General features: G+C 73.3%; 108 protein-coding genes and 2 pseudogenes (1 of these 110 running past the window's edge). 24 read left to right on the forward strand and 86 right to left on the reverse strand.

Annotated elements, in window-relative coordinates:
* The 3 genes from LQ327_RS03530 to LQ327_RS03540 form a co-directional block, all read left to right on the forward strand.
* Positions 1–639 carry the 3' portion of an esterase/lipase family protein gene (locus tag LQ327_RS03530; RefSeq protein ID WP_230730143.1) on the forward strand. 336 nt of this gene lie to the left of the window's left edge, so 639 of the gene's 975 nt are visible here — the last part of the coding sequence; its start codon lies beyond the left edge, outside the window; it ends in the stop codon at positions 637–639.
* Between the two features lie 382 nt (positions 640–1021).
* A complete protein-coding gene (locus LQ327_RS03535) occupies positions 1022–2017 on the forward strand; it encodes a peptidoglycan DD-metalloendopeptidase family protein (protein ID WP_308286240.1) in 996 nt (331 codons plus the stop codon).
* Positions 2018–2069: 52 nt separating this feature from the next.
* Positions 2070–3044 carry an aldo/keto reductase gene (locus LQ327_RS03540; protein ID WP_230730145.1) on the forward strand — a complete coding sequence of 325 codons (975 nt, stop codon included), beginning with the start codon at positions 2070–2072 and terminating at the stop codon, positions 3042–3044.
* A 97-nt stretch (positions 3045–3141) separates the two neighbouring features.
* On the opposite strand, the gene pcrA is transcribed toward LQ327_RS03540, so the two are convergent.
* Positions 3142–5667 carry a DNA helicase PcrA gene (pcrA, locus tag LQ327_RS03545; RefSeq protein ID WP_372460595.1) on the reverse strand — a complete coding sequence of 842 codons (2526 nt, stop codon included), beginning with the start codon at positions 5665–5667 and terminating at the stop codon, positions 3142–3144.
* A gap of 275 nt (positions 5668–5942) precedes the next feature.
* Between pcrA and LQ327_RS03550 the strand changes: the two genes are divergently transcribed.
* The 4 genes from LQ327_RS03550 to LQ327_RS03565 all read left to right on the forward strand — a co-directional run bounded on the left by LQ327_RS03550 (position 5943) and on the right by LQ327_RS03565 (position 10512).
* A complete protein-coding gene (locus LQ327_RS03550) occupies positions 5943–6290 on the forward strand; it encodes a chorismate mutase (protein ID WP_308286241.1) in 348 nt (115 codons plus the stop codon).
* A 57-nt stretch (positions 6291–6347) separates the two neighbouring features.
* Complete coding sequence (locus tag LQ327_RS03555) at positions 6348–6671, forward strand: hypothetical protein (RefSeq protein ID WP_230730147.1); 324 nt, start codon at positions 6348–6350, stop codon at positions 6669–6671.
* 326 nt (positions 6672–6997) lie between these two features.
* Positions 6998–8806 (forward strand): hypothetical protein, encoded by a 1809-nt coding sequence (locus tag LQ327_RS03560; protein ID WP_230730149.1) that lies wholly within the window; start codon positions 6998–7000, stop codon positions 8804–8806.
* A 122-nt stretch (positions 8807–8928) separates the two neighbouring features.
* Positions 8929–10512 carry a serine/threonine-protein kinase gene (locus tag LQ327_RS03565; protein ID WP_230730157.1) on the forward strand — a complete coding sequence of 528 codons (1584 nt, stop codon included), beginning with the start codon at positions 8929–8931 and terminating at the stop codon, positions 10510–10512.
* A gap of 70 nt (positions 10513–10582) precedes the next feature.
* On the opposite strand, the gene LQ327_RS03570 is transcribed toward LQ327_RS03565, so the two are convergent.
* Positions 10583–11257: a response regulator gene (locus LQ327_RS03570; RefSeq protein WP_230730158.1), complete on the reverse strand. Its 675-nt coding sequence runs from the start codon at positions 11255–11257 to the stop codon at positions 10583–10585.
* Positions 11254–12597: an ATP-binding protein gene (locus tag LQ327_RS03575; protein ID WP_230730159.1), complete on the reverse strand. Its 1344-nt coding sequence runs from the start codon at positions 12595–12597 to the stop codon at positions 11254–11256. Before LQ327_RS03575 ends, LQ327_RS03570 begins: the two co-directional genes overlap by 4 nt.
* A gap of 219 nt (positions 12598–12816) precedes the next feature.
* Here LQ327_RS03575 and LQ327_RS03580 point away from each other — a divergent pair, with 219 nt between their 5' ends.
* The 3 genes from LQ327_RS03580 (at position 12817) to LQ327_RS03590 (ending at position 16226) form a co-directional block, all read left to right on the forward strand.
* Positions 12817–14127, forward strand: coding sequence for a PspC domain-containing protein (locus LQ327_RS03580; RefSeq protein ID WP_230730160.1), 1311 nt, complete (start codon positions 12817–12819; stop codon positions 14125–14127).
* Complete coding sequence (locus tag LQ327_RS03585; protein WP_230730161.1) at positions 14120–14404, forward strand: hypothetical protein; 285 nt, start codon at positions 14120–14122, stop codon at positions 14402–14404. Before LQ327_RS03580 ends, LQ327_RS03585 begins: the two co-directional genes overlap by 8 nt.
* Before the next feature lie 178 nt (positions 14405–14582).
* Entirely contained in the window at positions 14583–16226 is a 1644-nt protein-coding gene (locus LQ327_RS03590; protein ID WP_230730170.1) for an amidohydrolase, read from the forward strand.
* Between the two features lie 52 nt (positions 16227–16278).
* Here the strand turns inward: LQ327_RS03590 and LQ327_RS03595 are convergent, their stop codons facing one another.
* The 8 genes from LQ327_RS03595 to guaA form a co-directional block, all read right to left on the reverse strand.
* Positions 16279–17502: an FAD-dependent monooxygenase gene (locus LQ327_RS03595; protein WP_230730171.1), complete on the reverse strand. Its 1224-nt coding sequence runs from the start codon at positions 17500–17502 to the stop codon at positions 16279–16281.
* A 26-nt stretch (positions 17503–17528) separates the two neighbouring features.
* Positions 17529–18506 carry a hypothetical protein gene (locus LQ327_RS03600; RefSeq protein ID WP_230730172.1) on the reverse strand — a complete coding sequence of 326 codons (978 nt, stop codon included), beginning with the start codon at positions 18504–18506 and terminating at the stop codon, positions 17529–17531.
* A 94-nt stretch (positions 18507–18600) separates the two neighbouring features.
* Positions 18601–19722, reverse strand: coding sequence for an aminotransferase class I/II-fold pyridoxal phosphate-dependent enzyme (locus tag LQ327_RS03605; RefSeq protein ID WP_230730173.1), 1122 nt, complete (start codon positions 19720–19722; stop codon positions 18601–18603).
* Positions 19723–19778: 56 nt separating this feature from the next.
* Positions 19779–23075 carry a bifunctional cytochrome P450/NADPH--P450 reductase gene (locus LQ327_RS03610; protein WP_230730175.1) on the reverse strand — a complete coding sequence of 1099 codons (3297 nt, stop codon included), beginning with the start codon at positions 23073–23075 and terminating at the stop codon, positions 19779–19781.
* Positions 23072–23770, reverse strand: coding sequence for a hypothetical protein (locus tag LQ327_RS03615; protein ID WP_230730177.1), 699 nt, complete (start codon positions 23768–23770; stop codon positions 23072–23074). Before LQ327_RS03615 ends, LQ327_RS03610 begins: the two co-directional genes overlap by 4 nt.
* Positions 23767–23940 (reverse strand): hypothetical protein, encoded by a 174-nt coding sequence (locus LQ327_RS03620; RefSeq protein WP_230730178.1) that lies wholly within the window; start codon positions 23938–23940, stop codon positions 23767–23769. Before LQ327_RS03620 ends, LQ327_RS03615 begins: the two co-directional genes overlap by 4 nt.
* Positions 23941–24200: 260 nt before the next feature.
* On the reverse strand, positions 24201–26981 hold the full coding sequence (locus LQ327_RS03625; RefSeq protein WP_230730179.1) for an ATP-binding protein: 2781 nt from the start codon (positions 26979–26981) through the stop codon (positions 24201–24203).
* Between the two features lie 100 nt (positions 26982–27081).
* Entirely contained in the window at positions 27082–28650 is a 1569-nt protein-coding gene (guaA, locus tag LQ327_RS03630) for a glutamine-hydrolyzing GMP synthase (protein ID WP_230730183.1), read from the reverse strand.
* Positions 28651–28757: 107 nt separating this feature from the next.
* Between guaA and LQ327_RS03635 the strand changes: the two genes are divergently transcribed.
* Complete coding sequence (locus LQ327_RS03635; RefSeq protein ID WP_269069128.1) at positions 28758–29405, forward strand: maleylpyruvate isomerase family mycothiol-dependent enzyme; 648 nt, start codon at positions 28758–28760, stop codon at positions 29403–29405.
* On the opposite strand, the gene LQ327_RS03640 is transcribed toward LQ327_RS03635, so the two are convergent.
* Positions 29394–31112: a putative PEP-binding protein gene (locus LQ327_RS03640; protein WP_230730185.1), complete on the reverse strand. Its 1719-nt coding sequence runs from the start codon at positions 31110–31112 to the stop codon at positions 29394–29396. The two genes, LQ327_RS03635 and LQ327_RS03640, sit on opposite strands and share 12 nt — an antisense overlap.
* Positions 31113–31241: 129 nt before the next feature.
* Between LQ327_RS03640 and LQ327_RS03645 the strand changes: the two genes are divergently transcribed.
* From LQ327_RS03645 to LQ327_RS03665, 5 genes are read left to right on the forward strand one after another with little or no spacing between them, the layout of a single operon-like run.
* The gene (locus LQ327_RS03645) at positions 31242–32012 is read left to right on the forward strand and encodes a DeoR/GlpR family DNA-binding transcription regulator (protein WP_230730186.1); all 771 of its coding nucleotides are present in this window, start codon (positions 31242–31244) and stop codon (positions 32010–32012) included.
* A gap of 8 nt (positions 32013–32020) precedes the next feature.
* Positions 32021–32977, forward strand: a complete 957-nt coding sequence (locus LQ327_RS03650; protein ID WP_372460640.1) for a 1-phosphofructokinase family hexose kinase — start codon at positions 32021–32023, stop codon at positions 32975–32977.
* Positions 32974–33426 (forward strand): PTS sugar transporter subunit IIA, encoded by a 453-nt coding sequence (locus LQ327_RS03655; RefSeq protein WP_230730188.1) that lies wholly within the window; start codon positions 32974–32976, stop codon positions 33424–33426. Before LQ327_RS03650 ends, LQ327_RS03655 begins: the two co-directional genes overlap by 4 nt.
* Complete coding sequence (locus tag LQ327_RS03660) at positions 33423–34931, forward strand: PTS fructose transporter subunit IIC (RefSeq protein ID WP_230730189.1); 1509 nt, start codon at positions 33423–33425, stop codon at positions 34929–34931. The genes LQ327_RS03655 and LQ327_RS03660 overlap by 4 nt, the downstream gene beginning before the upstream one ends.
* 29 nt (positions 34932–34960) lie before the next feature.
* Entirely contained in the window at positions 34961–35233 is a 273-nt protein-coding gene (locus tag LQ327_RS03665) for an HPr family phosphocarrier protein (protein WP_230732964.1), read from the forward strand.
* A gap of 192 nt (positions 35234–35425) precedes the next feature.
* Here the strand turns inward: LQ327_RS03665 and LQ327_RS03670 are convergent, their stop codons facing one another.
* Both LQ327_RS03670 and guaB read right to left on the reverse strand, forming a co-directional pair.
* Entirely contained in the window at positions 35426–36556 is a 1131-nt protein-coding gene (locus tag LQ327_RS03670) for a GuaB3 family IMP dehydrogenase-related protein (protein WP_230730190.1), read from the reverse strand.
* Positions 36557–36576: 20 nt separating this feature from the next.
* Positions 36577–38082 carry an IMP dehydrogenase gene (gene guaB / locus LQ327_RS03675; protein ID WP_230730194.1) on the reverse strand — a complete coding sequence of 502 codons (1506 nt, stop codon included), beginning with the start codon at positions 38080–38082 and terminating at the stop codon, positions 36577–36579.
* Between the two features lie 126 nt (positions 38083–38208).
* Here guaB and LQ327_RS03680 point away from each other — a divergent pair, with 126 nt between their 5' ends.
* Positions 38209–38595 carry a DUF5319 domain-containing protein gene (locus LQ327_RS03680; RefSeq protein WP_230730195.1) on the forward strand — a complete coding sequence of 129 codons (387 nt, stop codon included), beginning with the start codon at positions 38209–38211 and terminating at the stop codon, positions 38593–38595.
* Between the two features lie 78 nt (positions 38596–38673).
* Here LQ327_RS03680 and LQ327_RS03685 read toward each other — a convergent pair whose 3' ends face one another.
* The 3 genes from LQ327_RS03685 to LQ327_RS03695 all read right to left on the reverse strand — a co-directional run bounded on the left by LQ327_RS03685 (position 38674) and on the right by LQ327_RS03695 (position 41099).
* Positions 38674–39576, reverse strand: coding sequence for an anti-sigma-D factor RsdA (locus LQ327_RS03685; RefSeq protein ID WP_230730196.1), 903 nt, complete (start codon positions 39574–39576; stop codon positions 38674–38676).
* Positions 39577–40155, reverse strand: a complete 579-nt coding sequence (locus LQ327_RS03690) for a sigma-70 family RNA polymerase sigma factor (protein ID WP_230732966.1) — start codon at positions 40153–40155, stop codon at positions 39577–39579. It lies immediately after the preceding gene.
* 347 nt (positions 40156–40502) lie between these two features.
* A complete protein-coding gene (locus LQ327_RS03695; RefSeq protein ID WP_169186839.1) occupies positions 40503–41099 on the reverse strand; it encodes a response regulator transcription factor in 597 nt (198 codons plus the stop codon).
* 614 nt (positions 41100–41713) lie between these two features.
* On the opposite strand from LQ327_RS03695, the gene LQ327_RS03700 reads away from it, so the two are divergent.
* The gene (locus LQ327_RS03700; protein ID WP_269069421.1) at positions 41714–42007 is read left to right on the forward strand and encodes a WhiB family transcriptional regulator; all 294 of its coding nucleotides are present in this window, start codon (positions 41714–41716) and stop codon (positions 42005–42007) included.
* Between the two features lie 71 nt (positions 42008–42078).
* On the opposite strand, the gene groL is transcribed toward LQ327_RS03700, so the two are convergent.
* The 7 genes from groL to glmS form a co-directional block, all read right to left on the reverse strand.
* Positions 42079–43710: a chaperonin GroEL gene (gene groL, locus LQ327_RS03705; RefSeq protein WP_230730197.1), complete on the reverse strand. Its 1632-nt coding sequence runs from the start codon at positions 43708–43710 to the stop codon at positions 42079–42081.
* Positions 43711–43812: 102 nt separating this feature from the next.
* The gene (groES, locus tag LQ327_RS03710; protein ID WP_230730198.1) at positions 43813–44109 is read right to left on the reverse strand and encodes a co-chaperone GroES; all 297 of its coding nucleotides are present in this window, start codon (positions 44107–44109) and stop codon (positions 43813–43815) included.
* Between the two features lie 135 nt (positions 44110–44244).
* A complete protein-coding gene (gene rimI, locus LQ327_RS03715; RefSeq protein ID WP_372460596.1) occupies positions 44245–44745 on the reverse strand; it encodes a ribosomal protein S18-alanine N-acetyltransferase in 501 nt (166 codons plus the stop codon).
* A 7-nt stretch (positions 44746–44752) separates the two neighbouring features.
* Positions 44753–45934: an alpha/beta fold hydrolase gene (locus LQ327_RS03720; protein WP_230730199.1), complete on the reverse strand. Its 1182-nt coding sequence runs from the start codon at positions 45932–45934 to the stop codon at positions 44753–44755.
* Positions 45935–46017: 83 nt separating this feature from the next.
* Positions 46018–47214, reverse strand: a complete 1197-nt coding sequence (gene alr / locus LQ327_RS03725) for an alanine racemase (RefSeq protein WP_230730200.1) — start codon at positions 47212–47214, stop codon at positions 46018–46020.
* Positions 47211–48734 carry an NAD(P)H-hydrate dehydratase gene (locus LQ327_RS03730; RefSeq protein ID WP_230730201.1) on the reverse strand — a complete coding sequence of 508 codons (1524 nt, stop codon included), beginning with the start codon at positions 48732–48734 and terminating at the stop codon, positions 47211–47213. The genes alr and LQ327_RS03730 overlap by 4 nt, the downstream gene beginning before the upstream one ends.
* Positions 48735–48742: 8 nt before the next feature.
* Positions 48743–50623 (reverse strand): glutamine--fructose-6-phosphate transaminase (isomerizing), encoded by a 1881-nt coding sequence (gene glmS / locus LQ327_RS03735; protein WP_230730202.1) that lies wholly within the window; start codon positions 50621–50623, stop codon positions 48743–48745.
* A gap of 116 nt (positions 50624–50739) precedes the next feature.
* Here glmS and LQ327_RS03740 point away from each other — a divergent pair, with 116 nt between their 5' ends.
* Positions 50740–51615 carry a dienelactone hydrolase family protein gene (locus tag LQ327_RS03740; RefSeq protein ID WP_230730203.1) on the forward strand — a complete coding sequence of 292 codons (876 nt, stop codon included), beginning with the start codon at positions 50740–50742 and terminating at the stop codon, positions 51613–51615.
* Here LQ327_RS03740 and LQ327_RS03745 read toward each other — a convergent pair.
* From LQ327_RS03745 to eccCa, 8 genes are all read right to left on the reverse strand, one after another.
* The gene (locus LQ327_RS03745) at positions 51591–52484 is read right to left on the reverse strand and encodes a WXG100 family type VII secretion target (RefSeq protein WP_230730204.1); all 894 of its coding nucleotides are present in this window, start codon (positions 52482–52484) and stop codon (positions 51591–51593) included. The two genes, LQ327_RS03740 and LQ327_RS03745, sit on opposite strands and share 25 nt — an antisense overlap.
* Positions 52485–52548: 64 nt before the next feature.
* Complete coding sequence (gene glmM, locus LQ327_RS03750) at positions 52549–53901, reverse strand: phosphoglucosamine mutase (RefSeq protein WP_230730205.1); 1353 nt, start codon at positions 53899–53901, stop codon at positions 52549–52551.
* Positions 53901–54482, reverse strand: a complete 582-nt coding sequence (rpsI, locus tag LQ327_RS03755) for a 30S ribosomal protein S9 (RefSeq protein WP_230730206.1) — start codon at positions 54480–54482, stop codon at positions 53901–53903. The genes glmM and rpsI overlap by 1 nt, the downstream gene beginning before the upstream one ends.
* On the reverse strand, positions 54479–54922 hold the full coding sequence (gene rplM / locus LQ327_RS03760; RefSeq protein WP_230730207.1) for a 50S ribosomal protein L13: 444 nt from the start codon (positions 54920–54922) through the stop codon (positions 54479–54481). The genes rpsI and rplM overlap by 4 nt, the downstream gene beginning before the upstream one ends.
* 180 nt (positions 54923–55102) lie before the next feature.
* Positions 55103–55390, reverse strand: coding sequence for a WXG100 family type VII secretion target (locus LQ327_RS03765; protein ID WP_230730208.1), 288 nt, complete (start codon positions 55388–55390; stop codon positions 55103–55105).
* Positions 55391–55430: 40 nt separating this feature from the next.
* Complete coding sequence (locus tag LQ327_RS03770; RefSeq protein WP_230730209.1) at positions 55431–55742, reverse strand: WXG100 family type VII secretion target; 312 nt, start codon at positions 55740–55742, stop codon at positions 55431–55433.
* A 406-nt stretch (positions 55743–56148) separates the two neighbouring features.
* On the reverse strand, positions 56149–58305 hold the full coding sequence (locus tag LQ327_RS33630) for a type VII secretion-associated protein (RefSeq protein WP_308286242.1): 2157 nt from the start codon (positions 58303–58305) through the stop codon (positions 56149–56151).
* Positions 58302–62309, reverse strand: a complete 4008-nt coding sequence (eccCa, locus tag LQ327_RS03790) for a type VII secretion protein EccCa (protein WP_372460597.1) — start codon at positions 62307–62309, stop codon at positions 58302–58304. Before eccCa ends, LQ327_RS33630 begins: the two co-directional genes overlap by 4 nt.
* Positions 62310–62514: 205 nt before the next feature.
* Between eccCa and eccD the strand changes: the two genes are divergently transcribed.
* The 5 genes from eccD (at position 62515) to LQ327_RS03815 (ending at position 67960) form a co-directional block, all read left to right on the forward strand.
* The gene (gene eccD, locus LQ327_RS03795) at positions 62515–64128 is read left to right on the forward strand and encodes a type VII secretion integral membrane protein EccD (RefSeq protein ID WP_230730210.1); all 1614 of its coding nucleotides are present in this window, start codon (positions 62515–62517) and stop codon (positions 64126–64128) included.
* The gene (locus LQ327_RS03800; RefSeq protein WP_230730211.1) at positions 64125–65414 is read left to right on the forward strand and encodes a S8 family serine peptidase; all 1290 of its coding nucleotides are present in this window, start codon (positions 64125–64127) and stop codon (positions 65412–65414) included. Before eccD ends, LQ327_RS03800 begins: the two co-directional genes overlap by 4 nt.
* On the forward strand, positions 65411–66625 hold the full coding sequence (gene eccE / locus LQ327_RS03805) for a type VII secretion protein EccE (protein WP_230730212.1): 1215 nt from the start codon (positions 65411–65413) through the stop codon (positions 66623–66625). The genes LQ327_RS03800 and eccE overlap by 4 nt, the downstream gene beginning before the upstream one ends.
* 31 nt (positions 66626–66656) lie before the next feature.
* Positions 66657–67400 carry a hypothetical protein gene (locus LQ327_RS03810; RefSeq protein WP_230730213.1) on the forward strand — a complete coding sequence of 248 codons (744 nt, stop codon included), beginning with the start codon at positions 66657–66659 and terminating at the stop codon, positions 67398–67400.
* Positions 67401–67498: 98 nt separating this feature from the next.
* Positions 67499–67960 (forward strand): DUF4188 domain-containing protein, encoded by a 462-nt coding sequence (locus LQ327_RS03815; RefSeq protein ID WP_230730214.1) that lies wholly within the window; start codon positions 67499–67501, stop codon positions 67958–67960.
* A gap of 7 nt (positions 67961–67967) precedes the next feature.
* On the opposite strand, the gene truA is transcribed toward LQ327_RS03815, so the two are convergent.
* The 54 genes and pseudogenes from truA to rplA form a co-directional block, all read right to left on the reverse strand.
* The gene (gene truA, locus LQ327_RS03820) at positions 67968–68789 is read right to left on the reverse strand and encodes a tRNA pseudouridine(38-40) synthase TruA (protein ID WP_230732992.1); all 822 of its coding nucleotides are present in this window, start codon (positions 68787–68789) and stop codon (positions 67968–67970) included.
* 134 nt (positions 68790–68923) lie between these two features.
* Positions 68924–69607, reverse strand: coding sequence for a 50S ribosomal protein L17 (rplQ, locus tag LQ327_RS03825; protein WP_230730215.1), 684 nt, complete (start codon positions 69605–69607; stop codon positions 68924–68926).
* Between the two features lie 84 nt (positions 69608–69691).
* Positions 69692–70756: a DNA-directed RNA polymerase subunit alpha gene (locus LQ327_RS03830; RefSeq protein WP_230730216.1), complete on the reverse strand. Its 1065-nt coding sequence runs from the start codon at positions 70754–70756 to the stop codon at positions 69692–69694.
* A 91-nt stretch (positions 70757–70847) separates the two neighbouring features.
* Positions 70848–71453: a 30S ribosomal protein S4 gene (rpsD, locus tag LQ327_RS03835; RefSeq protein WP_230730217.1), complete on the reverse strand. Its 606-nt coding sequence runs from the start codon at positions 71451–71453 to the stop codon at positions 70848–70850.
* Positions 71454–71473: 20 nt separating this feature from the next.
* Complete coding sequence (rpsK, locus tag LQ327_RS03840) at positions 71474–71884, reverse strand: 30S ribosomal protein S11 (RefSeq protein ID WP_230730218.1); 411 nt, start codon at positions 71882–71884, stop codon at positions 71474–71476.
* 32 nt (positions 71885–71916) lie between these two features.
* Positions 71917–72297 (reverse strand): 30S ribosomal protein S13, encoded by a 381-nt coding sequence (gene rpsM, locus LQ327_RS03845; RefSeq protein WP_230730219.1) that lies wholly within the window; start codon positions 72295–72297, stop codon positions 71917–71919.
* Between the two features lie 185 nt (positions 72298–72482).
* Positions 72483–72596 (reverse strand): 50S ribosomal protein L36, encoded by a 114-nt coding sequence (gene rpmJ, locus LQ327_RS03850; RefSeq protein WP_018330934.1) that lies wholly within the window; start codon positions 72594–72596, stop codon positions 72483–72485.
* Positions 72597–72627: 31 nt separating this feature from the next.
* On the reverse strand, positions 72628–72849 hold the full coding sequence (infA, locus tag LQ327_RS03855) for a translation initiation factor IF-1 (RefSeq protein ID WP_030532868.1): 222 nt from the start codon (positions 72847–72849) through the stop codon (positions 72628–72630).
* Positions 72850–73095: 246 nt separating this feature from the next.
* Positions 73096–73569 carry a DUF1707 SHOCT-like domain-containing protein gene (locus LQ327_RS03860; RefSeq protein WP_230730220.1) on the reverse strand — a complete coding sequence of 158 codons (474 nt, stop codon included), beginning with the start codon at positions 73567–73569 and terminating at the stop codon, positions 73096–73098.
* A gap of 53 nt (positions 73570–73622) precedes the next feature.
* The gene (map, locus tag LQ327_RS03865; protein WP_269069442.1) at positions 73623–74432 is read right to left on the reverse strand and encodes a type I methionyl aminopeptidase; all 810 of its coding nucleotides are present in this window, start codon (positions 74430–74432) and stop codon (positions 73623–73625) included.
* Positions 74433–74531: 99 nt separating this feature from the next.
* Complete coding sequence (locus tag LQ327_RS03870; protein WP_230730221.1) at positions 74532–75089, reverse strand: adenylate kinase; 558 nt, start codon at positions 75087–75089, stop codon at positions 74532–74534.
* Positions 75090–75189: 100 nt separating this feature from the next.
* A complete protein-coding gene (gene secY, locus LQ327_RS03875) occupies positions 75190–76521 on the reverse strand; it encodes a preprotein translocase subunit SecY (protein WP_230730222.1) in 1332 nt (443 codons plus the stop codon).
* 248 nt (positions 76522–76769) lie between these two features.
* Positions 76770–77231, reverse strand: coding sequence for a 50S ribosomal protein L15 (gene rplO, locus LQ327_RS03880; protein ID WP_230730223.1), 462 nt, complete (start codon positions 77229–77231; stop codon positions 76770–76772).
* A 3-nt stretch (positions 77232–77234) separates the two neighbouring features.
* Positions 77235–77414 carry a 50S ribosomal protein L30 gene (gene rpmD / locus LQ327_RS03885; RefSeq protein WP_230730224.1) on the reverse strand — a complete coding sequence of 60 codons (180 nt, stop codon included), beginning with the start codon at positions 77412–77414 and terminating at the stop codon, positions 77235–77237.
* Between the two features lie 3 nt (positions 77415–77417).
* Positions 77418–78020, reverse strand: coding sequence for a 30S ribosomal protein S5 (gene rpsE, locus LQ327_RS03890; RefSeq protein WP_230730225.1), 603 nt, complete (start codon positions 78018–78020; stop codon positions 77418–77420).
* A gap of 40 nt (positions 78021–78060) precedes the next feature.
* Complete coding sequence (gene rplR / locus LQ327_RS03895; RefSeq protein ID WP_230730226.1) at positions 78061–78462, reverse strand: 50S ribosomal protein L18; 402 nt, start codon at positions 78460–78462, stop codon at positions 78061–78063.
* Positions 78462–78998, reverse strand: coding sequence for a 50S ribosomal protein L6 (rplF, locus tag LQ327_RS03900; RefSeq protein WP_230730227.1), 537 nt, complete (start codon positions 78996–78998; stop codon positions 78462–78464). Before rplF ends, rplR begins: the two co-directional genes overlap by 1 nt.
* An 18-nt stretch (positions 78999–79016) precedes the next feature.
* Positions 79017–79415 (reverse strand): 30S ribosomal protein S8, encoded by a 399-nt coding sequence (rpsH, locus tag LQ327_RS03905; protein WP_230730228.1) that lies wholly within the window; start codon positions 79413–79415, stop codon positions 79017–79019.
* A complete protein-coding gene (locus LQ327_RS03910) occupies positions 79412–79651 on the reverse strand; it encodes a hypothetical protein (RefSeq protein WP_230730229.1) in 240 nt (79 codons plus the stop codon). The genes rpsH and LQ327_RS03910 overlap by 4 nt, the downstream gene beginning before the upstream one ends.
* A gap of 5 nt (positions 79652–79656) precedes the next feature.
* Positions 79657–79842, reverse strand: coding sequence for a type Z 30S ribosomal protein S14 (locus tag LQ327_RS03915; RefSeq protein WP_018330919.1), 186 nt, complete (start codon positions 79840–79842; stop codon positions 79657–79659).
* 2 nt (positions 79843–79844) lie between these two features.
* Positions 79845–80405 carry a 50S ribosomal protein L5 gene (gene rplE, locus LQ327_RS03920; RefSeq protein WP_230730230.1) on the reverse strand — a complete coding sequence of 187 codons (561 nt, stop codon included), beginning with the start codon at positions 80403–80405 and terminating at the stop codon, positions 79845–79847.
* A complete protein-coding gene (gene rplX, locus LQ327_RS03925) occupies positions 80405–80725 on the reverse strand; it encodes a 50S ribosomal protein L24 (protein ID WP_230730231.1) in 321 nt (106 codons plus the stop codon). The genes rplE and rplX overlap by 1 nt, the downstream gene beginning before the upstream one ends.
* Before the next feature lie 4 nt (positions 80726–80729).
* A complete protein-coding gene (gene rplN / locus LQ327_RS03930; protein ID WP_230730232.1) occupies positions 80730–81098 on the reverse strand; it encodes a 50S ribosomal protein L14 in 369 nt (122 codons plus the stop codon).
* A gap of 58 nt (positions 81099–81156) precedes the next feature.
* Entirely contained in the window at positions 81157–81495 is a 339-nt protein-coding gene (gene rpsQ, locus LQ327_RS03935) for a 30S ribosomal protein S17 (RefSeq protein ID WP_269069129.1), read from the reverse strand.
* The gene (gene rpmC / locus LQ327_RS03940; protein ID WP_269069130.1) at positions 81492–81728 is read right to left on the reverse strand and encodes a 50S ribosomal protein L29; all 237 of its coding nucleotides are present in this window, start codon (positions 81726–81728) and stop codon (positions 81492–81494) included. Before rpmC ends, rpsQ begins: the two co-directional genes overlap by 4 nt.
* Complete coding sequence (gene rplP / locus LQ327_RS03945; RefSeq protein WP_230730233.1) at positions 81728–82144, reverse strand: 50S ribosomal protein L16; 417 nt, start codon at positions 82142–82144, stop codon at positions 81728–81730. Before rplP ends, rpmC begins: the two co-directional genes overlap by 1 nt.
* Positions 82145–82147: 3 nt before the next feature.
* Entirely contained in the window at positions 82148–82978 is an 831-nt protein-coding gene (gene rpsC / locus LQ327_RS03950; RefSeq protein WP_230730234.1) for a 30S ribosomal protein S3, read from the reverse strand.
* On the reverse strand, positions 82978–83388 hold the full coding sequence (gene rplV / locus LQ327_RS03955; RefSeq protein WP_230730235.1) for a 50S ribosomal protein L22: 411 nt from the start codon (positions 83386–83388) through the stop codon (positions 82978–82980). The genes rpsC and rplV overlap by 1 nt, the downstream gene beginning before the upstream one ends.
* A gap of 49 nt (positions 83389–83437) precedes the next feature.
* A complete protein-coding gene (rpsS, locus tag LQ327_RS03960) occupies positions 83438–83719 on the reverse strand; it encodes a 30S ribosomal protein S19 (protein WP_230730236.1) in 282 nt (93 codons plus the stop codon).
* Between the two features lie 19 nt (positions 83720–83738).
* Positions 83739–84578, reverse strand: coding sequence for a 50S ribosomal protein L2 (rplB, locus tag LQ327_RS03965; RefSeq protein WP_230730237.1), 840 nt, complete (start codon positions 84576–84578; stop codon positions 83739–83741).
* Between the two features lie 18 nt (positions 84579–84596).
* Positions 84597–84896 (reverse strand): 50S ribosomal protein L23, encoded by a 300-nt coding sequence (gene rplW, locus LQ327_RS03970; protein WP_230730238.1) that lies wholly within the window; start codon positions 84894–84896, stop codon positions 84597–84599.
* Positions 84893–85540, reverse strand: a complete 648-nt coding sequence (gene rplD, locus LQ327_RS03975; protein WP_230733004.1) for a 50S ribosomal protein L4 — start codon at positions 85538–85540, stop codon at positions 84893–84895. Before rplD ends, rplW begins: the two co-directional genes overlap by 4 nt.
* Before the next feature lie 143 nt (positions 85541–85683).
* Positions 85684–86361 carry a 50S ribosomal protein L3 gene (rplC, locus tag LQ327_RS03980; protein ID WP_230730239.1) on the reverse strand — a complete coding sequence of 226 codons (678 nt, stop codon included), beginning with the start codon at positions 86359–86361 and terminating at the stop codon, positions 85684–85686.
* 8 nt (positions 86362–86369) lie between these two features.
* Positions 86370–86675: a 30S ribosomal protein S10 gene (gene rpsJ / locus LQ327_RS03985; RefSeq protein ID WP_018177839.1), complete on the reverse strand. Its 306-nt coding sequence runs from the start codon at positions 86673–86675 to the stop codon at positions 86370–86372.
* 481 nt (positions 86676–87156) lie between these two features.
* Positions 87157–88350 (reverse strand): elongation factor Tu, encoded by a 1194-nt coding sequence (tuf, locus tag LQ327_RS03990; protein WP_230730240.1) that lies wholly within the window; start codon positions 88348–88350, stop codon positions 87157–87159.
* Between the two features lie 190 nt (positions 88351–88540).
* The gene (gene fusA / locus LQ327_RS03995) at positions 88541–90643 is read right to left on the reverse strand and encodes an elongation factor G (protein ID WP_230730241.1); all 2103 of its coding nucleotides are present in this window, start codon (positions 90641–90643) and stop codon (positions 88541–88543) included.
* A 112-nt stretch (positions 90644–90755) separates the two neighbouring features.
* The gene (rpsG, locus tag LQ327_RS04000; protein ID WP_230730242.1) at positions 90756–91226 is read right to left on the reverse strand and encodes a 30S ribosomal protein S7; all 471 of its coding nucleotides are present in this window, start codon (positions 91224–91226) and stop codon (positions 90756–90758) included.
* A gap of 1 nt (position 91227) precedes the next feature.
* Positions 91228–91602, reverse strand: coding sequence for a 30S ribosomal protein S12 (rpsL, locus tag LQ327_RS04005; protein WP_230730243.1), 375 nt, complete (start codon positions 91600–91602; stop codon positions 91228–91230).
* Positions 91603–92339: 737 nt separating this feature from the next.
* A complete protein-coding gene (locus LQ327_RS04010) occupies positions 92340–96251 on the reverse strand; it encodes a DNA-directed RNA polymerase subunit beta' (protein WP_230730244.1) in 3912 nt (1303 codons plus the stop codon).
* A gap of 87 nt (positions 96252–96338) precedes the next feature.
* Entirely contained in the window at positions 96339–99824 is a 3486-nt protein-coding gene (gene rpoB, locus LQ327_RS04015) for a DNA-directed RNA polymerase subunit beta (RefSeq protein WP_230730245.1), read from the reverse strand.
* Between the two features lie 451 nt (positions 99825–100275).
* Positions 100276–101304 (reverse strand): hypothetical protein, encoded by a 1029-nt coding sequence (locus tag LQ327_RS04020; RefSeq protein ID WP_230730246.1) that lies wholly within the window; start codon positions 101302–101304, stop codon positions 100276–100278.
* 15 nt (positions 101305–101319) lie between these two features.
* Positions 101320–101898 carry a hypothetical protein gene (locus LQ327_RS04025; protein WP_230730247.1) on the reverse strand — a complete coding sequence of 193 codons (579 nt, stop codon included), beginning with the start codon at positions 101896–101898 and terminating at the stop codon, positions 101320–101322.
* Positions 101899–101927: 29 nt separating this feature from the next.
* Entirely contained in the window at positions 101928–103310 is a 1383-nt protein-coding gene (locus LQ327_RS04030; RefSeq protein WP_230730248.1) for an MCE family protein, read from the reverse strand.
* Position 103311: 1 nt separating this feature from the next.
* Entirely contained in the window at positions 103312–104511 is a 1200-nt protein-coding gene (locus LQ327_RS04035) for an MCE family protein (protein WP_230730249.1), read from the reverse strand.
* 8 nt (positions 104512–104519) lie between these two features.
* On the reverse strand, positions 104520–105848 hold the full coding sequence (locus LQ327_RS04040) for an MCE family protein (RefSeq protein ID WP_230730250.1): 1329 nt from the start codon (positions 105846–105848) through the stop codon (positions 104520–104522).
* 261 nt (positions 105849–106109) lie between these two features.
* Positions 106110–107057: pseudogene (locus tag LQ327_RS04045) on the reverse strand (MCE family protein); the annotation flags it as partial.
* Positions 107054–108103, reverse strand: a complete 1050-nt coding sequence (locus tag LQ327_RS04050; RefSeq protein WP_230730251.1) for an MCE family protein — start codon at positions 108101–108103, stop codon at positions 107054–107056. The pseudogene LQ327_RS04045 and the gene LQ327_RS04050, both read right to left, overlap by 4 nt.
* On the reverse strand, positions 108100–109575 hold the full coding sequence (locus tag LQ327_RS04055; RefSeq protein WP_230730252.1) for an MCE family protein: 1476 nt from the start codon (positions 109573–109575) through the stop codon (positions 108100–108102). Before LQ327_RS04055 ends, LQ327_RS04050 begins: the two co-directional genes overlap by 4 nt.
* Positions 109572–110411 carry an MlaE family ABC transporter permease gene (locus tag LQ327_RS04060; protein ID WP_230730253.1) on the reverse strand — a complete coding sequence of 280 codons (840 nt, stop codon included), beginning with the start codon at positions 110409–110411 and terminating at the stop codon, positions 109572–109574. The genes LQ327_RS04055 and LQ327_RS04060 overlap by 4 nt, the downstream gene beginning before the upstream one ends.
* Positions 110412–110482: 71 nt before the next feature.
* The gene (locus LQ327_RS04065; protein ID WP_230730254.1) at positions 110483–111277 is read right to left on the reverse strand and encodes an MlaE family ABC transporter permease; all 795 of its coding nucleotides are present in this window, start codon (positions 111275–111277) and stop codon (positions 110483–110485) included.
* 446 nt (positions 111278–111723) lie between these two features.
* Positions 111724–112779: pseudogene (locus tag LQ327_RS04070) on the reverse strand (ABC transporter ATP-binding protein); the annotation flags it as partial.
* 346 nt (positions 112780–113125) lie between these two features.
* Positions 113126–113515 carry a 50S ribosomal protein L7/L12 gene (gene rplL / locus LQ327_RS04075; RefSeq protein WP_230730255.1) on the reverse strand — a complete coding sequence of 130 codons (390 nt, stop codon included), beginning with the start codon at positions 113513–113515 and terminating at the stop codon, positions 113126–113128.
* A gap of 85 nt (positions 113516–113600) precedes the next feature.
* On the reverse strand, positions 113601–114230 hold the full coding sequence (gene rplJ / locus LQ327_RS04080) for a 50S ribosomal protein L10 (RefSeq protein WP_230730256.1): 630 nt from the start codon (positions 114228–114230) through the stop codon (positions 113601–113603).
* A 358-nt stretch (positions 114231–114588) separates the two neighbouring features.
* Positions 114589–115302: a 50S ribosomal protein L1 gene (gene rplA / locus LQ327_RS04085; protein ID WP_230730257.1), complete on the reverse strand. Its 714-nt coding sequence runs from the start codon at positions 115300–115302 to the stop codon at positions 114589–114591.
* Positions 115303–115343 lie beyond the last annotated feature (41 nt).

Here is a 115343-nt window from a genome sequence, read left to right on the forward strand (position 1 = left end):
GTGCACGGCATCGTCGACAACCGTTCGATCTTCGTGCACCTCGCCCGCGTGCTGCGCCGGCGCGGCCACGGCACCGTCCAGGGCGTCAACTACAGCCCGATGACGGCGTTCACCGGGGACATCCGCGCCGCGGCACGGGACCTCGGCGAGCACGTCGAGCGGATGTGCGCCGTCGCCGGGGTGGACCGGGTGCACGTCATCGGCCACTCGCTCGGCGGGCTCATCGCCCGGTACTACGTGCAGCGCCTCGGCGGGGACGAGCGCGTCGACACGCTGGTCACGCTCGGCACCCCGCACCAGGGCTCGTACATCGCGCACCTGCTGCCGCCGACCGTCGTGCCCCGTCAGCTCCAGCCCGGCTCGGACCTGCTGACCGAGCTCACCGAGCCGGCGCCCGGGTGCCGGACGCGGTTCCTCGCGGTCTGGAGCCGCATGGACCAGCTGATCATCCCGCAGCGCAACGCCCGCCTCGAGCACCCCGACCTGCAGGTCACGAACGTCCGCCTGGGCCACGTCGGGCACATGGCGATGACGATCGACCCCGAGGTCGTGCACCTGGTGACGTGCGCGCTCAGCGGGACCCGGCCGACCCGCGAGCGCGCCGCCGAGCGGGCCGGGGACGCGGCCGCCGCCGGCTGATCCCGGGCTCGCCCGCGCGGGACGTCCCGCTCGTCGCGCGGTTCCCTCCGTCACCCGCGGCGACGAATACCGCTCGGCGCGTAGGGAGGTGCGCACGGCGTGTGACCCGGTGAAGTCGTGGTCCGGAGTTTGCCGGAACTTGGGATTCCGTGACACGGTCCGGTGGTCCAGCATCACGGTGCGGTCACGAACGGCTCACGGATCGACCCCGACGATCCTTCCCCGGCGCCCCCACGCCACGCCGTCCGCGCCCGGCCCCGACCCTCGCGGAAGGATGGTCTTGGCGCGTCACAGCTCCCCCCGCCAGACTCCGTTCGCTCCCCCGAGTGCTCCCCGCGGATTCGGCGCCCTCGCCGGGTTCGGCACTCCCGCCCTCGCCGGCGTGCCCGGCGCCGGCCCCGGCACGTTCGGCGCCAGGCCGCGGTTCCCCGACGGACCGCGGGTCCCCGACGGACCCCGACGGCCCGTCGCGAACCCCGACGCCGGCCGGACGGCGCACCCCACCGGGGACACCGCGCACTTCGTCGGCGGCTCCGGGCGGGCACCTTCCCTGCCGCCCCGCTCCCCGGCCGACCTGCGACCCGGGGCGCCGACCGCCGGCCCGGCCCGCGACGACGACCCTCGGGGGACCCGCCGCCAGGGCCCCCTGACCGGCCGGCTCGCGGTCGCCGCCGTGGCCGCCGGGGCGCTGGCGACGGCGGGTCACAGCCTCGCCACCGGCCTCGACGCGCCGACCGGCGAGACGCGCGCCGACCTCGCCCTGTCCGCGGCGAACGCTGCCGCCGGCCCGAGCAACCCGACGAGCCCGCAGGGCGCCACCCCCGCCGCCGGAACCGATGCGCTCGACGCCGCCACGACCGGCGTCATGGCCGTGGCGCCCGCCGCCGACCAGGCATCCGCCCCGCACGCCGCGTCCCTCGCCAAGGCCCACAAGATCGCCGACGACGCCGCCGCGCGTGAGGCCGCCGCTCGGGCCCCGAAGTTCGTCAAGCCCGCGGAGGGCCGCTTCACCTCGGGCTTCGGCGCCCGCTGGGGCACCTCGCACAAGGGCGTCGACATCGCGAACGCGATCGGCACCCCGATCGTGGCCGCCGCGGGCGGCACCGTCGTCGACTCCGGCCCGGCCAGCGGGTTCGGGATGTGGGTCCGGGTGCAGCTCGACGACGGCACGATCAACGTCTACGGCCACGTGAACCGGTCCTACGTGAAGAAGGGCCAGACGGTGAAGGCGGGCCAGGAGATCGCCGAGATCGGCAACCGCGGCCAGTCCACCGGCCCCCACCTGCACTTCGAGGTGTGGACCCCGAGCGGCACCAAGATCAACCCGCTGCCGTGGCTGGCGGAGCGGGGCATCTCGCTGGGCGCCGCGCAGGACTGAGACCGACGCGCGTCACGGTTACGCGGGCCGTGGAGGCGGGCACGCTGGACCTATGAAGTACACGCGATTGGGCCGCACCGAGCTCGAGGTCTCCCGGATCGCGTTCGGGACCTGGCAGGTCTCGGGCGAGTGGGGCTCCTACGACGTCGACGCCGCGCAGGGCGCGATCCGCCACGCCCGCGAGCTCGGCGTCAACTTCTTCGACACCGCCCAGGCCTACGGCTTCGGCGAGTCCGAGGAGGTCCTCGCGAACGCCCTGCGCCACGAGCTCGACCACGACCGCGACTCCGTGGTGATCGCCACGAAGGGCGGCATCAACCCGGGCACCGACCGGCCCCGTGACTCGAGCCGCGAGTACCTGCGCTCCGGGGTCGAGGCGAGCCTGCGGGCGATGAAGATCGACCACATCGACCTGTACCAGGTCCACTGGCCGGACGAGCAGACCCCGTTCGCCGACACCGCCGGCTACCTGCAGGAGCTCGTCGACGAGGGCAAGATCCGCCACGTCGGCGTCTCCAACTTCGACGAGAAGCAGATGGCCGCGTTCGACCTGCGCCGTCCCGTCGAGACCCTCCAGCCCCCGTACCACCTGTTCCGCCGGGGTATCGAGTCCGACGTGCTGCCCTACGTGCGCGAGAACGACATCGGCACGCTGGTCTACAGCCCGCTCGGCTCCGGGCTGCTGACCGGGACGATGGACGAGAGCACGACGTTCGAGGACTCCGACTGGCGCGCCCAGGCCACCGCCTTCCGCGGTGAGACGTTCCGGACGAACCTCGCCGTCGTCGAGCGCCTGCGCTCGTTCGCCGCGGACAAGGGCATCGAGGTCTCGCAGCTCGCGATCGCCTGGGTGCTCGCCCAGGACGGCATCGACACCGCGATCGTCGGCGCCCGCTCGCAGCGCAACATCGAGCGCTCGCTCGCCGCGGTCGACGTCGAGCTCGGCCGTGACGACCTCGCCGAGATCGAGAAGATCACCGCCGACGGGGTCGAGGTCAGCGGGGCCGCCCCCGAGGGCGTCAGCTGACTCGAGGCCCCCGCCGTCGGGGACGAACGACTCGTTCGTGGCGTCTACGTGCACGAACGGGTCGTTCGTCCCACAGGGGGCCGGGCGGCCGCAGGCCCTACAGCTTCTGCATCGGCACGCCGCCGATGAGCATCAGACGCACCGTCCCGGCCGACCCGAAGTCGATGGTCGCCGTCGCCTTCGACCCGACGCCGTCGACGACCGTCACCAGGCCGAGCCCGTACTTGTCGTGACTGACGCGGTCCCCTACCTCGAGGTGCAGGGTCGGCGCGTTCGAGCCCGACGAGCGCATCGGCGACGGCCGGGACGCGGCGCCCGTGAGGTCGCGGCCCCAGCTACGGCCCGAGCCGAAGCTGGTCCGCGCGCTGGGGGCCGAGCGCTCGGGACCGCTGCGCCGCCAGTCGACGACGTCGTCGGGCAGCTCGTCGAGGAACCGTGACGGCGGGTTGGCCTGCGGTTGGCCGAACGCCGAGCGCATCAGCGCCCGGGACACGTAGAGCCGCTGCTGCGCGCGGGTGATCCCGACGTAGGCGAGCCGGCGCTCCTCGGAGAGCTCCGTGGGGTCGGCCAGCGCCCGCTGGTGCGGGAACACGCCGTCCTCCCAGCCGGTGAGGAACACGACCGGGAACTCGAGGCCCTTCGCGGTGTGCAGCGTCATGAGCGTGACGACGCCGTCGCCGCCGTCGGGGATCGAGTCGGCGTCGGCCACCAGCGACACCCGCTCCAGGAACGCCTCGAGCGAGCCCGGCTCGGGCAGCCCGTCGACGGCCGGCACCACGCCGGCGGGCACCTCGGCCGCGCCGTCGGCCTGGGCCTCCTCCGCGACCGCCGCGGCGGCCCGGGCGTCCCCGACGAACTCCCGCGCGACGCTCACCAACTCGGTCAGGTTCTCCAGGCGCGACTGCTCCTGCGGGTCCTCGGAGTTCTCGAGCTCGGCGCGGTAGCCGGTCTTGTCGAGCACCGCGTCGAGGGTGTCGGCGACCTCCTCGCCGCTCGCGACCCCCTCGGCCAGCGCGTCGAGCATCTCCACGAACTCGGCGATGCTGCGCTGCGAGCGGGTGGCCAGGCCGTGCACCTCGCCCGCGGCGGCCCGGCGCAGGGCGGCCGCGAAGGTGACGTGCTCGCGCTCCGCGTGGTCGGCCACCACCGACTCCGCGCGGTCCCCGATGCCGCGCTTGGGCACGTTGAGGATGCGCCGCAGTGAGACGGTGTCCTCGGGGTTGGACAGCACCTTGAGGTAGGCCATCGCGTCGCGGACCTCGCGGCGCTCGTAGAACCGGACCCCGCCGACGATCTTGTACGGCATCCCGAGGCGGACGAACACGTCCTCGAAGACCCGGGACTGGGCGTTGGTCCGGTAGAAGACGGCCACCTCGCCGAAGCGGACCTCGCCGCCGTCGACGAGCCGGTCGATCTCCGCGGCGACGAAGGCGGCCTCGTCGTGCTCGTTGTCGGCGACGTAGCCGACGACCTTCTCGCCGTCGCCGGAGTCGGTCCACAGGCGCTTGTCGCGGCGGTCGGAGTTGCGGGCGATCACCCCGTTCGCGGCGGTGAGGATCCGCTGGCTGGAGCGGTAGTTCTGCTCCAGCAGGATGGTGCGGGCCTCGGGGTAGTCCCGCTCGAACTCGACGATGTTGCGGATCGTGGCGCCGCGGAACGCGTAGATCGACTGGTCGGCGTCGCCGACCACGCACAGCTCGGCCGGCGGGGTCGACCCGTCGTCGGAACCCGACGACAGCGCCCGCACCAGCATGTACTGGGCGTGGTTGGTGTCCTGGTACTCGTCGACGAGCACGTGCCGGAAGCGGCGCCGGTAGTGCTCGGCGACGTCGGGGAACCGGGTCAGCAGGTCGACCGTGCGGGAGATGAGGTCGTCGAAGTCCAGCGAGTTCGAGGACTGCAGCCGCTGCTGGTAGGCCGCGTACACCTCGGCGCAGCGGCGCTCGTAGTCGGTCCCCGCCGCCTCGGCCGCCGTGATCGGGTCGGTCAGCTCGTTCTTCCACGACGAGATCTGGCCGAGCAGGCCGCGGGGCGGGTAGCGCTTCGGGTCGAGGTCGAGCTGCTTGGTGATCGTGGCGACGAGCCGCCGGGAGTCGTCCGCGTCGTAGATCGAGAAGGTGCTCGACAGGTCCAGGTGCTTGTACTCGCGGCGCAGGATCCGCACGCACATGGAATGGAAGGTCGACACCCACATCGCGTTCGCCCGGCGCCCGACGAGCGCCGCTACCCGCTCCCGCATCTCGGCGGCGGCCTTGTTGGTGAACGTGATGGCCAGGATCTGCCCGGGGTGCGCGCCGTGGGCGAGCTGCCAGGCGATGCGGTGGGTGAGCACCCGGGTCTTGCCCGACCCGGCGCCCGCGACGATGAGCAGCGGCGACCCGGAGTGCACGACGGCCTCGCGCTGCTGGGGGTTCATCCCCTCGAGCAGCGACTCCGCCTGCTGCTCGCGGCGGCGATCCGGCCGCGGGCGGGCCTCGTCCTCCCGCGACGCCCCCGCGGGGGCCTCCTCGGCACCGGTGCGGCGCAGCGCGGTGGTTCCCGCGGCGCCCGCGAGCCGTGCCGCCAGCCCGGCCGCCGCGCTGGGCCGGGACGCCCGGGCCGACCCGGTGTCAGTGCTACTCATCGCCTGGTCACGCTACCCGCCACCCCCGACGCTCCGGGGCCTGTCCGGACCACGTGGTCCGGGAACGCTCCGTCGGGTCGTGGCGTGGGGAGCCGTGCCGGACTACGCTGCCGTCCGTGCACGCGCCGCGGCGATTTTTCTACGGGTACCGGATCCCGGTGCCCGTGGTCCGCCGCGACTGAGTCGCTGCCCACCACCCGCCCCGGAGTCCGAGGACCCCGGGGCGTTCTCGTGCCGGGGTCCGGACGGCTCCGACCCCTCGGAGGACCACCGCCGTGACCGACAGCCCGACCTCGACCGACACGACGACCGACCCCGCCGCCCCGGAGAGCGCCCCCGGGCCCGGCGGCGCCCCGGCCGACCTCACTCCCGCCACCGCGGACGAGATCCCGAATCTGCGGGTCGAGATCGACGCCATCGACGCCGAGATCCTGCGCCTCGTCAAGCGGCGCACCGAGATCTCCCAGCGCGTCGGCCTCGCCCGGATGAACGCCGGCGGACCGCGGATCGTCTACAACCGCGAGATGCAGGTCCTCGCCCGGTTCCGGGACCTCGGTGCCGAGGGTCGCGAGCTCGCGATGCTCCTGCTGCGCCTCGGCCGGGGGAAGCTCGGCAGTCGCTGACGGCGGTCGGCCCGGAACAGACGCCCACCACGCGCCAGAGCTGGCATTCTGGACGTCATGGGAACGGTCATCGACCTCATCGCGACCATCGTCGCGATCCTCGGCCTGCTCGGCGCGGTCGGTTACGGCGGCTACCTGCTGATGCTGCAGTCGGTCGCGAACAAGCGCCCCGGCGCGTCACATCTCGTCGCTGACGCGCGCAAGCGCCTGCCGGCGGCGGGTGGGCTCACGCTCGGCGCCCTCGTCGCGCTGCTGCTGACGAGCGGCGGCATCGCGCCCGACATTATCGGTCTCCTCCTGGGTGGCGGTATCGGACTGGTCTCCGTCAACCAGTTGCAGGCCGCTCGGCGCCGCCTCTCGAACCCCGGGTCGTCGGTCTGAGCGGTCCGGACTCGCCCGTCCGGTCGAACTTGCGCCGGACGAGTGGCGGATTCTGCGACAGGTCGTGACGACGCACGGTCATCGTCCTACTCCGGTGCGTCGCCGAACGGTCGGTGACATGCGGTGAACGACCGTCACTCATCCGTGCCCGACTCGTTGAGACCCACGCCACTCGTCCGTGTCGACGCCTGTCCGTACGGCGACGGAAAGCGGTCGATCACCCCATGCGGCCACTCGGCGGCTGGGCCGGCCGTGCGCTCCCACGTAGACAGTCCCTTCACGAAGCGAGTCGTTCGGCGGGGGCTGACATTTCGGGAGTGGCGACGGTGAGCATCTCCGCGTCGATGCACGGCCACGGCGAACGTCGTGGCCGGGGCATGAGCGGGTGGGCCGGCCTGACCGGCACCGCGGGGTCCGACGATCCCGTCCTCCCCCCGCTGCCCGATGCCCCGCACCAGCGCGGCAGGACCGGTCGGCACGTCACCGGGATCGCCGTGTCCGAGCTGGTCCTCCGTGACGACACCGGGTCCTTCTCCGCCCCCGGCGCCGTGGTCACCTCCGGCGGCCGCATCCGCCGGCACGCCGCCCCGCTGGCCCTGCGCCGGGGCGCCGCCGCGACCCGCGTGACGACGGCGGCCGTGCTGGTCGGCGGGACCGCGCTCGGTGTGGTGGGCGCCGTCGTCGGACCGTCCAACCCCCCCGTCGACGACTCCCCGGGCATCGGACCGGACGGGACGCCGATCAGCGTCGTCCCGGTGCCGGGCGTCCCCGGCGTGCCCGGCGCCGCGGTGATCGCGAACCCCCTCGTCGTGGCCTTCAGCACGTCGGCGACCAGCCTCGGCCTGCCCTCCGGCGGGCCGCTCGGCGGACTGCTCGCCGGCACCACGCCCCGTGCGGGCATCACGTCGCTCCCCGGCACCCCCGCCGCCACCGCGCCCGTCCCCGGTCCCGGGGTCGGTGCGGGAGGCGCCACGACGACGCCCGGCGCGGGCGCCGGCGGCGGCACGCCCGTGTCGACGCCCGTGCAGCCCGTCACGGGCGGGGCCGGTGGCGGCGGGACGGGGACCGGTGGCGGCAGCACGGGCAGCGGTTCGCCCCTGGTGCCGCTCGTCCCGGTCGTCGGCGGCCTCGTCACCGACACCGGGGACACGCTCGGCTCGGCCCTGCCCGGCCCGGTGGGTGGGCTCGTCACCGGCACGACCGGAACCGTCGGCAGCGTCGTCTCCGGGGTGCAGACGGGGGTCGTCGCCCCGGTGGGCGCCTCGCTCGGCGGGACGGTGGACGGCCTCGGCACCGTGACCGGCGGGCTCCCGCTGGTCGGCGGCACCACCAAGGACCTCACGAACACACTCTCGGACGCCGTCACGATCGTCACCGGCGGCGGGGCAGCACCGTCCGGCCCCGGCGTGGTGGGCACGACCGGGACGCTGCTGAACGACACCGGCTCCACCGTCGGCGCGCTGGCGCCGCCGGTCGCGAAGCCGGTCCAGACCGTCACCAGCACCGCCGCGGAGTTCCTCGCCCGCACCTCGCAGTCCGTCACCACGCCCGTCACCGGGGTGGTGACCGACCTCGGGAAGGCGACCGCCGGCGTCCCCGCCGTCGGCCCGACGCTCGAGAAGACGACCGGGACCGTCAGCGGCCTCGTCGGCACCGTCGTCGACGGTGCGGAGTCGGCGGGCACCGGCTCGACGGGGTCCGGTTCGACGGGCTCGGGGTCGGGTTCGAGATCGGCGAAGGCCGCCACGAAGTCCACGTCCTCGAAGGCGTCGACGGGGAGCACGGTCGACTCGACCGTGACGAAGACGGCCGGGACCGTCAGCGGCCTCGTGGACACCGTCGTGAAGGGCACCGGCGCGAGCAGCTCCTCCTCGAAGTCGTCGGGGTCCTCGGACTCCTCCGGTTCCTCGGCCAGCACGCCGAACGACTCCGGCTCGCAGAAGTCCTCCTCCGACGCCTCCGGGTCGTCGAAGGACTCGTCCTCCTCGTCGGACTCCTCGAAGAGCTCCTCGGACGGCGACTCGAGCGGCTCCGGCTCCTCGAGCGGTTCCGACTCGGGCTCGTCGAAGGGCTCCGGTGACCTCGTGGGCGCCGTGTCCAGCACGGCCTCCGGCCTGCTCGGTGGCGGGAACTGAGACCCGCCGCCGCCCCCGCCGGGACACAGTTCACCCGACCGTGGGATCCCGCCCGTCGTGACCTCTACCCTGATGCCTCGACGGGGCCCGCAGGGGCCGGGGGCTCGGGCGGAGGGAGGGCGGTGACACCTCGTCGCGTCGTCGCCGGGCGGTATCGCCTCGAGGAGCGGATCGGCTCGGGCGCGATGGGGGTGGTCTGGCGCGGGACCGACGAGCGGCTCGGCCGCGTGGTCGCCGTCAAGCAGGTCTTCCTGAACCAGGGCCTCGACCAGAGCGAGGCCGACGAGGTCCGCCAGCGCACCCTGCGCGAGGGCCGGATCGCGGCCCGGCTGCAGCACCCCCACGCCATCTCCGTGTTCGACGCCTCCATCGAGGGCGACGAGCCGTGGCTCGTCATGGAGTACCTCCCCTCGCGGAGCCTGGCGGCGATGCTCGGCGAGCAGGGCCCGCTCGACCCGCGGCTGGTCGCCCGGATAGGACGCCAGGTCGCCGACGCCCTCGACGCCGCCCACCAGGCCGGCATCGTGCACCGCGACGTGAAGCCCGGGAACGTCCTCATCGGGGCCGACGGCACCGTCAAGATCACCGACTTCGGGATCTCGCGGGCCACCGGGGACCTCACGCTGACCCGCACCGGCATGCTCGCCGGAACGCCCGCCTACCTCGCCCCGGAGGTCGCACGCGGCGACGACTCGACGTTCGCCTCCGACGTGTTCTCGCTGGGCGCGACGCTGTACGCGGCCGTCGAGGGCGTCCCGCCCTTCGGCTCGGACGACAACGCGCTGGCCCTGCTCCACAACGTGGCCGCCGGAGCGGTGAACCCGCCGGTGCAGGCCGGGCCGCTGACGGCGCTGCTCATGCGGCTGCTGCGCGCCGATCCGGGCGAGCGCCCGACCCCGGCCGAGGCCCGCCGCGAGCTGGGCCGCATCGCGCACTCGGCCGGCACCGCGTCGACCGCCGGGTGGGCCCGGGCGGACCTCGACGAGGCCGACGCGCGCATCCCCGACTCCCGGCGCTCCGCCGAGTCGGACTCCGTCGTCCCGGGCGGCCGGGGGCGCTCCTCCGGCCCGCCGCCCGCCACGTGGCGTGGCAGCCCCTTCGACGTCGAGCCCGCCCCCGCCGACGCGCCCGGCCCGGGCACCCCGCCGCGGACGCCGCCGCCGCAGGCCAACGGCTCGTCGGGCCCCCGCCCGGTGCGCGCCGAGCCCCCGGTCGCCGCCCCGAGGGCCGGCCGGCGACGCCCGACCACCATCGTCGTCGTGGCCGTCCTCGCCCTGGCGCTGCTGGCCGGCATCCTCGCTGCCGTCCTGTTCGCCTCGCCGTCGAGCACGCAGGACTCGTCCTCGTCCGGCGCCACCGTCGGCTCCGCGCCGACGACCACGCAGGCCGCGGATCCGAAGGCGGCCATGGTGGCCGCGGTGCGCGACTACTACGGGATCGTCGCCGGCAACCCCGCCGCCGGCTGGGCCCGGCTCGGACCGGACCAGCAGGTCTCGTCGGGCGGGTACGCGGCCTACTCCGGGTTCTGGACGACGATCGACTCGGTGCAGGTCGCGCAGGCCACCGCGGTCGACGAGTCGACGGTCCGGGCGACGCTGGTGTTCAACCCGCACGGCCGCGCCGCGGTCCGCGAGACCCACCAGCTCGGGATGACGCAGGGCAGCAACGGGGCGTGGCTCATCGACTCCGACAAGCCGGTCTCGTAGGTGCGCTCCGCGCTCGTGAGCACAAATTGATGCCAGAGCGTCAATTTGTGCTCACAGGCGCGGAGCGCACCTACACCAGTCGGCGGTCGGTGGCCCACCGCGAGAGCTCGTGCCGGTTCGAGGACTGCGTCTTGCGCAGCACGCTCGACACGTGCGTCTCGACCGTCTTGATCGAGATCACCAGCTCGGCGGCGATCTCCTTGTACGCGTAGCCGCGGGCGAGCAGCCGCAGGACGTCGCGCTCGCGCCGGGTCAGCTGGTCGACCTCGGGGTCCACCGGCGGCGCGGCCCCGGGCCGGTCGGCGAACGCGTCCAGGACGAAGCCCGCGAGCCGGGGGCTGAACACCGGGTCGCCGGCCCGGACCCGACGGACCGCGTCGGCGAGATCACGCCCGGAGATGGTCTTGGTGACGTAGCCGCGGGCGCCGGCGCGGATGACCGAGATGACGTCCTCGGCGGCGTCGGACACCGACAGCGCGAGGAACACGACGTCGGGGTGGTCGACCCGGGTCCGGGCCAGGACCGCCGCGCCGCCGCCCTCGGGCATGTGGACGTCGAGCAGCACGACGTCCGGGCGGTAGTGGCCGATCCCCGCGACCGCCTCGCCCACCGACCCGGCCTCGCCGACCACGGTGACCCCGGACGCGGCCGGGCCCTCGAGTTCGGCCCGCACCCCGCGGCGGAACAGCGCGTGGTCGTCGACGATGAAGACGCGGGCGGGCTCGTCGTCGGTCGGCGTGCTCATGCCACCTCACTCGTCGTCGTGCGGTCGGTGTTCTCGGGCGCGGGGGCGGCGCGGGGCAGGGTGAGCGCGACCTCGGTGCCGTCCCCGGGAGCAGTGCGCAGCCGCACGGTGCCGCCGTGGCGCTCGACGCGGGCGCGGATGGAGTCGGCGAGGCCGTGCCGGTCGGCGGGGACGTCCTCGGGGTCGAAGCCGCAGCCCCGGTCGCGGACGAAGACCGCGAGCGCGTCGCTGTCCTCCACCTCGGCGTACACGCTGATCTCGTCCACCCCGGCGTGCTTGGCGGCGTTGACCATCGCCTCGCGGGCGGCGGCGACGAGGGCCGCGGTCCGCGCGTCGTGCGCGGCGTCCCCGACGACGACGGGTGCCACCGTCACCGCGAACGCGTCCTCCACCTCGCCGGCCGCGGCGCGCAGGGCAGCGCCGAAGCAGCTGGTCTCGGGGGCGCCTTCGCCGGCGTCCTCCGGCCCCGCCGGGCGCTCGCGCTCGCCGTAGAGCCACTCCCGCAGCTCGCGCTCCTGCCGGCGGGCGAGGCGACGCACCTCGCGCACGGCCGGCGCGTCGTCGTCGCCGGTCTCGGTGTGGCGCTGGATGAGGGCGAGGGTCTGCAGGACCGAGTCGTGCAGGTGGGCGGCGATCTCGGCGCGCTCCTCGGAGCGGATGCGCTCGCGGCGCTCGGCGGTCAGCTCGCGGGCCAGCCGCATCCACCACGGGACGGTGAGCACGACGACCCCGACGAGCGTCGCCGTCGCCGCGAGCAGCCCGAACTGCACCGCGCCGACGTTCAGCCGCCCCACCAGGAACACCGTGATCCCGCCGGCGACGAGCACCGCCCCGAGGACCGCCCGCAGCACCCCGCCGCGCCCCGCGACGATCCGGGGCCGCCCGCGCCGCCCGGAGCGGCCGGCCGCCGCCGCGTCGCCGTCGGCCTCCCGCCACACCACCGCCGCCCCGACCAGCGCGATCCCGAGCGGGCCGAGGACCCACCCGGACACCTGGTCACCGACCGCCGAGAGCACCAGCGCGAGCGCCAGGCCGAGGGCGACGAGCCCGTAGCCGCGGATGCGGTCGCGGTCGTCGACCTCGCGCTCGGTGCCGGCCGGCTCCATCGCGCAGCACACCCAGAGCCCGCCGTAGGCGAGGACCCCGGCGCCGCCGAGGGCGCAGAGCAGCGTGAACACCACGCGCACGCGCAGCACCGGCACCCCGAGGTGGTCGGCCACCCCGCCCGCCACCCCCGCAACGACGGCGCCGCGCCGGTGGCGCAGCACGCGGTGCGCCGGCTCCGGTGCCACCTCGGTGGCGGTGGAGCCCGCCTCGCGCGGCGACTCGGGCGTGGTCACGGAGCCATCGTCACACGAAGACACCCCGCGGGACCTCGGGATCAGGGCGGACACCGACCCCGGGAAAACCCGGGGTCCCCCGAGCCGAAGACCGGGGAGCACCCGGACGACCCGGGGGCCGCGGTGCACGACGCTCGGTGGCCGAGGGCGTCGTGCGGCGCCGGGGACGGACGGCGTCGTGGCAGACACGGACGCCGGTCGACGGAGAGGATGGCACCCATGAGCGGGCCGGCCGGGACACAGCGCGGGGACCGCGCCAGGGCGGGGACCGACGTCGCGGGAGTCGCGCGCTCGGCGTGGGACACCCGGCCGGCGCGCCGCGCGGAGGACACGAAGATCGCCGGGGTCGCGGGGGCGATCGCCCGGCGCTACGACCTGGACCCGACGCTCGTGCGCGTCGCGTTCGTGGTCTGGGCGATCGTGGGCGGCGGGCTGCTGCTCTACCTGCTCGGCTGGCTGGTGCTCCCGGCGGACCCGGCCGACCCGCCCCGGCGCGATCGGGTGGCCGGCGGGCGGGGCCCGCGCCGCGACCACCACGACGGCCGCCGTCCCTCCGGGCCGCCCGTGCTCGTGGTGCTCCTGACGGTGATCGTCGCGGCGGGGACGCTGGCCCCCGCGTTCTCGGGGAGGGTCGTCACGCTCGTGGCCCTCGGCCTCGCGGGCCTCGCGCTCTACCTCGTGCACACCGCGCGGGCCGATCTCGGCGTCCCCGGCATCCCGGGCACGGCGGGTCCGGGCGCGACGCCGTGGTCGGCCCCCGAGGCCGAGCCCTGGGCCGCCCACGACGACGCGTCACTCGCGTGGGACCCGCTCGGCGCCGCCCCGCGCGGCTGGAGCCTGCCGGCCGAGCCGCCGGTCCACACCCCCGCCGGTGACCCGGTCCGCCGCCCCCGCTCGGTCCTCACACCCGTCACTCTCGCGCTCGCCCTGGTCGCGGCCGGGCTGGCCGGGGCGGCCCTGCTCACCGGGCTGCCCGGGGTGACGCCGGTGTGGATCCCGGCGGCCGCGCTCGCCGTCGTCGGGCTGGGGCTGGTCGGCGGGTCGATCGCGGCGCGGCGGCCGCGGCGCGGGCTGGTGATCGCGGCGGTCCCGCTGATCCTCGCGACCGTGTTCGGGTCGATCGCGGCCACCCAGCCGGCCTGGCAGGGACCGTGGAACGGCCCGGACGGGTCGGTGACCCGCGGGGCCGGCGACGTCTCCGAGGCCCCGACCTCGGCCGCCATGGTCTCGCCGGACTACCGGACCGGGCTCGGCGACGTCGACCTCGACCTCACCCGGCTCGCCGTCGCACCCGGCGGGGCCCCGATCCGCACGACGGTGGAGAGCGGCGCCGGGGACGTGACGGTGCGGGTGCCGGCGAACGCCGACGTCACCGTGACCTGCCAGCACGGCGTCGGGGACATGAACTGCCTCGGCTCGACGTCCGACGTGACGAACCGTGTCGACCTCGGCTCCGACGGCCCGGGCGGCCCCGTCATCGACCTGACCGCCCGCAGCGGCGCCGGCGACCTGGCGGTGACCCGTGGCTGAGCCGACCGACCGGACCGGTCCCACCTCCTGGCACACCCCGGACTCGCCCTACACGGTGCACGCGGACGCCGCGCTGGCCACCACGGCGCCCCCGCCCGTCCGCCGGCGGTTCGACCCGCTCGCGCTGCTCGTCGGCCTGGTCTCGCTCACGGTGGCGATGCTCGCCGTCGTCGCCCCGGCCGTCCTGACCTCGGTGGACCCGCGGTGGGTGCTGGCGGGGGCGGCGGTCGTCATCGGGGGCGGGGTGCTCCTGGCGACGGTGCGGCGGCGCCGCTGACCCGCTCCCGTTCTGAGCGAAGGGCCCCTTCGGTCGACTAGATCGATCGAAGGGGCCCTTCGCTCATTCCGGGCTCGATCGCGCCGATTCCGGCCAAGGGTTCCCCCGCCCTTCTTGCCGACCGAGGGGGCCCTTCGCTCGAATCGGGGGAGACGTCCCGCGACGAGAGGCCGCCGCCGTGCAGATCGATCTCCACGTCCACGACGCGGACGTGCTCACCCTGGACGGTCCGGGCACCGGCTCCCGTGCCCGCGGCCTGGCGATCCACGACGGCCGGGTGCTCGCGCTGCTCGACGACGGGTCGCTGCCCGCCGGGGTGACCGCGCGGCGCGCCGTCGGCTGCGGGGGCGCGGTCGTCGTGCCGGGCTTCGGCGACGCCCACAACCACATGGCCTGGTTCGGACAGACGCTCGCCGAGATCGACCTCTCCGATGCCCGGACCCTCGACGAGGTCTACGACGCGGTGGCGGCGCGGGCGGGCACGCTCCCGGAAGGTGCCTTCGTCGTCGGCGCCGGGTACGACGACGTCCGGCTCGGCGGCTCCCCGCACCACGCCGCGCTGGATCGCGCCGCGGGCGGGCGACCGGTCCGACTGCAGCACCGCTCGGGGCACGTCTGCGCCGGATCGACGGAGGCGCTGCGCCGGGCCGGGATCCTCGACGCGTCCGGCCGGCGGGGGCCGGTGGCCGTCCCGGAGGGCGGGAAGGTGGTGCTCGACGACGAGGGCGTCCCGACCGGCGTCGTCGAGGAGGCCGCGCAGCCGCTGCTGGCGGACCTGCTGCGCCCGTTCGCGGTGGACGACGTGGCGGACGCCTTGGCCCGCGCCTCGGCCGTGTACGCGGCCCAGGGGCTCACGCACGTCACCGAGTGCGGCATCGCCGGCGGGTTCATCGGGCGCACGCCGCGCGAGCTGGCCGCGTACCAGGCGGCTCTCGAGCACGGCCGGTTGCTGCAGCGGGTCGTCGTCATGCCGGTGGATTCCGCGCTCCATGAGGTCCCCGGCGGCGACGGCGTGGGCCTCGACCTCGGGGTGCGCACCGGCTTCGGCGACGACGACCTCCGGCTGGGGCCCATGAAGATCTTCTTCGACGGGGCGCTGAGCTCCCGGACCGCGGCGATGACGGCGCCGTTCGTCGACCGCGACCACGCCGGCTACTTCCAGGACGACCCCGGGCACATGCACCGGATGGTCGTCGGGGCCCATCTCGCGGGCTGGACCGTCGCCGCGCACGCGATCGGCGACCGTGCGGTGGCCGCGGCCCTGGACGCGTTCGCCGACGCCCAGGCGCAGCTCCCCCGCCCGGAGGTCCGGCACCGGATCGAGCACGCCGCGGTGGTCTCCGACGCCGAGGTGCGGCGGTTCGCCGCGCTCGGGGTCACGCCCGTTCCGCAGGCCCGGTTCCTGCAGGAGATCGGCGAGTCGATGATCGCCGCGGTCGGGGACGGCCGTGCGGACCTGCTCTACCGGCACGCGTCGTTCGTGGCCGCCGGGCTGCGGGTGCCCGCGTCCACCGACCGGCCGTGCGTCGCCGACGGGCACCCGCTGCGCACGATGCAGGCGATGGTGCAGCGGCGGACGGCGTCGGGTCGGGTGCTCGGCCCCGAGGAGCGGGTGGACGCCGTGACCGCGCTGCGCGCGCTGACCGTCGACACCGCGTGGATCGCCGGCGACGAGGACCGCCGGGGCGCCCTGGCACCGGGGATGCTGGCCGACCTCGTGGTGCTCGGCGACGACGTGACCCGGGTCGATCAGGACCGGATCGGCGACACCGAGGTGGTGGCGACGATGCGCGGCGGGGTGTGGACGCACGGGTTCGGCTGACGCCTCGTGCGTGTGTTTCCGTGCCCAGACACGGAAACGCACGCACGTGGCGTCAGCCGACCGCGATCACCGGCACCGGAGCGGGCACCGTCACCCCCGAGCGCCGCGCCGCGAGCCGCGAGAACCCCGGGATCGCCGTGAGCACCCGCAGCACCGTCGGCGGCCCGACCACCCCGGCGGCGTTGCGCTGCGCGGCCGCCTGCTCCGTCCGCACCTGGCGCCGCTGCTCGGCCTCCACCCCCGGCCGACGGACGCTCTCCAGCCGGCCCGCCGCCTCGTCCACCGCAGCAGCCGAGGACCCCGCCCGCAACGGCCCCACCAGCTGGTTCGCCAGCTCCGCCGCATCGGCGAGCGCCAGGTTGATCCCGTTGCCCCCGACCGGCGAGACCACGTGCGCCGCATCCCCGATCAGCACCAGCCCGGGACGCGTCCAGGAGTCCACCGTCATGATCCGCACCGGCAGCAGCGTCAGGTCGGTCACCGCCGACAGCGCCGCCCGCAGCCGCGGCGCCAGCCACGGCAGCACTGCCGCCACGGCGTCGACGAGCGGCCCGACCCCGGCCTCGCGCACCGACGCGTACGACCCCGCTGGGATCGACCACCCCACCTGCCACTCACCCGCGCCCTGGTCGAGCAGCGCGATCGTCCCGCCCGGGCGCGCGAAGAGGTCGAGCCCGGAGTACGCCGGGTCGTCGTCGTGCCGCTCCACCGCGAACCACAGCAGGTCCAGGCTCGCCCCGAGCTCGGTCGCCTCGATCCCGGCCGCCGCCCGGACCTTCGAGGACCGCCCGTCGGCCCCGACGACGAGGGCCGCGTCGAGCCGGTGCGTGGTCGCCTCGACGGTGTACTCGACACCGGTCACACGCCCGTCCGCGGCCGACAGGAACGACGAGAACCGCGCCCCCAGCCGCACCTGCGCCCCGTACGCCTCGGCCCGCGCCGCCAGCCACGGCAGGAACCGGGCCTGCGGGATGAGCGCGTAGAAGGGGAACCGCCTGCTCGCGCCGCGGTAGTCGACGAGCTCGTAGGTCTTCTCCGGGGTGTGCCAGCGGAACATGTCAGAACGCCGGTGCGGCACCTCGGCCAGCAGATCCCCGGCCAGCCCGAGGTCGTCGAGGTACTCGAGCACCCCGGGCGCGAGCGTGTCACCGCGGAAACGCCGGGCGAAGTCGTGCCGCGCCTCGAGCAGGGTCACCGCCACGCCGCCCCGCGCCAGCAGGTAGGTCAGCAGCACCCCGCCGGGTCCGCCACCGACCACGACCACACGCCCGTCCACCCGGGCACGCTAACCCCGCGGAGCGTTCAGGACCGGGCCGCGTGCCGTCCTCGGACGTGGGTCGGGAGCGTGACCTCGGGCAGCCCGCGGGGGACGGGCAGGGCCTCCGGGTCCGCGGTGACCGCCCCGTCCTCGTCGTCGGGCCGCCCGCTGCGGTGGTCGCGCGGCACGAAGGTGATCAGCTCACGGCACCCGACGTCGAGCAGCTCCTCGACGAGCGCCTCGGTGCGGTCGCGCCCGACGAGCACGCGCACCGTGCTCCACCCGGGGGAGAGCGCACTGATCTCGGCCGAGCGGGTGGCCCCGACCAGCTCGGTGGTGTGCTCGACGAGCGGGGTCGGGCAGTCGTACTGCAGCAGCTCCGTCCCGCCCGCCGTGCCCGCGGCCCGCAACCGCGCGAGGAGCTGCTGCTTGACCCGCAGCGTCGGCTGGTCGTCGGGGGAGTTCCCCTCGACGACGACGAGGTGCCCGCTCCGGATCCCCGCGAGGCGGCGCATGGCGGGCAGCAGCGGGGTCATCTCGCCCCGGGGGTCGGTGACGGCGGCGACGGCGTCGGCGATGCCGAGGGCGACCGCGTGCTCCGCCGGATCGAGGGGGATGACCCGCTGGGCGGCGATCGCGGAGGTCGCGAGGTGGCGGCGGACGAGGTTGGGCAGCGGGGTCGCGACCCGGGCGCCGTTGAGGTCCCCCTCGGTGGCGAACCGGGCGTCGGAGGTGAACAGCGCCAGCTCGTGGCGTCCGACGTCGAGGTGGAGCGCCACCGGGACGGCCATCGACGCCTCGTCCACGGTGAGCGACCCGACCAGGGCGAGGTGCAGCTCGCCCTCGGCGGCGTAGATCGGGATGTCGCGTTCGGGCAGCGCGAAGACCTTCACGGGGGGAGCGACCAGGCCCGGCGCGGCGAGCTCGCCCGCGGGCGAGGTGCCGTAGCCGGTGGTGTCCAGCAATGTCCGGGCCGCGGCCGCGACCACTCCGCGTTCGGGAACAGCGATCCGCAGCGTCACGGGCCACCTTCGGGGGTCAGCAGCATAGAAGCCGAGTTCGAAAGAGTATCCCCTCGTCCCCCGATCGGGCACCCGGGGTGGCGACGCTGCCCCCCTACAGTTTGCGCAACCGCAGCAGCGCGTCCGCGAGCACCTCGTCCCGCTTGCAGCAGGCGAACCGGACCTGGGTCTCGACACCCGTCGCGGACGCGTGGAAGACCTGGTTCGGCACCGCGGCGACGCCGACCCGGGCCGGCAGCGCGCGGCAGAACGCCAGCGAGTCGGTCTCCCCGAGCGGCGCGATGTCGGCGGTGACGAAGTACGTCGCCTTCGAGTGGTAGACCTCCATGCCCAGCTCGCGCAGGCCGTCGGTGAGCAGGTCCCGCTTGACCTGCAGCTCCCGGCCCAGCGCCGCGAACCGCTCGTCGGGGAGCTCCAGGCCGACCGCCACCGCGTGCTGCAGCGGGGTGCCGGACGCGAACGAGAACCACTGCTTGACGCCGAGCACTCGCTCGATCAGGTCGGCGGGCCCCGTCGCCCATCCGATCTTCCAGCCCGTGACCGAGAACGTCTTGCCCCCTGACGACACCGTGACCGTCCGCTCGGCCATCCCCGGCAGCGTCGCGATCGGGATGTGGCGCTCGTCGTCGAACAGCAGGTGCTCGTAGACCTCGTCGGTGATCACCTGCAGGTCGTGCTCGCGGGCGACCTCGGCCACGGCCTCCAGCTCGGCCCGGGAGAGCACCGCCCCGGTCGGGTTGTGCGGCGAGTTCAGCAGGATGACCTTCGTCCGGTCGGTGACCGCCGCGCGGAGCAGGTCGGGGTCGACCCGGTAGTCCGGCGCCGAGATGCGCACCGGCACGAGGGAGGCCCCGACCAGCGAGCAGGTCGCCGCGTAGAGGTCGTAGAACGGCTCGAGCGCGATCACCTCGTCGCCCGCCCCGACGAGCGCCATCAGCGCCGACGAGAGCGCCTCCGACGCGCCCGCGCACACCACCACCTGCGACGCCGGGTCCAGCTCGATCCCGTAGAAGCGCCGCTGGTGATCGCAGATCGCCTCGCGCAGCGCGGGCACGCCGACGGCCGGCGGGTACTGGTTGAGCCCGCGGTGCATCGCGGCGACGGCGGCGTCGACGACCTCCCGCGGCCCGGGGGTGTCCGGGAAGCCCTGACCGAGGTTGATCGCGTCGTACTCGACCGCCAGGGCGGACATCTCGCTGAAGATCGTCGTCGCCATGGTGGTCCATCCTCGCCGGTGCGCCGACCGACCACCACCGCGACCTCCCGCTCGGTTCAGACGACAGCGGTCTCCCCCCAGATGTCCTCGAGGTAGCGCCCGCCCGACCGCAGACCCGCGAACCACGCCTCGGCATCGGCCTCGCTCGCGAGCGTCCGGGCCCGGAACACCGAGGCCAGCGCGGCGCGGACCCCGGGCGCCATGGTGGCGGCGTTCCCGCAGACGTAGACGACGGCGTCGTGCTGCAGCAGCTCCCAGACGGCGTCGGCCTCGGCCTCCAGCACGTGCTGCACGTAGCGGTTCGGGTAGCCCGGCACCCGCGAGCACGCGGTGAGCAGCCGGGCGACCCCCTCCTTCTCGTAGCCGGCGAGCTCGTCGGCGTAGAGCAGGTCGTCCTCCGGGTCCCGGCACCCGAGCACCAGCAGCGACTCCGCGATCGGCACCCCGCGCGCGACCAGCGCCTCGCGCTCCTGGCAGAACCCCCGGAACGGCGCCATCCCGGTGCCCGCCCCCACCATGATCATGGGCCGGTGGGGGTTCTCCGGGGGCCGGAACGCGATCGTGGGCTCGCGGACCAGCGCGAACACCGTCCCGCCCTCGGGCACCGCGGCCAGGTGGGTCGAGCAGGTGCCGTGGTAGCGGCCCTCGCCGCGGCGGGCGGGCTCGTCGAGCACCCCGACGGTCAGCGACGCGTCGGCCGACGCCGAGGGCGCCGACGAGATCGAGTAGTACCGCGGGCGCAGCGCGGGCAGCAGGTCGAGGAACTCGGCGAAGTCCAGCGTGGCGTCGGGATGGGCCTCGCAGAGCTCCAGGAACGTGCGCCGCGGCACGGCGATCCGCTCCCGGTAGCGGGCGCGGGCGTCGTCGTCGGTGCCCGCCAGCGCGGCCAGCTCGTCGCGGGCGGCACCGGCCGGCATCGACGCGGCGAGCGCGGTCAGCTGCGGGCGGGTCGCCACGTCCTGCAGCTCCACGCAGCCGCCCAGGATCGCGAGCAGCGGGTAGGGCTCGCCGGTGGGCAGGTGCGTGGGGGCGCCGCCGGTCGCACGGAGCGTCACGTACTGGCCCGCGTCGAGCCGGAAGCGCGCGATGACCCGGTTCAGCAGGGACACGTCGTTGCGCGGCAGCACGCCCAGGTGGTCGCCGGTCTGGTAGGTCGTCCCCGCGGGGAGCGCGATCTCCAGGTGGCGCACCGAACGTCCGCCCGGGGTCCCCGCCTTCGCGGTGAGCTCCCGGTTCGCGACGACGGTCGCGGGCACTGCCCGGAACGACCGCACGACGGGGCTGGCGGTGCGCATGTTCTGGACGGCCTCGATCGTGAGCCGGGGTCCGCCCGCACCGGCCGCGGCGTCCGCGGCGGACACCCCGCAGGCGGTACCCAGGTCGTCCCAGAGCCCGTCGTACCAGGACTGGAACTGGGCGTCGAAGTCGCCGCGGGCGTCGCCCTCACCCCGCGGGTGCACGCGCGTGGCCCCCGCTTCCTCGAGCCGGGCGTCGAGCATCGTCGGGATCGCCTGGTAGGTCGACGCCCAGTCCCGGTTGCCGCATCCGAACACCGTGTAGCGGACCCCGGACGCGTCCGCCTTCGGCCCCCGGATCCAGTCGCAGAACGCCACCGCGTTGTCGGTCGGCATGCCGTTGTAGGAGGCGGACACGACGACGACGGCGCCCTCGGTGGGCAGGTCCGCGCGGGACGGGGACGCCTCGCCCATCCGCACCGACCCGACGCGGTCGTCGAGCGCGGCGACCGTCGTCGCCCAGCCGCGGTCGGTCCCGTCGCGCGCGATCCGGGTGGCGATGTCCTCGGCGGACCCGAGGTTCGACCCGAACAGCACGAGCAGCGGCGTCCCGTGCCGGTTCCCGACGACGGGGGTCGGTTCCGGTTGTGAGGAAGGGTTCATCCTGACGTCCTGTGTCAGCGACGGACCATCGCTGACGGCGGGCGAGGCGCTCCTCGTCCGCCCGGCCCGCTCCTTCACCTGGATCGTCAGGCCGTCCGGCTTGAGGGTCAGGCTCTCCTTGATCTTCAGCTGGTAGTTGGCGTGGTCGATCAGCTCGAAACGCTGCAGCACCATCGCCAGCACCAGGATCGCCTCCTGCAGCGCGAACTGGCGCCCGATGCAGGCCCGGACCCCGGAACCGAAGGGCTTGTAGGCGTTGGCGGGTCGCCCCTCGCGGGCCTCGACCGCGAAGTGGTCGGGGTTGAACTCCCAGGCGTCGGCACCCCAGACGTCGGTGTTGCGGTGCAGCACGATCGAGGCCGCGACGATCGGGGTCCCGGCGCGGAACTCGTAGCCGCCGACCGTGGTGTCCTCGAGCGGCTGGCGGCTGAACGCCGGCGCGGTCGGCCACAGCCGCAGCGTCTCCTCGAGGATCTGCGTGGTGTAGGTCGGCTTCCCGATCTGCGCCGCCGTCGGCGCCACCCCCAGGTCGGTGCCCAGGACCTCGTCCACCTCGGCCTGCGCCCGCGCCACGACCTCGGGTGCCTTGAGCAGGTAGGAGATCGCGAACGAGAGCAGCCCGCTCGTCGTCTCGTGTCCGGCGACGAGGAAGGTGATGCACTGCGAGACGATGTTCTCGTCGGGCAGGACCTTCCCGTCCTTGTCCTTCCCGACGAGCATGTGGCCCAGCAGGTCCTCGCCGGGATCCCCCGAGGCGCGGCGCTCGTCCAGGATCATCTGGACGGTGTCCTGCATGTAGCGCATGTCCGCCTCGAGCTTGCGCTGCGCGCGCCGACGGATCTTCACGACGGCGGGTGGGATGCGCTGTCGCGCCTGGCTCTCGCTCAGCCCGCCCATCATCGCGGCGACGAAGGGGTGCTGGGTGTCCCGGTAGAACGAGTTGAAGCGGTACCCGAACCCGCAGAGCGCGATCGTGTCGAGGGTCAGCCGGGTCATGTCGCCGGTGACGTCGACCGCCTCGCCCGGGTTCAGCCGCTCCCACTTGAGCAGCAGCTGGTCGGCGATGTCGACCATCAACGGCACGTAGGCGCGGATCGACCGCTGCGAGAACGCGGGCAGCAGGATGTCGTGGGCGCTCTTCCACAGCGGGTCGTCGGAGTCGGCGGTGAACAGTCCCGCCGACGCCTGGGTCTTGCGCAGCTCGCGCTGCCCCGCCCCGACGTACTTGACGAACCGGGTGTCGTCGCAGAGGTCGTCGATCATGTCGAGACCGAAGGCGATGTAGCGGGGCCCGTCGGCGGCGTGCAGCACGAACATCGGGCCGTACTGCTTCGACAGCTCGAGCAGCCGCTGCATCATCCGGCCCGACGGCATGTCGAGCAGGTTCCCGATGACGGGGTACGGCTTGGGCCCGGGGATCGGACGAGCGCCCTCGGGACGGTCGGGGACGGTCACGACGGCTCCTTGGAGTGCTCGACGGCGGGAGTGGGGACCGGGCTCGCGGGCTCCGGGTCGGGGGTGTGGCGGAGCAGCAGGGCGACGCCGACGAGCAACACCCAGAGGGGCAGCACGAGCAGGGCGGCGGGGTTGTTGGTCACGCTGATCAGCAGGAACGCCCCGAGCAGCCACCCGACGACGGCCTCGGGCAGGCTCAGGACGCGGCCGTTGCGCAGCAGCGTCGTCGTCGTGAGGACGAACATCCCGGCGCCGCGGACGGCGAAGACGAACACCAGGCCGTAGCCCACGGCCGTCAGCGCGCGGGCGGTGTCCGGGTCGATGGATCCGGGGCCGCCCCGGGCGACCGAGAACGCCACCGCGCCGATGGCGGCCGTCCCGGCGAACAGCATCGTCACGAAGACCGTGCCGGCCAGCAGGTTCAGCCCGTGGGCCATGCCCGACGGCCGCGGCGTGAGCGTGTCGAGCATCGAACGGAGAGCGACCATGTGCCAGAGGAACGCGATCCCGGCGAGCGGCACGAGGTAGAGCCCGATCGCGGTGAGCAGCGTGTCGCCGCCGTGGGCGTAGAAGGCGGTGAAGGTGCCGTCCGGGTCGTCGAGGTGCGGGGACCGGCGCAGCATCACCAGCGCGGCGACGAAGAGGGCGACGAAGACGAACCCGGAGTACGCGGCGATCCGCGCCGGCCCCTTCACCGCGGGCTCCCGGGGAGGTCCTGCCGGACCTGCGGCGAGGGCTGGAGGTCCTCGAGGACCCGCAGCAGTTCGAGCGTCCCGGAGAACGGATGCTCGCGCCCGGCCTCCGTGGCGGCCGTGCCCTCGAGGCGACCGTCCCGGGACCGGACCAGATCGAGCATGACCCGCATGGCCGAGCCCACCTCTCCGCACCGTCACTCCTGTGACGTCGAGCGTGGGTGCGGGCCGGGTACCGCGTCCCCGGTCGGCCCTTCCAGTCGGGCTTCCAGTCGACCGGCGGTGACCGGCGTGCTGCGCAGCGTCGGGGGCTCGGCGCTCGCGTCCCCCCTGCCCCTTTCCGTTGATCAACAGCACACCAGGCAGCCGCGAGCGCTCCAGAACCTGCGCCCAGTGCCCCTCGTCGTCGGGACCGGCCGGGCCGCACCGGACGTCAGCGCGCGGGGACCGCCATCCGATCCCGCAGCTGCGCCCGGGAGGTGACGCCGAGCTTCGCGTAGACGTTCGACAGGTGGTACGCGACGGTGCGCGGCGACACGAAGAGCTCCCGCGCGACCTCCCGGTTCGTCAGCCCCCGCACGACGAGCGCGACCACCGCATCCTCGTGCGGGGTCAGGCCGAGGGCGTCCTCCTCCGGCGACGGCGTGAGCCCCGCGGCGTGCAGCAGCTCCTCGCACGGCGCCAGGAACGGGATCGCGCCGAGCGCGGCCAGCCGGTCGCGGGCCGAGCGCAGCAGGTCGACCCCGGTGCGCCGCTCGCCCGCGGTCACGAGGTGGCGGCCGAGCTCGGTCTCGAGCCGCGCGAGTGCCAGCGGCGCGGCCACGGCCACCCGCCCGGCCTCGAAGGCCGCCCGCGCCCCGGCCGCGTCCCCCGCGGCCTCGGCGAGCAGCCCGCGCAGGCGGGCGGCGTCGATCGAGGCGTGGCCCGGCGGCCGGTCGGCGAGCCGCACGTCCAGCGCGCCGAGCGACTCGGAGGCCGCCGCGAACCGCGCCAGCCGCAGCAGCGCCTCGACGTGCAGCACCCGCGGGGCGAGGGCGCCGACCGCGTCGGCGATGGCGAGCACGTCGGGGTGCAGCACCGGCGCGAGCGCGCGCAGCATGCCCGCCGCGTCGTCGTCCACCAGCGCCGTCAGCGCACCGGCCGCCGCCGTCACGATCGTCGAGCCCCACCAGGCGGAGTCGGCGTCCGCGATGACGGTGAGGTGCGCGCGGGCCCGGTCCTGATGGCCGCGCAGCGCGTGCATCTGGGCGGCGTACCCGCGCACCATCAGCTCCGCGAACCCCCGGCCGGCGTCCCGCGCGGAGGCGACGGCGAGCTCGACCGCCTCGAGCCCGTCCACCTCACCCGTCCGGTCCCGGACCATCGCGAGGTAGCCGGCGGCGACCGTCGCGGTCCGCACGGGCTGCCCGGCCCGCGCCAGCCGCAGCGCCTCGCCGAGGCACCGGGCCGCCTCGCCGTCGTCGTCGGCCGCGGCGGCGAGCACCCCGCGCACGACGAGGGTGTCGGCGTGCAGCGGGGTACGTGCCTCCGGTGGCCCGCCGGCGAGCTCGAGCACGGCGCGGGCGTCGTCGCCGCGACCCAGCGCGACGAGCCCGAGGATCAGGGCGAAGCCCGCGGGCTGGCGCACCAGCGGTCCGTTGTCCGGGTCGGCGAAACAGGCGCCCGCGAGCTCGACCGCCTGCGCGGGCCGGCCGTCGAGCACCGCGAGCAGGGCGAGGTCGGCGGTGGCGATCGCGCGGGGTCCCGGGTCGTTGCCCTGCGCGGCGGCGTCGAGCAGCGGTCGGGCGAGGGCCGGGCGGCCACGCAGCAGGGCGAGCCGGCCGAGGAGACCGTCGCGGACCGGCCCGGGCCGCGCGGCCGTGAGCTCGTCCTCCAGCGCCCCGGCGCGACCCGTCTCCCCCGCGGCGAGCAGCACCTCGGCGGCCCGGAACACCAGGCGGTCGTGGTCGTCGAGATCGACCGCGACGCCGGCGGCGGCGCGCAGCAGGTCGGCGACGTCGAGGGCCGTGGCGCCGGCCGGGACGTCGACGGCGAGGCGTTCCAGGTCCCCGGCCAGCTCGGCGTCGGGTCCCACGGCCGCGGCGATCCGGTGGGTGAGGGCCGCCCGGCCGGTCGCCAGCGAGGCGGCTGCCCGGTGCAGCGCGCGGCGCCGCGCCGGCGACTGGTCCCCGTAGACGGCCGCGCGCAGCAGCGGGTGGACGAACCCGATGGCCCCGACCGGCCGGTTCCCCCGCTCGGCGAGCAGGCCGACCCGGACGCCCTCGTCGAGCGCCGCCACCGGGTCGTCCACCGGGTCCGCCCCGGCCGTCCCCGCGACGGCGGCCGCGTCGGCGAGCGAGCACGCCTCGCCGAGCACCGAGGCCGCCACGACGAGGGCCTGACCCGCGGCGCTCGCGCGGGAGAGCCGGACGAGCACGACGGCGGCGAGGGAGCGGGGCGCGGGCAGCACGTCGGTGGTCGTCGCCGCGAGCGCCTCGGGATCGAGCTCCTCCAGCAGCGTCCGGGCGTGCAGCGGATGGCCGTGGGTGCGGGCCCAGAGCCGACCGGCCGCGCCGGTCGAGCCCAGGGGACGCCCGAGCGCGGCGGCCAGTTCGGAGAGCTCGGCCGGGGCGAGACCCGTCAGCGGTAGCCGGCGCGCCCCGGGCGTCGCGTCGAGCAGGCGCACCCAGCGGGGGTCGACGGCGGGCTCGCCGTCGAGCAGTCCGGGGTCGGGGGTCCGGGCCCCGAGCAGCACGACGACGTGGTCGTGGCGCAGCCGCCGCAGGACGAAGACCAGGGTGCGCACGGACAGGTCGTCGGCCCACTGGACGTCGTCGACGACGACCAGCAGCGGCTCGTCCCCGCCCACCGCGCCCAGGGCGGCGAGCAGCTCCGCGCCCACCACCATCGGGTCCGCGCCCGGCGCCCGGTCGGGTCCGGCGAGCGGGTGCTCCGCCAGCAGGTCGGCGGGCAGCGCGGCCGCGAGCTGGTCGACGATCCCGTAGGGCAGCGCCGCCTCGGCCTCGTCGCCGGTGGCGTTGATCAGGGTGGTGCCGTCCGCTCGCCCGATCGCGCTCGCGAGCAGCGCCGACTTGCCCATCCCCGCGGCACCGGCGATCCACACGATGCCCGGCTCACCCCGACGGGCGGCGGCGACGGCCTCGTCGACGGCCTCCAGCTCGGCGCGCCGGCCGACGAACGGTCGCCGCGGTGGCGCTCCCTCGTGTCCGTCCACCCCGAAAGCGGACAACGTGCCCCGGGGGCGTGTCCAGCACCACCCCGATCGGTACCCGGTCGGTCACCCGCAGGTCAGAACGGATGCCCGCAACCGGACATCACTCCCACTCGATGGTGCCCGGCGGCTTGCTGGTCACGTCGAGCACGACGCGGTTGATCTCGGCGCACTCGTTGGTGATCCGGGTGGAGATGCGCTCGAGGGTCTCGTACGGGACGCGGGTCCAGTCGGCGGTCATGGCGTCCTCGCTCGACACCGGCCGCAGCACCACCGGGTGGCCGTACGTGCGCCCGTCGCCCTGCACGCCGACCGAGCGCACGTCGGCGAGCAGCACCACCGGGCACTGCCAGATGGTGCGGTCCAGCCCGGCGGCCGAGAGCTCCTCGCGGGCGATGGCGTCGGCGCGACGCAGGGTCGCGAGCCGGTCCGCGTCGACCGCGCCGATGATGCGGATCGCGAGCCCCGGGCCCGGGAAGGGCTGCCGCGCGACGATCGTCTCGGGCAGGCCGAGCTCGGTCCCGACGGCGCGGACCTCGTCCTTGAACAGCGAGCGCAGCGGCTCGACCAGGGCGAACTGGAGGTCGTCGGGCAGCCCGCCGACGTTGTGGTGGGACTTGATGTTCGCCGCGCCGGAGCCGCCGCCGGACTCCACGACGTCGGGATAGAGCGTCCCCTGCACCAGGAAGTCGACCCCGGCGCCCTCGGCCAGATCGCGCGCCGCGCCCTCGAACGAGCGGATGAACTCCCGCCCGATGATCTTGCGCTTCTCCTCCGGGTCCACGACATCGGCCAGCTCGCGCAGGAAGACCTCCGCGGCGTCGACCGTCACGAGGTCGACCCCGGTGGCCGCGACGAAGTCCCGCTCCACCTGGCCGCGCTCCCCCTCGCGCAGCAGCCCGTGGTCGACGAACACACAGGTCAGCCGGTCCCCGATCGCCTGCTGGACGAGTGCCGCGGCGACGGCCGAGTCGACCCCGCCGGACAGCCCGCAGATCGCGCGGCCGGTGGGCCCGATCTGCGCGCGGATCGCGTCGACGGTCTCGGCGACGATGTTCGCGGGCGTCCAGTCGGCGGTGATGCCCGCGACGTCGCGCAGGAACCGCTCGAGCACCAGCTGGCCGTGCGGCGAGTGCCCGACCTCCGGGTGGTACTGCACCCCGGCCAGCCGCCGCTCGACGCACTCGAACGCGGCGACGGGGGCCCCGGGCGACGAGGCCGTCGTCGTGAACCCCTCCGGCGCGACCGTGACGCCGTCGCCGTGGCTCATCCACACCGGGTGTTCACCGGGCAGGTCGCCGTGCAGCCGGCCGGGGTCGGTGACGTGCAGGTCGGTGCGGCCGTACTCGCGGTCGCCGGTGTGCGCGACGGTGCCGCCGAGCGCCGAGGCCATGAGCTGGAACCCGTAGCAGATGCCGAACACCGGGACGCCGGCCTCGAACAGCGCGGGATCGATGCTCGGGGCGCCCTCGGCGTAGACGGACGCGGGGCCGCCGGAGAGCACGATCGCGGCCGGGTCGCGTCCGAGCATGTCGTCCACCGACATCGTGTGCGGCACGACCTCGGAGTACACGGCCGCCTCGCGGACCCGACGGGCGATGAGCTGGGCGTACTGGGCGCCGTAGTCGACGACGAGGACGGGGTGCTCGCCACTGCTGGTCACGGTCCCCATTTTGCGCTACGCGCACGTGCGTGTGTTTCCGTGCCCCAACACGGAAACACACGCACATGCGCGGAGCGCGAACGATGAGTTCCGTACGCGGCGCGGGTCCCATGACCATGAGCACCGTGACCACCGGCATCTGGCCCGCGATCCGCGTCGAGCGCGCCTCCCTCGTCGCCGACCTGTCCGATCTGACTCCCGAGCAGTGGGCGACGCACTCGCTGTGCACCGACTGGACGATCGAGGAGACGGTCGCGCACCTGTCCGCCGCCGCGAGCGTCGGACGCCTGCGCTGGTTCCGCTCGGCGATCGGGGCGCGGTTCGACTTCGCCCTGCACAACCGCCGCCGGCTCGACGAGCAGCTCGGGGCGACGCCGGCGGAGACCCTGGCGATCCTGCGTTCGAAGATCGACTCGACGGTGCGGCCGATGGGGGACGAACGCGCGTGGCTCGGCGAGGTCGTCGTGCACGGCGCGGACATCCGCCGCCCGCTGGGCCTTCCCCCGACGACGCCGCTGTCCGCCTCGACCGCCGTCGCCGAGTTCTACGCCTCCCGTGACTTCGCGGTGCCGAGCCGCACGACGGCGGCCGGGCTGCGGCTGGTCGCCGACGACGGGCCCTTCACGGCGGGTTCCGACGACGACCCGCTCGTCACCGGCCCGACCCTCGCGCTGGTCCTGGCGATGGCCGGCCGGGCGGCGTTCTGCGACGAGCTCTCCGGGCCGGGAGTGGCGACGCTGCGGGACCGGTGCTCAGCCCAGTAGGTCCCGCACCGCGGCCCGTGCCGACGCGACATCCCGCGACGACACCGCCGCCCGGGCCGCCCGCTGTGCCGTCGCCACATCCACCGACGCCACCCGCGCCGCCACCGCGGGCAGCGCCGAGGCGGCCGCCGACAACGACGTCACCCCGAGCCCGACGAGCACCACCGCCAGCGCCGGGTCCGCGGCCGCCTCGCCGCACACCCCGACCGGGGTCCCGGTGATCGCAGCCGCCCGGCACAGCTGGTCGAGCAGGCGGAGCACGGCGGGCTGCCACGGGTCGTTGAACCCCGCGAGCGGCCCGGACTGGCGGTCGGCGGCGAAGACGTACTGCGTGAGGTCGTTGGTGCCCACCGAGACGAAGTCGACCTCGGCCAGCAGCTCCGGGGCGTTCAGCACCGCCGCGGGCACCTCGATCATGACCCCCACCTGCTCCGCGCCGGCCGCCCGCGCCCGGGCCACGAAGCGCGCGGCCTCGTCGGCCGTCGAGATCATCGGGGCCATCACCTTGAGCTCGACGCCCGCGTCCGCGGCGCCCCCGACGACGGCGGCGAGCTGCCGGTCGAGCACCCCGGCCCGGTCGGCGGACCCGATGGTCGAGCTCCGCTCCGCCGCGTCTCCGGCGGCCTCGTCGAACAGCCGCTGCCCGCGCACCCCGAGCGCGGGGTTCACCTCGGGCGCGACGGCGAGGAACGGCACCGGCTTGTCGGCCCCGGCGTCGAGCGTCCGCACCGTGACCGGCGTCCCGCGCAGCGGCGCCATCGTGGCGGCGTAGCCGGCGCGCTGGTCGGCCTCGGTGGGCTCGGTCGCCGCGGACAGGAAGGTCAGCTCGGTCCGCAGCAGGCCGACGCCCTCGGCGCCCACCTCGGCGGCACGCCGGGCGTCCTTCGCGTCCGCGATGTTGGCGACGATCGCGATGCGGCGCCCGTCGCGCGTCGTCACCGGGCCCTCGACGACGGACGGCCCGGCCGCCGCCGTGTCCGCGCCGACCGCGGTCCCGGCCGGCACCTCGACGACCTCGCCCGCGACCCCGTCGACCCGCACCAGGACCCCCTCGGCGAGGGTCTCGGCGCCGGGACACCCGACGACGGCGGGGACTCCCAGCGAGCGGGCGAGGATCGCGGTGTGGCTGGTCGGGCCGCCCTCGACGGTGACCAGCGCGAGGGCCTTCGTCGGGTCGAGCGTGGCGGTGTCGGCCGGGGCGAGATCACGGGCGACGAGGACCGACGGCCGGTCCAGCGCCGGGACGCCCGGAGCGGGCACGCCGAGCAGCTCGGCGACGATCCGGTCGCGGATGTCGGCGACATCGCCCGCGCGCTCGGCCAGGTAGCCCCCGGCCGCCTGCAGCGCGGCGACGAACCGAGCCGCCGACTCGTGCACCGCGCGCGGGGCGGGGGTGCCGTGGTCCCGCACGAGCTCCGCGGCGGACTCCAGCAGCGCCGGGTCCTCGGCCATCATCGCGGTCGCGTAGAGGACGTCGGAGACCTCCTTGGCCAGGCCCGGGGTGCCCGCGGTGTCCATCATCCGGGTCGACACGGCGGCGCCCGCCGGGGCGATGCGCGCCGCCTCGGTCTCCCGACGGTCCTCGGGGACCGACGGGCCCGCGGGCGGCTCTCCCAACGGCTCGGGCACCCGCACGACCGGCCCCACGGCCGCGCCGGCGCTCGCCGGGGTACCGGGCAGCACGACCCGCGTCTCGGTGCTCGTCATGGAACCGCTCCCGTCCTCCGGTGTCAGCGAGGAGAACGTACGACGGCAACCCGTTGACAGTCCACAGGTAATCCCACAAACTTCCAACCAGAACAACACAGGTCGAGCGCAGAACGGAGGTGATCGGGCATGTACGCCGCAGAGCGCCACCAGGTCCTGGTCCGCCGGGCGCGGGAGCTCGGACGCCTGGAGGTCACGCAGGTCGCCGCCGAGCTCGGCGTCACCACCGAGACCATCCGGCGCGACCTCACCGCCCTCGAGCGCCAGGGCCTGCTGCACCGGGTGCACGGTGGCGCCATCGCGACCGACCGCCTCGAGATCGAGCCCGCCGTCGGCGTCCGCGAGATCACGCACCCGGACGAGAAGGACCGCATCGCCAAGGCTGCGGTGTCCGAGCTCGGCTCCGCCACGACGATCCTGCTCGACGCGGGCACGACGACGTCGCGGGTCGCGACGCTGCTGCCCGACGACGTCGAGCTCACCGTCGTCACCAACTCGCTGCCGATCGCGACGGCGCTGCTCTCCCGTTCGCGGGTCACGGTGCACCTGATCGGCGGCCGGGTCCGCGGCGCGACGATGTCGGCGGTCGACCGCTGGGCGCTGAAGACCCTCGAGAGCGTCAACTGCGACGTGGCGGTGCTGGGCACCAACGGCTTCTCCGTGGCGCGCGGGCTGACGACGCCGGACGTCGCCGAGTCCGCCGTCAAGGGCGCCATGGTCGCCGCCGCCGCGCGGCGCATCGTCGTCGCCGACTCCAGCAAGTACGGCACGGACGCGTTCTCCCGCTTCGCCACCCTCGCCGACGTCGAGACCCTCGTGACCGACGGCGCCCTGCTCGAGACGCACCCGGAGGCCGCGGACGAGCTGCGCGCCGCCGGACCGGAACTGGTGATCGCCTGATGAGCGGCATGATCGTCACGGTCACCCCGAACCCCAGCCTCGACCGCACCGTGGAGATCCCCGAGCTGGTCCCCGGCGCCGTCCTGCGGGCCACCGCGCACCGCGTGGACCCGGGCGGCAAGGGCGTCAACGTCTCGCGCGTCCTCGCCCGGTTCGGCCGCCCGACCCTGGCGATCATGCCCGGAGGCGCGGGCGAACTGGCCACCCTGCTCCGGCGCGCCGGGGTCCAGCCGGTGTCGACCCCGGCCGACGGCACCACCCGGGTCAACACCGCGCTCGTCGAGCCCGGCGGGGTCACGACGAAGGTCAACGAGCCCGGCGTGGCGCTGACCGCGGCGCAGGTCGACACCCTCGTCGACACCGTCCGGGTCCACGCCGCGCCGGCCGACTGGGTCGTGACGGCGGGCAGCGTCCCGCTCGGCGCCCCCGCCGACCTGCACGGCCGCATCGTCACCGCCGCGCGGACCGCGGGCGCCCGGGTCGCGGTCGACACGTCCGGGGACGCCCTGCGCGCCGCCGTCGCGGCCGGCCCGGACCTGGTCAAGCCGAACGTCGCCGAGCTCGCCGAGCTGGTCGGCCACCCGCTCCCCCGCCTCGCCGACGTCCTCGGCGCGGCCCGGGAGCTGGTCGCGGGCGGGATCGGCACCGTGCTGGTGAGCATGGGCGCGTCCGGCGCGCTCGTCGTGGACGCCGACGACGCGTGGCACACCGGCAGCGCGACCGCACCGCCGGTCCGCAGCACCGTCGGCGCGGGCGACTCCGCCCTCGCCGGCTACCTGATCGCGATGACCGAGGCCGGCGACGTCAAGCCGGCCGACGCCCTCGTCCACGCGGTGGCCTGCGGCGCCGCCGCCGTCGGCCTGCCCGGCACCGCGGTGCCCGGGCCCACCGACGTCGACCCCACCCACGTCCGTCCGGCCTCCGCCCCGGACTCCACCCTCGACCTCACCGGAGAGGCAGCATGAGCGCACTGATCACGGAAGACCTCGTCGACCTGGAGCTGCCCGCCGGTGGCCGGCGCGAGGTCGTGCGATCACTCGCCGAGCGGCTGGTGCAGGCCGGGCGCGTCACCGACCTGGAGCAGTTCCTCGCCGACGTCGAGGCCCGCGAGGCGCAGATGCCGACGGGGCTCGACGGCGGCATCGGCATCCCGCACTGCCGCTCCGCCGCCGTCACCGAACCGACCCTGGGCTTCGGCCGCAGCAGCGGTGGCGTCGACTTCGGCGCGGACGACGGGAACCCGGCCGACCTGGTCTTCCTCATCGCGGCTCCGTCCGGCGGCGGCGACGACCACATGACCGTGCTGGCCGCGCTCGCCCGCCGCCTGGTCCGGAAGTCCTTCACCGGCGAGCTCCGTTCCACGACCGACCCGGCCGCCGCCGCCGACTTCATCGCGAAGGAGGTCTCGGCATGAGGATCGTCGCCGTGACCGCGTGCCCCACGGGCATCGCCCACACCTACATGGCCGCCGAGGCCCTCGAGGCCGCCGCCGAGGAGGCCGGGCACACCATCACCGTCGAGACCCAGGGCTCGGCCGGCTCGACCCCGCTGACCGCCGAACAGCTCGCCGAGGCCGACGTCGCGATCTTCGCGGCCGACGTCGAGGTCCGCGACAAGGAGCGGTTCGCCCACCTGCCGCAGGTCTCGGTCGGCGTCAAGAAGGCCATCAGCGGCGGGGACCTGCTCGTCGCGCAGGCCGAGGAGGCGGCGACGAACCACGTGCCCGCATCCGTCGATGCGCCGGCCGCGGTCCCGGCCGGGGCGAAGGCCCCCGCCGGCCCCGGTGCCGCGTCGAAGGTCCGCGCCTGGCTGATGACCGGCGTCAGCCACGTCATCCCGTTCGTCGCCGCGGGCGGGCTGCTCATGGCCATCGGCTTCGCGCTGGCCGGCTACCAGATCAACCTGCCCGACGACACGCCGCTCTACGAGACGCTGCTGTCCAACGGCTTCGACGCCGGCTCGGTCACCGCCTGGGGCGCCCTGGCGTTCGGCATCGGCTCGGCGGCGTTCAACTTCCTCGTCCCGGTGCTCGCCGGCTACATCGCCTACGCGATGGCGGACCGGCCGGCGCTGGTGCCCGGCTTCGTCGGCGGCGCGATCGCGGTGACCACGCACGCCGGGTTCCTCGGCGGCCTCGTCGCGGGCTTCGTCGCCGGCGGGCTGGTCATGTGGATCAAGACGTGGCGGGTGCCCCGGGCGCTCGCCGGGATCATGCCGGTGCTCGTCATCCCGCTGCTCTCGACGGCCGCCGTCGGGCTGCTGATGTACGTGATCGTCGGCCGGCCGATCGCCGCGATCACCGAGGGCCTGACGGGGTGGCTGAACGGCCTCTCCGGCACCAACGCCGTGCTCCTCGGCCTGCTGCTCGGCCTGATGATGTGCTTCGACATGGGCGGCCCCGTGAACAAGGCGGCCTACACGTTCGCGGTCGCGGGCCTCTCGACCGGCTCGGGCGGCGCGCTGACGATCATGGCCGCCGTGATGGCCGCCGGCATGGTGCCGCCGCTGGCGATGGCGCTGGCCACCGTCGTGCGGAAGTCGCTGTTCTCCGAGGTCGAGCGGGAGAACGGCCGCGCCGCGTGGCTGCTCGGCGCGTCATTCATCTCCGAGGGCGCCATCCCGTTCGCCGCCGCCGACCCGATCCGCGTCATCCCCTCGATCATGGTCGGGGGCGCGGTCACCGGGGCGCTGTCGATGACCTTCGCCGCGACCCTGCGCGCCCCGCACGGCGGCATCTTCGTGGTGCCGCTGATGGGCGACCCGCTGGGCTTCCTGGTGGCGGTCGTCGCCGGGACGCTCGTGGCGACGGCGCTGGTCGTCGCGCTCAAGACCTTCGCCCGCCGTCGTCCGGCCGCTGCGGTCGACACGGGGGACACCACCACCTCGTCCGTCCGCGAGACCGCCGGAGCGACCGCATGAGCACCACGCACAGCCCTCAGGAAGGCACCATGATCGAGCGCACCGTCGTCGTCGCGACCCAGATCGGGCTGCACGCCCGGCCCGCCGCGGTGTTCTGCAAGGCCGCCGCGGCCCAGCCGGCCACCGTCACGCTGGCCACCGCGGAGGGCGACTCCGCCGACGCCCGCAGCATGCTCTCGGTGCTCGGGCTCGGCGTGCGGGGCGGTCAGCAGGTCACGCTCTCCGCCGACCCGGAGGCCACCGGCGCCCAGGCCTCGGTCGACGCCCTGGCCGAGCTGCTGGCGTCCGATCTGGACGCCTAGACCCCGGTTCTGAGCGAGGGGCCCCTTCGGTCGAATAGATCGAGCGAAGGGGCCCTTCGCTCATGTCCGGGCCGGGCGGCGGCGTTCCGGCGAAGGGCGCCCCTGGCCCATCTACTCGAGCGAAGGTGCCCTTCGCTCAGAACGGCGGCGGGGCGGCGGGGCGGCGGCCGGAACGACGGGAGGCCGGAATGGTCAGCGGCGGACCGACAGCCCGACCCGCTGGAACTCCTTGAGGTCGGAGTAGCCGGTCTTCGCCATCGCCCGGCGCAGCGCCCCGAACAGGTTCACGGTGCCGTCCGCGCGGGGCGCCGGGCCGCGCAGCACCGCCGCGAGGTCCGTCCCGTGCTGCGGAACCGGCACGACGGCGGAGCGGGGCAGGTTGGGGTGCGCGGCGGCGGAGGTCCAGTACCAGCCGCCGCCGGGGGCCTCGTCGGCGCCGGCGAGCTGCTCGCCGAGCATCACCGCGTCCGCGCCGCAGGCGATCGCCTTGGCCATGTCGCCCGAGGTCGCCATCCCGCCGTCGGCGATGACGTGGACGTAGCGCCCGCCGGTCTCGTCGAGGTAGTCCCGCCGGGCGGCCGCCGCGTCGACGAGCGCCGTCGCCATCGGCACCCCGATCCCCAGCACCGCGTCGGTGGAGGTCGAGGCCGCCTGCCCGTAGCCGACGATCACCCCGGCCGCGCCCGTGCGCATGAGGTGCATGGCCGTGCGGTAGTCCCCGACCCCGCCCGCGACGACGGGGACGTCGAGCGACTCGATGAAGTCCTCGAGGTCGAGCGGCTCCTCGCCCTCGTCGTCGCCGACGTGCTCGGCCGAGATGATCGTCCCCTGCACGACGAGGATCTCGACGCCGGCCGACAGCAGCGTCGGGGTGAACTCCCGCGCGTGCTGCGGGCTGACCCGCGCCGCCAGCGTCACCCCCGCGCCGCGCACCCGCTCGAGCGCCTCGGTGAGCAGGTCGGTCCGGACCGGGGAGGCGTGGAGGCGCTGCAGGTCGCCGAGCGCGCCCGCCGGGTCCTCCGCCGCCCGCTGGGCGACCTCGGCCAGGGCCTTCTCCGGCTCCGCGTGCCGCGCCCAGAGGCCCTCGGCGTTGAGCACGCCGAGACCCCCGAGCTCGCCCACCCGCACCGCCGTGGACGGCGAGACGACCGCGTCGGTCGGGTGGGTCAGCAGCGGCAGGTCGAAGCGGTAGGCGTCGAGCTGCCAGGCCGTCGAGACCGCCGACGACGACCGCGTGCGTCGCGACGGGACGATGTCGAGATCGTCGAAGGTGTAGCTGCGGTGGGCGCTGCGGCCCCGGCCGATCTCGACCTGCTCGCGCATGGTGCCCTTTCCGGCTCCGGTCAGCGCCCGCCGTAGTTCGGGGCGACCGCCGTCATCGTCACGTGGTGGGGGTGGCTCTCGGCGAGGCCCGCCGCGGTGATCCGCACCATGTGCGCGGACTGCAGCTCGGCCGTCGACCGGGAACCGGTGTACCCCATGGCCGCCCGCAGGCCGCCGACCAGCTGGTGGGTGACCTGCGCGAGCGGGCCCCGGAAGGGTACGCGTCCCTCGACGCCCTCGGGGACGAGCTTGTCGTCGGAGAGCACGTCGTCCTGGAAATAGCGGTCCTTGGAGTACGAGCCCTGCTGCCCGCGCGTCTGCATGGCGCCCAGCGAGCCCATCCCCCGGTAGGTCTTGAACTGCTTGCCGTCGACGAGCACCAGCTCGCCCGGCGTCTCGGCGGTGCCCGCGAGCAGCGACCCCAGCATGACCGTCGACGCGCCCGCCGCGATCGCCTTCGCGATGTCGCCGGACGACTGCAGGCCGCCGTCGCCGATCACCGGGACCCCCGCGGGGGCCGCGGCGGAGACGGCCTCGGCGATCGCGGTGATCTGGGGGACGCCGACCCCGGCGATGATCCGCGTGGTGCAGATCGAGCCGGGCCCGACGCCGACCTTGATCCCGTCGGCGCCCGCGTCGACGAGGGCCTGGGCCCCCGCCCGCGTGGCGACGTTGCCCCCGACGACGTCGACCCGCTCGCCCAGCTCCTGCTTGAGCTTGGCGACCATCGCGGTCACCGCGCGGGAGTGGCCGTGCGCGGTGTCGACGACGAGCACGTCCACCCCGGCGTCGACGAGCGACATCGCCCGGGTCCAGGCGTCGTCGCCGACGCCGACCGCGGCGCCGCAGAGCAGCCGGCCGTCCGGGTCCTTGGTCGCCATCGGGTACTGCTCGGTCTTGACGAAGTCCTTGACCGTGATGAGCCCGCGCAGCACGCCGGCGCCGTCCACGAGGGGGAGCTTCTCGACCTTGCGGCGGCGCAGCAGTCCCAGCGCCGCCTCCGCGGTGACGCCGACCTGCGCGGTGACCAGGTCCGAGGAGGTCATCACCTCGCGCACCTTGCGGCTGTGGTCGACCTCGAACCGCATGTCGCGATTCGTGATGATGCCCACCAAACGGCCCTCGGTGTCGGTGACCGGGAGCCCCGAGATGCGGAAGCGGGCGCAGAGGGCGTCGACGTCGGCGAGGGTGTCGTCGGGCGAGCACGTCACCGGATCGGTGACCATGCCGGCCTCGGACCGCTTGACGACCTCCGCCTGCGCCGCCTGCTGCTCCGCGGGGAGGTTGCGGTGCAGCACTCCCATGCCGCCGTGGCGGGCCATCGCGATGGCCATCCGGGCCTCGGTGACGGTGTCCATCGCCGAGCTGACCAGCGGAATCCGCAACGAGACGTTCTTCGACAGACGGGCCGACGTGTCGGCCTCGGACGGCACGACATCCGATTCGGCGGGCAACAGCAGGACGTCGTCGAACGTCAGGCCGAGCAGCCCGAACTTCTCCGGTACGCCGGGGTCCGTCAGCACCATGCCCCGATGCTAGCCGTGCCGACGGGGTGATCCCCGTCGCAGCCGGACCGGCGGTGTCGATCTCCGCAAGTCGGAGTACTCGGGCACCCGCCGGGTCGGGGGTCCGCAACCGGTAGGTTCGGGGGCGTGCCGTACGAAGCCCTGCCGCCGGACCCGTTCGCGGGTGACCCGTCGGACCCCTCCCGGATGCTCGATGCGCTGCACGACGTCGCGGCACCGGAGGATCTGCCGCTCGACGACGAGGAGCGCGACGAGGTCGTCGCCGACCTCGGAGATCTCGCGGTGTTCCAGGCCCTGCTCGCCCCGCGGGGCATCCGGGGCGTCGTCGTGGACTGCGAGGACTGTGAGGAGCAGCACTTCCACGACTGGGACCTGCTCCGCGCGAGCCTGCAGCAGCTGCTCGAGGAGGGCCAGATGCGCCCGCACGAGCCCCCGTTCGACCCGGACCCGGCCTCCTACGTGACGTGGGAGTACTGCCGCGGCTTCGCGGACGCCACGCTCGCCGAGCAGTAACCCCGCTCGGACAGCCCACACGAACGACGACGGGCCCGGCTCCCCCGGAGGGGGAACCGGGCCCGTCGTTCGTGGTGCCTAGTTCGAGGGTGACGGCGGCGGCGGCACCGTCGTCGTGGTGGTCGTCGACGCGTCCGGGGCGCTCTTCGGGCTCGGCCCGTCGGGCTCGGTGCCCTTCGTCGTCGTGTCGCCCGTCGTCGGGCTCGACTTGTCGGAACTCGAGCCCGACTCGGCCGGCGCCTGCGGCTTCGGCTTCGACGGCCGGCCCGACTCGCCGCTGCCGCTCGACTGCGACGAGCTCTGGCTCCCGCTCGGGGTCGTCGAGGACGACGACGGGTCGGACGGGGCCTGCGGCTCGAGCGACTTGAGGGCCTCCTGGCGCCGCTGCTGCAGCGCGGGCTGGTCCTCGGGCTGGGCGGCCTGTATCTGGCCCGCCGCGCTCTGGAGCAGCGACTGCGCCTGCGCGGGGTTGCCGTCGCGGATGGCGGTGTTGGCCTGATCGATCGTCGTGCGGGCCTCCTGGGCCTTCGCGACGTTGTCCGCGTGCTCCGAGAAGAGCACCTTCGTCAGCCCGAACATCGCGTCGCCCGGCTGCGCGGAGTGCACCGCCACCGTGAGGCCCGAGAGCGCCACGGCGATCGCGGCGGCGGCCACCGCGAACGGCATCCGCCTGCGGGCGCGACTGGCCCGGCGATCTCGCGCGGCGTGCCCGGCCTCGACCGCCTCGGACGCCTCGTCGAGGCCCACCAGCTCCGGCATGGGATCGGCCTCGATGTCGGCCTTCCACGCGGCGAGGATGGCGGCCAGGTGGTCGTCGTCCTGCCCCGGACGCCCGAAGACGTCTCCGCTCGCACCGACACCGCCGGAGACCGCCCCGCCGGCGATGGCATCGAGCAGGGCGTCGTCGGCGCGCACCGCGGCGAGGTCCACCGGGCCGTCGACGAGATCGTCACCAGCACCGAAAGCGCGGTGACCACCCACCTAACTCACCTCTTCCGAGATCGCGGACACGGCGGTCCGCAGCTTCGACAGTGCGCGGTGCTGTGCCACCCGTACCGCTCCGGGTGTGGATTCGACCGCTTCCGCGGTCTCCTCCGCCGAGAGCCCAACGACGACACGCAGCACCAGGATTTCCCGCTGTTTGGGTGGCAGCGTGTCGAGCAGTTGACCCATCTGGACGGACAACGCACCGTTCATCGCGCGCTGCTCCGGCCCGTCGTGCGGGTCGAGCTCCTCGGGCAGCTCGGAGACGGGTTCGGAACGATTCCGCGCCACCGAGCGATGGGCGTCGACCACCTTGTGCGCCGCGATCCCGTAGACGAAGGCGAGGAACGGACGGCCCTGATCGCGGTAGCCGGGCAGTGCGGTCAGCACGGCGAGGCACACCTCCTGGGCCACGTCGTCGGCCGAGACCGACGACCGTTCCTGCCGGCCGATCCTCGCGCGGCAGTAGCGCACGACGAGCGGACGGATGATCGCGAGGACACGATTGAGAGACGAGCGGTCGCCGTCGTTGGCGGCGGCCACCAGCCTCTCGAGGTCGTTCCCTGACTCGGTCATCGCTCCCCGTGGCCCCGGCGTTACGCGCGGAGGTGTGACGCGTAGGTCCACCTCTGGTCGTGGCGCCACCGCGGACGGTGGCCCGGAGGGGTCACCGTACCGCTCAGGCGGATGGCTCGCGCCCTGTCCGCCAGATGGGTTCGCTCGATCCGGCACACGCCAGCGGTCCGCGGCCCGGTGGACGGCACGCGGTGTTCCGATCGCCGGAGTGGGCAGATCGTCCGGGGGAGGGTTGTCCCCCGGACGGGCACGGGTGGGGTCGTGGACCCCGTACGGCGGGGTCGCCCCGGCGGTGGACGGCCGCGAGACGCGGAGCGGCTGCACACGCACCGGACGAGGCCGGGCGGTCAGGAGACCAGACCGCGGCGGAAGCCGTGAGCCACGGCCTGCGCCCGGTCGCGCACACCCAGCTTGCGGAACAGCCGCCGGGCGTGGGTCTTGACGGTGTCCTCCGACAGGTAGAGCTCCCGGCCGATCTGGCCGTTGCTCTTGCCCTGCGCCATGCCCCGGAGCACCTGCAGCTCACGCTCGGTGAGCTGGACACCCGAGTCGGAGGGCGTGCGCGGCGCGGGCACGGACGTGCTGGCGAGGGTGTGGGCGAGCGCGGCCACCAGCTCGGGCCGGGACGCGTCCCAGCGCAGGTAGCCCCGGGCCCCGCCGGCGATCGCGGCCGCGATGCTGCCGGAGTCGTCGGGCGCGCCGAAGACGATGACGTTGGCCTGCGGGTGCGCGGCGACGAGCCGGCGGGTCGCCTCGACCCCGGTCGGCACGGCGCGCTGGGTCCCCACGAGGACGACGTCGACGCTCTGGCGGGAGAAACGGGTGAGCAGTTCGTCGCCGTGGGCGACGCAGTCGATGCGGTGGACTCCCGGGACGGCCGACATCACGCGGGTCAGTCCCTCACGCACACTGCGGCGGTCGTCGCAGATCAGGACCGTCGTCACGGAAGCTCCTCCCTGCAGCGTTCCTGCAGACGGTTGGCGGGCACTACTGGACATCGGCGCGACTCCCGGAGACCTTGAGTCCGATCCGTGGTTTTCCCGTGCCGGATCCGCGACTCGCGCCATGCCTGCTCCCTCGTCCCGTGTCCCGGGGCGACCACCCGGCGGTCTCGCTGCGACGGTCACGACCGGTCCCCCTTCCTCGACAACGGCTCCGGGGCCGACCGGTCACGCCCGACCCAACACCTGAGAACCCTTTTTCCGCCACCCACACGGAGCACCGGCCACGCAGTGCTTCGGGCATGATCACGGATGGTGGTCGTTTCGGCAAGTCCCGTCACCGTCCGAAATCGGTGTTCCCCTGTGAGTACCGATGATGTCCCGCGTCCGGACGACCGACCGGTCAGCTCCCCCACCCAGGGGGACGGCTCACATCCATACGTCTTGTACCGCCGACCACGCCGGTCATAGGGTCGGCTCACGGTCGCCCTCCGCGCGGCCGCGGGCACGGACGGTGATTGACGCCGACGGGCCCGAGTACGTGGTGGGAATCGCGTCGGGGATCCACGATGGCGGTCCCCGCGGCCCACCACCGTCAGGACGAGGAGGTGGTCGAGATGGCCGACGTCCGTCGACTCCCCGGCCCCAACGCCGATGTCTGGGACTGGCAGCTCCACGCGGCGTGCCGCGGTATGGACAGCGCGTTCTTCTTCCACCCCGACGGCGAGCGGGGCCCGGCCCGGGCCAGCCGTGAGCGCCGAGCGAAGGCAGTCTGCGAGAGCTGCCCCGTCATGGAGCCGTGCCGCAGGCACGCTCTCGCGGCCGGCGAGCCCTACGGCATCTGGGGCGGGCTCTCGGAGTCGGAGCGCACCGGCTCCCGGTCCCGGCACCGCGGGATCGTCGTGGGCTGAGGACCGCGACGACACAGCGAAAGGGCCCGGCCGGGGAACCGGCCGGGCCCTTCGTGTGCGTCGAGCAGGGATCAGTGCCCGTGGCCGTGCCCGTGACCGTGGCCACCGGCAGCCGCGGCGGGCTCCTCCTCCTCGGGCTTGTCCACGACCGCGCTCTCGGTGGTGAGCACCATGCGCGCGATCGAGACCGCGTTCTCCAGCGCCGAGCGCGTGACCTTCACCGGGTCGATGATCCCGGCGGCCATGAGGTCGCCGTACTTCTCGCTCGCGGCGTCGTAGCCGACACCCCAGCCGCCGTCGGCGACCTTGGCGGCCACGACGGAGCCCTCGAGCCCGGCGTTCGTGGCGATGGCCTTGAGCGGCGCGGAGAGCGCCCGGCGGACCAGCGCGACGCCGGTGGCCTCGTCGCCGGTGCGGCCGAGGCCGTCGGCGAGCTCGGCCGAGGCGTGCAGCAGCGCCGCACCCCCGCCCGGCACGATGCCCTCCTCGACCGCGGCCCGGGTGGCGGCGACCGCGTCCTCGATGCGGTGCTTGCGCTCCTTGAGCTCGGTCTCGGTGGCCGCGCCGACCTGGACCACGGCGACGCCGCCGGAGAGCTTCGCGAGGCGCTCGGAGAGCTTCTCCTTGTCCCAGTCGGAGTCGGAGTCGGCGATCTCGCGGCGGATCTGGGTGACGCGGCCCTCGACGGCCGCCTTGTCCCCGCCGCCCTCGACCAGCGTGGTCGCGTCCTTGGTGACCACCGCGCGCCGGACGGTGCCCAGCACGTCGAGACCCGCCTCGGAGAGCTTGAGCCCGACCTCGGGGTTGATCACCGTGGCGCCGGTGGCCGCGGCGAGGTCGTCGAGGAACGCCTTGCGCCGGTCACCGAAGAACGGCGCCTTGACCGCGCAGATCTTCAGCGTCTTGCGGATGGCGTTGACGACGACCGTGGAGAGCGCCTCGCCCTCGAGGTCCTCGGCGATGACCAGCAGCGGCTTGCCGGACTCCACGACCTTCTCCAGCAGCGGCAGGAAGTCCTGGATCGAGCTGATCTTGTCGCGGTGCAGCAGGACGTGCGCGTCCTCGAGCACCGCCTCCATCGACTCGTTGTCGGTGGCGAAGTAGGGCGAGAGGTAGCCCTTGTCGAACTGGAGGCCCTCGGTGATCTCCAGCTCGGTGGCGAGCGTCGAGGACTCCTCGACGGTGATGACGCCGTCCTCGCCGACCTTCTCCATCGCCTCGCCGATGAGGTCGCCGATGGTCTGGTCCCGCGAGGCGACGGCGCCGACCGAGGCGATGCCCTTCTTGCCGTCGACCGGGGTGGCGTGCTCGCGGAGCACCGCGGTGATCTTCTCGGCCGCGGCGGCCATGCCGGCGCCGAGGGCGGTCGGGTTCGCACCGGCGGCGAGGTTGCGCAGCCCCTCGGAGACGAGGGCCTGGGCGAGCACGGTCGCCGTCGTGGTGCCGTCACCGGCGACGTCGTTGGTCTTGGTGGCGGCGGTCTTCGCCAGCTGCACGCCGAGGTTCTCGAAGGGGTCCTCGAGGTCGATCTCGCGGGCGATGGTGACGCCGTCGTTGGTGATCGTGGGACCACCGAAGCTCTTGCTGAGCACGACGTGACGCCCGCGCGGGCCGAGGGTCACCTTGACCGCCGCGGCCAGCTGGTCCACCCCGCGCTCGAGCGCGCGGCGGGCCGTCTCGTCGAACGTGATCTGCTTGGGCACTGCCCGTCCTTTCGTGGGTGACGGCCTGCGGAAACACCACCGCCCCGGTGTCCCCCGGCGATGCGGGGGTCACCGGGGCGGTGGGGTGCTTCGAGCGGTCCGCTAGTTGACGACCGCCAGGACGTCACGCGACGACAGGACCAGGTAGTCCTCGCCGTTGTACTTGATCTCGGTGCCGCCGTACTTCGAGAAGATGACGACATCGCCGACGGAGACGTCGACGGGGATGCGGTTCCCCTTGTCGTCGACCCGGCCGGGGCCCACCGCGAGGACCTTGCCCTCCTGCGGCTTCTCCTTGGCGGTGTCGGGGATGACGATGCCGGACGCGGTCGTGGTCTCGGCCTCAGAGGCCTGCACCACGAGCTTGTCCTCGAGCGGCTTGATGTTCACGCTCGCCACGGGATGACCTCCACGATCTGGGGTCCAGCTGGTTCTGGTTTGGATGACGGGCCCCGGAGCCGACCCGCCGTCGCGGGTGCCGAGCCGGCTCCGATGCCGTTCGATTGGCACTCTAGCGCTGCGAGTGCCAATCCATCAACGACGGGGGCGTGCGGCGCGGCGCATGGTGTGCGCGTCCGCCCCGCTCGCGTAGTACCGCGGCCGGGTGCCCACCACCTCGAAGCCCTCGGAGCGGTAGAGCGCGAGCGCGGGCACGTTGTCGGTGCGCACCTCGAGGAAGGTGACCGCGCCGATCGCGTCGGCCCGGTCGAGCAGGCCGAGCAACAGCCGGCGGCCGACCCCGTGGCCCTGCACCGACGGCTCGACCCCGATCGTGTGCACCTCGGCCTCCGCCGGCTCGCGGGAGAACGCCGGGGCGGGCAGCAGGGCGATCCCGGCGTACCCGACGAGGTCCTCGGCCCGGCGGGCGGCGAGGTACGGGTAGCCGGCGTGCAGCTCGGCGCGGAAGGCCGCGGCGTTCCACGGGTCGTCCCCGGGGAACAGCGCGGCCTCGAGACGGGCGCAGGCCAGGGCGTCGTCGAGTGTCAGGTCGTCGACGACGATGGCGTCGCCCGCCGCGTCGGGCCCGGACTCCACGGGATCCTCAGGCGCGTCGCCGCGGCCGCCGCAGCCGCGGGCGCCGCGACGTCGACCCGACGTCCTGGGGTCGCAGCCGGCGCAGCACCTGGCTGCGGTGGGTGCAGCGGCGCAGCAGCTCGAGCAGTGCCGCGTCGAACTCGGAGGGCTGCTCGAGCATCGCCATGTGCCCGGCGCCCTCCAGCCGAAGCAGCTCCGCGCGCGGCAGTTCCGCCGCGATCACCTCGGAGTGCGAGTACGGGATCATCACGTCCTTCGTGCCCGCCGCGACCAGCACCTCGCACTGCGAGAGGCCGCGCAGCGCGGCCTTCCGGTCGTGGGTGGAGAGGGTGTTCGCGAAGGACGTGATGGCGTCGAGCGGGGTCTCGGCGATCACCCGGGCCACGAGGTCGGCGATCGCGGGGTCGGTGTTGCGGTCCCCGAACGAGAAGCGCGCGATGGCCGCCCACATCGCGTTGCCGCCGAGCCGGCGGACGCGGTCCACGGTCTGCGGGCGCCAGTGCGCGAGCCGGCCGACGACGTTGACCGCCGGGTTGCGGTGGGAGAGCACGGCGCGCTGCAGGCCGACGGTGCCGACGTCGCCGGCCGAGGTGCTGACCAGCGCGACCCCGAGCACCCGGTCCCGGAACAGCGCCGGGTGCCGCTCGGCCAGGGCCATGATCGTCATGCCGCCCATGGAGTGGCCGACGAGCACGAGCGGCCCGTCCGGGGCCACGGTCCGCACGACGGTGTCGAGGTCGGCGCCGAGCTGCGCGATCGTGCACGACCGCGCCGGGCACTGGCCCGAGCGCCCGTGCCGGCGCTGGTCGTAGACGACGACCCGCACGGCCGGGTCGGTGAGCTCGGCGAGCATGCGGCGCTGGAAGTGCCAGCAGCGGCGGTCCTGGCAGAAGCCGTGCACGAGGACCACGGTGAGCTCGGGCTCCACGCCCGGGGTCACCGGTTCGATCTCCTCGACGGCGAGCCGGGTGCCGTCGTCGGCCGCCACGGACGACTCGCGACCCCTCGGCAGCAGGCCCAGCTCGGAGGGGTGCGCGGCCTCGGACTCCTCCAGCTCGGCCCGGGTGCGCACCACCCGCGAGCGGGCCACGCCCGCCCCGACGGCGCCCGCCGCGGCGGCACCGCCGAGCACCGTGCCGGCGATGGCACCGATGATGCCGCCGGTGTGCCGTCGTTCGTCGCCGCTCATGCCCCGCTCGCGTCTCCGGACCCGCCCAGGAGCCCCGACTCCGCCGTCGCCATAGGTGGCCTTGTACCACGTCCGCGCCGTGTTCACCCCGAGTGTTGCGTGCGTGACCCCTCGGGAACACCCCGTGTGACCCGTCGCAACCGGGGTCGGCCGCCGACCCCGGTGACGATCTCGTAGTGGATGGTGCCCAGCAGATCGGCCCATTCGGCGGCCGTCGGGAGCCCGCCGTCGGCGGCATCGCGGCCGTCGCCCGGACCGAACAGCACGACCTCGTCACCCTCGGCGACCCCGTGGGGCTCGTCGGCGGGCCCGAGGTCGACCACGACCTGGTCCATGCAGACCCGCCCGACGACGGGCCGGCGGATCCCGCCGATCGCGACGGCGAGGCGCCCGGTGGCCCCGAGCGACCGCGGCACCCCGTCGGCGTACCCGGCCGGGACGAGGGCGAGGGCCCGGCGCCCCGGCGTCGTCCAGGTGTGGCCGTAGGAGACGCCCTCCCCCGCGGCCACCGTCTTCACCAGCGCGACCCGGCTGCGCAGCGTCATCGCCGGGCGCAGGTCGTGCCCCGATCCGCCGTCGACCGGGTCGAGCCCGTATACGGCGACGCCGGGGCGGACGAGGTCGCGGTGCAGGTCGGGCCGGGTCAGCGTGGCCGCCGAGTTCGCCAGGTGGGTGAGCAGCGGCCGGCCGAGGCGGGCGGTGGTCGCGCGGTGGGCGTCGTCGAGGCGGGCGGCCTGACGGTCCAGCGTGGGGTGGGTCGGGGCGTCCGCGTGCGCGAGGTGGGACCACACCGCGACCGGCTCGACGACCCCCTCGTCGGCCAGGCCCGCGACCGCGTCGACCAGCGCGCCCCAGTCCTCCGGCGGGCAGCCGTTGCGGGAGAGCCCGGTGTCGATCTTCAGGTGGACGCGGGCGGGCCGGCCCGCGGACCGGGCGGCACCCGCCGCGGCGGCGAGGTCCCGCGGTGAGGCGATCCCCAGGTCGACCCCGGTGGCGACCGCCCCCGCCATGTCCTCGTCGGGGACGTGCAGCCAGGACAGCAGCGGGGCGGTGATCGCGGCGGCACGCAGCTCGGCGGCCTCCTCGAGGGTGCACACGCCGAGCCACGTGGCGCCCGCGTCGAGCGCCGCGCGGGCGACCTCGACGGCGCCGTGCCCGTAGCCGTCGGCCTTGACCACGACCATCGTCGACGCCCCCGAGCCCCCGGCGAGCCCGGCCAGCAGCGAGACGTTGTGCCGCACGGCGTCCAGGTCGACGACGACCTCGATGCGGGCGCTCATCGGCCCGCGCCCGTCGTGGTGAGGGCCGCCGCGCGCACCGTCCGGATCGCGTCGGGGATGCCCGCCTGGACGTGCGAGGCCGGCAACGGGGCGCCGGGCGTGCCAGGAGTGCCTGCGCCGAGGTCGGCCGCCCGGGCGTGGACGAACGCCGCCGCGCCCGCCGCCCGGAACGGCTCGAGGCCCGCGGCGAGCAGAGCGCCCGCGATCCCGGACAGGACGTCGCCGGAACCCGCCGTGGCCAGCCAGGAGCTGCCCGCGGGATGGACCAGGACGCGGCCGTCCGGGGCGGCCACGACGGTCGCGTTGCCCTTGAGGAGCACGGTGACCCCGAGCGCGGCGGCGGCCCGGCGGGCGGCGTCGACGCGGTCGGGCGCGGGATCGGGCGGGTCGTCGAGGTCGGCGACGAGGCGCGCGAACTCACCGGCGTGCGGGGTGACCAGGGTCGGGACGCGGGCGGCCTGCGTGCGGAGATCGGCGTGCGCGCCGAGCAACGTGACCGCGTCGGCGTCGGCGAGGACCGGGACGCCCGCGTCGAGGACGTGGCGCAGCGTGGCGGCGCCGTCGTCGCCGGTACCCAGGCCGGGGCCGACCGCCCAGGCCTGCACCCGCCCGGCGTCGGCGACGTGGTCGGTGGCGACCACCTCGGGCCAGGCCGCGCGGACCTCGTCGGCGGCGCTGCCCGCGTAACGGACCATGCCGCTCGTGGCCAGGCACGCCGCGCCGCTCGCGAGCACCGCGGCGCCCGGGTAGGTGGCGCTGCCGGCGGCGACGCCCACGACGCCCTGGGTGTACTTGTCGTCGCCCGGTCCCGGGACGGGCCACGCGGCGCCCACGTCGGCGGCCTCGAGGACGGTGATCGGGGGCTCGGACAGCTCGGGGCCGAGGCCGATGTCGACGAAGGACACCGGGCCGCAGCGGTCGCGGGCGAGCACGTGGACCGGCTTGCGGGCCCCGAAGGTCACGGTCTCCGCGGCGGTGACGGCGGCCGGGCCGTCGTCGGTCGCCTCCGGGACGGTGCCGGTCCGCGGGTCGACGCCGCTCGGGGTGTCGATCGCGAGGATCGGGACGCCGGCGGCCTCGGTCGCGCCGACCAGCCGGGGGGCCGGGGCCCGCAGGCCGCCACGGGCGGAGGTCCCGACGATCGCGTCGAGGACCAGGTGGGCCCGCTCGACCGCGGGCACGGCATCGTCGGGATCGGTGACGATGCGCGCGCTCCAGGAGCGCAGCGCCTCGAGGCCGGCCGGGTGGGCGCGGTCCGGGCTGAGCAGGACCGCGGTGACCCTGACCCCGCGCCGGGACAGGTACGCGCCGGCCCAGAGCCCGTCCCCGCCGTTGTTGCCCGCGCCGACGAGGACGACGACGCGGCGGCCGGTCACCCCGCCGGCCCGCTCGGTCAGCATCCGCATCGCGACCTGGGCGGCGCCGTACGCGGCACGGCGCATCAGCGCGCCCTCGGGCGTGCGGGCCAGCACCGGCTCCTCCGCCGTGCCGACCTGCTCGGGCGTCCAGACGCCGTACACGGTGGCTCCTATTCGACGGTCACGGACTTCGCCAGGTTGCGCGGTTTGTCGACGTCGTAACCCCGGGCCCGCGCGACCTCGGCGGAGAACACCTGCAGCGGCACCGACGCGACCAGCGGCTGGATGAGCGTCGGCACGGCCGGCATCTCGATCAGCACGCTCGCGAACGGGCGCACCGTCTCGTCCCCCGCCTCGGCGATGACGATCGTGCGCGCCCCGCGGGCCTGGATCTCGCGGATGTTCGAGAGCAGCTTCGCGTGCAGCGTCGCCCGGCCCCGCGGCGAGGGCATCACGACGACGACAGGCAGGTCCTGCTCGATCAGCGCGATCGGCCCGTGCTTGAGCTCGCCCGCCGCGAACCCCTCGGCGTGCATGTAGGCGAGCTCCTTGAGCTTGAGCGCGCCCTCGAGGGCCACCGGGTAGCCCACGTGGCGACCGAGGAAGAGCACCGCCTTCGACTCCGCGAGCTCGCGGGCCAGCTCCCGCGTCGGCTCGACGGCCGTCGCGAGGACCTCCTTCACCGCGTCCGCCGACGCGACGAGCTGGTGGTACTCGCGCTCGACCTCGTCGGCGTACTTCGTGCCGCGGTTCTGGGCGAGCGCGAGCCCGACGAGGTAGCAGGCGACGACCTGGCTCGTGAAGGTCTTGGTCGCGGCGACCCCGACCTCCGGGCCGGCGTGGGTGTAGAGCACCGCGTCGGACTCGCGCGGGATCTGGGCGCCGTTGGTGTTGCAGATCGCCAGCACCCGGGCCCGCTGCTCGCGGGCGTGGCGCACCGCCTCGAGGGTGTCGGCGGTCTCGCCGGACTGCGAGATCGCGACGACGAGGGTGGAGCGGTCGAGCACCGGGTCGCGGTAGCGGAACTCGCTGGCCACCTCGACCTCGACCGGGATGCGGCACCAGTGCTCGATCGCGTACTTCGCGAGCAGCCCGGCGTGGTACGCGGTGCCGCAGGCCACGACGAAGACCTTGTCGATGTCGCGCAGCTCCTGGTCGGAGAGGCGCTGCTCGTCGAGCACGATCCGGCCGTCGACGAGGTGCCCGCGCAGGGTGTCCGCCAGCGCCGCGGGCTGCTCCTCGATCTCCTTCTGCATGAAGAAGTCGTGGCCGCCCTTCTCGGCGGCGGCGATGTCCCAGTCGACGTGGAAGGGCCGGGTGGGGGCGAGGTCGCCGTGGAAGTCGGTGACGACGGCGCCCTCGCGCGTCAGCGTGACGATCTGGTCCTGGCCCAGCTCGACCGCGTCGCGGGTGTGGTCGATGAACGCCGCGACGTCGGAGGCGACGAAGGTCTCGCCGTCGCCGATCCCCACCACGAGCGGCGACGACCGCCGCGCGGCGACGATCTCGTCGGGCCGGTCGGCGTGGGTGAACACGAGCGTGAACGCGCCCTCGAGACGGTTCACGACATGGCGGACCGCGGTCGTGAACCCGGCGGAGTCGTCGTCGGGGCCCAGCTCGTCGAGCGCGCGGGCCACCAGGTGGGCGGCGACCTCGGTGTCGGTGTCGCTCTCGAGCTCGACGCCGTCGGCCTCGAGCTCGGCGCGCAGGGCCGCGAAGTTCTCGATGATCCCGTTGTGGATGACCGCGACCCGGCCGCTCGCGTCCCGGTGCGGGTGGGCGTTGCGGTCGGTCGGCGGGCCGTGCGTGGCCCAGCGGGTGTGGCCCATCCCGGTACGGGCGGTGACGCCCTCGGGCTCGGGCTCGGCGTCCGTGACGCGCACCAGATTGTCGAGCGGTCCCGCCGCCCGGTGCACGTCGACGACGTCCGAGCCGGGGGTCACCGTCGCGATGCCCGCCGAGTCGTACCCCCGGTACTCGAGCCGCCGCAGACCGCCCAGCAGGACGTCGCGCGCCGGCCGCCAGCCCACGTACCCCACGATGCCGCACACGGGCTCCGAGAATAGGCGGGGCGCGATCGGGGACCGGCGGCCCCGTGGGTGACACAGCCGTCAGCAGCGTGTTCCGGCAGGCCAGCCGGGGTGCCCATGCACTACGGTCCGGCGCCATGGCCAGCGCGAAGCAGATCGTCTCCGAGCTCGGGCGCCCGGGGCCGTACCCGGTGCTGCGCGGTGAACTGGCGCTCGTCGGCCTGCCCGGCACGGTGTTCACCCCCACCTCCGGCGAGGGGCTGCCCGCGGTCGCGTTCGGGCACGACTGGCTGAACCCGGCGTCGCGCTACCTCGGCCTGCTCCGCCACCTGGCGTCGTGGGGGATCGTCGCCGCCGCCCCGGACACCGAGCGCGGCCCGTTCGCCTCGCACCGCCGGCTCGCCACCGATCTGCGGACCGCCCTCGACGTCTGCTCGTCGGTCCGCCTCGGCGGCACCGCGCGGGGCGCCGCCGTGAGCGTCGACCCCCGCCGGCTCGGACTCGCCGGGCACGGCATGGGCGCCGGCGCGGCCGTGCTCGCGGCGAGCGTGACCGCCCACGACACCCGGGTGCAGGCCGTCGGCGACCCCTACTGGACCTCCGGCTCCGACCTCACCGTGGAGGCCGTCGCGACGATCGCGCTCTCCGAGTCGCGGCCGCCCGCCCAGGACGCCGCGCGGGCCGTGCACGTCCCCGGGATGCACGTCGCGTTCGGCAAGGACCTCGTCGCGCCGCCGGCAGCGGGCGCGCAGCCCGTCGCCGCCGCGTGGGCGGGCCCGTCGGTGCTGCGGACGCTGAAGAAGGCGTCCCACCTGGGCATCGTCGAGGGGAAGCACTGGAGCGACCTCGTCCTCGACGGCAAGCCGGAGCCGGCGACCAACACGACGGTCCGCGCGCTGCTCACCGGCTTCCTGCTCCACCACCTGGCCGGCGAGAAGCGCTACGCCGACGTCGTCGACGGCTCGGTCAAGGGCACCGACGTCCGGGTCTACCGCGAGTCGTCCACGGTCTGAACGATGCCGAGCCCGGGGCCGGGCGGGTCGTCGTCGGGATCGGGGTCGTCGTCCGGCACGTCCCCGGTCAGCGGGCCGAGCGCGGCGAGGATCTCCGGGAGCGCGAGCAGCTCCGGCGGCAGGGCGCCCGCGACGGGGTCGTCGACGGGCTCGTCGGCGCCGTCGTCCCCCGAGAGCCGGCGCAGTACGCCGATCCGCTCGGCGAGATCCCGCCAGGTGGCGGCGATCGCCCGGTCGGTCCGGTCGGCGGCGCCGAGGTAGGTGTGCAGCCGGGCGTCGAGGTCGGCCGCCCAGGTGCGGGCGGCGGCCGTGTCGGTGCCCGCCGGCGGGACGGGGAGCTCAGCGGCGAGCTCCTCGGCCGCCTCGGCGCGGGCGGTGACGTCGTCCGCGACGGCGAGGCCCGCCCCCTCGACGGTCTCCGCGGTCTCCTCGAGCAGCGTCACGATCTCGTGGGCGGCGCGGCCGAGGGAGACCACGCGGTCGGCGACCTCCTCGGCGGAGGGCCCCGACCAGCGCTCCCACAGCGTGCCCGCCTCCTCGGCCAGCGCGCGGTGGCGGGCGCGGACCCGCTCCGCCGCCGCGCGCAGGTCGTCGGCGCCCGCGGCGAGAGCCGCGAACCGCACCCCGGTCTGGGCGGTGTGACGGCGGCGCAGCCCCTCGGCGTCGACCGGCGGGGCCGGGAGGCCGGCCGGACCGGCGAGGGCGACGCGCGCGGGGAGCACCGCCACGACGGTCTCGACGGCGTCGTCCGCCGCCGCGAGCAGGGTGTCGGAGTCGGCGGCGCCGAGGTCGGCCAGTCGCCGGGCCGGGGGCACGGCGCGCAGCCCGGCCGCGCCGCCCCTCGAACGGTGCCCCGGACGCCGTGTCACGCGGCTCAGCGTCCTCCCTCCGCACCCGCGGATCCACACCGGGCCACGAGCGGACCCGGCCCGGTCAGCGGATGGTCGCGACGAGCCCGGCGAGACGGTCGGCGACGTCGCGGGCGACGTCCTCGGTCGGCGCCTCGACCATGACCCGCACCAACTGCTCGGTGCCCGAGGGGCGCAGCAGCACCCGTCCCCGGCCGGCCAGCGCCTCCTCCTCGGCCGCGACCGCCTCGGCCACCTCCGTGGAGGTACCGACCGCGGCCTTGTCGTGGACCGGCACGTTGACCAGGACCTGGGGCAGCCGCTGCACCACCCCGGCCAGCTCGGCCAGCGACCGTCCGTCGGCCGCCATCCGGGCCATGATCCGCAGGCCGGTGAGCAGGCCGTCGCCGGTGGTGGCGTGGGCGGGGAGGACGACGTGGCCGGACTGCTCGCCGCCGAGCGAGAACGCCCCGGCGCGCAGTTCCTCGAGCACGTAGCGGTCGCCGACGGCGGTGGTCCGGACGGTGATCCCGGCCTCCTGCATGGCGAGGTGCAGGCCGAGGTTGCTCATCACCGTGGTGACGAGGGTGTCCGCGGCGAGCTCGCCCGCCTCGCGCATCGCCGTCGCGAGGACGGCGAGGATCTGGTCGCCGTCGACGACGGTGCCGTCCGCGGCCACCGCGAGGCACCGGTCGGCGTCGCCGTCGTGGGCGATCCCGAGGTCCGCGCCGTGCGCGACGACCGCCTTGCAGAGGCCGTCGAGGTGGGTGGAGCCGACACCCTCGTTGATGTTCCAGCCGTTCGGCTCGGCGGCCAGGGCGGTGACGCGGGCCCCGGCGCGCTCGTAGGCGCGGGGCGCGGCGAGCGACGCGGCGCCGTGCGCGCAGTCGACCACGACGTGCAGGCCGTCCAGCCGGTGCGGCGTGGCCTCGAGCAGGTGCTCGAGGTAGATCGCCAGCGCGTCCGGCACGTCGGTGACCCGGCCGATGTCGTGGCCGGTCGGTCGCTCGCCGGGCTGCGGGGGACGGGAGGCGTGCGCCTCGATCTCGTCCTCGACGGCGTCGGGGAGCTTGTGCCCACCGGCGGCGAACAGCTTGATGCCGTTGTCGGGCATCGCGTTGTGGGACGCCGAGATCATGACGCCCAGGTCAGCCTCGAGAACCCCGGTGAGGAACGCGACGGCCGGGGTCGGCAGCACGCCGAGCCGCCGGACGTCCGCGCCCGCGGCCGACAGGCCGGCGCAGACGGCCGCCTCGAGCATCTCCCCGCTGGCGCGCGGGTCCCGCCCGACGAGGGCCAACGGCCGCGCCGACGCACCGCCGCCCGCGCGCTCGACGAGCACGCGGGCGGCGGCGGACGCGACCGTGAGCGCCAGCTCGGGCGACAGGTCGGCGTTCGCGAGGCCGCGGACGCCGTCGGTCCCGAACAGGCGCCCCATCAGCGCTTCGAGTACTGCGGAGCCTTCCGGGCCTTCTTGAGGCCGTACTTCTTGCGCTCCGTGGCCCGGGGGTCACGAGTGAGGAAGCCGGCCTTCTTCAGGCCCGGACGGTCCTCCGGGTCAACCAGGGTGAGGGCACGCGCGATCGCGAGCCGCAGCGCGCCGGCCTGTCCGGACGTCCCGCCACCGGTGAGGTTCGCGTAGATGTCGAACTGCTCGGTGCGCTCGGTCGTCACCAGCGGCTCACGGATGAGCTGCTGGTGGACCTTGTTCGGGAAGTAGTCGTCGAAGGCCTTGCCGTTCATCGTCAGCTTGCCGTTGCCCGGCACGAGCCTGACCCGGACGATGGCCTTCTTGCGACGACCGACCGTCTGGATCGGGCGGTCGATCGTGGCGAAGACCGGGGCCGGGGCCTCGCCGAAGACCTCGGCGCCCAGCTCGTCGTCGCTCTCGGAGGCCTCGGCGTCCAGGCCCGCGGCGGGGATGTCCGCCGCCTCGGCGAGCGACTGACCGCCCTCGGGGGCCTCGGAGCTGATCTCGTAGTCGTCGTTCTCGACGCTCGGGTCGTCGGGGGTGGTCACTGGCTCACCTGTCGAATCTCGTACGGCACGGGCTTCTGGGCGGCGTGCGGGTGCTCGGGGCCGGCGTAGACCTTGAGCTTCGACGCCATGGCCCGTCCCAGCCGGTTGTGCGGGAGCATGCCCTTCACGGCCTTCTCGACGAGACGGCTCGGGAAGCGGTCCAGCTCCTCACCCACCGAGCGGGCACGCAGGCCGCCCGGGAAACCGCTGTGGTGGTAGACGAACCGGTCGTCACGCTTGTTGCCGGACAGGGCGACCTTCTCGGCGTTCACGATCACCACGAAGTCACCGCTGTCCATGTGCGGCGCGTACGAGGGCTTGTGCTTGCCCCGCAGCAGCTGCGCCGTCTGGCTCGCGAGTCGACCGAGGACGACGTCGGAGGCGTCGATGACGTGCCAGGCGCGGTCGATGTCGCCGGGCTTCGGACTGAACGTGCGCACGGAGCTACCTCGTCACGGTCATACTGGTCTGCGGTACGTCACGGGGACACGGGCGCGGTGGACTGTCCCCAACGGTCGAGTTCCGCGCTGCATCTCCGTCGCGGCGTGCATTCACCGCGCAACGACTCTCCAGGTTACGCGGTGACCCGGGAGCACCCGGCACCCACCCCCGAGGCGTGCTCAGGCGTAGCGCATCGCATTCTGCGCCTCGGTGGCGCGGTAGAGCTGCTCGGCCTGCCCTAGCCGTCCGCCGATCTGGCTCAGTACCTGCGTCAGGTCGGCCATCGCGGTGTCGATCTCGTGCTGGCGGGCCTGGTACTGCTCCGCGGCCGCGCCGGTCCAGTCGGCCACGAGCGGTGCCAGCTGACGTTTCAGGTCGTCCAGCCGGCCCTGGATCTGGGTGGCGGTGGTGGTCACGCTCTGCTGGGCGGCGGTCAGCTCGCCGAAGGTCACGCGGATCTCGTCCACGGTGCGGGTCCTCTCGTGGGATGGGTGGCCAGGTCTCAGGTCAGGTCAGGGCCTGGCTGATCTGCGAGGTGGACGAGGCGATCTCGTCCTCGGCGGCGCGGTAGGTCACGCCCGAGGCCTGGACGGACTCGCCGATCGACTGCAGCGCGGCGTTGATGCGCCGGGCGTCGTCGTTCCACCGCGCCATCAGCTGGTGGAACGCGACCGAGGCGTCGCCGCGCCAGGTGCCCTCCAGCGGCGCCAGCTGGGCCCGCAGCTGCCCGAGCTGCGCCGTGATCTGGTCGCGGACCTCGAACACGTGCTGGCCCGCGGACTGCATGACCTGGGTCTGGGTCCCGAACTGTCCGGCCACCGGCCGCTCCCCTCTTCGAACGCCGCGCCCGTCCGTCGCGGTTCGGTCGAACAGTGACACCCGATCCGCGCGCGTGGTGGTCGTTTCGGTGAAGTCGCGCGGAGATCCCGCGGGTCGGTTTCGCCAGGGGCACATCACGCCGCGCCCGGTGCCGCCGAGCCTGCCCCAGGTGCTCCTGATCATGGAGCAGGCCGCCGCGGGCGCCACCCCCTGACGCCTCCTCGTCGAGGGGCACATCACGCAGCGCTGGGTGTCGGCGCGCCTGCCCCAGGTGCTCCTGATCATGGAGCCGGCCTCGCGACGACCCGGCCCCCGCGCCGAGGGGCACATCGCGCAGCGCGCCGTGCCGCCGAGCCTGCCCCAGGTGCTCCTGATCATGGAGCAGGCCGCCCCGAGCCCGGCGAGCTCAGGGCGGGCTGCGCAGCGTCGACACCACGCGCGCACAGGCCGCGATCACCGTGTCGCGCCCGGGGTCGTCGTGCCGGCACCCGACCGAGAGCTGGGTCGCCCCGGCGAAGACGACGACCCACTCGACGGTCGTGCCCGGCGCGGCGACCTGGCGGTAGGTCGCCACCTGGCGCCCGCCGAAGGTGGTGTCCGGCTGCAGGTCGGACACCCCGCCACCGGCTGTGCGGGCGGCCTCGAACCCGGCGAGCAGCTGGGCCCGCGCACCGGCCGGGTCCGGGGAGGCGAGCGCGCTCTCCTGGACGGCGATCAGGTTGGGGCCCCGCGGCTGGTCGACCGGCCGGATGCGGCTGCGACGGGAGGCGGCGTCGGTGCCGTCGGGGACCCAGCCGGCCGGCAGTTCGTAGGCGTGCGAGAAGGCGGAGACCACCGTCGGCGGCGCCGCGGTCGCCGCCCCACCGCCCCCGCCACGCAGCCCGGCGACGACGAGCACCAGCACCACGACGGCCGCCGTCGCCGCGGCGACCACGGCGGCCCGGCGCCGCGGCGACCAGCGCGCGGCCCCACCGGGCGTCTCGGTCCGGACCAGCGCCCGCGAGGCCGGCACCAGCGGATGGGCGATGCGCCGGGTCGGCCCGTCGGGGTCCGAGGCCACCGCGACCGGATGGACCCCGGGGCCCGGCGACCGGAGTGGAGGCACGGGGGCGGTCGGTCCGGTGGTGAGGGCGGGCGGGGTCGACGACGGTGGGCGCGGCACGGTCGACTCGGTGTCCCGGGTCGGGAAGGACCGCGCCTGCTCCGTGGACGGCGGCCGCGCACCCCGGAATGTCGTGGCGGGACCCGGCCGGGCGGGCGGCACGGGCCGCGGCCAGTCGGGCAGCAGCGGCAGTCCCCCGGTCCGCGGACCACCCGGTCCGGCAGCCGCGGCCCCGGCGGATGCCGGTCCGGCGATGCCCGGCCCCGGCGTCCCCGTCCCGAAGGCTCCCGCGCCGGACACGCCCGCCCCCACCACCCCCGTCGACGACACACCAGCCCCGGGCCACGCCGATCCCCCACGTGCCGCCACGGCCGTGGACGGCCCCGCAACGCCGTTCGCACCCGCCCCGCCCGACCTCGACGCGACGGCCAGCAGCGCCCCGCGGGCGACCACCGTCCGCGGCTCCGGCGGCACCACCGGCGGGACCCCGAGCTCGCGGTGCACCAGCGTCCCCAGCAGCGGCGTGCGCGCGAGGCCGCCGACCAGCCGCAGCCCGGCGAGCGAGACCGCATCGACCCCGGCGTCGTCGAGGGTCGCGGCGAGCAGCGCGACGAGCGCCTCGCACGGCCCGCGCAGCAGGTCCTCGAGCTCGCCGCGCGAGCACCAGGCCGACGTCGCGCCGCCGGGCAGCGGGATCTCGGCCTGCTCGGCGTCGGAGAGCCGTTCGCGCGCGGCCCGCACGTCCTCGACGAGGACCTGCCGGTGGCGCCGGTCGGGCAGCGTCGCGCCGGCGACGACCTCGCGGACCCGGTCCGCGCCGGGCGCTCCCGCGGGCAGCGTCGCGAGGACCTCGCTGAGCAGCTGCTCGTCCGCGTCGTCCCCGCCGAAGTCGCCGGAATCCCGTGCCGCGAGCACCACCGATCCGGAGACCACCGCCGCCCGCGCGGTCCGGGTCCCGACGTCGAGCACCGCGACCGGACCGTCCGCCGCGCCGCCGGGGCGCATCCATGCAGCGTGGGCGGCGACCGCGAGCGGCTCGGGCAGCAGCACCAGCTCGGCCCCGAGCCCCGCGCCGGCCCGGCGCAGCACCTCGCGCCGGGACGTGCCCCACGACGCCGGGTGGGTCAGCACCAGCCGCGCGGGGCGAGCACCGCGCAGGGCGGGCGCCGCGCGGTCCACGGTGGCCGCGAGCACGGCGCCGAGCGCCTCCCCGACCCCGACGACGCGCGTGCCCAGCAGCAGCGAGCCCTCGGCGACGTGCCGGCGCGGGGCGGGCTCGAGCCGGGACGGATCCGCGGCGGCCCGACGGCGGGCCTCCCGCCCAGTCAGCAGCGCCTCGCCGTCGTCGGGCGCGAGCACCGCGGCGGACTCGAGCGCGAGCTCGGTGACCTCGCCGCCGTCGTCGACCGCGGCCGCGACGCCGTACTCACCGAGGTCGACCGCGACGGTCGGGCCGGTCACGAGGCACCGTCCGAGGGCTCACGAGCCCGGATCGGCGTCTCCGGATCCCGCCACGCCAGCTGCACGAGGGTCTCGCCGTGGCGGCGGGTGACCAGCACCGCCCGGCCCGGCGGACGGGGGCCCGGGCGGGCCGTCCCGACCAGCGGCCCCTCCTCGCGACTGCCGTGGCCGACCAGGCCCGGCGTCGCGAGCTCCCGCAGCCGGGTGAGCAGCGGCTCGAACATCGCCCGCGCGGAGCCGCCCGCCCGGCGCGCGACCACGAGGTGCAGCCCGACGTCCTTGGCCTGGGCCAGCAGGTCGACCAGCGGGGCGAGCGGGTTGCCCGAGGGCGCGGCGACGAGGTCGTAGTCGTCGACGAGCAGGAACACCTCCGGCCCGGTCCACCACGAGCGGGCGCGCAGCTGCTCCGGGGTGACGTCGGGCCCGGGCAGGCGCCGCCGCAGCGAGGCCACCAGGTCGGTGACCGCCGCGGTCAGCGCCTCGGCGGAGGAGGTGTAGCTGATGAGGTGCTCGGAGTCGACGGCGCCGAGCAGCCCGCGCCGGTAGTCGACGATCATCAGCCGCGCCTGTTCCGGGGTGTGGCGCGTCACGATCTGGTGGGCGAGCAGGCGCAGCAGCGCGGTCTTGCCGGACTCGCCGTCGGCGTAGACGACGAGGTGCGGGTCGGCGGAGGTGTCGAGCAGGACCGGCGCGAGCCGGTCCTCGTCGACCCCGATCGGCAGGAGGTGACGCTCGCCGTCGTCGGGCCCGGGCAGCGTCCCCACCTCGACCCGCTCCGGCAGCAGCCGCACCGGCGGCACGGCCGCCCCGTCCCACGCTGCCGCCACCGCCGGAACGAGATCCGCCCCCGGCACCGCGACCAGCACGTGATGGCGGTCGGGGGACAGCCCGCGCCCCGGGTGGCCCGCCGGGACCGTGGCCGCCACCCGCCGGTCGACCTCGGACTCGCCCGGGTCGCCGAGGCGCAGCTCCACGCGGGTGCCGAGGAGGTCCTTGAGCGCCGGGCGCAGCTCGGCCCAGCGGCTCACCGCGATGGCGACGTGCACGCCGTAGGACAGGCCCGCCGTCGCGAGCGTGATGATCGTCGACTCCAGCGCCTCGTGGTCGGCGCGGAACGCGTGCCAGCCGTCGATGACGAGCACGACGTCGCCGAGGTGGTCGGACCCCGCGGGCAGCTCCCCCCGACGACGCCGCGCCCGCAGGTCGGCCGCGGAGGTGATGCCGTGCTCGCGGAACCAGCGCTCCCGCCCGGCCAGCAGCGCCGCGACCTCGGCGACCACCCGGCGCACCAGGTCGGTGTCGCCCCGCCCGGCGACGGTGCCCACGTGCGGCAGGGCCGCGAGCCCGCCGAGTGTCCCGCCGCCGAGGTCGACGACATGGAACGCGAGCTCGGCCGGGGTGTGGGTGAGCGCGGCCGCGGTGACGAGCGCCCGCAGCGTCGTCGACTTCCCCGACTGCGGGCCGCCGGCGACGACGACGTGCCCGGCCGCCCCGGAGAGGTCGGCCCAGAGCAGGTCCCGGCGCTGCTCGTAGGGCCGGTCGACGAGGCCGAGGGGCAGGTGCAGCGTGCCGTTGGTGGGGAAGCCGGGCGCGCTCCGACCGCGGTCGGGGGTCTCGATCAGCGGCGGGAGCAGCGCCTCGAGCGCGATCGGGCCCTCGAGCGGCGGCAGCCAGACCTCGTGGGCGGGCGGGCCGGCCTCGCGCAGCCGCTCGACGACCGCGTCGAGCACGCTCGGGACCCGGGGCTCGTCGTCGGGATCCACGACGACGTCCGCCCCGTCACCGGCCGCGGGCAGCGCGGGCGGCAGGTCGACCCAGCCGCCGTGGAACGGGCGCGGCGGACGGGTGGGACGGCGCGCGTCGAGCCCGGTCAGCGGCGGCGGGCGCAACGGCTCGCGGCGCCGGTGCGGGCCGGAGACGTAGCCCGCGGTGAACCGCACCATCGTCGAGGTGTCCGAGCGCAGGTAGCCGACGCCGGGCACCGACGGCAGCGACGCCGCGTCCGGCACCCCGAGCACCGCGCGGGAGTCCGCGGCGGAGAACGTCCGCAGCCCGATGCGGTACGACAGGTGCGAGTCCAGCCCGCGCAGCCGCCCCTCGTCGAGACGCTGCGAGGCGAGCAGCAGGTGGATCTGCAGCGAGCGTCCGAGCCGGCCGATCGCGGTGAACAGGTCGGCGAGGTCCGGCTTCTGGTGCAGCAGCTCGGAGAACTCGTCGACGACGACGAACAGCGCCGGCAGCGGCTCGAGGTCGGCCCCGCGCTCCCGGGCGCGCTCGTAGTCGGCGACGGATCCGAGGTTCCCGGCCGAGCGCAGCAGCTCCTGGCGACGGTTCATCTCGCCGGCGAGGGCGTCCTGCATGCGGTCGACGAGCCCGAGGTCGTCGGCGAGGTTGGTGATCACCGCGGCCACGTGCGGCGCCTCGGACAGCCCGGCGAAGGTGGCGCCGCCCTTGAAGTCGACCAGCACCAGGTTCAGCGCCGCCGACGAGTGCGTGGTGACGAGCCCGAGGACCAGTGTGCGCAGCAGCTCCGACTTGCCGGACCCGGTCGCGCCGACGCAGAGCCCGTGCGGGCCCATCCCCTCCTGCGCGGCCTCCTTGAGGTCGAGCTCGACCGGCTCGCCGTCCTCGCCGATCCCGAACGGCACCCGCAGCCGCTCGCGGGCCGCACGGGGCCGCCAGGCGGCGGCGACGTCGAAGGTGTCGGGGTCGCCGGGCACGCCGAGCAGCTCGAGCAGGCCCGGCGTCGACGGTCCGGCCTCGTCGCGCGCGGCGCCCGGCGTGCGACAGGGCGCGAGCCGGCGGGCCAGCGCCTCGGCCTCGGCCCCGGAGAGCCCGTCCGGCCGGCCGAACCACTCGACGCCGGCGGCGCCCGCGGCCCCGACCCGCACCTCCGGGTCGTCCTCCACGACGAGGCGCAGCCCGCGCCGTCCCACGAGGCTCTCCAGCGCCCCGTCGAGATCGATCAGCGTGACTCCGGCCAGCCCGTCCTCGACGAGCGCGCGGTCGCCGTCGTCGCCTGCCGTCCCCTCGACGACCGCCTCGTCGAGCACGACGACGACGTGGGCCGCACCGGCGGGGACGCCGGCGCCGCGGGTGAACCGGGGGCGGTCGGCGAGCTCGGGAGCCAGCCAGGCCTGCACCGTCGCCAGCGAGGCGGCGATCATCCGCATCGGCCCGGCGCCGTCGGCGATGCGCGGGTGCGCGACGTGCGGCAGCCACTTGCACCACTCCCACGCCGAGCGCCCCTCACCGCTCGCCGCGACCGCGAGCAGCAGGTCGTCCGGGCCGTGGAAGGTGACCAGCTGGCCGACCAGCGCCCGGACCAGCGCGCGGCGGCGCTCCCGGTCCGCGCCGGTCACGCCGACGGCCGCGAAGGCCCGCAGCGACACCGCCGTCGGGAGGGCCTCGACGACGGAGTGGGTGCGGACGAAGCGGCGCAGCGCCACCGTCGTCACCGGCTCCAGGTCCTCGACCGGGCCGGTCTGCGGCGGGACCAGCGCGGTCGCGAGCCGCTGCGCGCCACGGCCTACCCGCACGTGCGCGAAGTCCGGGTCGCCGGGGCGCCGCTCCCAGGTGCGCGCGCCGCGGGCCAGGGTCACCAGCGCGTCCGGGTCCGGGTGGGTCCACTCCAGGCTGGCCCGCTGCTCGCCGGCGACATCGCGGGCGCGGCGGCGGATCTGGGCGAGGTAGCGCAGGTAGTCGGCGCGCTCGGCGTCGGACTCGGCGCGCCGCTGCGCACCGCCGCGGGAGAAGCCCCCGGCGACCATGCCCAGCGTCGACAGCGCGATCATGCCCCCGAACAGCCACGACGTCGGGTTGTCGATCCCGATGACGACGACGAACCCGACGGACGCCAGCAGCATGACCAGCGGCAGCAGACGCTGCAGCACACCCGCCGGCGCGATGCGTGGCTCGGCGGGCGGGGCCTCGAGCGGGATCTCGCCCGCCGGCATCACCGGGGCGGGCGTGCGCGGCCCGCGGCGGACGACCTGCGTGCCCACGCCCCTCCTCCCGGCCGCTCGGGGGACCAGCCCATCATGCCCGGCGGGGCAGCGCACCGGATCTTCCTCGTTCGCCCTCTGCGTGGCGCCTCCGGAGGTCATACTAGGGAGCCGATCAGCCGATGGGGCACGATCGGCGCAGGTCGTCCGCGTTCCCGCCGGGCGGTCGGGGGCGAGGGAACGGATCTCCGGGGAGGGGGAGTCGATGAGCACCGGCACCGGCCGGGGGCCTGCCCCGGTCGCGCTCGGGCGCCCGTCGGAGAGGCCGGGCCCGCCCGCCGGGCCCGCGCTCGTGCCCACCCCGGCCGCGCCCGACGACGCCGCCCCGGTCACCCGGATCTCGGTGCTGGCCCCCACCACGCGCGTCGACGTGGCGCTACCGGGGGACGTCCCGGTGGCCGACCTGCTCGGCGTCCTCGTCGAGATGACCGAGCGGGCCGCTCCGCCCGAGGGCCCGCCGCCGTGGCGCGGGGAGGCGGTCCGCAGCGCCGACCGTCCTGCCGCCACCGGGTGGACGCTGGCCCCGCTCGGCGGAGCCCCGGTGGACCCGCGCCACACCCTCGACGGGCTCGGTGTCCTCGACGGCGACCAGCTCGTGCTCCGCCGTCGCGGCGAGGCGGCGCCCGCTCCGCTCTACGACGACGTCGTGGACGCGGTCGCCGAGTCCACCCCCGCGAGCTACCGGCCGTGGGACGCGGGCTGGGCGCACGCGCTCGGCCTCGTCGGCGCGGCGACCGCGGGCACGCTCGCCCTCGGGGCGCTCCTCGCCGCCGGCCGGGGGCCCGGTACGGCGGGCGGCCTCGTCACCGCGGGTGCGGCCGCCGCGGTGGCGGTCCTCGCCGCGCTGCTCGGGGCCTCCTCGACGCGACTGTTCTCCCGTGCGGGGGCCGGGGCGGTGCTCGGGCTGCTCGCCACCGCCGCGGGCGCGGTGTGCGGTCTCGCGGCGGTGCCCGTCGAGGACGCGACCGCCGGGGCCCTGCTGGACGGCGCCGGCACCCCGCACCTGCTGCTCGCGTCGGCGCTCGCGCTGGTCACCGCGGGCGCGTCACTCCTGGGCACCGCGCGCACCGACCGGGTCGCGCTCGCCGTCCTCGTCGGGCTCACCACCGCCGCGGGGATCGCGACGGCCGTCGGGGCGGTCGCGACCGTCGTCGGCGCCCTGGCCGCGGCCCGCGGCACGGACGTCAGCGCGCCCGCGGTGGCGGCCGGCGCGGGCGCCGTCGCGCTGGTGGTGCTCTCCGCACTGCCCCGGCTCGGGATCGCGCTCGCCCGCCTGCCGCTGCCCCAGGTCCCCGCGTCCGCCGCGGAGCTCGCCCAGGACGCCGGCCCCGGGGATCCGGCGGCGCTGGACCGCCGCGCCGACCGCGCCCACGCCGTGCTCGCGGGGCTGGCGGGCGGCACCGTCGCCGCGCTCGCCGCGTCCGCCGCCGTCCTCGCCGCGGCGCCGGGCGAGGGCTGGCAGGGCACCGCGGGCTGGGTGCTGGCGGTGCTGCTCGTCGTCCTGCCCGCCCTGCGCTCGCGCAGCTACGCGAACGCGGTCCCCGCGGCGATCCTGCTGCTCGGGGCCGTCGTCGGCGGCGCGGCCGTCGGGGCCGGCGCGGTCGCCGCGGCGCCGCCCGGCATCGCCCGGGTCGGGCTCGCGCTGGCCGCGGTCGTCGCTGGCGGGCTCTGCGTGCTGCTCGGCTCCGCGCTCCCGGGGCGGCGGTCCTCCCCCGCGATGCGCCGGGCGGTGGACCTGCTCGAGGGCCTGGGGATCACCGCCGTCATCCCGCTCGCGCTCGCGGTGTGCGACCTCTACACGGCGGTCCGGCTGCTGTGAGGCGCGCTCTCGCCGCCGTGCCCGCCGCCGTGCTCACCGTCCTGCTCACCACGGCGGGCCCGGCGGCCGCCCAGGCCGTCGCGCCCCCGGTCCCTCCGGCGCCGGACGAGGCCGCGCTCGCCGCCCTGCCCGTCGGGCCCACCGCACTCCCGGGGCTGACCTCGCGCGGCCCCTGCCCGGCCGGGATCGCGCCGGACGGGTTCACCGCCCTGGTCCCCGACCCCGACGCCGTCCCGGGTGCCGACGCGCGCGGCGTCACGGTCGCGGTCGTCGACTCCGGGGTCGCCGCGCACCCGCGCCTGGCCGGCGGCGTCGTCGACGGCGGCGACTTCGTCGCGGGTCGGTCGGCCATCGAGGACTGCGACGGCCACGGCACCGCGGTCGCGGGCGTGATCGCCGCCGCGCCGGGCCCCGACGACGGCGTGGGCGGCGTCGCGCCGGGCGCGCGGATCCTCGCGGTGCGCGCCGACAGCGCGTGGTCGGCGAGCGCTGGGTCGGCCGGGGCGGGCGACGAGGCCACCCTGGCCCGCGCGGTCCGGGCCGCCGCCCAGCGCCCCGGCGTCGGGGTGATCACCCTCGCCGTCGCCGCGTGCCGTCCCGCCGCCTCGCTCGTCGGCGGTGCCGACCCGGCCCTCGGAGCGTTGCGGGCCGCGGTCCACGACGCCGCGGCCCGGGGCGTCGTCGTGGTCGCCGCCGCGGGGAACACCGGCCCGGCGTGCCCGGCCAACGATCCGGCGCAGACCTCGGAGCGGGTCACGACGGTGCCCTCCCCCGGCTGGTTCGGCGACGACGTCCTGACCGTGGGTGCCCTGGACGACTCCGGGCGCGCGGACCCGTCGTCGCTGGCCGGGCCGTGGGTGGACCTCGCCGCGCCCGGCGGCGTCCCGGCCGCCCTCGACGCGCGCTCGGCGGGGCTGACCGCCGACCTCACGCTGCCCGGCTCCGCCCCGGGCCCGGTGACCGGGACGAGCTTCGCGACCGCGCGGGTGGCCGGGGCCGCCGCCCTGCTGCGGGCCCGTTTCCCGACGATGCCGGCCGGCGAGGTCGTCGCACGGCTCGTCGGGACCGCCGCGCCGGTGGCGGGCGCGGTCCCGGGGCACGACCCGGTGGCCGGGGCGGGCGCGCTCGACGTACGCGCGGCGCTGGCCGGGTCCCGACCGCCCGCGCCGGCGCCGCCGTCCGCCCCGTCCGGGGCCGACACGCTGCCCTGGGTCGCCGTGGGCGCCGTCGTCGTGGTCCTCGTCGTCGCCGCGGTCACGCTCGTCCGGCGCCGGAGCGCGCGGTGAGTGCGCCGGAGCGGGCGGTCGTGCGCGCCTCGCCGGGAGACGGGGACGGCCGGCTCCCCGCCGCCGGGCCGGTCCGGATCGGCGGGCTCCTGGTGGTCGAGGTGGGGCTCGCGGTCGCGCTGGGTCTCCTGGCCCTCGGCGCGGGGCTCCCGGTGGCCGGGATCGTCCTGTCGGTCGCGCTGGTCGCGGGTCTGGTGCGGGTGCGCGGCGAGCTCGTCGGGGCCTGGGCGGTGCTGGCGCTGCGCCACCGGCTGCGGACCCGGGAGACATCGACCGACCCCGCCGCGGCGGACGCGGACGGCCTCGACCTCGGTCCGCTCGATCCGGCCGTCGGCGAGGTCACCGTGGTCGACGACCGCGACCACGACGGCCGGCCGGTGGCCGTCGCGGGTGCCGACGACGGCACGTGGTCGGCCGTCCTCGTCGTCGACCCCGATGAGCAGCCGCTCCTGATCGACGCGCCGTGGTCGGGCGGGTTCCCGCTGGCCGCGCTCGCGGGCACCCTGACCGACCGCGGGGTGGTCCTCGACGCTCTCACCGTCGTCCGCCACGTCCGTCCGGGCGGCGCCGACTCGCCCGCTCGGCAGGCCCACCGCCAGGTGCTCGGGCCGCTGGCCGACGCCGCGCACCGCAGTGCGTGGCTCGTCGTGCGGCTCGATCCCGACCGCTGCCCGGGCGCGGTCGCCGAGCGCGGCGGCGGGGTGCTGGGAGCCCGACGCGCGCTCGTCGGGGCCCTCGCCCGGATCGGTCGCGTCCTCGCCGAGGCCGACCTCCCGGTACGGCCGCTGGACCGCGACGGGCTGCGCGACGCCGTGGCGACCGCCGCGGCCGCGGACCTCGACCGCGCCCCGGGCGGAGTGACCGAGCGGTGGGACGCGGTCGTCGTCGGGGAGGTCGGGCACGCCACGTGGGCCGCGACCGACCTCGCCGTCGCCCCCGGCGCGCGCCTCGACCTCGACGACCTCGTCGCCCCCGACGCCGTCACGACCCTCGCGCTGGCGCTGCTGCCCGACCAGGCGCTGCCCGACGGCGACGCGGCCGTGGGTGTGGCCGCGCGGGTGCGGGTCAGCGCCCGGACCCCCGAGGCGCTGATCGACGCGGGTGCCGCCGTCGTCGGGGCGGCCCGGGCGCGCGGGATGGTCCTCGAACCGCTGCACGGACGACAGGTGGCGGGCCTGCGCAGCACGCTGCCGCTCGGGGGCCTGACGTGAGCCGGGGCGCTGACGTGAATCGGGACCTGACGTGACCGGGCGCCGCACGGCTCCCGGACCCGCCGGCACCGTCCGCCTCCGCGCGGGCGCTCTCGACGCGCTGTCCGCCCCGGTCGCGCCCGCCGGCATCGTGCTGGGCGCCGACGAGGACGGGGCGCCGGTGACGCTCGCGCTGCTGCGCCCGGTGCCCACGCGCGTCGTCGTGCTCGGGGCGTTGCACTTGGCGCGGCAGGTCGCGCTGCGCACCGTCGCCCAGGGCGCCCGCCTCTCGGTCACGACGGGCCGGCGCGCCGCGTGGGAGCCGGTCGCGCGGGCCGCGGCCGACCCGGACCGGGTACGGATCGGGACCGACGAGGCACCACCCGAGGAGGCCCCACCCGCTCGAACAACACCCGCCGAAGCCGCGCCCCGCGGCGCGGCACCCCGGCCCGGCGACACCGACGCCCTCCTCACCGTCCACGACCGCGGCGCCACGGCCGCGAGCCCCGCACCGCCCGCCGGGCCGTGGCGGGCGACGATGCTCGTGCTGCCCGCGCTGTCCCCGGCGGTCGCGGACGCCGCGGACGACGCCGACGTCGTGCTCCTCGGGCGCATGCCACCCCAGGAGGCCGACCTGGCTGCCCGGCTGTGGCGGCTCACCGAGCCGATGGCCGAGTCGCTCCGGACGCTGCCCGACCACGGCGTCGTCGTGCTCGGGCGCAATCTCTGGCGGCGCCTCGACCTGGTCACCGCCGAGCGGGAAACGGCGCTGATCGGCCCCGTTCGGCGCAGCTGAGATCCCGTCCTGTCCCCGTTGTCGCCCGCTCGTCCGCTTGCTCCCCACGGATGCCGGAGTAGGACGGGTTGACCGGACACGCGACGTCAGGGGGAGCCGTGACGACCACCCGCATGCGCGCCGAGATCGACGGTGACTTCGTCGTCTTCCTCATCGGCGCCCGTTTCGACCTTCGCCACCCGATCCGGACCTTCAAGGACCTCGGCGGGCGCCGCGGCATGAAGTACATGCTCGACCACCTCGTGGCGCACCCCGAGAAGGGTCTGCTCGGCTACACCATGGGCTATCCGGTGATCGTGCAGTACTGGCGCTCGTTCGCCCACCTCGAGGCCTTCGCCCGCGACCGCGACGATCCGCACCTGGCCGCCTGGCAGAACTTCTACCACCGCCACGGGAAGACCGGCATCTGGCACGAGACCTACCTCGTCCCGGCGGGGCAGTACGAGGCCCTCTACGCGAACATGCCCGCGTTCGGTCTGGGCCGCGCCGGACGGCAGGTCCCGATGACGGGGGCCTCGCACGCCCGCGACCGCGTGACCGCGGCGGGCGGGAACCCCTGATCGGGGCTCACGAGCCCAGCGTGCGCACCGCCCGCGTCGTCGCCGCCCGGGCCGCGAGCCCGTCGTCGTCGGGGTAGTCCACCCCGGTCAGCCGCAGCCCGTGCGCGGCCACGACGTGGATCTCGGACGACCGCTCCCGGCGCTCGAGCAGCCCGGCGGGCCACTCCACGCCGCGCCGGCCCTCCCCGACGGCGAGCAGCGCGCCGACCACCGAACGGACCATGGAGTGGCAGAAGGCGTCCGCGGACAGGCGGGCCTCGACGACGTCGCGCTCGTCGGGCACCTCCGCCCAGGACAGCCGCTGCAGCTCGCGGATCGTCGTCGCGCCCTCGCGGGGTCGGCAGAAGGCGGCGAAGTCGTGCTCGCCGAGCAGGCCGTCCGCGGCCGTCCGCATGGCCTCGACGTCGAGAGGGCGGGGCCAGCGCAGGGTGTCGCGGGCCCGCAGCGGTTCCGGGCCGGAGGGCGCGGTGCAGACGCGGTAGGCGTAGTGGCGACGGAAGGCGGAGAACCGGGCGTCGAAGCCCGGGGGTGCGGCGGTCACGGCGTGGACGCGCACGTCGGGCGGCAGCATCCGGGCGAGCCGCCGGACGAGGCCGTCGGGCACCGCGCCACCGTCCAGCAGCGCGGTCCCGGTCGCGGGGACGTCGACGTGGGCGACCTGCGCGTCGGCGTGGACGCCCGCGTCGGTGCGCCCGGCGACGGTGAGCGCCACCGGCCCGCGCGCGAGCGTCGAGAGCGTCTCCTCGAGCACCCCCTGCACCGTGCGCAGCTCCGGCTGGCGCGCCCAGCCGGCGAAGTCGGTGCCGTCGTAGGCGAGATCCACCCGCAGCCGCGTCAGCGATGGTCCTCTGCTGACATCCGACGTCAGGATGAACCCTTCCTCACATCCGCGGTCCGCAGACACCGCGGGCCCGCCGTCGGTGTCGACGGCGGGCCCGGGGTCGTGCTCGGGGGTCGGTCCGGTCAGGACTTCCCCTCGGTCTCGTCGCCGTCGGAGCCCTCGGTCTCGAGGCCGGCGTTCGCCGCGGCGTTGTCCGCCATCGGCTCGGGCACCTCGTCCTCGGCACCGGAGTCCTCAGCACCGGAGTCCTCAGCGGCGGCCTCGGCCTCGGGGACCTCGGTGTCGGCGTCCGTCCCGACGGCGTCCTGCGCCTCGACGGCGTCGGAGGTGTCGTCATCGGACTCGGAGGCCGCGATCGTCGCCGCGGTGGCCGCCGCGCCGGTGGCCTGACCACCGACCTCACGACTCGCCGCGGAACGCGTGGCCGCCGACGCCTCGGTCGACGCGAGCCGCTCGTTGACCAGCTCGATGATCGCCATCGGGGCGTTGTCGCCCTTGCGCGGCAGCGTCTTCACGATGCGGGTGTAGCCGCCGGGACGGTCCGCGAAGAACGGGCCGATCTCGGCGATGAGGCGGTGCACCACGTCCTTGTCACGGATCTGCTGCGAGATCTCGCGACGGTTGTGCAGGTCGCCCTTCTTCGCCTTCGTGATGAGGCGCTCCGCGTACGGGCGCAGGCGCTCGGCCTTGGCCCGCGTGGTGTGGATCCGGCCGTGGGTGAACAGCGACGTGGCCAGGTTGGCCAGCATCAGCTTCTGGTGCGACGGGGATCCCCCGAGGCGCGGGCCCTTGGTGGGCGTGGGCATGTCTCGCTCCTGGTCTCGTGACGCCTTTCCTCCCCGGTCCGCGGTGCGGGCCGGGGAGGGGGCAGCACGTCAGAGTGGGTGGTCTTAGAGCTGTTCGGTCTCGGCGTAGTCCTGGCCGTCGTCCGTGCCGAACGAGCCGTAGCCGCCGCCGTCGTAGGAGTCGTAGCCCTCCGACGGGTAGTCGGCCGCGGCGGCGCTCGGGTCGAACCCGGGCGGGCTGTCCTTGAGGGCCAGCCCCAGGCCCGCCAGCTTCATCTTGACCTCGTCGATGGACTTCGCACCGAAGTTGCGGATGTCCAGCAGGTCGGCCTCCGAGCGGCCGACGAGCTCGCCGACCGTGTGGATGCCCTCCCGCTTGAGGCAGTTGTAGGACCGGACCGTGAGGTCGAGGTCCTCGATGGGCATGGCGAACGCGGCGATCGAGTCGGCCTCGGCGGGCGAGGGCCCGATCTCGATGCCCTCCGCGTCGACGTTGAGCTCGCGGGCCAGACCGAACAGCTCGACGAGCGTGCGGCCGGCGGACGCGATGGCGTCGCGCGGGGTGATCGACGGCTTGGTCTCGACGTCGAGGATCAGCTTGTCGAAGTCGGTGCGCTGCTCGACGCGGGTCGCCTCGACCTTGTAGCTGACCTTGAGCACCGGCGAGTAGATCGAGTCGACCGGGATGCGGCCGATCTCGGCGCCGGAGGCCTTGTTCTGGGCGGCGGGGACGTAGCCGCGGCCACGCTCGACGACCAGCTCGACCTCGAGGCGGCCCTGGTCGTTCAGGGTCGCGATGTGCAGGTCCGGGTTGTGCACGGTGACCCCGGCGGGCGGGACGATGTCCCCCGCCGTGACCGTGCCCGGGCCCTGCTTGCGCAGGTACATCGTCGCCGGCTCGTCCTCCTCGGAGCTCACGACGAGCTCCTTGAGGTTCAGGATGATGTCGGTGACGTCCTCCTTCACCCCCGGGACGGTGGTGAACTCGTGGAGGACCCCGTCCACCCGGATCGAGGTGACGGCCGCGCCCGGGATGGACGACAGCAGGGTCCGCCGCAGCGAGTTCCCGAGGGTGTAACCGAAGCCCGGCTCGAGCGGTTCGATGACGAATCGCGACCGGGTGTCGTCGACCGGCTCCTCGGAGAGGGCCGGGCGCTGGGAGATCAGCACTTCTGGTGTTCCTTCCGGTGCTCGGGCATCCGCTATTTGACGCCGAACGGTGGAACCCGCCCCGGCGGGATCGCCGGGGCGGGAGGTCGAGCTACTTGGAGTAGAACTCGACGATCAGCTGCTCCTGCACGGGCGTGTCGATCTGCGCGCGCTCGGGCAGCTGGTGGACGAAGATGCGCAGCGTCTCCGGGACGACCTGCAGCCAACCGGGCACCGGACGGTCCCCGAACGACTCCTTCGCGTCCACGAAGGGCAGCATGTTCCGCGACTTGTCGCGGACGTCGATGATGTCGTACTGCGTCACCCGGTAGCTGGGGACGTCCACCTTCTCGCCGTTGACGAGGAAGTGGCCGTGCCCGACGAGCTGGCGGGCGGCACGCCGCGTGCGGGCGAGCCCGGCGCGGTAGACCACGGAGTCCAGACGCGACTCGAGCAGGCGCAGGAACTCGTCGCCGGTCTTGCCCTCGCGACGGTTCGCCTCCTCGTAGTAGCGGCGGACCTGCTTCTCCTGCACGCCGTAGGTGAAGCGGACCTTCTGCTTCTCCTGCAGCTGGAGCAGGTACTCGGACTCCTTGATGCGGATCCGGCCGTGCTGCCCCGGCGGGTACGGACGGCGCTCGAAGGACTTGTCGCCGCCGACGAGGTCGACCTTGAGGCGACGCGACTTGCGCGTGATGGGTCCGGTGTAGCGAGCCATCTCTCGTTCTCCTCTCGGCCCTAGACCCGGCGACGCTTCGGCGGGCGGCAGCCGTTGTGGGGCTGCGGGGTGACGTCGGAGATCGTCCCGACCTCGAGGCCGGCGGCCTGGAGCGAACGGATGGCCGTCTCGCGGCCCGAGCCCGGGCCCTTGACGAACACGTCGACCTTCTTCATGCCGTGCTCGGCCGCCTTGCGGGCCGCGTTCTCGGCGGCCATCTGGGCGGCGAACGGCGTCGACTTGCGCGAGCCCTTGAAGCCGACGTGGCCGGCGGAGGCCCAGCTGATCACCGCGCCCGCGGGGTCGGTGATCGAGACGATCGTGTTGTTGAACGTGCTCTTGATGTGCGCCTGGCCCTGGGAGATGTTCTTCTTCTCCCGGCGGCGCACCTTCTTCGCTCCGGCCGCGCCGGTGCGTGTCCTGGGTGGCATGCAAAAGCTCCTGGTGAGGTGATCGGGCCCCGCTACTTGCGGGCGGCCTTCTTCTTGCCGGCGACGGTCTTCTTCGGGCCCTTGCGCGAGCGGGCGTTGGTCTTCGTCCGCTGGCCGTGGACCGGAAGGTTCCGGCGGTGACGCAGGCCCTGGTAGCTGCCGATCTCGACCTTGCGCCGGATGTCCGCCTGGATCTCGCGGCGCAGGTCACCCTCGACCCGGAGATTGCCCTCGATGAACGCGCGGATGGCCGCGGCGTCGGAGTCGGTCAGATCCTTGCTCCGCAGATCGGGGTCGATCCCGGTCTCGGCGAGGATCGTCCGGGACTGGCTGCGGCCGATCCCGAAGATGTAGGTCAGCGCGATCTCCATCCGCTTCTCGCGGGGGAGGTCGACGCCGGAAATGCGTGCCATGGTGGCCCGTACTCCTCGTGTCGTCGGGAGGTGTCGGCCCCCGCCCGCCCCGGACGGTCGAGTGACCGTTCGGGCCCCGGCCTCCCGGGCCGAGGGTGGTTCCGCCGAGTCGATGTCGACGTAGGTACGGGGGTGTTCTTCTGGCGTCACCCGGGCCTGGACCCGGGTTCAGGGCTGAGCTGGTGTCAGCCCTGGCGCTGCTTGTGCCGCAGGTTGTCGCAGATGACCATGACCCGCCCGTGACGGCGGACCACCTGGCACTTGGCGCAGATGCGCTTGACGCTCGGCTGGACCTTCACGATCTCGTCCTCGCTGCCTGATCTGCTGGGTTCACTTGTAGCGGTAGACGATCCGGCCGCGCGACAGGTCGTACGGCGACAGCTCGACCACGACCTTGTCCTCGGGGAGGATTCGGATGTAGTGCTGACGCATCTTGCCGCTGATGTGTGCCAGGACCTTGTGCCCGTTCTCGAGCTCGACCCGGAACATCGCGTTGGGCAGGGGCTCGATGACCCGGCCCTCGACCTCGATGGCGCCGTCCTTCTTCGCCATGTCCTCCGCACTTCTCTCCGGATCGCCGGGCTCCCGCACCCGACCAGGGAGGCCGGGGACGCTCGCCGGGCGACCACGTCGTCCCGCTGCACCACCGACATGCGGGTGCATGCCGGATCGGGTCCGCGAGGACACACCGGAGCACACGGACCCACCTGAGGGTGTGGTGACGCGTGCGGACACCGGCACGACACGCGCACCAGCCTTCGAGTGTACGCGGGGCGTGCCCACCCCCTGACCACCGGGTCAGGACGACGGGCGGCCTCCTGTGCAGGGCGTTCGTCCTGCCCGGCCGGCCGCACCGAGCAGCAGCGCGAGCCCCCACGGACCGGCCACCCAGATCCACCACGGGTACACCGCCGCACCCGAACCGAGGGTCACCGCGAGCCAGATCAGCACGTTCACCGCGCTGATGAACGCCCACGCCGCCACCGCGCCGCGGAGGCCGCCCGAACCGGGTCCGAGTGGCACCGGCGGGGCCGGAAAGCCGTGCGGAACCGCCCGAGGACGGGGCGCCGCCCGCGCCGGCTCCGGCGCCGCCGACGGCAGGTCCGTCAGCAGCGGCGCGAGGTCGTCACGCACCACCGCGCCGTGCGCCGCGCGGACCCGCTCGTCGTACTCGGCGAGCGTCAGCCGCCCCTCGCCATGGGCCTGCGTCAACCGATCCGCCGCCTGCGCGCGGTCCGCGTCGGACACCCGCATCGCACCCTGCTCGGCCATCACGATCACCCCTGGTCCCGGTCTCGGGACCAGAGTAGCGGATAGCGGACAGCTCAGCTATCCGCTTTCTCCTCGGGCGCGGTCAGGACCCAGGGGCCCGCCTCGGTCACGGCGACGGTGTGCTCCCAGTGCGCCGCCCGCGCCCCGTCGGCCGTGACGACGGTCCACTCGTCGTCGAGCTCCTCGGTCTCCGCGTCGCCCGCCGTCAGCATCGGCTCGACCGCCAGGACCATGCCCTCGCGCAGCCGCAGACCCGTCCCCGGCCGCCCGAGGTTCGGCAGGAACGGCTCCATGTGCATCTCGGTGCCGATGCCGTGCCCGCCGTAGTCCTCGACGATCCCGAATCCCTCGCCCGCGGGGCTCCGGTGGCGCCGGGCCTCCGACTCCACCGCGGCCGAGATGTCGCCCAGCCGGTTGCCGGGCCGGACCTCGGCGATCCCGGCCCACATCGCGGCGCGGCAGGCCGCCGAGAGCTCGGCGTCGCCGGGGTGCGGGGCCCCGACCGAGACCGTGACCGCCGCGTCCCCGTGCCAGCCGTCGAGGATCGCGCCGCAGTCCACCGAGAGCAGGTCGCCCTCGACGAGGACGGTGTCCGGGCTCGGGATCCCGTGGACCACCTGGGAGTTGACCGAGGCGCAGATGCTCCCGGGGAAGCCGTGGTAACCGAGGAACGACGGCACCGCGCCGGCCTCGCGGATGGTGGACTCGGCCAGGGCGTCGAGATCGGCGGTGCTCGCACCGACCACCGCGGCCGCGCCCACCCGCTCGAGGGTGGCCGCCACGACGAGGCCGGCCGCGCGCATCGCCTCGATCTCGGCCCGGGACTTGACCTGGATGTCGGTCCCGATCCGCCCGCCGGACAGGCGCCCGGCGACGCGGCCGAGGTTCACCCCGACGTCGGCCAGGCTCGCCCCGCCGACGGCGCCGGCCTCCCGGACGACCCGGCCCAGCCCCACCGCCGCTCAGTCCTCCGGCTCGTCGGCCAGCGCGTCCATCGCCCGGTCGGTGACCTCGTCCATCGAGCCCATGGCGTCGACGGTGACGAGGATGTCGCGGTAGTACTCGATCAGCGGCGCGGTCTCCCGGCGGTAGACCTCCTGCCGGTTGCGGATGACGTCCTCGGTGTCGTCCGAGCGCCCGCGGCCCATCAGACGCGAGATGAGCTCCTCGTCGTCGACCTCGAAGAGCAGCACCGCGTCGAGGCGCTGGTCGAGGTCGGCGAGCACCTTGCCGAGCTCGTCGGCCTGCGAGGTGTTGCGGGGGAACCCGTCGAGCAGGAAGGCCTCGGCCGCGTCCGGCTTCCCCAGCCGGTCCCTGACCATCGCCACGGTGACCTCGTCCGGCACCAGGTCGCCCGCGTCGACGTAGCGCTGGGCCTCCTTGCCGAGCTCGGTCCCGTTCTTCATGTTGTCGCGGAACAGATCGCCGGTGGAGATGTGCGGCGCGTCGAGCCGTTCCGACAACCGCGCCGCCTGCGTGCCCTTGCCGGCTCCGGGCGGCCCCACCAGAACGATCCTCATGTCCACTCCTCTCCTGCGCGCCCCTGAACGGTCACGCGTGTCCATCCTGCCCCGGCGGGGCCGTCCACGGCCCCGGCGACCCGGGCAGGGAACGCGCCCGTCAGCGCAGGAAGCCCTCGTAGTTGCGCTGCATCAGCTGGCTCTCGATCTGCTTCACGGTATCCAGGCCCACACCGACCATGATCAGAACCGCCGTGCCACCGAAGGGGAAGTTCTGGTTGCCGCCGCTCTGGCCGCCCTGGCCGGTGAGGCCCAGGAAGAAGTTCGGGAGGACCGCGATGATGCCGAGGTAGATCGATCCCGGCAAGGTGATCCGCGAGAGGACGTACTGGAGGTACTCCGCCGTCGGCCGCCCCGGACGGATGCCGGGGATGAAGCCCCCGAACTTCTTCATCTCGTCGGCACGTTCCTCGGGGTTGAACGTGATCGCGACGTAGAAGTACGTGAAGAAGATGATCAGGGCGAAGTACAGCAGGATGTGGACCCAGTTGGACTGGTTCGACAGGTAGGTCTGCACGAACGCCGAGAAGCCCGAGTTCGAGTTGCCCGCGATCCGCGACAGCAGGTCGGGCAGGTAGAGCAGCGACGAGCCGAAGATCACCGGGATGACACCGGCCTGGTTGACCTTCAGGGGCAGGTAGGTCGACGTCCCGCCGTACATCCGCCGCCCGACCATGCGCTTGGCGTACTGCACCGGGATGCGCCGCTGGCCCTGCTCGACGAACACGACGCTCGCGATGATCGCGAGGCCGAAGACGCAGACCACGGAGAAGACGACGGCGCCCGAGCTCGTGAGGATCTGCTGGCCCTCGGCCGGGATGCGGGAGGCGATCGAGCAGAAGATCAGCAGCGACATGCCGTTGCCGACGCCGCGCTCGGTGACCAGCTCGCCGAACCACATGATGATCGACGTGCCGGCCGTCATGACCAGCACGATCACCGCGAGGTCGAAGATGCCGGCGTTGGGCAGGATCGGGAACTGCGACGGGTCGCAGTTCTGGAACAGCTGCCCCCGGTCGGCCAGCGCCACGATGCCGGTGGACTGCAGGACGGCCAGCGCGATGGTCAGGTAGCGCGTGTACTGCGTCAGCGTGCCCTGACCGGACTGGCCCTCCTTCTTCAGCTGCTCGAAGCGTGGGATGACCACGGTGAGCAGCTGGATGATGATGCTCGCCGTGATGTACGGCATGATGCCCAGCGCGAAGATCGACAGCTGGAGCAGCGCACCACCGGAGAACAGGTTGATCAGGGAGTAGACGCTCGCCGCGTCGCCGCCCTGGACCTGGCGCAGACAGGCCTGCACGTTGGTGTACGAGACCCCGGGAGCGGGCAGCGTCGCGCCGAGTCGGTAGATCGCGACGATGCCGAGCGTGAACAGGATCTTCTTGCGCAGGTCCGGCGTCGCCAGCGCGGACCGCACGGGGCCGAGCACTCGGACCTCCAGCTGGTCGTCGATGGGGCTCCGCCGCTCGACCGGTCACCGGCCGGCTCCCCCGACGGGGTCCGGGTCCGGACCGGGGCGGTACCGATCCCGCGACTGAATGAGCACGTCCCGGGATCGGGCGGGGCCTCGGGCGAGAATAACAGCAGGCGGATGGGCCCTTGACCGGCCCGGCCCCCGACGCGAACGGGCCCGGGGTGCCGATCGGCACCCCGGGCCCGGAAGCTGCGTGCGGAGGGTCAGACGACCGTGGTCGTCCCGCCCGCGGCGGTGATCTTCTCGGTGGCCGAGCCGGAGAACGCGTGTGCGCTCACCTGCAGGGTCACCGACCCGAGGTCGCCCTCGCCGAGCACCTTCACGGGCTGCCCGGCACGGACGGCGCCGGCGGTCACGAGCTCGGCCGGGCCGACCTCGCCGCCGTTCGGGAACAGCCGGGCGAGGTCGCCGACGTTGACGACCTGCGCGACGACCTTGTTGCGGTTGCGGAAGCCCTTGAGCTTCGGCAGGCGCATCTGCAGCGGCATCTGCCCACCCTCGAACGTCGCGGGGACGTTCTTCCGGGCGCCGGTGCCCTTCGTGCCGCGGCCCGCGGTCTTGCCCTTCGAGGCCTCACCGCGACCCACGCGGGTCTTCTCCGTCTTGCTGCCCGGCGCCGGACGCAGGTGGTGCAGCTTGATCGGGGACTCAGTGTTCTCCGGCATACCTCAGACCTCCTCGACCGTGACGAGGTGCCGCACGGTGTGGATCAGGCCGCGGTTCTGCGGGGTGTCCGGACGCGTCACCGACGCGCCGATCCGACGCAGGCCGAGCGTCCGCAGGGACTCGCGCTGGTTGCGCTTGCCCCCGATGTCGGAGCGGGTCTGCGTGACCTTGAGGTCGGCCATGGCTCAGACCCCCTGACCGGCGCGCTGACGCAGCATCCGCGCCGGCGCGACCTCGTCCAGCGGCAGGCCCCGGCGGGCCGCGACGGCCTCGGGGACCTGCAGCGCCTTCAGGGCGGCCACCGTGGCGTGCACGATGTTGATGGCGTTCTGGCTGCCCAGGGACTTGGACAGGATGTCCGCGATCCCCGCGCACTCCAGGACCGCGCGCACCGGGCCGCCGGCGATGACACCGGTACCGGGGCTCGCGGGGCGCAGGAGCACGACGCCCGCGGCGTCCTCGCCCTGCACGGGGTGCGTGATGGTGCCGCCGACGCGGGGGACGCGGAAGAAGTTCTTCTTCGCCTCCTCGACGCCCTTCGCGATCGCGGCGGGCACCTCCTTGGCCTTGCCGTAGCCCACGCCGACCTCGCCGTCGCCGTTGCCGACGACCACGAGCGCGGTGAAGCTGAAGCGACGGCCGCCCTTGACGACCTTGGCCACGCGGTTGATGGCGACGACGCGCTCGAGGTGCGGCGTCCTGTCCTGGGCGCCGCCGCGGCCGCCGCCCTGACGGTCGCGGTCGCGTCCGCCCTGGCCGCCGCCCTCGCGGCGCTGAGTGCCCGGCATCAGGCGTCCTTCCCTTGCGTGTTCTCGATCGAGAGGGCCATCAGAACGTCAGGCCCCCCTCGCGGGCCGCATCGGCGAGCTGCGCGATACGGCCGTGGTAGCGGCGACCACCGCGGTCGAACACGACCGCCTCGATGCCCGCCTCCTTGGAGCGGCTGGCGACGAGCTCGCCGACCTTCGCGGCCTGCGCCTTCTTGTCGCCCTCCAGCCCGCGGATGTCGGCCTCCATGCTCGAGGCGTGCGCGAGCGTGTGGCCCGCGAGGTCGTCGATGACCTGCGCGGTGATGTGCCGCGAGGAGCGGGTGACGACCAGGCGCGGACGGACCGGCGTGCCCTCGACCTTCTTGCGCAGGCGCGCGTGCCGACGCACGCGGCCCGAGCGCCGGGTCTCGGACACGTTCTTGCCGATCTGGGTCGGCTTCTTCTCTGTGGTCGCAGCCATCACTTACCCGTCTTCCCGACCTTGCGGCGGATCTGCTCGCCGGCGTAGCGCACGCCCTTGCCCTTGTAGGGGTCGGGCCGGCGCAGGCGCCGGATGTTCGCGGCGATCTGACCGACGACCTGCTTGTCGATGCCCTGCACCGAGAAGCGGGTGGGGCTCTCGACCGCGAAGGTGATGCCCTCGGGCGCCTCGATGCGCACGGGGTGGCTGTAGCCGAGCGCGAACTCGAGGGCGTTGCCCTTGAGCTGCACGCGGTAGCCGACGCCGTGGATCTCGAGCTTGCGCTCGAAGCCCTGGGTCACCCCGAGCACGAGGTTGTTGAGCAGCGAGCGCGACAGCCCGTGCAGCGAGCGGTTCTCCCGCTCGTCGTCGGGGCGCGAGACCGAGAGGACGCCGTCCTCCAGGTCGACCCCGATGGGACGGTCGACGGTGTGGCTCAGGGTGCCCTTGGGCCCCTTCACCGTGACGTTCTGGCCCTCGATCGCGACGTCCACGCCGGACGGCACGGAGATCGGGGCCCTTCCGATGCGTGACATGGTTCGGTTCCCCTTCCGCTACCAGACGAAGGCGAGGACTTCCCCGCCCATCCGTCGCTGGTGGGCCTGGCGATCGGTCAGCAGCCCCGAGGACGTCGAGATGATCGCGACGCCGAGGCCGCCGAGCACGCGCGGCAGCTCGGTCGACTTCGCGTAGATGCGCAGACCGGGCTTCGAGATGCGCTTGAGGCCGGCGATGCTGCGCTCGCGGTTCGGCCCGTACTTCAGGTCGATGACCAGCGACTTGCCGACGGCCGCCGGCTCGTCGCGGTATCCCGCGATGTAGCCCTGCTCGAGCAGGACCTGGGCCACGTGGGCCTTCAGCTTGCTGTGCGGCATCTTCACGTCCTCGTGGAACGCCGAGTTGGCGTTCCGGATGCGCGTGAGCATGTCCGCGATCGGGTCGGTCATCGTCATCGCGACCAGGTCACCTTCCTCGCCGTGGTACCCCGGGTCGTCCGGCGGGCGGACGACTCCGTGGCGGGCCTGCGGCGGCCGGGGCGGGTCTGAGAGTTGCTTCGGAGGGTGGTCGCCGTGCCGTCGAGCAGGTGCTCACGGTGGGCGACACGCTGGATGAGGGTCAGCAGCTGCGGGTCGATCGCCCGACCCGGCAGCTCGTCGGAGTCGGTCGGCCCGACGACGCCGTCGTCCACGCGGCTCACCACGAGGACTTGCTGACGCCCGGGAGCTCGCCCCGGTGCGCCATCTCGCGCAGGCAGACGCGGCAGAGCCCGAACTTCCGCAGGACCGCGCGCGCACGCCCGCAGCGGTTGCAGCGGGTGTACCCGCGGACCTTGAACTTCGGGGTCGCGGCGGCCTTGTTGACCAGTGCCTTCTTCGCCATGCTCAGTTCTCCCTGAACGGGAAGCCGAGGGCACGCAGCAGGGCCCGGCCTTCCTCGTCGGTGGTCGCGGAGGTGACCACGGTGATGTCCATCCCCCGCGGCCGGTCGATCGAGTCCTGGTCGATCTCGTGGAACATCGACTGGTCGGACAGACCGAACGTGTAGTTGCCCGAGCCGTCGAACTGCTTGGGCGACAGCCCGCGGAAGTCGCGGATGCGCGGCAGCGAGATCGAGACCAGGCGGTCGAGGAACTCCCACATCCGCGCACCCCGCAGCGTCGTGCGGGCGCCGATCGGCATCCCCTCGCGCAGCTTGAACTGCGCGATCGACTTGCGGGCCTTGCGGATCTCCGGCTTCTGGCCGGCGATGAGGGTGAGGTCGCGGACCGCACCCTCCATCAGCTTGGAGTCGCGCGCGGCCTCGCCGACGCCCATGTTCACGACGACCTTGACGACGCCGGGCACGAGCATCGAGTTCGGGTAGGAGAACTGCTCCGTCAGCGACTGACGGATCTCGTCCCGGTAGCGCTGCTGCAGCCGGGGACGGGTCTCAGTGCTGGTCACTAGATGTCCTTCCCGTTGCGGCGCGAGACACGCACGCGCTTCTGCTCGCCCTCGCCGCCGTCGCGGTAGCCGACGCGGGCCGGCTTGCCGTCCGAGTCGACGACCATCACGTTCGAGACGTGGATGGCGGCCTCCTGCGTGACGATCCCGCCGGACTGCGCGCCGCGCTGGTTCGCGGACTGTGCGGTGTGCTTCTTGACGCGGCCGACGCCCTCGACGAGGACCCGGTCACGCTCGGGGTAGGCCTGGATGACCTTGCCCTTCGCGCCCTTGTCCTTGCCGGCGATGACGAGGACCGTGTCGCCCTTCTTGACCTTCATCTGGCTACAGCACCTCCGGCGCGAGCGAGATGATCCGCATGAACCGCTTGTCGCGCAGTTCGCGGCCCACCGGGCCGAAGATGCGGGTCCCGCGGGGCTCGCGGTCGTTCTTGATGATCACCGCGGCGTTCTCGTCGAACTTGATGTACGAGCCGTCCGGGCGGCGCTTCTCCTTGGCGGTGCGCACGACGACGGCCCTCACGACATCACCACGCTTCACGCCCGACGCCGGGATGGCCTCCTTGACGGTGGCCACGATGACGTCGCCGATCCCCGCGTAGCGGCGGGATGAGCCACCGAGCACGCGGATGCACAGGATTTCCCTGGCACCCGTGTTGTCGGCGACCCGGAGTCGCGACTCCTGCTGGATCACTGCTTCTCTCCTGACCTTCCCGGCGACTCACGCCGCCGGATGGTTTCCGGGTGGCTGGTTACTTGGCCTTCTCGAGGATCTGGACGAGGCGCCAGCGCTTGGTCGCCGAGAGCGGCCGGGTCTCCATGAGGAGCACGCGGTCGCCGGGACCGGCGGTGTTGTTCTCGTCGTGCGCCTTGACCTTCTTGGTCCGGCGGATGACCTTCGAGTAGCGCGGGTGCTTCACCCGGTCCTCGAGGCTGACGACGATCGTCTTGGACATCTTGTCCGAGACCACGAGACCCTCACGCGTCTTGCGCAGGCCCCGGTCGTCGTTGCGCTCTCCGGGCTTCTGCTCGGCAGGGGCGTCGGCCTTGACCTCGCTGCGCACCTGCTCGCTGTCGGCGGCGCTGGTCATGCCGCTCCCTCCTCGTCAGGAGCCACGGACAGACCCAGCTCCCGCTCGCGCATCACGGTGTAGATGCGGGCGATGTCGTGCCGGACGGTCCGCAGCCGGCGGTTGTTGTCGAGCTGCCCGGTCGCCATCTGGAAACGCAGGTTGAACAGCTCGGCCTTCGCCTCGCGAGCACGCGCGACCAGGTCCTCGGCCGTGAGCTCGCGGAGCTCGCTGGCGGGGATTCCCGCTGCCATCAGAACGCCTCCTCTCGGGTGACGATGCGGCAGCGCATCGGCAGCTTGTGCTGCGCGCGACGCAGTGCCTCACGGGCGGTGGCCTCGTTCGGGTAGCTCATCTCGAACATGACCCGGCCGGGCTTCACGTTCGCGATCCACTTCTCCGGCGAGCCCTTGCCGGAACCCATGCGGGTCTCGGCCGGCTTCTTGGTGAGCGGCCGGTCCGGGAAGATGTTGATCCAGACCTTGCCGCCACGACGGATGTGGCGGGTGATCGCGATACGGGCCGACTCGATCTGGCGGTTCGTGACGTAGCCGTGCTCGAGCGCCTGGATCCCGTAGTCGCCGAACGCCATGTGCGTCCCGCCCTTGGCGGCACCCGACCGGTCCGGCCGGTGCTGCTTGCGGAACTTGACCTTGCGGGGGATCAGCACGCGTCAGCCCTCCGATCCGGGGCTCGTGGTGGTCGACGCACCCGCCGCGGCCTCGGCGGCGGCGCGCCCGGCCTCGGTGGAGGTCCCGGTCGTGCCGGACGAGCCGGAACGACGGCCACGCGGGCGGTCGTTGCGGTTCCCGCGGCCGCCGCGCGGCTCGCGGGTCGCGGCGTCGAGCGCCGCCTGGCGCTCGGACTCCCGCTTGCCGCCGACGACGTCGCCCTTGTAGATCCAGACCTTCACGCCGATGCGGCCGAAGTTGGTCCGGGCCTCGAACAGGCCGTAGTCGATCTCCGCGCGGAGCGTGTGCAGCGGCACCCGGCCCTCGCGGTAGAACTCCGAGCGCGACATCTCGGCACCGCCGAGGCGGCCGGAGCACTGCACCCGGATGCCCTTCACGCCCGGCGAGCGCATGGCCGACTGCATGGCCTTGCGCATCGCGCGACGGAACGACACGCGGTTCGACAGCTGCTCGGCCACGCCCTGCGCGACGAGCTGCGCGTCGGCCTCGGCGCCCTTGACCTCGAGGATGTTGAGCTGGACCTGCTTGCCGGTCAGCTTCTCGAGGTTGCCGCGCAGCCGGTCGGCCTCCGCACCGCGGCGGCCGATGACGATGCCCGGGCGGGCGGTGTGGATGTCGACGCGCACCCGGTCGCGGGTGCGCTCGATCTCGACCTTGGAGATGCCGGCCCGCTCCATGCCCTTGGAGAGCATGCGGCGGATCTTGACGTCCTCGGCCACGTAGTCGGCGTACTGCTTGTCGGCGTACCAGCGGGACTTCCAGTCCGTGGTGATGCCCAGGCGGAACCCGTGCGGGTTGATCTTCTGACCCATCAGCGGGTCCTTCCCTTCGAGCGCTGGCGACCACCCTTGCCGTCGGGCACCGAGGTGACCTCGACGGTGATGTGGCTGGTGCGCTTGCGGATGCGGTACGCGCGCCCCTGCGCCCGGGGCTGGAACCGCTTCATGGTCGGGCCCTCGTCCACGGTGATCGTCGAGATGACGAGCGTGGAGGGGTCCAGGTCGAAGTTGTTCTCGGCGTTCGCCACCGCGCTCGCGACGAGCTTGGCGACCGGCGTGGCCGCCGCCTGCTCGGCGAACTGCAGCACCGAGGCGGCCTGGCCGACGGGCATGCCGCGCACGAGGTCCACCACGCGGCGGACCTTCATCGGCGACATGCGCACGTAGCGAGCCCGCGCGACCGCACCCTGGGGTGCAGCCTCGGAGTCGGCTGGTGCAGCCATCGTTCGTTACCTTCCTTGGTTTCGCGGACCGGAACCGTCGGGTCGTCACCTAGCGGCGACGGGACCGGCGGTCCTCCTTGACGTGCCCGCGGAACGTGCGGGTCGGGGCGAACTCGCCGAGCTTGTGCCCGACCATGGCCTCCGAGACGAAGACCGGGACGTGCTTGCGCCCGTCGTGGACGGCCAGCGTGTGGCCGATCATGTCGGGGATGATCGTCGACCGGCGCGACCAGGTCCTGATCACGGTCTTCCGGTTCGACTCGTTCAGCGCGTCGACCTTCTTGAGCAGGTGGTCGTCGACGAACGGCCCCTTCTTCACACTGCGCGGCATCGCTGTCTCTCCTCCCTGCTCAGCGCTTCTTGTTCTTGCCGGTACGCCGGCGGCGCACGATCATGCGGTCGCTCTCCTTGCGGCCGCGCGTGCGGCCCTCCGGGGTACCGGCCGGGTTGACCGGGTGACGTCCACCGGACGTCTTGCCCTCACCACCGCCGTGCGGGTGGTCGACCGGGTTCATCGCGACACCGCGCACCGTCGGGCGCTTGCCCCGCCAGCGGTTGCGGCCCGCCTTGCCCCAGTTGATGTTCGAGTGCTCCGAGTTGCCGACCTCGCCGATGGTGGCGCGGCAGCGGACGTCGACGTTGCGGATCTCGCCCGAGGGCATCCGGAGCTGGGCGTGGGGCCCGTCCTTGGCCACGAGCTGCACCCGCGCACCCGCCGACCGCGCGATCTTCGCGCCGCCGCCGGGGCGGAGCTCGATCGCGTGGATCACGGTGCCGGTGGGGATGTTGCGCAGCGGCAGGTTGTTGCCCGGCTTGATGTCGGCCTTCGGGCCGCTCTCCACCGGGTCGCCCTGCCCCAGCCGCTCCGGCGCGATGATGTAGCGCTTCTCGCCGTCGGCGTAGTGCAGGAGCGCGATGCGCGCGCTGCGGTTCGGGTCGTACTCGATGTGCGCGACCTTGGCCGGCACGCCGTCCTTGTCGTTGCGACGGAAGTCGATCAGGCGGTAGGCCCGCTTGTGCCCGCCGCCCTGGTGCCGGGTCGTGATCCGGCCCGAGGCGTTACGGCCGCCCTTGTTGTGCAGCGGCCGGATGAGCGACTTCTCCGGGTGGTCGCGCGTGATCTCGGCGAAGTCCGAGACGCTCGCGCCGCGCCGCCCGGCGGTCATCGGCTTGTACCTGCGGATTCCCATGGTTGTCTGCTAACTCCCTCAGGCCCCGGGCCCGCCGAAGACGTCGATCGTCCGGCTCTCCGGCGTCACGGTGACGACGGCGCGCTTGGTGTCCTTGCGCTTGCCGAAGCCGCGACGGGAGCGCTTGCGCTTCCCGTCGCGGTTGAGCGTGTTCACGCTCGCCACGGTCACGTCGAAGATCTCCTGGACGGCGATCTTGATCTGGGTCTTGTTCGCGTCCGGGCGCACCAGGAACGTGTACTGGCGCTCCTCGAGAAGGCCGTAGCTCTTCTCCGAGATCACCGGCGCGAGGATGACGTCGCGCGGGTCCGCGATCACTGGTCGACCTCCTCGGTGCCCGCGGTGCGGGCACTGACGAACGCGTCGAGCGCGGCGGTCGTGAAGACCACGTCGTCCGCGCGGAGCACGTCGTAGGTGTTGAGCTGGTCCGGGGTCAGCAGGTGGACCGCCGGGAGGTTCGCCACGCTGCGGCGGCTCGCCTCGTCGTCGCGCAGGACGACGGCCAGGACCTTCTGGTGCTCGCGGCTCGGCGCGACGACGCCCTCGAGGGCCGTGCGGGCGCCCTTCGTCGACGGCGTGGCGCCCTCGACGAGGCCCGAGAAGACGTGGATGCGCTCGTGACGGGCGCGGTCCGAGAGGGCCCCGCGCAGCGCGGCGGCCTTCATCTTCTTGGGGGTCCGCTGCGAGTAGTCCCGCGGCGTCGGCCCGTGGACGGTGCCACCGCCGGTGAACTGCGGCGCGCGGGTCGAGCCCTGACGGGCGCGGCCGGTGCCCTTCTGGCGGTACGGCTTCTTGCCGCCGCCGCGGGTCTCACCGCGGGTCTTGGTGTCGTGCGTGCCCTGGCGGGCCGCCGCGAGCTGCGCGGTGACCACCTGGTGCATCAGCGCGGTGGACGCCGGGGCGTCGAAGAGAGCCCCGGGGAGCTCCACGGTGCCGTCGGTGCCGCCCGCCGGCGTGTGCACCGGGACGGAGCGGGTCTCGCCGGTGCCCGCGGCGGCGTGCGCCTCGCGACGGGCGAGCCGACGGGCCTCGCCCGCGGTGTACGACGGACGTCGGATCTCCAGGGCGCCGCCGGCGCCCGGCGCCGGAGCGGTCGAGGAGGAGGTCACTGCTGGTCACCGCCCTTCGGGTGGACCTTGGCCGCGGAGGTCACGAGGACCATGCCGCCGCGCGGGCCGGGGACGGCGCCGCGGATCAGCAGCAGGCCTGCGTCGGCGTCCACGCCGTGCACGGTCAGGTTCTGCGTGGTGCTCTTGACGTTGCCCATGCGGCCGGCCATGCGCGTGCCCTTGAAGACCCGCGCCGGGGTGGCGCAGCCGCCGATGGAGCCCGGCGAGCGGTGCTTGCGCTGCGTGCCGTGGCTCGCGCCGAGGCCGCCGAAGCCGTGGCGCTTCATGACGCCGGCGGTGCCCTTGCCCTTGGTGGTGCCGGAGACGTCGACGATCGCGCCCGCGTCGAACGCGGTGGCGTCGACCTCCTGGCCGACCTCGTAGGACGAGGCGTCCGAGGTGCGCAGCTCGACGAGGTGGCGGCGCGGCGTGACGCCGGCCCGGCTGAAGTGGCCGGTCTCCGGCTTGTTCACCTTGCGGGGGTCGATGGCGCCGAAGGCCAGCTGCACCGCGTTGTAGCCGTCGGTCGAGGGGGTCCGCACCTGCGTCACGACGCAGGGGCCCGCCTTGACCACGGTCACGGGGACGACGCGGTTCGCCTCGTCGAACACCTGGGTCATGCCGACCTTGGTGCCGAGGACGCCGCTCATCTGCCTCTCGCTCGTGGAAGACATCTCCGGCCTCACTGGATGTTGACGTCGACGCTGGCCGGCAGGTCGATGCGCATGAGCGCGTCCACCGTCTTGGGCGTCGGGTCGACGATGTCGATCAGTCGCTTGTGCGTGCGCATCTCGAAGTGCTCGCGCGAGTCCTTGTACTTGTGCGGCGAGCGGATGACGCAGTAGACGTTCTTCTCGGTGGGCAGCGGCACGGGGCCGACGACCGAGGCACCGGTGCGCGTCACGGTCTCCACGATCTTGCGGGCCGACGCGTCGATCGCCTCGTGGTCATAGGCCTTGAGCCTGATGCGGATCTTCTGTCCCGCCATGGTGGCTTGCCGTTCCTCTTCTCGTCCTCGACCGGCGTCGCTCCCGGTGCCGCACCCTGTCCTGATGGCGACCGGCCAACTCTCTCCGGTCCCCGCGGTCGGGCGTGTCGACTCCGTCGGCTGCGCGCCCCGGACGCTCGTCGCTCCGCGGCTGGGCCCTCGCGGACCCTCGCTGTTCATGGTGTGTCCGTCCCGTTCCGGTCGACCGACCGGAGACGACACGGTGGGAGCCCGCCAGGGGCACCCTGATCCCGCTTCGCTGTGGTCCCGTGCGCGGTGTCCCGTCAGGACTCCGGTCACGGACCCTGCTCACGCCGGGGCGGTCGGCTCGATACCGACTGAGCCGACCGCCCGGGCAAGCAACCTCACCAGTGTCGCACGCGCAGCTCAGCGCGCCGACACCGGGGGTGGGGACCCCCGGAGCGGTCCCCGCCCGGGGGGGGGGGGCCGGGGGGGGGGGCCCCCACCGCCGCGGAGGGTCCTACTTGAGGATCTTCGTGACCTGGCCCGCGCCGACGGTCCGGCCACCCTCACGGATGGCGAACTGGAGGCCCTCCTCCATGGCGATGGGCTGGATCAGCTGGACCGACATCTCGGTGTTGTCGCCCGGCATGACCATCTCGGTGCCCTCCGGGAGCGTCACGACGCCGGTGACGTCGGTCGTCCGGAAGTAGAACTGCGGGCGGTAGTTGTTGAAGAACGGCGTGTGCCGGCCACCCTCGTCCTTGCCCAGGATGTAGACCTGGCCCTCGAACTCGGTGTGCGGCGTGATGGAGCCGGTCTTGCAGACGACCATGCCGCGCTCGACGTCCTCGCGCTTGATGCCGCGCAGGAGCAGACCGACGTTGTCGCCGGCGCGCCCCTCGTCGAGCAGCTTGCGGAACATCTCGATGCCCGTGGTGGTGGTCTTCATCGACTTCTCGCGGATGCCGACGATCTCCACCTCCTCGTTCACCTTGACGATGCCGCGCTCGACGCGGCCGGTCACGACGGTGCCGCGGCCGGTGATCGTGAAGACGTCCTCGACGGGCATGAGGAACGGCTTGTCGGTGTCACGCTCCGGCGACGGGATGCTGTCGTCGACGGCGTCCATGAGGCTGACGATGGCGTCGGCCCACTCGGAGTCGCCCTCGAGCGCCTTGAGCGCCGAGACGCGCACGACCGGCAGGTCGTCGCCCGGGTACTCCTGCGCCGAGAGGAGCTCACGGACCTCCATCTCGACGAGCTCCATGATCTCCTCGTCGTCGACCATGTCGGCCTTGTTCAGTGCGACGACGATGTACGGCACGCCGACCTGCTTGGCGAGCAGCACGTGCTCACGGGTCTGCGGCATCGGACCGTCGGTCGCGGCCACGACCAGGATGGCGCCGTCCATCTGGGCGGCACCGGTGATCATGTTCTTCACGTAGTCGGCGTGCCCGGGGCAGTCGACGTGCGCGTAGTGCCGCTTCTCGGTCTGGTACTCGACGTGCGCGATCGAGATCGTGATACCGCGCTGGCGCTCTTCCGGCGCCTTGTCGATCATGTCGAACGCGGACGCCTGGTTGAGGTCCGGGTACTTGTCGTGCAGGACCTTGGTGATGGCCGCGGTCAGCGTCGTCTTGCCGTGGTCGATGTGACCGATCGTGCCGATGTTGACGTGCGGCTTGTTCCGCTCGAACTTGGCCTTCGCCACTGCTCTCGTCCTCCTGGACTTCTGAGGGTCTGTCGTCGCCGATTCCGGCGGTCGTCGGTGGTGCGGTCCTCTGGGTGGGCTATTGCCGGGTGGAGGACCCGAGGTGACCTCACGAGGCTAACGGGGCGCTCACCCCTGCCTCACCGCGGCCCGTCATCCCGTCGTCGGGAATCCGGGCCGCGGCTCGGGGTCACTCGCCGGTCGCCTTGGCGATGATCTCCTTGGCCACGTTGGCCGGGACCTCGCCGTACGAGTCGAACTGCATGGAGTAGTTCGCCCGCCCCTGGGTCTTCGACCGCAGGTCACCGACGTAGCCGAACATCTCCGACAGCGGGACCAGGGCCTTGACGATCCGGTTGCCGCTGCGCTCGTCCATGCTCTGGATGTGGCCGCGGCGGGAGTTGAGGTCGCCGATGACATCGCCCATGTAGTCCTCGGGCGTGTTCACCTCGACCGCCATCAGCGGCTCGAGGAGAGCGGGGTCCGCCTTGCGGGCCGCCTCCTTGAGCGCCATCGAGCCGGCCACCTTGAACGCCATCTCGGACGAGTCGACCTCGTGGTACTGACCGTCGAGCAGCGTCAGGCGCAGGCCCGTCATCGGGTAGCCGGCCAGGATGCCGTACTGCATGGCGTCCTGGGCTCCCTCGTCGACCGACGGGATGTACTCGCGCGGCACGCGCCCACCGGTGACCTTGTTGACGAACTCGTAGAGCGCGCCCTCTTCGTTCTTCTCCATCGGCTCGAGCTTGATGATCACGCGCGCGAACTGGCCGGAACCACCGGTCTGCTTCTTGTGCGTGTACTCGTACTTCTCGACCGGCTTGCGGATGGTCTCCCGGTAGGCGACCTGCGGCTTGCCGATGTTCGCCTCGACCTTGAAGTCGGACTTCATCCGGTTGACGAGCACCTCCAGGTGGAGCTCGCCCATGCCCGAGATGATCGTCTGGCCGGTCTCGTCGTCGAGGCGGACCTGGAAGGTCGGGTCCTCGTCGGCGAGCCGCTGGATGGCGGTGGAGAGCTTCTCCTGGTCGGCCTTCGACTTCGGCTCCACGGCCACCGAGATGACCGGGGTCGGGAAGGTCATCGACTCGAGGACGACCGGGTTCTGCGGATCGCAGAGCGTGTCGCCCGTCGTCGTGTCCTTCAGACCCACGAAGGCGTAGATGTGCCCGGCCATGGCGTCGTCGACCGGGTTCTCCTTGTTGGAGTGCATCTGGAAGAGCTTCCCGATGCGCTCCTTGCGGTCCTTCGTGGAGTTGATGATCTGGGCGCCCTGGTTGACCTTGCCCGAGTACACCCGGACGTAGGTCAGCTTCCCGTAGAACGGGTGCGCCACGACCTTGAAGGCGAGCGCCGAGAAGGGCTCGTCGGTGGTCGCGTGACGGACGACCTGGGTCTCGCCGTCGAGCAGCGTCCCCTCGACCGGCTTCACGTCGATCGGCGCCGGCAGGTAGGCGATGACGGCGTCGAGCATGGGCTGCACGCCCTTGTTCTTGAACGCCGTGCCGCACAGCACCGGGTAGTAGTCGCCCGCGAGCGTCACGGCGCGGATGCCGTGCTCGATCTCCTCGACCGACAGCTCCTCGCCGGCGAAGTAGCGCTCCATGAGCGCCTCGTCGTTCTCGGCGATGGCCTCGAGCAGCGCCTCGCGGTACTCCGCGACCTCGTCCTGGCGGTCCGCCGGGATCTCCTCGATCGCGTAGTCCTCGCCCTTCTGGACCTCACCGCGCCAGGTGAGCGCCCGCATCCGGACGAGGTCGATGACCCCGTAGAACTCGGACTCGGAGCCCATCGGCAGCTGCAGGACCAGCGGCTTCGCGTTCAGCCGCTCCTTGATGGTCCGCACGGTGAAGTAGAAGTCCGCACCGAGCTTGTCCATCTTGTTGACGAAGCAGATGCGCGGGACGTTGTAGGTGTCGGCCTGACGCCACACCGTCTCCGACTGGGGCTCGACACCCTCCTTGCCGTCGAACACGGCGACGGCGCCGTCGAGCACGCGCAGCGAGCGCTCCACCTCGACGGTGAAGTCGACGTGCCCGGGGGTGTCGATGATGTTGATCTGGTGGTCTTTCCAGAAGGTCGTCGTCGCGGCGGACGTGATCGTGATGCCGCGCTTCTGCTCCTCCTCCATCCAGTCCATCGTGGCCGCGCCGTCGTGGACCTCACCGATCTTGTAGTTGATGCCGGTGTAGTACAGGACGCGTTCGGTGGTGGTGGTCTTGCCCGCGTCGATGTGGGCCATGATCCCGATGTTGCGGACCTTGCCCAGGTCGGTCAGCACGTCGCGTGCCACGAGATTCCTCTTCCTTCTCGGTTCGTCGCCGCGGGTCTGGCGCGGCGGAACTACGGAGCGGACCGCCCGCCATCGGTGGTTCGCACCGGTGGCGGATCGGCCCGCCGCCCCGCTACCAGCGGTAGTGGGCGAACGCCTTGTTGGACTCGGCCATCTTGTGCGTGTCCTCGCGCCGCTTGACGGCGGCGCCCAGGCCGTTCGAGGCGTCGAGCAGCTCGTTGGTGAGCCGGTCGACCATCGTCTTCTCACGGCGCGCCCGCGAGTAGGTGATGAGCCAGCGCAGCCCGAGCGTGGTCGAGCGGCCGGCCCGCACCTCGATCGGCACCTGGTAGGTCGCGCCACCGACACGGCGGCTGCGGACCTCGAGGGCCGGCTTCACGTTGTCGAGCGCACGCTTGAGCGTGACGACGGGGTCGGCGCCGTTGCGCTCCCGGCAGCCCTCCATCGCCCCGTAGACGATGCGCTCGGCCAGCGAGCGCTTGCCGTCGACGAGCACCTTGTTCACCAACTGCGTCACCAGGGGCGACCCGTAGACCGGGTCGGCGACGAGCGGACGCTTCGGAGCGGGTCCCTTGCGCGGCATGTCAGCTCTTGTCCTTCTTCGTCCCGTAGCGGCTGCGGGCCTGCTTGCGGTTCTTGACCGCCTGCGTGTCCAGTGCCCCGCGAATGATCTTGTAGCGAACGCCCGGCAGGTCCTTCACGCGGCCACCGCGCACGAGCACGATGGAGTGCTCCTGCAGGTTGTGCCCCTCGCCCGGGATGTACGCGGTGACCTCGATCTGGTTCGAGAGGCGCACACGCGCGACCTTGCGGAGCGCGGAGTTCGGCTTCTTCGGGGTCGTCGTGTAGACGCGGGTGCAGACGCCGCGCCGCTGGGGACTCCCCTTGAGGGCCGCGGTCTTGGTCTTCTCGACCTTGTCCTCGCGGCCCATGCGGACCAACTGCTGAATGGTGGGCATTCGTTCCTCTGGCTCGTGTACTGCTCGTGCGGACTTCGTCGTCGTGGCGCCACGCTCCTCGCGGCGACACCGGGGCCGGGCCCCGGCACCGCGGAACACGGGGTCGGGCGTGCCGCCACGGACCACAGGGCCCTCGTGCTCGACACCGCCGACGCGACACCGGATCGCACCCGGCGCACCCTCGCCGGGACGGAGTCCGTCCGCGGGGCACGCAGAGCGACCCGATCACATCGGGCACCGGATACGACGATACCCGCCGCGTGCGCGCGGGTCCGCAGGTGGGTCCGGAACCGGCCTCCGTGACACGGAGACACCCTCGACGGACCTCTCGTCGCCCTCGAAGACCGCTGACGGGCCTCCATATCGACCGTGGCAGTGCCACTCGCGGTCGAACGGGCTGACGCGATGCTACCGGGTGTCGTCCCGGTACGCACGAACCGCATCTCCGAGCGGGTTCAACGCCGAGGCGCCGCGGAGCATTCCTGCTGCTCGGACGGGCTGTGCTCCGCCCGGCCACGCCCCGCGCCAGGGGCACACCGCGCACGCCGAACCCTGCGCTGGCTTGCGCCACGTGCCCCTCGCCGCCGCACCACCCGCCGCCCGTTCCGAGCGACGGGCCCCTTCGCTCGATCTACCCGACGGAAGGTGCCCTTCGCTCAGAACCGGAACGACGACCCCGTGAACGACGAACGCCCCCGCCCGGACGGACCGGGCGGGGGCGTTGGTCGGTGTACGAGCTACCGGTACTGACCGAAGTCGTAGTCGTCCAGCGGGACGGCCACACCGGTGCCGGTGCCGAACACGTCGGGCGAGTAGTACCCGTCGTCGTAGCTCGGCAGGGCGTACGCCGCGGCGCGCGCCTCCTCGGTCGGCTGCACCTGGATGTTCCGGTACCGGTTGATGCCGGTGCCGGCCGGGATCAGCTTTCCGATGATCACGTTCTCCTTCAGCCCCACGAGGCTGTCGGACTTCCCCTCGATCGCGGCGTTCGTGAGGATGCGGGTCGTCTCCTGGAACGACGCCGCCGACAGCCACGACTCGGTGGCCAGCGAGGCCTTCGTGATGCCCATGAGCACCGGACGCCCCGCCGCCGGGTCGCCGCCCTCGGCGACGACCTTGCGGTTCTGGCCCTCGAACTCGGCGCGGTCCACGACACCGCCGGGCAGGAACTCCGTCGCGCCCGAGTCGATGATCGTCACCCGGCGCAGCATCTGCCGGACGATGACCTCGATGTGCTTGTCGTGGATCGACACGCCCTGCGAGCGGTAGACCTTCTGGACCTCGTTGACGAGGTGCAGCTGCACCTCGCGGGGGCCCATGACCCGCAGGACCTCGTGCGGGTCCGCGGTGCCCTCGAGCAGCTGCTGCCCGACGCCGACGTGGTCGCCGTCCTGCAGCGGGCGCTCGGAGCCGTCGACGGTCAGCGTCGCGAGCCGCTGGCGCTTGGACAGCTTGTCGTAGACGACCTCCTCGCTCCCGTCGTCCGGGATGAGGGTGATCTTCCAGAACTTGTCGCCGTCCTCGAGCTGCACCCGGCCGTCGACGTCGGCGATCGGCGCCTTGCCCTTGGGGACGCGGGCCTCGAAGAGCTCCTGCACACGGGGCAGACCGGTCGTGATGTCCTCGCCGGCCACACCACCGGTGTGGAAGGTGCGCATCGTGAGCTGCGTGCCGGGCTCACCGATCGACTGTGCGGCGACGATGCCGACCGCCTCGCCGACGTCGACGAGCTGACCGGTCGCGAGGGACCGGCCGTAGCACATCGCGCAGACGCCCTGGGCCGAGTCGCAGGTCAGGACGCTGCGGACACGGACCTTGCCGACACCGTGGGCGATCAGCGAGTCGATCGCCTGCTGCCCGATGTCGCCGCCCTTGGGCAGGACCACGGTGCCGGACGCGTCGGTGACGTCGGAGGCCGCGGTACGGGTGTACACGCTGGTGTCGACGTGCACGTCGCGCACGAGCGACCCGTCCGCCGTCTCCTCCGCGATCGGCATCGGGATGCCGCGCTCGGTGCCGCAGTCGACCTCGCGGACGATGACGTCCTGCGAGACGTCGACCAGGCGCCGGGTGAGGTAGCCCGAGTCGGCGGTGCGCAGCGCGGTGTCGGCGAGACCCTTGCGCGTGCCGTGGGTCGAGATGAAGTACTCGACCACCGAGAAGCCCTCGCGGAAGTTGGACTTGATCGGCCGAGGGATGAACTCACCCTTCGGGTTCGCGACCAGGCCCTTCATGCCCGCGAGCTGGCGCACCTGGGTCATGTTGCCCGCCGCGCCGGACGCGACGATCCGGGAGATGGAGTTGTCGGCGGGGAAGTAGTCCTCCATCGCCTTCGCCACCTCCTCCGTGGCCTGGCCCCAGATGCGCACCATCTCGTCGTTGCGCTCCTGGAAGGAGAGCGCACCGCGCTGGTAGCGCTTGTTGACCTGCTCCGCGCGACCCTCGTACTCGTCGAGGATCTCCTGCTTGCGCGGGGGCACGACGACGTCGTCGATGGCGATCGTGACGCCCGAGCGCGTGGCCCAGTGGAAGCCGGCGTCCTTGAGCCGGTCCAGCGTCATGGCGACCTCGGTCATCGAGTACCGCTCGGCGAGGTCGTTGATGATCGCCGCCTGCCGCTTCTTGGGCAGCAGGTCGTTGACGAAGGGGTAGTCCTCCGGCAGGAGCTCGTTGAAGAGCACCCGGCCCAGCGTGGTGTCCGCGAGCCACGGCGTGCCGGGCTCGTAGTCCTCGCCGACCATGCCCGGCCCGGGGACGACGTCGCCCGTGACGCGGATCCGGCAGGGCGCCTGCAGGTGCAGCGTCCCGAGGTCGTAGGCCATGATCGCCTCGGCCGGGGACGAGTAGGCCCCGCCCTCGCCGGTGGCTCCCTCACGACGGGTCGTGAGGTAGTACAGGCCGGTCACCATGTCCAGCCGCGGCATCGCCAGCGGCTTGCCGGACGCCGGCGAGAGGATGTTGTTCGCCGACAGCATGAGGATGCGGGCCTCGGCCTGCGCCTCGGCCGACAGCGGCAGGTGCACCGCCATCTGGTCACCGTCGAAGTCGGCGTTGAACGCCTCGCAGACCAGCGGGTGCAGCTGGATGGCCTTGCCCTCGACCAGCTGCGGCTCGAAGGCCTGGATGCCGAGGCGGTGCAGCGTGGGCGCCCGGTTCAGCATCACCGGGTGCTCGTTGATGACCTCCTCGAGCACGTCCCAGACCTGGCCGCGCTGCCGCTCGACCATCCGCTTCGCGGACTTGATGTTCTGGGCGTGGTTGAGGTCGACCAGCCGCTTCATGACGAACGGCTTGAACAGCTCGAGCGCCATCTGCTTGGGCAGCCCGCACTGGTGCAGCTTGAGCTGCGGGCCGACGACGATGACCGAACGGCCCGAGTAGTCGACGCGCTTGCCGAGCAGGTTCTGACGGAACCGGCCCTGCTTGCCCTTGAGCAGGTCGGACAGCGACTTGAGCGGGCGGTTGCCCGGCCCGGTCACCGGCCGGCCGCGGCGGCCGTTGTCGAACAGCGCGTCGACGGCCTCCTGCAGCATCCGCTTCTCGTTGTTGACGATGATCTCGGGCGCGCCGAGGTCGATCAGTCGCTTGAGGCGGTTGTTGCGGTTGATGACCCGGCGGTACAGGTCGTTGAGGTCCGAGGTGGCGAAGCGGCCACCGTCGAGCTGCACCATCGGGCGCAGGTCCGGCGGGATGACCGGGACGCAGTCGAGGACCATGCCGCCCGGGCGGTTGCCGGTGGCCTGGAACGCCGCGACGACCTTGAGGCGCTTGAGGGCGCGGAGCTTGCGCTGCCCCTTGCCCGACCGGATCGTCTCGCGGAGGTTCTCCGCCTCGGCGTCGATGTCGAAGGTCTCCAGCAGCTTCTGGATCGCCTCGGCACCCATGGCGCCGGTGAAGTAGTCCGCGTAACGGTCGTAGAGCTCGCGGTAGAGCGACTCGTCCTGGATGAGCTGCCCGCGGTCGAGCTTGACGAAGGTGTCCCAGACCTCCTGGAGGCGGTCGAGCTCCCGCTGCGCGCGGTCGCGCAGCTGGCGCATCTCGCGCTCGCCGCCCTCCTTCACCTTGCGTCGGACGTCGGACTTGGCGCCCTCGGCCTCGAGCTCGGCGATGTCGCTCTCGAGCTTCTGCGCCCGCGCCTCGAGGTCGTTGTCCCGCTGGGTCTCCAGCCGCTTGCGCTCCCCCGAGATCTCGTTCTCGAGGGTCGACTGGTCGTTGTGCCGCTGCTCGGTGTTCACCTCGGTGATCACGTAGGCGGCGAAGTAGATGATCTTCTCGAGGTCCTTGGGCGCCAGGTCGAGCAGGTAGCCCAGGCGCGACGGGACGCCCTTGAAGTACCAGATGTGCGTGACCGGCGCGGCCAGCTCGATGTGGCCCATCCGCTCGCGGCGCACCTTGGCGCGGGTCACCTCGACGCCGCAGCGCTCACAGATGATGCCCTTGAAGCGGACGCGCTTGTACTTGCCGCAGTAGCACTCCCAGTCCCGCGTCGGACCGAAGATCTTCTCGCAGAAGAGTCCGTCCTTCTCGGGCTTGAGGGTGCGGTAGTTGATGGTCTCGGGCTTCTTGACCTCGCCGTAGGACCACTGACGGATGTCGTCGGCGGTGGCCAGACCGATCCGCAGCTCGTCGAAGAAGTTGACGTCGAGCAAAGGTTCTCCCCTGGATGGGTGAGCTGTTTTCTAGTGGGTCCGCAGGTCCCGGGCCGGTGCGGTGGCGCCGGCCCGGGACAGCGAGGCCTAGTTGACGACGTCGTCCACGGAGGGCGACTCGTTGCGGGACAGGTTGATGCCGAGGTTCGCGGCGGCGCGCTCGAGGTCCTCGTCGTCGCCGTCGCGCATCTCGATGGCGGCGCCGTCGGAGGACAGCACCTCCACGTTGAGGCACAGCGACTGGAGCTCCTTGAGGAGCACCTTGAACGACTCGGGGATCCCGGGCTCGGGGATGTTCTCCCCCTTGACGATCGCCTCGTAGACCTTGACGCGACCGAGCACGTCGTCCGACTTGATCGTCAGCAGCTCCTGCAGCGTGTATGCCGCGCCGTAGGCCTGCATGGCCCAGCACTCCATCTCACCGAAGCGCTGACCACCGAACTGCGCCTTACCGCCCAGCGGCTGCTGCGTGATCATCGAGTACGGCCCGGTGGAGCGGGCGTGGATCTTGTCGTCCACCAGGTGCAGCAGCTTGAGGATGTACATGTAACCCACCGCGATGTCGTGCGGGTAGGGCTCGCCGGTACGTCCGTCGAAGATCTGCGCCTTGCCGTCCTCGCCGACCAGCCGGACACCGTCGCGGTTGGGCAGGGTCGACCCGAGCAGCCCTGAGATCTCGGCCTGCCGCGCGCCGTCGAACACCGGGGTGGCGGTGTTCGTGTCGGGCTCGGCGTGCCGCATGTCGTCCGGCATGTTCACGGCCCACTCGGCGGTGTTGTCCGCGTCGACGTCCCAGCCGGTCTTCGCGATCCACCCGAGGTGGGTCTCGAGCACCTGGCCGATGTTCATGCGTCGCGGCACACCGTGGGTGTTCAGGACGATGTCGACCGGGGTCCCGTCGGCGAGGAACGGCATGTCCTCGACCGGCAGGATCTTGCCGATGACGCCCTTGTTGCCGTGCCGGCCGGCGAGCTTGTCGCCCTCCGAGATCTTGCGCTTCTGGGCCACGTAGACGCGGACCAGCTCGTTGACCCCGGGCGGCAGCTCGTCGTCGTCGTCCCGCGAGAACACGCGGATGCCGATGACCTTGCCGGTCTCGCCGTGCGGGACCTTCAGCGAGGTGTCGCGGACCTCGCGCGCCTTCTCACCGAAGATCGCGCGGAGCAGGCGCTCCTCGGGGGTCAGCTCGGTCTCGCCCTTCGGCGTCACCTTGCCGACCAGGATGTCGCCGTCGGCCACCTCGGCACCGATGCGGATGATGCCGCGCTCGTCGAGGTCGGCGAGGACCTCCTCGGAGACGTTCGGGATGTCCCGGGTGATCTCCTCGGCACCGAGCTTGGTGTCGCGCGCGTCGATCTCGTGCTCCTCGATGTGGATCGAGGTCAGGACGTCGTCCTGCACGAGACGCTGCGAGAGGATGATCGCGTCCTCGTAGTTGTGGCCCTCCCACGGCATGATCGCCACGAGGAGGTTCTTCCCGAGGGCCATCTCGCCGTCCTCGGTGCACGGCCCGTCGGCGAGGACCTGGCGGGCCTCGACGCGGTCGCCCTCGGAGACGATCGGCTTCTGGTTGATGCACGTGCCCTGGTTGGAGCGCGTGAACTTGTGCAGCCGGTGCGTGGTGCGCTGGCCGTCGTCGTCCATGAGCGTGATGTAGTCGGCGCAGAGCTCCTCGACCACACCCGCACGGTCCGCGGCGATGACGTCGCCCGCGTCGACGGCGGCACGCAGCTCCATCCCGGTGCCGACCAGCGGCGACTCGGAACGCAGCAGCGGCACCGACTGGCGCTGCATGTTCGCGCCCATGAGCGCGCGGTTGGCGTCGTCGTGCTCGAGGAACGGGATCATCGCCGTCGCGACCGACACCATCTGGCGCGGCGAGACGTCCATGTAGTCGACGCGCGTGGGCGCGATCAGGTCGACGTCGCCGCCCTTGCGGCGGACCAGCACGCGGTCCTCGGTGAAGTGCCCGTCGTCGGAGAGCGGCGCGTTGGCCTGCGCGACGACGAAGCGGTCCTCCTCGTCGGCGGTGAGGTAGTCGATCTGACCGACGACCACACCGTCGACGACCTTGCGGTAGGGCGTCTCGATGAAGCCGAACGGGTTGACCCGCGCGAAGCTCGACAGCGACCCGATCAGGCCGATGTTCGGGCCCTCCGGGGTCTCGATCGGGCACATGCGGCCGTAGTGCGACGGGTGGACGTCGCGGACCTCCATGCCCGCGCGCTCACGGGACAGACCGCCCGGGCCCAGCGCGGAGAGCCGGCGCTTGTGCGTCAGGCCCGCGAGGGGGTTGGTCTGGTCCATGAACTGCGAGAGCTGCGAGGTGCCGAAGAACTCCTTGATCGCGGCCACGACCGGCCGGATGTTGATCAGGGTCTGCGGCGTGATCGCCTCGACGTCCTGCGTCGTCATGCGCTCGCGCACGACGCGCTCCATGCGGGAGAGGCCCACCCGGATCTGGTTCTGGATGAGCTCGCCGACGGTGCGCAGACGACGGTTGCCGAAGTGGTCGATGTCGTCGGTCTCGACCGGGATCTCGCCCGAGCCGTCCGGCGCCTCCTCCTCGGTCTCCCCCGCGTGCAGCCGCACGAGGTAGGAGATCGTCTGGATGATGTCGTCCTCGGTCAGCGTGCCGGTGGACGGCTCGACGTCCAGGCCCAGCTTCTTGTTGACCTTGTAACGACCGACCTTCGCGAGGTCGTAGCGCTTGTCCTTGAAGAACAGGTTCTCCAGGAGCGTCTGCGCGGACTCGCGCGTCGGCGGCTCGCCCGGCCGCAGCTTGCGGTAGATGTCGAGCAGCGCCTCGTCCTGGCCGGCCGTCGCGTCCTTCTCGAGGGTCGCGAGGAGCGTCTCGGAGAAGGAGAACTTCTCCTGGATCTGCTCGGTGGTCCAGCCCAGCGCCTTGAGCAGCACGGTGACCGGCTGCCGGCGCTTGCGGTCGATGCGGACGCCGACGGTGTCCCGCTTGTCGACGTCGAACTCCAGCCACGCCCCACGGCTGGGGATGATCTTGACGCTGAAGACGTCCTTGTCGGTCGTCTTGTCGACCGAGCGGTCGAAGTACACGCCCGGCGAGCGCACGAGCTGCGAGACGACCACGCGCTCGGTGCCGTTGATGATGAACGTGCCCTTGTCGGTCATCACGGGGAAGTCGCCCATGAAGACCGTCTGGGACTTGATCTCACCGGTGGTGTTGTTGGTGAACTCGGCCGTCACGAAGAGCGGGGCCGAGTACGTCATGTCCTTGTCCTTGCACTCCTCGACGGAGGCCTTCACCTCGTCGAAGCGCGGGTCGGAGAAGGACAGGGACATCGAGCCGGAGAAGTCCTCGATCGGGGAGATCTCGGCCAGGACCTCCTCGAGACCGCCGACCGGGGAGTCCTCGCCCGCTTCCACGCGACGCTCGAACCACTCTTCACTGCCGACCAGCCACTCGAAGGACTTGGTCTGCAGGTCGAGGAGGTCAGGGACCTCCAGCGGCTGGGCGAGCTTGGCGAAGGAGACCCGGAGCGGAGCCCCGGGAAACGACGCGTGGTGGTTCGAGGACCTGGTGGCGCGGGTAACTGCCAAGATGCGTCCTTCCGGAACAACGCTGTCTGACGCTGTCAGTAGCTTCGTCCGCCTGAGACGCAGCGCAGTGCCCCGGGCGGCCGGATCGCGCGGCCGGTCGGACACCCACGGGTGACGTGGAGACACGTGAAGGCAGCGCGATCCGACAGTCTAGCCATGACTGGCAGCACGTGTCGAACGCCCCCCCTCGTGACACGCCTCCGGTGGCCTGGGCCTCGATGGGTCCGGACTCGACCGGGGGGTCGGACGCGGGGTCTCGCGCTGGGAACAGAGTGACCGGTGACCCCGTCCGCGTCAAGTCCGACGCGCTCGCCCCTCGGGTGGGCCGCCGGCTCCCTGCGCAGGTCAGAGCACCCGGCCCGGACACGACGCAGCCCGGGTCGAGGCATTCCGCACGAACACTCGACCCGGGCCGGACGCGATCGGGGCCCCGTCACAGGAGCCCCAGGGCTCACATGGGCTTCAACTCGGAGATCTTCCACCGGCCGTCCTGGCGGACGACCTGGACGGTGAGCAGACCGGGCGCGTTGGTCGTCTGCTGGTTCGTCGTGCGCTCGGCGGTGAACTGCACGAGGGCCATGACCGTCGCGTGATCCCCGGACAGTTGCTGGACACCGATGTTGAGCACGCTCGCGGTCTGGCGCAGCTTCTGCTGCTCGGCCGGGCCGCGGATGGTCTGCTCGAACACCTGCAGGTACTGCGAGGTGAACGCCCCGGTGGACTGCGACTTCGCCGCGTTCACCGAGTCGTCGAGCTTCGTGAAGTCGTAGGAGAGGATCTGCTCCATCGCCTGGCGGGTCTGCCCGACGACCTCGGCGGTCCCGCCCACGTCGACCACCGCCGCGTTGGAGACCGGGCCCTGCGTCCATGCCTGGCGGCCCTGCCAGAAGGCGAGCCCGCCGAGCACGAGGCAGACGACGATGACCGCGGCCAGGACGCCCTGCAGCGCCCGGGGCTTCGCCGCGAGCCGGCGGAACGGCGCGACGAGGCCCGCGAGCCGCTGCCGGCGCGGCGACGGGGCCTTCTCCTTCGGCGCCGCCTCCCGGGGCCGTCGCTGCGGCTCCGGGCGGTCGAGCAGCGCGGTCCCGGTGCCGGAGCCGTTCGAGGAGGACGACGAGCCCGAGGCGCGCTGGGTGCGACGCGCCTTCGACGTCGGGGCGGGGCGGTCCGCGGCCGCCGTGGTCGCCTCGTCGGTGGCCGCGGCGTCCTCGACCTCGGAGGCGTCGGAGGCGTCCGAGCCGTCAGAGGCATCGGAGGAGTCGGACGCGTCGGAGGGCGCCGGCGCGTCGGTACCGCCGGCCTCGGGGGCCGCGGTGTCGGCGAGCGTGGTGTCCGGCTCGTCGGCCTCGTCGTCGTGCGGCCCGTCGGGACGGGTCGACTCGGCGGTGACGCCGGGCTTGCCCGGGGCGCGGAGGCCCGCGACCTTGGGACGGCGGCCGGCCGGGGCAGTGCTGGTGGTGGTGCGGGTACGCGGTGGCACGGAGCGTTCCCCTTCCTAGCTCTGGCCCGCGGTCGGCGAGGCCTTGGCGGCCTTCCAGCCGTCCGGCGTGCGCTGCATGTCGACCTGGAACAGCTGCTGCTTCTGGGTGGGCTGCTGGTTGGCGCTCGAGGCCGTCACGTTGATCGCGACGATCGCGGAGGCGGTGCCCTTGTCGTCGTCGAACGCGGTGAGCGATGCGCCGGCGGGCTTGGCCACCACGGACGCCTGTGACTTCTTGAGGCTGTCCGCGAACTGCTGGCGGACCTTGCCGTACTCGGTGAGCATCGGGTCGGTCAGCGAGGACTGCGCGGCCGCGAGGTCGGCGTCGATCGTCTGCGGTCGGACGGTGTTGATGTTGACGACGATCTGCTCGGCGGCGTCGACGGCGACGTCACGGTCGGCCGACTGGTTCGCCGTGGTGCCGTGGGTGCCGAGCCACCAGTAACCCCCGGCCACGACCGCGGCCACGAAGGCGAGAACGGTCAGGACCGCGAGGACGGTGATCCTCGTGCGCTGTGTCGGGGCCCGCAGGCCCTTCCGCCTCACCTGCTCGGTCGGGTCCGGGGCGGTGTCGGTGGGAGGCGTGGTGCTCAACTCCTCGGGGTCGTCCCCGCGTCAGCGGCTCATCCCAGGCCCGGGATGACGATCGGCGGGGCACCGCGTCCCGAGTTGGCGAGCACGTCCGCTGGGGGAGACGACACGCCGGAGAACGCAGTGTTCTGGTTCGCATTCTGCGACGAGGCCTGAGGGCTCGACGCAGCGGGGGAGGCCTGGCTGGTCTGGGGCGCGCCCGAGGGGTAGCCGGGCCCGTAGAAGGTGTTCGGGTTGACGAGCTGGCCGTACGGACGCTTCGAGCCGTCCGTCTCCGGCGTGTGCTGGGCCCCGCGGGGGTCGATGTTGCCGCCCTGGTTGCAGTACACGGTCGGGTTCTGGGGGAAGTAGCCGTTCGGCCCGCCGCCGCCCTGGGGTGGCGCGTCGGCCCGCTGCCACGTGGTCTGCGGGTCGCCGTCGCCGTCCTGGTGCAGGTAGGCGCCGTTCTGGCAGTACGGCGGGTCGTTGACGTTCAGGACGAGGCCGAAGTGCACGCGGCCGTCCCCGGGGACCACCGACGGCGCGGCGGCCGACAGGCCCGGGTAGGTCACGAGCAGCTGCTCGACCCCCGCGAGGCGCGGCTGCAGGATGCGCGTCGTCACGAGCAGGTTCGAGATCGTCCGCGACAGGTCCGGGCCGGTCTCACGGATGAGTCCCTCGAGCTGGTTCGCGGCCGGCGGCGCGGCGTTCACCAGGCGACGCAGGTTCGGGTCGTCGGCCTTCAGCTGCGCCGTGAACAGGTTCAGGCTGCGGCTGAACGAGGTGATCTGCGGGCCGAGCTGGCTCTGGGTGGTCAGCACGGTGCGGCTGTCGCGCAGCAGCGCGGTGGTCTGCGGGAGCTGGGTGATCGCCGTGGAGACCAGCGCGTTCGAGCTGTCGAGCAGGCGCTGCAGGTCGGGACCGGTCCGGTTGAACGAGTTGTAGAGCTCGTTCACGGTGGTCTGCAGCGCCGGGATCGGCACCGAGGTCGCGAGCTGGTTGAGGTCCTTGAGCAGCGAGTCGACCGGGACGGGCGTCCGCACCCGGTCCGCCGGGATGACGGAGCCGTCCTGCAGGTAGGGCCCGCCGTCGCGGGGCGGCTGGAGGTCGACGTACTGCTCGCCCACCGCCGAGCGGTTCGCGATCACGGCGATGGCGGACGCGGGCACGTCCGGGGCGCTGCGGTCGATCTCCAGGTCGGTCTCGAGGCCGGTCGGCGTGACCCGCATGTCGCCGACCTTGCCGATCTCGACGCCCCGGTAGCTCACCGACGCCTTCGGGAAGATGCCGCCGGAGTCGGTCATCTCGACCTTGACCACGTAGGGCCCGAGCCCGATCAGCGAGTCCGCGCCGACGTAGCGGAACGCGATGTAGCAGATCCCGAACACGGAGATCACGACGAACAGGACGAGCAGATTCCGGATCTTCTTCGTCATGTCAGTTCCCGCTCCCCTGGCCCTGGGTCAGTCCGGGGACCGCCAGCGGCACCCCGGTACTGCGTTGGACCTGCGCCGACGCCGCGGCGGCCGATGAGGTCCCCGTCGTCGGGGTGGTCCCCGGCGTCTGCAGGAGCTTGAAGATCTGATCGACGCCCGGGACGGTCGGACTGTTGAGGATGTTCGTGAGGATGCCGCCGAGCGACAGCTGCACGGACACGTCGATGTTCGCGTAGTCGCCCTTGATGACGTTCAGCGAATTGTCGGCGAAGGGGATCGTCAGCAGGATCTGCAGCGATCCCGGCAGCGCGTCCCCGGAGGCGATGAGGTTCCCCAGGATCGGCTGGAGCCGCTGGAGGTCCGCCACGGTGTTCGCCTGGCTCCGGTTGATCACGTCCGTCGCGACCCCGCCGAGGCGCTGCAGCGACTGGAGCGTCTGGACCAGCAGGCCGCGCTGCTGGTTGAGCACGTCCAGCCCGGGCTGGAGGTTGTCGAGGACGTTCGCGATCTTCGCCCGCTGGTCGACCAAGGTCTTGGAGAGCCGGTCCACCGAGTCGAGCGCCCGCACGATGTCGCCGCGCTGCTTGTCGAGCGTGCCGACGAAGACGTTCAGGTTGTCGATCAGGCTGCGGATCTGCCCCTCGTTCCCGGACAGGGCCCCGTTGAGCTCCCGGGAGATGGTCTGGATCTTCTCGACCCCGCCGCCGTTGAGGAGCAGCGAGAGCGCCCCGAGGACCTCCTCGACCTGGGCACCGACGTCGGTGCGGTCGAGCGGGATCACCGCCCCGTTCACGAGCTTGCCCTGCGGCGCGCCCATCGTCGGGTTCGCCAGCTCGACGAACTTCTCGCCGAGGAGGCTGGTCTGGCGCAACCGGGCGATCGCGTTGGCCGGCAGCGAGACGTCGCCGTTCACCGACATCTTGACCTCGGCCGTCCAGCCGTCGGGAGCGAGCGTCACGTCCCGGACGACGCCGACCGGGACGTCGTTCGAGCGCACGCTGGCGTTCGGGACGAGGTCGACGACGTTGGAGAGCAGCGCCGTGACGTCGTAGGGGTGGCTGCCGAGGACGGCGCCGCCGGGCAGCGGGACGTCCTGCACGGACTGGTAGCCGCAGCCGGCGAGGCCGACGGCGGACACCAGGACCACCAGGAACAGGCGCCAGACCCGACGGGTGCGCCCGGTGGAGCCGTCGTGCGTCACGGTCCCCCTCATCGCGTCGTCAGCCCCTGCAGCAGGCCCTGGCCGGGCTGGGTCGGGGCCGCCTGGTTCGCGGCGGTGGGCGCGGGCGCCACCGCCGTGGTCGCGTTCTGGATCACGTTCCCGACGGCCGCGGCGGCGTTCCGGTTGGCGTTGAGCTGCGCCGAGAGCTGCTCGAACGGCGCGAGCGCCGTCTGCAGCGAGGCGCCGCCCGCCGGGGTGAGCGTGGAGCACGTCGCCAGGGCCTGCGAGACCTGGGTCGGCAGCTGCGCCGGGGTCAGCCCGCCGAGGATGCCGCCGAGCGGGTTGCCGTTGAGCAGGCCGCAGAGCAGCGACTGCGTGTTGAGCGCCGGGAGGTTCAGGCCCGGCGTGAGCACCGGCCGGACGTCGAGCGTGCCGGAGCTGGCGTTGTAGGAGTTCGTCAGGTTGCCCAGGGCCAGCGGCGCGACGTCGGTGATCTCGGTGAGCGCCTTCTGCTGGCGCACCAGGATGTCGGTGATGCTCGCGAGCTTCCCGACGTCGGTGTGCAGCCCGTCGCGGTTGTCCCGGACGAACGAGGCGACGTCCTCGAGCGCGGGCGGGAGCACCTGCAGGACCTGCGAGAGGTTCCCGCGCTCGTCGGCGAGGAAGCCGGAGAAGTCCGCGAGCTGGTTGTTGAGCTGGCGGACCTGGCCGTCGTTGCGCGCCAGCATGTTCGTGAACTGGCCGAGGTTGTCGACCGTCGCGAACAGGTTGCCGCGGTTGTCCGCGAGGGTGCCCACCGCGCCGGCGAGCTGGGTGATCGTCTGGTTGATCGCCTGGCCGTTGCCCCCGAGCGCGCCGGCCGAGGACTGCAGCAGCCGGTTGAGCGAGCCGTCCTTGTTCGCCCCGTTCGGCCCGAGCGCGGTGGCCAGGGTGTCCAGGCTCTTGTAGACGCGGTCGAGCTCGACGGGGATGGCGGTGCGCTGCACCGGGATGACCGCCCCGTCGTTCATCATCGGCCCGCCGGTGTAGTTCGGGCCGAGCTGGACGTAGCGGTCGGAGACCAGGGTCGGGGCGACGATGACGGCCTTGGCGTCCGCCGCGATCGGCACCCGGTTGTCGACCTTGAGGGTCACCCGCACGACGTTGCCCTGCGGGACGATGTCCTCCACCGAACCGACCGGGACGCCGTTCACGTCGACGGTGTTCTTGGTGTAGAGGCCGACGACACTGGTGAAGTACGCCGTGACCGTGCGGGAGGTACCCCGCTGCAGGGCGTACCAGAGCCCGGCCGTGGCGAGCAGGGCGACGATGAGGACGACGGCCAGCGTGCGGGCGAAGCTGTCGAACACGCTCGAGATGCGCGTGGACGTGGTCACCGGTTACCCCCCTCCCTGGGTCTGGGGCTTGGCCTGGGCCGTGCCCTGCGACTGGCCGATGGCGGCCGGATTGATCAGCGGGACGCCGTTCGGGAACAGCTGGTTGAGGTTGATCCCCGCCGCCTGACCGGCCTGGAGCAGCGGCTGCCCGAGCCCGGTGACGGCGTTGTTGACCAGCGCCGGCGAGGGCGCCAGGTTCCCGAGCAGCGACTGCGCGAAGCCGAGCTGGTTCTGCGTGTCGTTCGGGATGCAGGCCGAGTCCGCCGGCGGGTCGAGGTTGCAGATGTAGGCGTCGAACCAGCGGCCGTTGCCCACCACGTTCGCGAACACCCGCACGAACGGCGCGAACGCCTTGATGCCGTTCTCGAGGTTCGCCGAGTTGGCCTGCAGCGTCGTGAGGACGCCGTTGAGCTTGTCGAGGGCCGGGCCGAGCGTCGCCCGGTTGTCGGCGACGAGCCCGCGGAGCTGGTCGGACAGCGCGATCGTGCCGTTGAGCAGGTCGTCGATCGCGGCCTTGCGGCTGCGCAGCTCACCGAGCAGCAGGTTGCCGTTCTGGATGAGCGTCTGGATGTCGCCGTCACGCGCCGCGAGCACCTGCGTCGTGGCCCGGGTGTTCGCGAGCAGGTGGGCGAGCTCCTGGTCGCGCGAGGAGATCGTCCGGGAGAGCCGCGAGAGCCCGTCCAGCGCCGGACGGATCGGCCCGGACGCCCCGTTGAGGGTCTGCGAGAGCGTGTTGAGGCTCTCGCCGAGCTGGTCGGTGTTGAGCGACTCGGTCGTCGTCGTGAGCTGGGAGAACGCGTCGATGACGTCGAACGGTGCGGTGGTCCGGTCCCGCGGGATCGAGACGTCCGGGTCCAGCGGCTGCCCGCCGGCGGGCTCGAGCGCGATGTACTTCTGCCCGAGCAGCGTCTTGATCTCGATGGACGCCCGCGTCTGGTCCCCGATCCAGGCGTCGGGCGCCTTGAACGAGACGACCACGTCGTTGCCGTCGAGCCGGATGTCGGTGACGGTCCCGACCCGGATGCCGGCGACGCGGACGTCGTCGTCGGGCTGCACGCCCGCGGCCTCGGCGAACCGGGCGGTGTAGGTCGCCCCCTGCCCGATGAGGGGCAGGTCGCGGATGTTCAGCGACGCCAGGGTCAGCGCGACGAGCACCAGGATGCTCACCGCGCCGATGACGATGGGGTTCCGTTTCCGGAACGGCTTCATCCTCCGCATCGGTACCCCGTACCCGGCACCGGGATCGACCCCGAGATCGGCGGGATCGGCAGCTGGACCGGCCCCGGCAGCGTCGGGTCGATCGTGACCCCCGCCTGGCACAGGTAGAAGTTGAACCAGGACCCGTAGCTACCGGCCCGCCCGAAGTTGTTGGCCTTCTGCGGGATGTTCCGCAAGGCGTTCTCCACGAGGCCTCGGTTGCGGTTGAGGATGTCCGACTCCTGCCCGATCTTGACGATGTCGTCGGCCAGCGGCGGACGCGCCTGCTGCAGGAAGCCCGCCGTGACGTTGGTGAGGTCGGCGATGGGCTGCAGCGAGGAGCCGATCGACACCCGGTCCTGCGCGAGCCCGGTGACGAGCTGCTGCAGCGACACGATCAGACCCGAGAGCTTGTCGTCGCGGGCGTTGACGGTGTCGAGGGTGGTGTTGAGGTTGTTGATGACGTCACCGATGACGGCGTCGCGGTCGGCGATCGTGGACGTCAGCGACGCGGTGCTCGCGAGCAGCTGGTTGATGTTCCCGCCCTCGCCCTGGAGCACCTGGATGATCTCGAACGACAGCTTGTTGACGTCGTCCGGACTCAGCGCCTGGAACAGCGGCTTGAACCCGTTGAAGACCGTGGTGAGGTTCAGCGGGGGCTGGGTCTGCGTGACCGGGATCGTCGCCCCCGGCTGCAGGTAGGAGTTCATCGGCCCGTTGCCGCGCTGGACGTCGAGGTACCGCTGCCCGACGAGGTTCTGGTACTTGATCGCGAACTGCGCGCCCGTCGGGAGCTTGCGGTCCGAATCGACGGTGAACGAGACCTCGGCGACGGAGCGGTCGACGACCTGCACGTCGCTGACCTCTCCGACGCGGACACCCGCGATGCGCACGTCGCTGCCCGAGATGAGCCCGGACGCGTCGGTGAAGCGCGCCTTGTAGGTCTCCGTCGACCCGAAGAACTGGTTCTGGATCGTCGCGAGCAGCAGCAGCACCGACAGCACGGTGACCAGCGCGAAGATGATCAGCTTGATCAGCGGGGAGGCGACGCCCTTCATGAGATCGCCACCGTGGTGCCGCGCATCGTCGCGGCCGTCAGATACGGGGCGAAGGACGGCACCTGCGAGGCGGGCACGCCCATCTGCATCCCGGTCAGCGTCGTCACGAGCGAGCGCTCCTCCGGCGAGTTCGGGGTGTTGGGCAGCCCGAGGTTCGCGGCGTCGATCTTCCCCGCGCCCTGTCCCTGCGTCTGGCTGCCGGTCCCGGTGTCGGTCTGCGTCGACGTGCCGCTCGAGCCGGGGTTCTGCGAGTTCGCCCCGCGCTGCGCCGCGTTCGAGTTGGTCGGCGTCGACTGCTGGTCGGTGGCCGCGGCTCCGCCGTTCGCGGCGTAGCCCTGGGTCGTGGCCCGCGACGCCGGCGGCGCCGCCGACCCGTCGGCGAAGGGGCCGCCGGGCGGGTACTGCGGGGCCTGGCCGTTGATGATGTAGCAGCGCGGCCCGCGCTTGTCCTGGTAGGCCGGGGAGTCGGCGGGCGTGTACTTGCCGCGGTCGATGGTGAGCTCGGCGGCGATCTGGATGCCCGTCGTCGGCTTGAGGACGTCGTTGATCTTCGGCGTGAGGTCCGTGAGCTGCTGGAGCAGGCAGGGGAACTCGGGGCTGTAGCGCGCCAGCAGGTCGAGCACCGGCCGCGACGTCGCCGCCAGGTTGATGATGTTGTCGCGGTTCGCGGCCAGGAAGTCGGTCGTCACGTTCGACGCCGAGGTCACCGACCGGAACGTCGACTCGAACGCCGCCCGCTGCTGGACCAGCGTCCGGCTCGTCGTGACGAGGTTGTCGAGCGCGCCGATCAGGTCGGGCGAGGCCGCGTTGTAGATGTCCGCGGTCGGCGAGAGCCGGTTGATCACCGCGGTGAGGTCGGGCAGCGACGGGTTGACGCCCTCGAGGTACTGGTTGAGCTGCACCAGGGTGTTCCCGAACTGCTCACCCCGCCCGGAGAGCGCCTGGGAGATCGCCCCGAGCGTGTCCGAGAGCTTCTGCGGCTGCACCGCGGTCAGCACCGGGAGCAGGTTGTTGAGCACCTGCTCGGTCTCGGTGGCGTTCTGCGACCGGTCCTCGCTGATGAAGTCGCCGTCGGCCAGCCGGCGCGCCGTCGGGTTCGGAGGCACGGTCAGCGACACGTAGCGCTCGCCGAACAGCGTCTTCGGGATGAGCATCGCGGTGACGTTGCTCGGGATCGCCGACAGCGCGTCGGGGTCCATGGCCATCTGGATGGTGGCCTTCTGCCCGTCCGACTCGACCGACTTGATCTCGCCGACGATCACGCCGCGGATCTTCACGTCGCCCTGCTTCGAGAGCTGGTTGCCGACGGTGTCGGTCTGCAGCGTCACGATGTCGACCGACTTGAAGACCTTGTTGAAGTTCAGGAGACACACGGTCACCACGAGGACCATGATCAGCAGCAGCGCGAGGCCGTACATCCGCCGCCGGGTGGACGACAGCGGTGGCCGGAGGTCTTTCGCGGGCGCGGTCATCCGGCGATCCGGATCGTCGTGGTGGTGCCCCAGATGGCCAGCGTCAGCAGGTTGTCCAGGACGGTGAAGACGACGATCGAGTTCCGCACCGCGTTGCCCACGGCCACACCGACCCCGGCGGGGCCGCCGCCGGCGTTGTAGCCGTAGTAGCAGTGGATCAGGATGATCGCGAAGGCGAAGACCAGCACCTTCGCGAACGAGTACACGACGTCCGTCGGCGGCAGGAACAGGTTGAAGTAGTGGTCGTAGGTCCCTGACGACTGCGTGTAGAAGTTCGTCACCAGCAGTCGCGAGGCCAGGTACGAGGCGACCAGGCCGATGACGTAGAGCGGGATGACCGCGATGAAGCCGGCGATCACCCGCGACGTCACCAGGAACGGCAGCGAGGGCACGGCCATGACCTCGAGCGCGTCGATCTCCTCCGAGACCCGCTGGGCGCCGAGCTGGGCGGTGAAGCCCGCGCCCACCGTCGCCGACAGCGCGAGCGCCCCGACGAGGGGCGCCACCTCACGGGTGTTGAAGTACGCCGTCACGAACCCGGCGAACGCCGAGGTGCCGATCTGGTTCAGCGCCGAGTAGCTCTGCAGGCCGACGACGGAGCCGGTGAAGAAGGTCAGCGTCGCGACGATGACGACCGTGCCGCCGATGACCGCGAGCGCGCCGGACCCGAAGGCCACCTCGGTGAGCAGTCGGAGCACCTCGCGCTTGTAGCGGCGCATCGTGCGGGGGATCCAGCGGATCGTCTTCGCGTAGAAGGCGGCCTGGTCGCCCATGGTGTCGAGCAGCCCGAGGGGCGCGTCGACGAGCGAGCGCGCGCGTCGGGTGATCACTGCCATCGTTGTGTGTCTCCGGCCCTGTGGGGAGCGAGCAGGGGAGGGAACTGCGCGGTCAGCGGCTCTTCGGCCACCTAGAACTTGCTCGGGGGGACGAGGTTCAGGTACACGGCCGTCACGATCACGTTGATCGCGAACAGCAGGACGAACGTGATGACCACGGCCTCGTTGACCGCGTCCCCCACGCCCTTCGGGCCGCCCTTGGGGTTCAGCCCCCGGTAGGCCGCGACGACTCCGGCCGCGAGGCCGAACAGCAGCGCCTTGACGAAGCCCACGACGAGGTCGGTCGGCTTCGACAGGGCGGAGAAGCCCTGCACGTAGGCACCGGGCGTCACTCCTTGGAGCACGACGTTGAAGTAGTAGCCACCAGCAACGCCCACGATCGAGACGAGTCCGAACAGCAGCGACGAGACGAGCATCGCCGCGAGGACGCGCGGGACGACGAGGCGCTGGATGGGGTTGATGCCCAGCACCTCCATCGCGTCGATCTCCTCACGGATGGTGCGGGCACCGAGGTCCGCGCAGATCGCGGAGCCACCGGCGCCCGCGACGAGGAGCGCGCAGATGACGGGGGCCGCCTGCTGGATGACGGCCAGGGTGCTCGCCGCGCCGGAGAACGACTGGGCGCCGAACTGCCGGATCAGCGACCCCAGCTGTAGTGAGATGACCGAGCCGAAGGAGATCGAGACCAGCGCCGCGGGGAGGATGCAGACCCGCGAGACGAACCAGCACTGCTCGATGAACTCCTTGGTCTGGAACGGCCGCTGGAAGATGCTGACGAAGATGTCCAGACCGAGCGCGAAGAGCTTGCCGGTCGCGGTGAGCGCTCCCGCGCCCGGGAAGCGGCCGGCGGCGACGCGAGAGGTCACGAGTCCTCGCTCCGGCGGAAGAGCCGTCGCAGGCCGCCGTGCTCCTGCTGCCCCCCGGCGGCGCCCGGGGCCTCCGACTGCGTCTGCTGCTCGGAGGGGGCCTGGCCTCCCTGGTCGCCGGCCACCGGAATCTGCTCGGTGTGCTGGTCCGAGGTGTCGGTGTCGGGCTCGGTCGACGAGGTACCGGAGACACCGGTCTTCTCGTCATCGCTCTTGGTGTGCTCGCCGGCCTGCGGGAGCACCACCGTGCCCCCGGCGTACTCGTCGACCGGCACCCCGACCAGCGGCTCGTCCGACTCCGGCGGGGCCGGGGGCTGGTTGCGGGCCTCTTGGTCGCCGTCGGGGTCGCCCGAGCCCGCACGCCCACCGGACTCCGACGGCGAACCCTCGACCATCGACTCGGTCTGGTTCTCCTCCATCGCCTGGTGGCCGAACGGGTCGGCGTCGGAGGGCGGGCTGTTCCGGGTGACCTCGATCAGCTGGGTCCGGTCCTGGTCCCGCGAGACGCCGTAGCGCTGCATGTCCTCCTCGGTCAACGACTCGAGGATGGCCGTCTGGGCCTTCTCCGGGAGGGTGTGCAGGGTCTGCATCACCCGGTCCTTGCGCCGCTGGACCGCCTTGCGCTCACCGATGCCCTCGGTCGGGTTGATCTGCGGGTCGATGAACGACTCCTCGGATTCCGCCGATCCGCCCTGCTTCTTCAGCTCGGCCATCTCGGCCTCCATCTGGGCGGAGTCCTTCTCCTCCGACATCCCGATGGGACCGATTCGACGGCCCTGCAGGAACTGCTGGACCACCGGCTCCTCACTGGTCAGCAGCACCTCGCGGGGGCCGAACATCACCAGGTTGCGGCGGAAGAGCATCCCGATGTTGTCCGGCATCGACCGGGCGGTGCCGAGGTGGTGGGTCACCACCATGATCGTGGCGTCGAGCTGGGTGTTGAGGTCGACCAGCAGCTGGTTGAGGTAGGCGGTGCGCACCGGGTCGAGCCCGGAGTCCGGCTCGTCGACCAGGATGATCTCCGGGTCCAGCACCAGCGCCCGCGCCAGCCCGGCGCGCTTCTTCATCCCGCCCGAGATCTCACCGGGCAGCTTGTCCTCGGCACCGGAGAGCCCGACCAGATCGAGCTTCTCCATCACGATGTTCTTGACTTCGGACTCGCCCTTGCGGGTGTGCTCGCGCAGCGGGAACGCGATGTTGTCGAAGATGTTCATCGACCCGAACAGCGCACCGTCCTGGAACAGCACCCCGAACAGCTTGCGGATCTCGTAGAGCTTCGACTCCGAGCACCGCACCAGGTCGGTGTCGTGGATGAAGATCGAACCCTTCTCCGGCTTCAGCAGCCCGATGATCGACTTCAGCAGCACCGACTTGCCGGTCCCCGACGGGCCCAGCAGCACGCTGATCTCCCCCGCCGGCAGCGTCAACGTCACGTCGGACCAGATGTTCGAACTGCCGAACGACTTCGAGAGGTTCTTGATCCCGACCTCGACGCCTGCCATGTGAAATCCTCCCGGCCTGGTGTCCGACCTCGCCGCGACGAGCAGACCGCAGCTCGGCGTCGCGCTGTGCGCCGCACGGTGACGCAACCCCCCGGCGAGTCGGCCATCACAGCGTCAACGACAGGTGCGCGGCGAGGTTACTGGACGGGCAACTCCAGTCACCCACTGAGTCCTCCTCCCTCGGCCGACCGCCACCCGGAGCACGCGATCTCGCACCCGGAGGGCTGTTCGTGCTGGTCCGAACGGCTCAGGAACGACGAGAGGGCGGGGTCCCGACGGGACCCCGCCCTCTCGTGGCGGTGGGAGAGCCCGTACCCCCTCGGGGGTACGGGCCGACCTGAGGAACTCAGGTCAGGTTGATCTTCGCGCCGGCCTCTTCGAGCTTCGCCTTGGCGGCCTCGGCGGCCTCCTTGTTGACGCCCTCGAGGAGCGGCTTCGGGGCGCTCTCGACGAGCTCCTTGGCCTCCTTGAGGCCCAGGCCCGAGACGACCTCACGGACGACCTTGATGACCTGGATCTTCTTGTCGCCCGCGGACTCGAGGACGACGTTGAACTCGTCCTTCTCCTCCTCGACCGGAGCGGCGGCGCCGCCGGCGGCGGGGGCGGCCGCAGCGGCGACCGGGGCCGCGGCGGTGACCTCGAAGGTGTCCTCGAACTTCTTCACGAACTCCGAGAGCTCGAGCAGCGTCATGTCCTTGAAGGCGTCGAGCAGCTCGTCGGTGGACAGCTTCGCCATGGTGTGGCGTTCCTTCCTGCGTGGGTGGTGGGCGGGTCGACGACGCGCCCGGGGGCCGGAGCCGGTGGGTGACCGGCCCCGTGGATCAGGACTGGGCGTCCTCGGTGGACTCTGTCGACTCCGCGGCCTCGGTGGCCTCGGTGGACCCGGTGGCCTCGGTCGCCTCGGCGGCGGCCTCGCCGCCACCCTCGTTCTGGCGCTTGTCCTGCAGGGCCGCCGCGAGGCGGGCGATCTGCTGGGCGGGCGCGTTGAACAGGCCCGCGGCCTTGGCGAGGTTGCCCTTCATGGCGCCGGCGAGCTTGCCCAGCAGGACCTCGCGGGAGTCCAGGTCGGCCAGCTGGTCGACCTCGGTGGCGGAGAGCGCGCGGCCCTCCATGTAGCCACCCTTGACCACGAGCGCCTTGTTGTCCTTCTGGAACTCGCGGATCGCCTTGGCGGCGTCGACGGGCTCCCCGGACACGAACGCGATCGCGGTCGGCCCGACGAGCAGCTCGTCGAGGCCCTCCACGCCGGCATCGGCGGCAGCCAGCTTGACCAGGGTGTTCTTCGCGACGGTGTAGTTGACCTCGGAACCCAGCGAGCGCCGCAGCTGCGTGATCTGCTTCATCGACAGGCCCCGGTACTCGGTGACGACCATGGCCGAGGCGTCGCGGAACTCCGCGGTGATCTCGGCGACGGCGGCCACCTTCTCGGCGGCCGGTGCACGTTCGGCCATCCGCGCCTCCTTTCCTCACTCGGGCGTTGGTGTTCCGCGCGGTCACGCCGGTGAGGGCGCCCCGGGGACGACCGGGGCACGAAAAAGCCCCGTGCGCAGGCGCACGGGGCTGGTGATGTCGCGGCGGGCCGATCGGCCCGCACACATCGCTGCCTCGTCCTCCTGCGCGGGTCGTCCCGTGAGGGACCTTCGCCCTCCCGGGCGGGCCCGGGAGGAGACCAGCGGTCTCGGGTGGAACTCGGTGACGATCCCGGTGGGCCTGACGACCCTCCGGACGTGTCCTGACCAGGATACGCGACGGCCCGGACCACCCCTCACTGCGGGGTGGCCCGGGCCGGTCGGCGCGCGGGGGTGGACCTCAGGCGTTGTCGGCCGTGGTGAGGTTCCGGGTCCGGCTCGGGTCCACCGGGATGCCGGGGCCCATCGTGGTCGTCACGGTGATCTTCTTGACGTAGCGGCCCTTGGCCGCGGCCGGCTTGGCGCGGAGGATCTCGTCGAGGGCCGCCCCGTAGTTCTCGACGAGCTTCTCGGCGTCGAAGCTGGCCTTGCCGATCACCAGGTGGAGGTTCGCCTGCTTGTCGACGCGGAAGTTGACCTTGCCGCCCTTGATGTCCGAGACCGCACGGGACACGTCCGGAGTGACCGTGCCGGTCTTCGGGTTGGGCATGAGGCCGCGCGGGCCGAGGATGCGGGCGACCCGCCCGACCTTCGCCATCTGGTCCGGCGCGGCGACGGCCGCGTCGAACTCGAGCCAGCCGCCCTGGATGCGCTCGATGAGGTCGTCCGAGCCGACGACGTCGGCGCCGGCGTTCTCCGCCTCGGTGGCCTTGTCGCCGGTGGCGAAGACGATCACGCGGGCGGTCTTGCCGGTGCCGTGCGGGAGGTTGATGGTGCCGCGCACCATCTGGTCGGCCTTGCGGGGGTCGACGCCGAGACGCATGGCGACCTCGACCGTCGCGTCCATCTTCGTCGTCGCCGTCTTCTTGGCGAGCTCGACGGCCTCGAGGGGCGCGTACAGCGCGTCCTCGTCGACCAGCTCGGCGGCCTGGCGGTAGGCCTTGCTGCGCTTCATGTGCTGTCCTTCGTTCGTTCGCGGATCAGGTGTGGTGACGG

Source organism: Actinomycetospora endophytica (assembly GCF_021026375.1).
Taxonomy (GTDB): Bacteria; Actinomycetota; Actinomycetes; order Mycobacteriales; family Pseudonocardiaceae; genus Actinomycetospora; species Actinomycetospora endophytica.

What these genes read in the sequence shown, in the direction of transcription:
- LQ327_RS03540 (WP_230730145.1), top strand. Translation starts at nt 2,070, where the DNA reads ATGAAGTACACGCGATTGGGCCGCACCGAGCTCGAGGTCTCCCGGATC.
- pcrA (WP_372460595.1), bottom strand. Translation starts at nt 5,667, where the DNA reads ATGAGTAGCACTGACACCGGGTCGGCCCGGGCGTCCCGGCCCAGCGCG.
- LQ327_RS03555 (WP_230730147.1), top strand. Translation starts at nt 6,348, where the DNA reads ATGGGAACGGTCATCGACCTCATCGCGACCATCGTCGCGATCCTCGGC.
- LQ327_RS03570 (WP_230730158.1), bottom strand. Translation starts at nt 11,257, where the DNA reads ATGAGCACGCCGACCGACGACGAGCCCGCCCGCGTCTTCATCGTCGAC.
- LQ327_RS03580 (WP_230730160.1), top strand. Translation starts at nt 12,817, where the DNA reads ATGAGCGGGCCGGCCGGGACACAGCGCGGGGACCGCGCCAGGGCGGGG.
- LQ327_RS03605 (WP_230730173.1), bottom strand. Translation starts at nt 19,722, where the DNA reads ATGGCGACGACGATCTTCAGCGAGATGTCCGCCCTGGCGGTCGAGTAC.
- LQ327_RS03620 (WP_230730178.1), bottom strand. Translation starts at nt 23,940, where the DNA reads ATGCGGGTCATGCTCGATCTGGTCCGGTCCCGGGACGGTCGCCTCGAG.
- guaA (WP_230730183.1), bottom strand. Translation starts at nt 28,650, where the DNA reads ATGGGGACCGTGACCAGCAGTGGCGAGCACCCCGTCCTCGTCGTCGAC.
- LQ327_RS03635 (WP_269069128.1), top strand. Translation starts at nt 28,758, where the DNA reads ATGAGCACCGTGACCACCGGCATCTGGCCCGCGATCCGCGTCGAGCGC.
- LQ327_RS03640 (WP_230730185.1), bottom strand. Translation starts at nt 31,112, where the DNA reads ATGACGAGCACCGAGACGCGGGTCGTGCTGCCCGGTACCCCGGCGAGC.
- LQ327_RS03645 (WP_230730186.1), top strand. Translation starts at nt 31,242, where the DNA reads ATGTACGCCGCAGAGCGCCACCAGGTCCTGGTCCGCCGGGCGCGGGAG.
- LQ327_RS03650 (WP_372460640.1), top strand. Translation starts at nt 32,021, where the DNA reads ATGATCGTCACGGTCACCCCGAACCCCAGCCTCGACCGCACCGTGGAG.
- LQ327_RS03655 (WP_230730188.1), top strand. Translation starts at nt 32,974, where the DNA reads ATGAGCGCACTGATCACGGAAGACCTCGTCGACCTGGAGCTGCCCGCC.
- LQ327_RS03660 (WP_230730189.1), top strand. Translation starts at nt 33,423, where the DNA reads ATGAGGATCGTCGCCGTGACCGCGTGCCCCACGGGCATCGCCCACACC.
- LQ327_RS03665 (WP_230732964.1), top strand. Translation starts at nt 34,961, where the DNA reads ATGATCGAGCGCACCGTCGTCGTCGCGACCCAGATCGGGCTGCACGCC.
- LQ327_RS03670 (WP_230730190.1), bottom strand. Translation starts at nt 36,556, where the DNA reads ATGCGCGAGCAGGTCGAGATCGGCCGGGGCCGCAGCGCCCACCGCAGC.
- guaB (WP_230730194.1), bottom strand. Translation starts at nt 38,082, where the DNA reads ATGGTGCTGACGGACCCCGGCGTACCGGAGAAGTTCGGGCTGCTCGGC.
- LQ327_RS03690 (WP_230732966.1), bottom strand. Translation starts at nt 40,155, where the DNA reads ATGACCGAGTCAGGGAACGACCTCGAGAGGCTGGTGGCCGCCGCCAAC.
- LQ327_RS03700 (WP_269069421.1), top strand. Translation starts at nt 41,714, where the DNA reads ATGGCCGACGTCCGTCGACTCCCCGGCCCCAACGCCGATGTCTGGGAC.
- LQ327_RS03720 (WP_230730199.1), bottom strand. Translation starts at nt 45,934, where the DNA reads ATGAGCGGCGACGAACGACGGCACACCGGCGGCATCATCGGTGCCATC.
- alr (WP_230730200.1), bottom strand. Translation starts at nt 47,214, where the DNA reads ATGAGCGCCCGCATCGAGGTCGTCGTCGACCTGGACGCCGTGCGGCAC.
- LQ327_RS03740 (WP_230730203.1), top strand. Translation starts at nt 50,740, where the DNA reads ATGGCCAGCGCGAAGCAGATCGTCTCCGAGCTCGGGCGCCCGGGGCCG.
- glmM (WP_230730205.1), bottom strand. Translation starts at nt 53,901, where the DNA reads ATGGGGCGCCTGTTCGGGACCGACGGCGTCCGCGGCCTCGCGAACGCC.
- eccD (WP_230730210.1), top strand. Translation starts at nt 62,515, where the DNA reads ATGAGCACCGGCACCGGCCGGGGGCCTGCCCCGGTCGCGCTCGGGCGC.
- rplQ (WP_230730215.1), bottom strand. Translation starts at nt 69,607, where the DNA reads ATGCCCACGCCCACCAAGGGCCCGCGCCTCGGGGGATCCCCGTCGCAC.
- rpsD (WP_230730217.1), bottom strand. Translation starts at nt 71,453, where the DNA reads ATGGCTCGCTACACCGGACCCATCACGCGCAAGTCGCGTCGCCTCAAG.
- rpsK (WP_230730218.1), bottom strand. Translation starts at nt 71,884, where the DNA reads ATGCCACCCAGGACACGCACCGGCGCGGCCGGAGCGAAGAAGGTGCGC.
- rpsM (WP_230730219.1), bottom strand. Translation starts at nt 72,297, where the DNA reads ATGGCACGCATTTCCGGCGTCGACCTCCCCCGCGAGAAGCGGATGGAG.
- infA (WP_030532868.1), bottom strand. Translation starts at nt 72,849, where the DNA reads ATGGCGAAGAAGGACGGCGCCATCGAGGTCGAGGGCCGGGTCATCGAG.
- LQ327_RS03860 (WP_230730220.1), bottom strand. Translation starts at nt 73,569, where the DNA reads ATGGCCGAGCAGGGTGCGATGCGGGTGTCCGACGCGGACCGCGCGCAG.
- LQ327_RS03870 (WP_230730221.1), bottom strand. Translation starts at nt 75,089, where the DNA reads ATGAGGATCGTTCTGGTGGGGCCGCCCGGAGCCGGCAAGGGCACGCAG.
- rplO (WP_230730223.1), bottom strand. Translation starts at nt 77,231, where the DNA reads ATGCCGGAGAACACTGAGTCCCCGATCAAGCTGCACCACCTGCGTCCG.
- rpmD (WP_230730224.1), bottom strand. Translation starts at nt 77,414, where the DNA reads ATGGCCGACCTCAAGGTCACGCAGACCCGCTCCGACATCGGGGGCAAG.
- rpsE (WP_230730225.1), bottom strand. Translation starts at nt 78,020, where the DNA reads ATGCCGGGCACTCAGCGCCGCGAGGGCGGCGGCCAGGGCGGACGCGAC.
- rplR (WP_230730226.1), bottom strand. Translation starts at nt 78,462, where the DNA reads ATGGCTGCGACCACAGAGAAGAAGCCGACCCAGATCGGCAAGAACGTG.
- rplF (WP_230730227.1), bottom strand. Translation starts at nt 78,998, where the DNA reads ATGTCACGCATCGGAAGGGCCCCGATCTCCGTGCCGTCCGGCGTGGAC.
- rpsH (WP_230730228.1), bottom strand. Translation starts at nt 79,415, where the DNA reads ATGACGATGACCGACCCGATCGCGGACATGCTCACGCGCATCCGGAAC.
- LQ327_RS03915 (WP_018330919.1), bottom strand. Translation starts at nt 79,842, where the DNA reads ATGGCGAAGAAGGCACTGGTCAACAAGGCCGCCGCGACCCCGAAGTTC.
- rplX (WP_230730231.1), bottom strand. Translation starts at nt 80,725, where the DNA reads ATGAAGGTCAAGAAGGGCGACACGGTCCTCGTCATCGCCGGCAAGGAC.
- rpsQ (WP_269069129.1), bottom strand. Translation starts at nt 81,495, where the DNA reads ATGACCAGCGCCGCCGACAGCGAGCAGGTGCGCAGCGAGGTCAAGGCC.
- rpmC (WP_269069130.1), bottom strand. Translation starts at nt 81,728, where the DNA reads ATGGCAGCGGGAATCCCCGCCAGCGAGCTCCGCGAGCTCACGGCCGAG.
- rpsC (WP_230730234.1), bottom strand. Translation starts at nt 82,978, where the DNA reads ATGGGTCAGAAGATCAACCCGCACGGGTTCCGCCTGGGCATCACCACG.
- rplV (WP_230730235.1), bottom strand. Translation starts at nt 83,388, where the DNA reads ATGGCTGCACCAGCCGACTCCGAGGCTGCACCCCAGGGTGCGGTCGCG.
- rpsS (WP_230730236.1), bottom strand. Translation starts at nt 83,719, where the DNA reads ATGCCGCGCAGTGTGAAGAAGGGGCCGTTCGTCGACGACCACCTGCTC.
- rplB (WP_230730237.1), bottom strand. Translation starts at nt 84,578, where the DNA reads ATGGGAATCCGCAGGTACAAGCCGATGACCGCCGGGCGGCGCGGCGCG.
- rplC (WP_230730239.1), bottom strand. Translation starts at nt 86,361, where the DNA reads ATGTCTTCCACGAGCGAGAGGCAGATGAGCGGCGTCCTCGGCACCAAG.
- rpsJ (WP_018177839.1), bottom strand. Translation starts at nt 86,675, where the DNA reads ATGGCGGGACAGAAGATCCGCATCAGGCTCAAGGCCTATGACCACGAG.
- rpsG (WP_230730242.1), bottom strand. Translation starts at nt 91,226, where the DNA reads ATGCCGCGCAAGGGACCCGCTCCGAAGCGTCCGCTCGTCGCCGACCCG.
- rpsL (WP_230730243.1), bottom strand. Translation starts at nt 91,602, where the DNA reads ATGCCCACCATTCAGCAGTTGGTCCGCATGGGCCGCGAGGACAAGGTC.
- LQ327_RS04030 (WP_230730248.1), bottom strand. Translation starts at nt 103,310, where the DNA reads ATGACGAAGAAGATCCGGAATCTGCTCGTCCTGTTCGTCGTGATCTCC.
- LQ327_RS04050 (WP_230730251.1), bottom strand. Translation starts at nt 108,103, where the DNA reads ATGAAGGGCGTCGCCTCCCCGCTGATCAAGCTGATCATCTTCGCGCTG.
- LQ327_RS04055 (WP_230730252.1), bottom strand. Translation starts at nt 109,575, where the DNA reads ATGACCGCGCCCGCGAAAGACCTCCGGCCACCGCTGTCGTCCACCCGG.
- LQ327_RS04060 (WP_230730253.1), bottom strand. Translation starts at nt 110,411, where the DNA reads ATGGCAGTGATCACCCGACGCGCGCGCTCGCTCGTCGACGCGCCCCTC.
- rplL (WP_230730255.1), bottom strand. Translation starts at nt 113,515, where the DNA reads ATGGCGAAGCTGTCCACCGACGAGCTGCTCGACGCCTTCAAGGACATG.
- rplJ (WP_230730256.1), bottom strand. Translation starts at nt 114,230, where the DNA reads ATGGCCGAACGTGCACCGGCCGCCGAGAAGGTGGCCGCCGTCGCCGAG.
- rplA (WP_230730257.1), bottom strand. Translation starts at nt 115,302, where the DNA reads ATGAAGCGCAGCAAGGCCTACCGCCAGGCCGCCGAGCTGGTCGACGAG.